Here is a 115,343-nt window from a genome sequence, read left to right as displayed (position 1 = left end):
CGCAGGGTGAGTGGATGACGGCTGGCTCTACGGGGTTGGGCAGGGAGGCTGCCAGGATGTGGGAGTCGGAGGGGAAGAAGAGGCGGTCGGAGTCGACGTAGGCGATGGTCCAGTTGCAGGTGGTGCGGGCGAGGGCTTTTTCGAGGCCGCCGCGGTCGCGCCCAAGGTCGTGGGAGAGCAGGGCTTCATTGATAGCCAGGTAGGAGTTGGCGTCGAAGCGGTTGGTGAGTTTGGTGCCGTGGTGGTCCAGGTAGTTTTCGACCTGGTAGCGGCCGCGTTCTGTGGAAACGGGGTGCAGGACGTTGTGGCCGTCTTGGGCGTCGCGGCCGAAGCGGAAGTGGAGTTCAGCGGCGGAGCGGTAGGTGGTGTGGGCGATGCGGCGGGCCAGGGCCAGGCCGGTGACGGGGCCGGGGCCGGGGTAGTAGTCGCCGCCAGCGAAGGCGGGGTCTTGGCGGATCGCCAGGTTTTGCATGTGGCCCCAGGCGATTTGTTCGGCGGTGGCGGCGGGGCCGGAGGCGATGACAGCGCAGGAGCGGACGAGCTCGGGGTAGGTGACGGCCCATTCGGCAGCGCGGGCACCGCCGAGGGAGCCGCCGATGACGTGGTGGAGGGAGGTAACGCCGAGCTGGTCGAGCAGGCGTTTTTCAGCGCGGACGCCGTCGCGGATGGTAACGAGGGGGAAGCGGGAGCCCCAGGGTTTTTGTTCGGGGTCGATACTGGCCGGGGCGGGTGAGGCTGGGCCGGTGGTGCCGTAGCAGCCGCCGAGCATGTTGGGTGAAATGACGAAGTATTTGTCGGTATCGATGACGCGGCCGGGGCCGACGGCAGTGGGCCACCAACCGGCGGCTTCGGCGTAGGCGCGGTCTTGCTCGCTAGCGTCCGCCCCTACCCGCCCTGCCGAGACGTGGGTGTCTCCGGTCAGGGCGTGCAGGATCAAAATGGCGTTGTCGCCCGCCTCGTTGAGGGTTCCCCAGGTTTCGTAGCCGATGGTGACGTCGGGCAGCACTGCCCCTGATTCAAGGGTCAGATCGCCGACTTTGGCGTAGGTGAGGACGCCGTCGGTACGGTTGGGAGTGGTCTCAGCGGGGCGGGCGGTCGTCATTGGGCTACCTTTCCTTAGCGGATAGCGGTGAAACCGAGTTCGAGGTCGGCGAGGATGTCGTCGATGTGTTCGATACCTACCGAGAGGCGGATGAAGGCGGGGTTGATGCCGATAGCTTCAAGCTCTTCGGTGGTGGACTGGCTGTGAGTGGTGGACGCCGGGTGTACGGCCAGGGAGCGCACGTCACCGATGTTGACCAGCAGGGAGTGGAGGGAGAGAGAGTCCACGAATTTCTGGGCGGTTTCGGCATCGGCGTCCTTGAGGGTGAAGCCGAGGACGGCGCCAGCCCCCTTGGGCAGGTACTTTTGAGCCAGTTCGTAGTAGGGGGAATCGGGCAGGCCGGAGTAGGTGACCGATTCGACCTGGGGGTGGTCTTTGAGGAACTGGGCGACTTTGAGGGCGTTCTCTACGTGGCGTTCTACGCGCAGGGAGAGGGTTTCAAGGCCGATGGCGATGTTGAAGGCGTTGGTCGGTGAGATGGATGAGCCGAGGTCGCGCAGTAGGGATACGCGGGCTTTGAGGATGTAGGAGAGGTTGACTCCGAAGGCACCGTCCGCGCCGAGGTCGCGGGCGTAGACCAGGCCGTGGTAGCTTTCGTCGGGCTGGTTGAAGAGGGGGTACTTGTCGGGGTAGGCGCCGTAGTCGAAGTTACCGGAGTCTACGATGACGCCGCCGACCGAGGTGCCGTGGCCGCCCAGGTATTTGGTGGCTGAGTGGATGACCACGTCAGCACCGTGCTTGATGGGGTTGAGCAGGTAGGGGGTGGCGATGGTGTTATCGACGATGAGGGGCACACCGACCTCGTGGGCTACACCCGAGATAGCTTCGATGTCGAGGACGTCGCCGCGGGGGTTGGGTAGGGTTTCTGCGTAGAAGGCCTTGGTGTTCTCGCGGGCTGCTGCTCGCCAGGACTCGGGGTCGGCAGGGTCGTCAACGAAAGTGGTTTCGATGCCCAGGTTCTTGAGGGTGTACTTGAGCAGGTTGAAGCTGCCGCCGTAGAGGGAGGGGGATGCAACGATGTGGTCCCCGGCCCCAGCGATGTTCAGGATGGCGAAGGTTGAGGCTGCCTGGCCGCTGGCGAGCAGCAGGGCACCGACGCCGCCTTCGAGGGCAGCGATACGGTTTTCAACGGCTTCCTGGGTGGGGTTGTTGATGCGGGAGTAGATGGGGCCCAGCTCTGAGAGGGCGAAGCGGCCTGCTGCCTGGGCGGAGTCCTTGAAGACAAAGGACGTGGTCTGGTAGATGGGTAGGGCGCGGGCGCCGGTTGCCGCATCGGGTTCCTGGCCTGCGTGGATCTGCTGGGTTTCGAACTTCCAGCCGGTGGGGTTTGAGGGGGTGGGAACGGTGTTCTCGGTGGTCATGCGGTTACTCCTTAATGAAGGTTTGTCTCAGTGTTTAGTTGAAACGGGCCGCATGCCGTATCTTCCGCCCGGGTAAGGAGGAAAAGAATCTGATGCCCTCACAGAAGATAGAGGCACATCGGTCCCGCGCTTGCGTACCTGGTTCTCGGTGGGTACGCCAGGTCATCACCCAGGGCACCCCACCGCGAGTGGAGGGTTGCCGACCAGCTAGCTGGGGCTTAGCGCTGGTTCTCTTGACCTGTCTCTAGTCTGGCTGGCCCACCCGCGGACCGTCAAGAAAAGGCTCTAAAGTTTCAGCATGTGTCCTTGTATTGCGTACGTTACGTTCTATGAGCGTCATTTAGAATGGTGGGAAGCGAGTTTTTACGAAAGGGCTGATGATGTCTCTGACTCCTCCTCTTGCCAAGCGTGTACCCGTTGAGCGCACCCATCACGGTGATACTTTTGTTGATCACTATGAGTGGTTGCGCGATAAGGAAAGCACCGAGGTTCTAGAGCATCTACGCGCTGAGAACGCCTTTACCGAGGCGGTCACAGAAGACCAGCAGCCCCTTCGGGACGCTATTTTTGAAGAGATTAAGGGGCGCACCCAGCTCACCGATATGTCGGTGCCCTCGCGCCGCGGGGCCTGGTGGTACTTTAACCGCACGGTTGCCGGTGAGCAGTACCCGGTCATGTGCCGCGTCCCCGCCCTCACAGAGGGCAGCGTTGAAGAGCGCTACCAGCCGCCGGTCGTCCGCCCCGGTGAGCCGCTTGACGGCGAGCAGGTCGTGCTGGACTGCAACGAGTTTGCCCGCGACATGGCTTTTTTCTCCCTGGGTTCCTTCCAGGTCACCCGCGACGGCTCCCTGCTGACCTTCGGTGTTGATGACTCGGGCGACGAGCGCTACACCCAGTACTTCAAGAACCTTGACACCGGTGAGATTCTGGAGGAAAAGATTGAGGACGTCTTCGCTGGCGCCTTCTTTGCCTCCGGCGCTAAGCACCTGATCTACTCGGTAGCCGATGAGTCCTGGCGCCCCTATGAGGTGCGCGCCCACGCTATCGGCACCAGTTCGTCTGAAGATTTTGCCCTCTACCGCGAGGACGACAACGGGCTCTGGCTGGGAGCCGGCATGTCGTCCTCCCGCACCCACGTGGTCATTACCTCTTCAAACTCCGAGTATTCAGAGACCCGTATTATTAACATCCACGAGCTGGGCCAGCTAGAGCCCACCCTCATTATGAAGCGGGACGCCGGTATCGAGTACTCCACCGACGTCATCGATGTGGAGGGCACCGGCTACCTGGTCATCGGCCACAACCACGAGGCCCCCAACGGTGAAATCGTGCTGGCCCCCCTGCGGGAAGAATATGTACCCTTTGCCGACTTCAAGGCCAGCTGGATTCCCCTGGTGCCCCACCGCGAGGACGTCCGCCTAGAGGGTTTCAAGTTCTCCCGCAACCATCTGGTGCTCATGGCCCGCGAGAGCACCACCGTTAAGGTATTCGTTGCCCCGCGTACCGCTCTCGCTGAGCAGGCAGCTTCTGCCCACCCCCAGGGTATTGACCTCTACGAGCCCGGCGGATTCACCGAAGAGCTCTACACGTCAGCCTTCTCCGGTGTGAACATCATGTCCCCGGTTATCCGCCTGAACTACACCTCCTACCTCACCCCCAGCAGCGTCTACGACTACTTCCCCGATACCGACGACCTCGTGCTACGCCGCCGCACCCCCGTCATCGGCTACGAGCCCGAGAACTACACCGCCTACCGCATGTGGGCACCGGCAGCGGACGGAGCCATGATTCCGCTCTCCGTCATGCACCGCGCCGACCTCGATAAGGCCCAGGAAAACCCCGTGATTCAGTACGGCTACGGGTCCTATGAGTCCTCCATGGACCCCTATTTCTCCACCGCCCGCCTCAGCGTGCTGGACCGCGGCGTTATCTTCGTCGTTGCCCACATCCGCGGTGGCGGCGAAATGGGCCGCGCCTGGTACACCGAGGGCAAGAAGCTAGCCAAGAAAAACACCTTCACCGACTTCATCGACGCCACCGACTTCCTAGCCTCCCAGGCATGGGTGGACGCTGCCCGTATCGGTATCATGGGTGGATCAGCCGGCGGCCTGCTCATGGGCGCCGTCGTCAACATGGCCCCCGAAAAATACGCGGCCTGCCTGGCCCAGGTGCCCTTCGTGGACGCCCTCACCACCATTCTCGACCCCAACCTGCCCCTCTCAGCCCTGGAATGGGAAGAATGGGGCAACCCCATCACCGACAAGGAGGTCTACGACTACATGAAGTCCTACACCCCCTACGAAAACATCCGCCCCGTCAAGTACCCGGCCATCGCAGCTGTTACCTCCCTCAACGACACCCGCGTCTTCTACGTCGAACCGGCTAAGTGGGTAGCAGCCCTGCGCGAAACCATCGACCCGGCCTCCCCCACTCCCCTGCTCAAAATTGAGATGGACGGCGGCCACGGTGGCGGCTCAGGCCGCTACACCGCCTGGCGCGAAATTGCCTGGGACTACTCCTTCCTGCTCACCCACCTGGGTGCCACTAGCGTCACGGAGTAAACCCGCTCATGCCCCCGTCCGCTGATCTAGTAGATCTCACCCCGCGCGTCCCCCACGAAATCTTGCTCTCCCTGCTGAATAAGCCGCCCTACCGGGAAAAGTGGATGCGGCACGTGCAAAGACGCCGGGGTAACTCCATCAACCAACGAGCCGTAGCCACCTTCATCGCCTACGAGCTTTCTGACTACCTCGACCAGGACATCGACCCGGCCACCATCAAAGACCGGGTCTCGCGCGCCCTCAACGGTGAAGCGATTTCGGACGCCACCGCCCACATGTTCATCACGGCCTTCGAGTTCACCTCAGCCGAAGCCAGAGAACTGCAGCGGGCCCTCTCAGCCCACAGTCTCAGCCGCAAGCTCGCCCAGCGGGCAGAGACCCTCACCAGCGCCGAACGCACCATCGACACCCGCAACTACACCTCCCTATCCACCCTGATGGACGGCCACGTCGACCGTTTCGGGTTCATGCGCCACTTCGTCGTCACCGAGATTATCCGCTCTGAGGTTGATGAGCTCACCCTCATCTCTCCGCGCTTCGAGTCCACGGATTCTACCGCCACCCTTGTTGAAGGTGGCGAACTCATCTCTATGAACGAGCATGAACGCGCCCATATCCATCACGAGGAAAACACCATGTGGCAGCTAGCTATTAGGACGCCCTACCCTATTCGCTACGGACAGGTGCACCAGATCCGCTACCGGATCGACCTCAATATCGAACCCATGCTCCGTAAACGAGAGAAGTTCAACTACGCTTCTCTAGGGCCTTTTACGCCGGCCCGCTTCAACACCAGCTTGGCCCTTACCTTCGATGCCCCACCCACCAATATGCACCAGAAAATCTGGTCCCAAGCCATGCGCGATGAAAACCTGCTCGAAGTGATAGAGCTTCCCGCTCAGCTCCGCTACTCTATGAGCTTCCCCATCGCCGAAGACACTGTCTTCGCCTACTTTTGGGAATCAGACCATGATGGAGCCGTCCGCCACTACCACGGGGGCACCTCCGTGCATCCTTCCTCTCTCGACTCCTCGAACTCCCACTAAAACCATGTCTTCTCCTTCCGGCACCGATTCCACGACCCACCTGGTGAGCTCCCTGCTTCGTTCAGAACTCCTTGAACCCTACGTCCGCGATGTGTGGGAACGCTACGTCCACCACGAAAAACTGGGCGAGGCCAACCCGTTCTCTATCAGGGCTATCGCCCGCGCTATGAGTGCCCACCAACATACGGTCTACGGCTTAGAAATCCCACCCCACAAGTACAAAGACCGGGTGCGTCGAGCCATTACCGGCGAACACATCAGTAGCGAAACCATTGATCTCTTGAGCGAGACCTTCGGCTTCGATGAGCGAACCCGTAAGACCCTGCACAAGGCAGCCACCCAGGGGTTCGATGACTCAGAAACCGTACAGTTCCTCCGCACTAACCCCCAGGTACTAACCTCAAGCTGCTACCTGGATATTCAGCTTGACCCGACTGACCCCGGTGTCTTTACCCTCCACGCCACCTACACCCTGCTCAGCCTCGAATCAGGCTGCTCGGCCTTCGTCTTCTCCCTGCCCCAGGGGCAAGAGCTCATCTGCGACAACCGGCACTTTTCCGTATCGCGCGTCAGCGAAGACCAGGAATGGGTCTTCACCCCCACCAGCTTCATCCAACCCCTACAAACCTTTATGCTGCGGTTCAATGTCCGCGGTACAGTCCAACCACAGGCAGACGGCAGCTACCAGCTCCTTTTGCCCTTCACCCACCGCAGCTATTCCGCCGCTATCAAACTGACTACTGCAGGAAAACCCTTAGCCGTCCGCTTCACCGAGCAAACCGATGCCAACGCTTCAAATGCCACTATTACCTGTGTCGGAGAAGTAACCGATTATCTCTCCCATTTCTACCCCAGTATTAAAGACACCCGCCTTACCCTGAGCTGGTCGGCTGCTACCTAGATTCCTACCACGCCCAATATCTAGGTCCCCTGATCGCTCTGCGATATAAGTGAGACGTGGGAGAACATAACCTAAACATGTAAGGTTTGGTGGATGTGGTAACCACCTTCCCTTACACTCGATAACCCTAACCGGTGCTAGAGGTTCAGAGCTTCTGACAAAAGGACATCCCGCCCCTGGTGCATGTTTTCGCTCCTAGTTTCCCCCCTCTGTACTAGTGCACAACCTCCCACCGCGTTATATCGAGAAAAGCTAGATAGCCTCAGTGCGATTTTTGCTATCTAGCGCCGCGGCCGATTTGTTTCCCTAGTGCATCGGCCGCTCACCGGGTAGAGCTCTTATCCCCAGAGCCCTACCCGCGGTGCAAAGTAATAAGGCGCCCCTCTTTCCCAGAGCGGGCGCCTTCTTTGTACCGTCCTCCTTCAGTACCTAAGAGAAACCGGGCGTCCTCCCCACAGGGGAGAACGCCCGGCACATAGCTCAGCAGGTCAGAGGACTTTAGCCCTCAACACCCAGCTTTTCGAGAATCAGCTCGCGCACGCGTCCGGCATCTGCCTGACCGCGGGTAGCCTTCATAACCTGGCCAACCACGGCGCCAGCAGCCTGGACCTTACCGGCGCGAATCTTGTCGGCAACATCGGGCATAGCGGCCAGAGCCTCGTCAATAGCGGCGGTCAGAGCCGAGTCATCAGAGACAACGGCCAGGCCGCGCTTCTCAACGATCTCAGCCGGGGTGCCTTCACCGTCGATCACGAAGCCCAGCACCTGGCGAGCGATCTTATCGTTAATCTTCTTAGCCTCAATGAGCTGGTTGAGCTCAACGATGGTAGCGGCGGTTGCACCGGTTTCGGTCAGCTCAACCTCGCGCTCCTTGGCGATACGGGCAATCTCGCCCATCCACCACTTACGAGCAACTGAGGCGGGAGCACCGGCGGCGACGGTCTCTTCGATGGCGTCCATAGCACCGGCGTTGACCACGTCGCGGAACTCTTCGTCCGAGAAGCCCCAGTCGGCCTTCAGACGGCGGCGGCGCTCGGCGGGAGGCTCGGGCAGCTCGGCGCGCAGACGCTCAATCCACTCTTCGTCGGTGACGACCGGAACCAGGTCGGGCTCGGGGAAGTAACGGTAGTCGTCGGCATCAGACTTGGGGCGGCCACTGGTGGTCTCGCGGGTGTCTTCGTGCCAGTGGCGGGTTTCCTGAACAACCTTCTCACCTGCTTCGAGGACGGCCGCGTGACGCTGAATCTCGTAGCGCACCGCACGCTCAACCGAACGCAGGGAGTTGACGTTCTTGGTTTCTGAGCGGGTACCGAACTCGGTGGAACCCTTGGGCATGAGCGAGACGTTGGCGTCGCAGCGTACGTTACCGCGCTCCATGCGGGCGTCGGAGATACCCAGGTTCTTGACGATTTCGCGAATGGCAGCCACGTAGGCACGGGCCAGTTCAGGAGCCTTGTCGCCCGCACCCACGATGGGGCGGGTAACAATTTCAATCAGGGGAACACCGGCGCGGTTGTAGTCGACCAGGGAGAAGTCTGCGCCCTGAATACGGCCGGCGGTGCCGCCCTTGTGGGTCAGCTTGCCAGCGTCTTCTTCCATGTGGGCACGCTCGATATCGACGGTGAAGACGGTGCCGTCCTCCAGCTCAACGTCCAGTGACCCGTTAGCGGCGATGGGCTCATCGTACTGGGAGGTCTGGAAGTTCTTGGGGGTATCGGGGTAGAAGTAGTTCTTGCGGGCAAAGTGGCTGATGGGTGCAATGTCGCAGCCCAGAGCCAGACCCAGCTTGATAGCTGATTCAACAGCCTTGCCGTTGACCACCGGCAGCACACCGGGCAGGCCCAGGGAGACGGGGGTTACATTGGTGTTCGGGATATCGCCAAACTCGTTAGGAGCGGCGTCGAACATCTTGGTCTTGGTGTTGAGTTCTACGTGAACCTCGAAGCCGAGTACGGGGTCGTACTTCTCCATGGCTTCTTCAAACGACAGGATTTCGTCAGACATTTACTTAGCTCCCTCGAAGTCAAAGTCACGGATCAGGGCGGCGGTGTCGGGCAGCTGCTCGTGCAGGTAGCCACCCCACTTAGCGGTCAGCAGGGCTTCCAGGCCAGCACCAGCGCGGTAGAGGCGGGCGTCCTCGTGGGCGGGGGCGGTGAACTGGATGCCGACGGGCAGGCCGTCCTCATCTGCCAGGCCACCGGGCAGGGACAGGGAGGGTACACCGGCCAGGTTGGTGGGTACGGTGGCGATATCGCCCTTGTACATGGCCATGGGGTCGCCCTTGGTCTTCTCCCCCAGCTTGTAGGCGGTGGTGGGAGCGGTGGGGCTAATCAGCACGTCTGCAACCTCAAATGCCTTGGCGTAGTCGCGCTGAATCAGGGTGCGCACCTTCTGGGCTGAGCCGTAGTAGGCGTCGTAGTAGCCGGCGGACAGGGCGTAGGTGCCCAGGATGATGCGGCGCTTGGCTTCCGAGCCGAAGCCTGCGGCACGGGAGGCTGCCATGACGCGCTCGATGGTGACGTGGCCTTCTTCGGGCAGCTTACGCAGACCGAAGCGGACGCCGTCGTACTTGGCCAGGTTGGAGGAGACCTCGGAAGACATAATCAGGTAGTAGGCCCCGATCGCTTCCTTAACGGAGGGCAGGGAGACCTCAACAATCTCTGCACCGGCTTCCTTGAGCAGCTCTAGAGATTCGTTGAAGCGGGCCATGACGCCGGGCTGGAAGCCCTCGCCGGTCAGTTCCTTGATGACGCCGACGCGCAGGCCCTTGAGGCCACCTTCAGCGGCACCGGCGCGGGCGGCGTCCGCGTAGGCGGGCACGGGCTCGTTCAGGGAGGTGGAGTCCTTGGGATCGTGACCGCCGATAACCTCGTGCAGTAGGGCGGTGTCGAGGACGGTGCGGGCACAGGGGCCGACCTGGTCCAGGGATGAGGCCATGGCAATGACGCCGTAGCGGGAGACCGAGCCATAGGTGGGCTTAACGCCGACCGAGCCGGTGACGGCTGCAGGCTGACGGATGGAGCCACCGGTATCGGTGCCCAGGGCCAGGGGGGCCTGGAAGGCAGCAACAGCTACAGCGGAGCCGCCGCCGGAGCCACCGGGAATGCGGTCCAAGGCCCAGGGGTTGCGAGTGACGCCGAAGGCTGAGTGCTCGGTGGTGGAGCCCATGGCGAACTCGTCGAGGTTGGTCTTACCCAGAATGGGCATACGGGCCTCGCGGATCTTCTGGGTGACGGTGCCGTCGTAGGGGCTCATCCAGCCCTCAAGCATACGGGAGGCGGCGGTGGTGGGCTGGCCCTTGGTGACAATGAGGTCTTTAACGGCGATGGGGACGCCTGCCAGGGCAGGTAGTTCTTTGCCGGCGGCACGGTCTGCGTCCACGGCGGCAGCAACTTCCAGGGCCTCTTCAGCGTTGAGGTGCAGGAAGGCATTGAGGCCGCTCTTACCGGCTGCGCGGTTTTCTGCGTCCAGAGGTTCGCCATCGGTGGCGATGATGTGGTCGATGTAGGCCTGGGTTGCTTCAACAGAAGTCAGTTCCCCTGCGGCCAGCTTGTCAGCAAGTTCTGCTGCGGAAAGTTTGATGATGTCGTTCATGCCCGCTCCTTAGTCTTCGTCCAAAATTGCCGGAACCTTGAACTTGCCGTCTTCAGCATCGGGAGCCCCTGAGAGAGCTTCCTCAGCGGTCAGGGTTTCGCCCACCACATCGTCACGGAAGACGTTCTTGAGCGGGATAGGGTGGCTGGTTGCCGGGATATCGTCTGAGACGGCGTCTGAGACTGACTTGACGGATTCTACGATGACGTCGAGCTCAGCGGCCATAGCGGCTAGCTCTTCATCAGTCATCTCGATATGAGCCAGCATGGCAAGGTGTGCCACCTGCTCACTCGTAATAGCAGACATAATCACTTCCACGAGTTAGACATAGGTTTTCAGTTTCTATCTTAGCCCGCCTAGGGGCATAACACGATTTAAAAAAGAATCGTCCCCTCACCTGTGCAGGTGAGGGGACGATGGTGTGAGATCAGAGTCCGCTAAAGGTCTCAGTACCTAAGAGGTCTTACTTAGCGGGGATGGTCAGAACCCAGCCGATTTCGATGACGTCGGCGTCCTGAATCAGGTCAGCGTTAGCTGCCAGTACTTCGTCCCAGCCGTTGAAGCCGTGAGCGTAAGCAATTTCTGACAGGGTATCGCCAGCCTTGACGGTGTAGGTGTTAGCTGCGGGTGCTGCTTCAGCAACAACCTCTGCTGCGGGTGCAGGTGTAGCTTCAACAGCAGGAGCTGCTGCAACTTCAGTTACCTGGGTTGCCTGGGGAGCAACAGAGGGAGCTTCAGCAGGCAGCTGGGGTGCTGCGGTACCGTAGTTTGCAAGACCAAGCTTAGCGTTGCATGCAGGCCAAGCGCCCCAGCCCTGCATCTGAAGGAGGTTTTCAGCAACGCGAATCTGCTCTGCCTTTGAAGCAGCTGCGGGGTTGCCGGTGCCACCTGCGGCTGCCCATGAGGACAGTGAGAACTGCAGGCCACCGTAGTAGCCGTTGCCGGTGTTGATGGACCAGTTGCCACCTGACTCGCACTGTGCGAGAGCTTCCCAAGCTTCGAGGGGAGCTGCGTTTGCTGAAGTGGGTGCTGCCACCAGGGTTGCGGCTGCTGCTGCGCCACCGATTGCAAGTGCTGCTGCTGAACGACGAATGTTGGAAGTCATGAAATGCTCCATTAGGCCACCTTACGCTCTTTCCATCCCTGGACGTCTTAGCGTTGCCGTCTACCCGTAACGTAGATTGGATCATTTGAGGCTTTACCCTGTAGACGGCATCAGGTGTGCGGTAGAGCCCAGCATGCGCCCACAGCTTCCACTGTGAGCTATGGACCATCAGCCCTATGGCTAGCTGGTCATTTTTGATTCGTTGATAACGATAACGTAACGATTTCGGCTTTGCCAACCCATTTTTGAGACAGAACACCTTTTGCAGTCGAAGCCAAGACCCCTAGCCCTCCCCTGGGCAATTGGCTTTAAAGACAGGCTTGCACCACCCTTAACACCGGCAACAAGCCCGTATTTCTGCGGTTTAAAGCGGGCTACAGTCACTTAACGCATCAAGACTTGTCTATCATTAAAGACAGGTTTACCCCGCTTTAAAAATTTCTTAAAGTTCAGCGACGTCCCCCATCGAACAACAGAGTCTTATGTCACATTTAGGTCACAGACTCAAAGAAGCCTGTGACCTACCTGTGACCTACACCCTAAGCAACAGCGTCCGGCCCCTGCGCCAAAAGCGCCTCAAAACCTTCTTCATCCAGCACCGTCACACCCAGCTGTTCAGCTTTATCGAGCTTAGAGCCAGCGGATTCACCGGCCACCAGATAGTTAGTTTTCTTCGAAACAGACCCCGAGGCTTTTCCACCTCGCACGATAATGGCTTCTTTCGCGCTATCGCGGGTAAAACGAGCCAGAGTACCTGTTACCACGATAGTGAGGCCTTCCAGGGTGCGCTCGATTGAGGCGTCCCGTTCGTCCTCCATCCGCACGCCGGCTGCCGCCCAGCGGTCTACGATTTCGCGGTGCCAGTCTTCTGCAAACCATTCCTTGAGCGAGCTAGCAATGATGGAGCCCACTCCGTCAACGCCTGCCAGGCGCTCCTCGCTTGCTTCGCGTATTGCGTCCATCGACCCGAACTCGGTCGCCAGGGCCCGGGCTGCAGTGGGCCCCACGTGCCGAACAGAGAGGGCGACCAGCACCCGCCACAGGGGCTGGCTCTTTGCCTTCTCTAGCTGCTCAAAGAGCTTTTCGGTATTGCGGGTAGGGGCACTCGGCTTCTTCGCGGTACCCCGCGTATAGAAGTAGGGAACCAGTTCGGTCTTACCCGTAGGTTCACCTTTGACCTTTTTCTCGCGCTCAATACGCACATCTGCTAGGTCCTCAGCGGTGAGGTCAAAGAGGAAGGCCTCAGAGATCAGCGGGGCCTGATCAGGAGCCGCAGGACTGGTCAGGGCCTTAGCAGCCTCATAACCTAAAGCTTCAATATCGAAAGCTCCGCGCCCTGCCAGGTGGTTGACGCGCTCGGTGAGCTGGGCGGGGCAGGAGCGGGCATTGAGGCAGCGGATATCCACATCGCCGTCCTTAGCGGGCGCCAGGGGCTGACCGCAGGAGGGGCAATCAGTGGGCATCACGAATTCCCGTTCGCTGCCATCGCGCAGGGCAACCACGGGCCCCACAATTTCGGGGATGACATCCCCTGCCTTACGCAGCACCACGGTATCGCCGATGAGCACGCCCTTGGCCTTGACCACGTCCTGATTATGCAGGGTTGCCATCTCAACCGTTGAGCCGGCTACCTTGACCGGTTCCATCACACCGAAGGGGGTCACGCGGCCGGTCCGGCCAACCCCCACCCGGATATCGAGTAGCTTAGTGTTGACCTCTTCGGGCGGGTACTTGTAGGCCACGGCCCAGCGGGGTACGCGGGAGGTATATCCCAGGCGCTCCTGGGTGGAAAAATCGTTCACCTTAATAACGATGCCGTCGATTTCGTGCACCAGGGAGTGGCGTTTTTCGCCGTAGGTTGCAATGAATTCAAGAATCTCTGAGCGGCTAGTGAGTAGCTGGGAATAGGGGCTGACGGGCAGACCCCATTCCTGGAGCTGGGTATAGGTTTCAAACTGGGTGGTGATATCGAGGCCGGTGCGGGAGCCAATGCCGTGCACAAACATGCTCAGGGGGCGCTCGGCGGTCAGGGCGGCGTCCTTCTGCCGCAGGGAGCCTGCTGCCGCATTTCGCGGGTTGGCGAAGGGCGCCTTGCCCTGCTCAACCATCTGCTCGTTGAGGGCCTTAAAGTCAGCCGATGAGATAAAGACTTCACCGCGAATTTCGATTTCTTCGGGGTGGTGGCTACCGGCGAGCTGGGTAGGGATTGAGGCGATGGTCAGGACGTTGTGAGTCACGTCTTCGCCGGTGGTTCCGTCGCCGCGGGTAGCGGCGCGCACCAGCTTGCCCTTGCGGTAGAGCAGGTTGACCGCCAGGCCGTCAATCTTGAGTTCGGTGAGCCAGGCAGGGCGAGCGCCCGTCATCTCTTGGGCGTTGGTTTCGGCGCGGTCTAGCCAGGCACCAAGCTCGTCGAGCGAGAAGACGTCTTCCAGCGAGTACATGCGGGCCAGGTGGGTGACCGGGGCGAAGGCTGCTGAGGCTTCGCCACCGACTTCCTGGGTGGGTGAGTCGTTAGCAACCAGTTCGGGGTGCTGGGCCTCTAGCTTTTCAAGCTCACGGTAGAGGGTATCGTACTCGGCGTCCGAGATGGTGGGGGCGTCGTTGACGTAGTAGCTTTGGCGGGCTGCCCGAACGCGGTCGACAAGCTGGGCATAGTGCTCCTTGATATCGGCGGCTACGCCCTGGCCTTCGACCAGGTCGCGGTCAACGCCGTGGACGGTTTCTTCTTCTACACCGGGAAGGTCTTTGTTTTCACTCACCCTATCTATTCTGCCCTATAACCTCCCCGGCTGAACTCTAGCCGTTGATGCCCCGGTGCAGTTCTTTTTCAGAGTGGAACCGTTCTTCTTCGGTGGTGGCGGTGTGGGGGTAGTCGTAGCCGTCGATGTTGGCCACAATCTCGTGGGCGTCGGTCTCGGTCAGGGCTTTGAGCTCGGCTGCACGGGCTTCGGCGTCCGCTACGGTTATAGCGTCTGCCACAATTACGGTGATGTTGTCCCGGCCTCCGGCTCGAAGGGCAGCCATCTGGAGCACATCCGCCGCATCCTGGGGGTGCTCGACGGTAGCAAGTACCCGGGCCATGTAGTTGTGGGAGAGTTCGCCGGAAAGACCGTCGGAACACATCATCAGGCGGTCGCCCTCGCGGGCGGGGATAACCCAGAAGTCAGGTTCCCAGTAGTTACCGGTGCCCAGGGCACGGGTAATGACGTTACGGCGGGGGTGGGTCAGGGCCTCCATAGCGGTGATCTGACCGGTGTCGACCAGGTACTGAACCTCAGAGTGGTCTACGGTGATCTGTTCTAGTTCTAGACCTTCAACCGGCCCGTTAGAGATAGAGAGAGCTTCTTCGGTCTGAGCCTCTTCTGCCCGGACCAGGCGGTAGGTTCGGGAGTCGCCCACGTTGAAGATAAACCACATCTGCTGGTCGCCAATGTGGGTGAGCCAGGCACCGGTGACGGTTGTACCCGCTCGCAAATCCAGGGCGTTTTTGATGGCTTCATCGGCTTCGCCAATGATTTCCTTGATTTTATCGAGGGTTTTGAGAATCTGGCGGTTGAGGGCGGAGGTTTCTTTGCGGCGCCTGCCCAGGCGGCGGCCACCCGGTTCGTCGTTGAGGGCTTCGCTGGCAACTTCCCGCCGGAACGCTGCCTCTTCTTCCTCGGTCATGCCTCCGGGGCGGGTGAACATCTGGGCGTAGGCCAGGGTGCGGGTGCACAGGCGCGAGGCGACTTCGCCCTTTTCATGCCCGCCCATGCCGTCGGCGACCACGCAGAGGGTGCCGGCAACGACCATAGAGTCTTCATTGTTGTCACGGTACTGGCCTACGTCGGTTGACTTGCCCGCGTAGATAGTGAGGTTGGGGGCGGTGGTCATTCGAAATCGATCTCCAGTTCATTACCGATGCCCGGGGTAATTGCCACGGGCCTAACATTGCCAAAACCGCGCACGTTGCGCACGCCTTGGGGGATGAGTACAAAACGCCTGTCGTCTTCCAGCGCTTCAGCGGTCGAGTCGTCGGTGAGGACGACCCCGGGTTCAGTCAGTGCAACCAGGCGGGAAGCCAGGTTAACGGTGGGTCCGTAGATGTCGCCCAGACGCGGCAGCACCCTGCCCCACACGAAGGATACACGGGCTTCGGGGAGCTGGGGGTCTTCGCTGATAAGTTTTGAGAGAGTCAGGGCGATACGGGCGCCGTTTTCGGGGGATTCGACCAGGTACATGACCTCGTCCCCAACCGTTTTGATGATGCGTCCGCCGCCTACCGCAATCACTTCAGCACAGCGCTGTTCGAAGTTCTTAACCAGGCGGGCCAGGTTCCGCTCGTTCATCTCGCGTGAGAGTGAGGTGTAGGAGACCAGGTCAACGAATCCCACGCCCCGGGCTAGGGGCAGGTCGCTGTCTGCCAGGTCGGTGCTGCCCTCTTCATCGCGGAGGGCCAGACGCAAGATAGCCGAGTTGAGCATCCGACGGTAGCCGTAGACGGTGATATCTTCGAGGTCTTCAATCAGGCGCGGCAGGAGGCTGAGCAGTTCGCCGCGGGCTTCGGTGTCGGTCAGCCCGCCATTAATCACCATATCTTCCACTAGAGCTTCGACCTGCCAGACCACCATGCGGTCCATCATCTGCCCTACCGAACGGGTGAGTGATAGGGCGGCTTCTTCGGTGAGCTTACCCTCTTTAATAAGGGAAGTAACGGTGGTCAGGGCCTTGCTATCGGCATGGGTGAAATAGGCATCATCGTCGGTGAGGTTGGGCAAGCCCAGGGAGCGCCAAATCTTACGAGCGGTCAGCAGGGGCACGCCGGCTTCATCTGCTACCTCGCCGCGTTTCATGCTGCGATTTTCCCCTAGAAGAGCGCGTTCGAGCTCCAGCACGCCCTGCCGGGCTTCGTCGCTACGGTAGAGCTGGCTTTGCACGCGGTTATGGTGGTGCCTGCTCCGGTGGGGCGCGGTGCCGGCCTGTTCGGCGGGGTCGCTACCGGGTGCTGACTTCTCCACGGGGGTCTTCCTTCTCTATGTTTAGTGCTGCGTGGTTCTAGAGGTAATAGGGTCTAGGGCTGGCACGGCGAGTAGTTACCTACTTCAAGAATACCCAGTTACTGTGAGCTAGGCTACGAAATGTTCACCACCCGATAAGCGCCACCGCCTATTCTATGCCCGCCATCACCTTTTTTCGAACCCAAAGAACCTGTTTAGGCTTATCAGACAAATAATGTAGCTTTTACACCCGATACCGAGAAGAGTTCCCGCTCAGTAACGCTCGCTGAGCTTCCTGAATCTTCCCACTCAGGCGCTCAGGGTCCGGCGCTGCCCGCAGCACGTGTTGCACCCCGCGAGCATGAACGGTTAGAGCCGCAGCATTGGCCAGCCCCACCAGATGACGGTGCCCCACGCTTACCCCTTCTATCTGGTTCAGCGGAACACTGACGTCCTTACCTGAGCCCAAGCCCCGTCTAATCACTAAGCGGTGAGTAGTGAGTAGATAGCTGGTAGCCACCCACCGCAGCACCCCTCTAAGACCTAGCCAAGCCAGCCCTAGGGCAAAAGCCAAGGCTAGATAGCGCCAGCCCGGGGCCCCAACACCCAGGGCTGAGGCGAAGCTCCAAGCGGTCATGGCAAGAAAAAAATAAAGAAGGGGGCGCAACAAAAGCACCCCGTGGGCGCGCGTTGCGGCAAGGGTGTACTCTGCGGGATAAAGGTCGCCTCGTAGTTTCATCACTGGTGAGTTTATCGACGCTTCCTGAAGGTTCCCCGATATTCCGGCCTTAACCGCACCTAGCGGCCGTACCTCTGGGGGCGTACGTGTACCACGTCCCCCACGGTGAAGCTTCGTTCCTCGCCGGAATCTGAGCGGACGACCAACTCCCCCTCAGCAGTCAGCTCAACCCCGGTACCCCTAAAGGTCTCATCCCCGGGTAAGTGAATAGTGAGGGTAGCACCCAGGGTGCTCATACGCTCACGCAGGCGGGCCAACAAAGAGGGGCCACCGACGGTGGCGTCCGCATCAAAACCGCTAGCTGCAAAGTCTCGGTAGTAGCGGGCAAAGTGAGCAGCCAAGACCGTCAGTGCCCGATTGAGGTCAATCGACTGCCCCGATTCTATGAGAGCGCTGGTGGCTGTGGGAACGGGAAGGTCTTCCTGGGTCAGGTTTAGATTAAGGCCGATACCCACTACTACCGAGATCTGCCCCTCGGGCTCAATCACAAGCTGGGCCAGAATACCGCAGGCTTTCCGGTTGCCCAGCAGGACATCATTAGGCCACTTGATGGAGGGGTGCAGCCCCGCAAGCTGCTCAAAAACATCGCAGGCAGCCAGTGCAGCTAAGGACGTGAACCAGTGGTACTGGTCGGGGGCTACTCTATTTGCGGGGTTTACATGCGGACGCACGATAAAGCTGGTTGCCAAAGCGGCACCCGCCGGTGCCACCCACACCCGATCCAGGCGTCCTTTTCCCGCATTCTGGTCGGCGGTCGAGACCAGCGAGAGCTCCCCATAGCTACGGCGCACCAGGGCATCACCCACCAGAATCTGCCGGGCATACTCGTTAGTTGACCCTACCGAGGGCAGAAGCTCCACCCGCTCAAACCCGCTCACATCAACCAGGTCAGCCTGAAGGTGCCCCATGCGCGCACTCCTTTATCTCACATACTAAGTTTTGACCGCTATTCTACGGGGTCACGCCCAGCCTGAGCGGCCTAGCGGTGCAATACTGGAACTGTCTAACCCCTACGAAAGGTTCTACCATGACCGTCTACGCTGTGCAGTACTCCTACGGCCCCGCCGACCTGCAGGCTGAGCACCGCCCCGCCCACCGCGAATACCTGGCCCAGCTCCACGAAGAAGGTAAGCTGCACGCAGCCGGCGCCTTCCTCGACGGTGACCCCGCAGGTGCCCTACTCATCTTCGTTGCCGAAGATCGCGACGACCTCGACCGCATTATCGCCGCCGACCCCATGAGCACCGGCGGCGTGCTCACCGGCTACACCGCACGCGAATGGAACGCTGTGATTGGCAAGGTCGGCAAGTAAGCAAGAAGCACTAGAGCTGAAGCAGGCTCACAGCGAAGCTGTTGGCTTGGGGCTGGCATGAATCGCTGGTGATGAGCACCGAGATTCCGAGCGCGCGAGGAAAACAAATCTCGGTGCGAATCTGGCGAGCTTGCGAGCCAGCTAGCGAACCAGCGAGAGGGTCGACAGCAAGCGTGAGCCTGCTCCAGCTCTCCCGAAACACTCTTATTTAGAAAAATCGCTCAAAAATCCCAAGAATAATTGGGTGGGGCGGGGCGGCAGGTCTATAGTTGAAAAGAATGACCCTTATCCCAGGTCACCCCACACCATTGACCCACCAGTGCGCAAGGCAGGCAGAGCATGAGCGAGAACCCCACCACCGATGCCCCCGATTTGACCACCACCGCAGGTAAAATCGCTGACTTCTACGCCCGCCGCGAGCAGACTCTTGCGCCCACCGGGCAGGGCCCGATTGACCGCCAGCACGAACGCGGCAAGCAGACTGCCCGCGAGCGCATCGAGATGCTGCTTGACGAGGGTTCTTTTGTGGAGTTTGATGCTCTGGCTAAGCATCGCACTACGGCTTTTGGTATGGAGAAGAAAAAGCCGCTGGGTGATGGCCTGGTTTCGGGCTACGGTACTATCGATGGCCGCCTGGTTGCGGTTTATTCCCAGGATTTCACTGTCTACGGTGGTTCTCTGTCGCAGGTCAATGGCGAGAAGATTGTGAAGGTGCAGAAGTTCGCGTTGAAGAACGGCTGCCCCATTATCGGTATTAATGACGGTGGTGGCGCCCGCATTCAGGAGGGTGTTGCGTCGCTAGCCATGTTTGCCGATATCTTCCGTATGAATGTGCGGGCCTCGGGCATGATTCCGCAGATTTCGGTAATTATGGGCCCCTGCGCCGGTGGTGCGGCCTACTCCCCCGCCCTGACTGATTACATCGTAATGGTCGATAAGACCAGCCACATGTTTATTACCGGCCCCGATGTCATTAAGACCGTGACCGGTGAAGAGGTCGATATGGAGACCCTGGGCGGTGCCCGCCAGCACAACGCGGTGACGGGTACGTCGACCTACCTGGCTGAGGACGAAGAGGACGCCTTTGATTTCGTCCGCGAGCTCGTTGAGTTCTTGCCCTCCAACAACCTCACCGAGACCTTCCCCCTGGATCATGATCAGGACCCCGAGGTCACCGTCGATGATCTTGATCTTGACCTGCTGATTCCCGATTCAGCTAATCAGCCCTACGATATGCGGGCTGTGATTGAGTCGGTGGTTGATGATGGCCATTTCTTTGAGATGCAGGCCCTCTACGCCCCCAACGTGATGATTGGTTATGCCCGGGTTGAGGGTAAGACCGTGGGTATTGTGGCCAACCAGCCCATGCAGTTCGCTGGCACCCTCGATATCAATGCCTCTGAAAAGGCCGCCCGCTTCGTGCGCAACTGCGATGCCTTCAACATTCCGATTCTGACCTTTGTTGATGTGCCCGGCTTCCTGCCCGGTACCGACCAGGAGTTCAACGGCATTATCCGCCGTGGCGCTAAGCTGCTGTACGCCTACGCCGAGGCGACCGTTCCGCTGGTTACCGTGATTACCCGCAAGGCCTACGGCGGGGCCTACATTGTGATGGGCTCGAAGAAGCTGGGCGCCGATATTAACCTGGCCTGGCCCACCGCCCAGATCGGTGTAATGGGGGCCCAGGGTGCGGTCAATATTCTCTACCGCCGCGAGCTGGCCGCTGTGGCCGAAGAGGGCGGCGATGTTGAGGCTAAGCGCGCTGAGCTGATTGCCAAGTACGAAGAGGAGCTGCTCAACCCCTATCAGGCTGCTGAGCTGGGCTACATCGATGAGGTCATCGCCCCTTCCGAGACCCGCGTGCGCATCATTTCTTCCCTGCGGGCCCTGCGCGATAAGCGCGCAGCCTCCCCCGCTAAAAAGCACGGCAACATTCCGCTGTAAGGGGTAGGTAGAACATGGCAACTCCCAATCCGCTGTCCCTACTGGGCTTCGGCAAGAAGCCGGCACCGGCGTCCGCGCCCCTTGAAAACCAGGGGCAGGACGCCGGTGGGCAGCAGGTACCCGCCCCTGTGCTTTCGGTGGTGCGGGGCAACCCCACGGAAGAAGAGCTGGCTGCGCTGACCAGCGTCGTGGTGGCGCTACAGGCCCAGGCTGATTCCCGGCAGGAGACCGCGCTGGAAATGTGGCAGCGCCGCCTCAACCACACTCAGCGCCTGGGTATGCGACTGCGCCCCGGGCCGGGTTCCTGGAAGCGGGCCCGACCCCAGTAGTTCACCCACCCAGCTCCCTGTTTTCTGGGTCACAGTAACCTAGAATGGGGTGTATGACACTACACCCAGATTTACCCGAAATTTTTAAGGCCGACCGCGCTCAGACCGAGGTCGACCGCATTGCCAACGACTACTACGAGAAGACCCTGGAACTAGACCCGGCAGCGGCCACCATCGAGGGCCGCAAGGGACGGGAAACCGAGTACCCCGACTACTCCCCCGCAGGCACCCAGGCAGAGATTGACCTAGCCCGCGCTACTCTGGCAGCCCTTGACGCCGTTGAACCGGCCGACGACATCGACCGGGTTACTGTCGACGCCATGCGCGAGCGCCTGGGGCTCAAGCTCGAACTGCACGAGGCGGGCCTGGGCGACTGGGAACTCAACAACATTGCCTCCCCTGTTCAGGGTATTCGCGCCATCTTTGACCTGATGAACCGTGAAACAGCCGAGGACTGGGGGCACATTGCTGGCCGCCTGGGTAACGTTGCGGAAGCGGTTCGCGGTTATATCGAGACCCTGGAAGCCGCCCGTGCCGCCGGTAAGGTGGCAGCGGTGCGCCAGGTCGATATCGTCATCGAGCAGGTAGCCGCCTACATTGCCGAAGGCGGTTTCTTCGACACTCTGGCACAAGAGGTAGCCGAAGCCGCCCCTGAGCACGCCGACCGCGCTACCCAGGGGGCGGCGTCCGCTAAGGAAGGCTACAGCGAACTTCTCTCCTACCTCAAAGACACCCTGCGCCCCGACGCGCCCGAGGCCGATGCTGTGGGCCGCGAGCGCTACTCCCTTTACTCCCGTCAGTTTGTAGGCACCACCCTTGACCTGGAAGAGACCTATGCCTGGGGTATTGAGGAACTCGACCGCATCATCGCGGCCCAGCAGGAGGTTGCCGAAGCCATCAAGCCCGGTGCCACTATTGACGAGGCAAAGGCCCTGCTCGATGCTGACCCCGAACGCACCCTCAACGGCACCGATGAGCTCCAGGCCTGGATGCAGAAGCTTTCCGACGCCGCCGTTGACTACCTGGCCCAAGAGCACTTCACCATCGAAGGCCCGCTGCGCAAGCTCGAGTGCATGATTGCCCCCACCCAGGAGGGCGGTATCTACTACACCGGCCCGTCCGCTGATTTTGAGCGCGCCGGTCGCATGTGGTGGTCAGTGCCCGAAGGTGAAGATACCTTTGGCACCTGGCGCGAAACCTCAACCGTCTACCACGAGGGCGTACCCGGCCACCATCTGCAGGTTGCCTATGCAACCGCTATGGCCGAGGCCCTGAACCAGTGGCGTGCTAACGCCGTGTGGGTTTCGGGCCATGGCGAGGGCTGGGCCCTGTACGCTGAGCGCCTCATGGACGAGCTGGGTTATCTCTCTGACCCCGGCGACCGCATGGGTATGCTCGATGCCCAGCGCCTGCGTGCTGCCCGCGTGGTCTTCGATATCGGCCTGCACTGCGGTTTTGAGATCCCCGAACGCTGGGTTGCCGAGCTGGGTGTAGAACCTGGCATCTGGGACGCAGAGAAGGGCTATAAGTTTCTAGAGGCCAACCTCGATATCTCCGAGGGCCAGCGCCGCTTCGAGTTCCTGCGCTACCTGGGCTGGCCGGGCCAGGCCCCCTCCTACAAGGTGGGCGAGCGAGTCTGGTTACAGCTGCGTGAGAACGCCCGCGCCGCCGGAATCTCTGACCGCGACTTCCACACCCGGGCCCTCAAACTGGGCTCAGTCGGGCTTGATACCCTGCGCCGGGCACTAGCTGCCTAAGTCGCGTAAACATGAAGCGGGCCCTGCACACCGATAGGTGCGCAGGGCCCGCTTCTCTACGAGGTAGGGGTAAGGGTTAGGACGCTGCCGCGGCAGGTACCTGGGGTGCCTCGCCGAGGCGGGCGTAGACGTCCTCAGCTACAAATCCGCCCTCGGTGCGCGGGGCGTTGTAGAGGTCCTCGTTCAGAATGCCCTCGCGCTTGGCGACGATGAGCGCAACCAGGGCCTGGCCTGCGACGTTGACGGCGGTACGGCCCATATCAATGATGGGGTCGATGGCCAGGAGCAGGCCAACGCCGTCGAGGGGAAGGCCCAGGGTGGAGAGGGTGAGGGTGAGCATGACCGTTGCACCGGTGGTTCCTGCGGTGGCGGTGGAACCGAGCACCGACACCATAATGATGAGCAGGTAGTGGGTGATGTTGAGGTCGATGCCGTAGAACTGGGCCACAAAGAGGGCTGCTAGGGCGGGGTAGACCGCGGCGCAGCCGTCCATCTTGGTGGTGGAGCCCAGGGGAACCGCGAAGGAGGCGTAGGCGCGGGGCACACCAAAGTTACGTTCAGCTACGGACTGGGTCAGAGGCATGGTGCCCATGGACGAGCGGGAAACGAAGCCCATCTGCACAGCGGGCCAAACGCCCGAGAAGAACTGCTTGATAGACAGACCGTTGGCGCGGGCGATAGCTGGGTAGACCACGAAGAGCACAAGGGCCAAGCCGATGTAAAGCACAATTACGAAACGCGCCAGAGAGCCCATGGAGGTCCAGCCGTAGGCGTAGACGGCTCGGCCAATCAGACCGACGGTACCGAGCGGGGCCAGGCGGATAATCCACCAGAGGATGGTCTGAATAATAGCCAGAGCACTCTTATTCAAGTCAAGGAAGGGCCTGGCAGCGGGGCCGGTCTTGAGGGCTGCGATACCCACGGCTACTGAAATCACAAGGATCTGGAGCACGTTGAAGCTAGCTGAGCCGGTGACGGTCTCGCCCGAGTTTGAGATGCTCACACCCAGGCCAAGGAAGTTGGCGGGAATCAGGCCGGTAAGGAAGCCCAGCCAGGAGCCGGTACGCCCTTCGTAGGTTTCGGGAGTAGCCAGACCGGTGTTAGCGCCGGGTTGGGTGACAAGACCGAGGATGAGGCCAATAACCACAGCGATGAGGGCGGTGTAGGCGAACCAGAGCAGGGTCTTGGTAGCCAGGCGGGCCGCATTCGTTACCTCAGCCAGGTTGGCGATGGACGAAACCACGGCGGTAAAAATCAGGGGTACCACCGCTGCTTTGAGCAGGGTGACGTAGGAGGAGCCAATAGTGGAGAGGGTGGTCATGAGCCAGTTGGGGTTCTCTGCGGCATCGCCGCCGAGGTTAGTGGCTACCAGGCCCAAAATCACGCCCAGGATGAGGGCGGCGATAATTTGATTGCCGAAGGACGTAGCCCAGGCGGGAAGTCTCTTGCGGGAAGGAAGTGCTGTGGTGTGGTTTGACATGTCTCAACACTGTACGCCTGGCCCTGGGGCTTGTGAATCGGGGTGTAAAGCTAGGACATATTTTGCTGTAGGTCACATGATGGCCTGGGTTTTTTACGGATCGGTCTTCACAGGTGGAACCCCTCTCAACTAAACTGTGATTCAAGTTACTTTTATGTGCTTTTTATGAACAGGTAGGTCCTGGTTGCCTACCCCGTAGTCAGATACAACTCAAAGGAGAGACAATGACTGTTTACGCCGCACCCGGCTCAGCAGATTCCATCACCACCTTCAAGTCCCGCTACGACCACTTCATCGGAGGGGAATGGGTAGCCCCGGCCGAGGGCCAGTATTTTGAAGATATCTCCCCGGTTAACGGCAAGCCCTTTGCAGAAGTCGCCCGCGGTACCGCAGCTGATATCGACAAGGCTATTGACGCAGCCTGGAAGGCCTTTGAGACCTGGGGCAAGACCTCCCCCACCGAGCGCGCTAACCTGCTGCTCAAGCTGGCCCAAATTATGGAAGATAACCTGGAGTCCATTGCGGTAGCTGAGACCTGGGAGAACGGTAAGCCTGTCCGCGAGACTCTAGCCGCAGATATCCCGCTGGGCGTTGACCACCTGCGCTACTTCGCGTCCGCTATTCGCACCCAGGAAGGCCGCCTGTCAGAGATTGACGAGAACACCGTGGCCTACCACTTCCACGAGCCTCTGGGCGTGGTGGGGCAGATTATCCCCTGGAACTTCCCCATTCTGATGGCTATCTGGAAGATCGCCCCGGCCCTGGCAGCGGGCAACACCATTGTGCTCAAGCCCGCGGAGCAGACTCCGGTTTCAGTGCTCTACCTGGTGGATTTATGGAAGGATGTACTCCCCGCCGGTGTGCTGAACGTTGTGAACGGCTTTGGCCCCGAGGCTGGCGCTGCCCTCTCTGGTAGCAAGCGCATCCGCAAGATTGCTTTTACTGGTGAGACCACCACCGGTTCTATCATTATGAAGGCTGCTGCCGACAACATCATCCCGGTCACCTTGGAGCTGGGCGGCAAGTCCCCCAATGTCTTCTTCGCCGACGTTGCTGCCGAGAAGGACTCCTTCTACGACAAGGCACTAGAAGGCTTTGCCTCCTTCGGCCTCAACCAGGGCGAGGTCTGCACCTGCCCCTCCCGCGCACTGATTCAGAAGCCCATTCACGACTCCTTCCTCGAGGCCGGCATTGAGCGCGTGAAGGCCATGAAGCAGGGCAATCCGCTCGATACCGAGACCATGGTCGGCGCCCAGGCGTCCAAGGAGCAGTGGGATAAGATTACCGGCTACCTGAAGATTGGCAAGGACGAGGGCGCGGACGTTCTCGTGGGCGGTGAGGCCTGCGAGCTAGGCGGCGACCTGGCAGACGGCTGGTACATTCAGCCCACCGTTTTTGCCGGTAGCAACGACATGCGTATCTTCCAGGAAGAGATTTTTGGCCCGGTTCTGGCTACCACCTCTTTCACTGATTTTGATGAGGCTATGCGCATTGCCAATGACACCGACTACGGTCTAGGTGCGGGCGTCTGGACGCGCGACCAGAACACCGCCTACCGGGCAGGCCGCACCATTCAGGCTGGCCGTGTCTGGATCAACAACTACCATAATTACCCGGCCCACGCCGCTTTCGGTGGCTACAAGAAGTCAGGCATCGGCCGCGAGAACCACCTGATGATGCTGGCCCACTACCAGCAGACCAAGAACATGCTGGTCAGCTACTCAGATAAGCCGATGGGGCTCTTCTAATACCTGCTTCTGATAGCTTGAGGCTTATTCATAAGGGGTTCCGCAGGCTCACGCTCGCTGCCGACCCTCTCGCCTGGTTCGCTTCGCTCACAAGGCGATTCACGCCCCGCCTAGCGGCGGATTCCGTTCGCTCTTGCGTGCTGTCGCACCCGCTCACTTCATCCGAGCCAGCAGCTTCGCTGTGAGCCTGCTCCACTTATCCTTATGAATAAGCCTTACTATCTACCAGTTCTACATTGTTGCCCTTTTCCGCATGACAAGCATCATACTTTCCTCAATAGTGAGGCAACTAAAATTCTTTTTCGATGAGATACGTCAAACGTTTTAAATTAAAGGACCCCAATAAATTCTCTTGACTTACGTAAGAATTAAAAATAAAATATAGAATAGTATAAAATTAGAATATTCAACGGAGGCACCTGAGGATGACAGAGGAAAAAACATTCAAGGATTATTTTATAACAATAGTTGGAATTTTTAGTGCATTTATATTTATTAAGTTATTCGACAGTATTTTAGAGTTTAACTTTATTGTTAACCTGGTTCTTGCACTCGTAGCAAGCTCTTTGGTATGTATAGTTCTAGTATTTTTTATTGCCTTTTTCAAAAGTCTTCTTTTTAAGAAATAGTTATTGATTTATACAGCCAGACCCTCATTTAATTTTTCAATTTCCTATTGACACCCACACGGCCCCATACTGTGCAATGTAGATTACATTCACCAAACTGGTATCAAGGAGATCTGATTATGCCAAAGAAGCGTATTACTCTATCCCTCAGCCATTGCAACAGTTTTTTGTGATTTACATCTTTCACTGCCGCGTATTCGTTCAACGAAAATTATCAGGAGCAGAACACTTCGGTAGCAATTATATGAAGCTTATTCATAAGGGGTTCCGCAGGCTCACGCTCGCTGTGAGCCTGCTCCATCTACCCTTTGGAATAAGCTTCTTTCTTCTTCCGCCCCTGCAACCAAGCCTCTAACAACCACGCACACAGAATCACCGGAGCAGCCACCGTTGTAAGGCCAGGACCAGAATAAGCACTCACCCCATCAGGCAGGCTATCCCATACACAACGAGTTCCAATTACAGGGAAAAACCCCCAATAGGCTTCGCCTTGAATATACTCATTTGAAGTATGGCAAGCTATCCCAGCAGTAAAACGGACGAAATATTCAAAAGCCATCAAAAATAGCCAAAAACAGAAGGAGAGAAAAAAGAGTTTATGATTCTTTACAAGATTCATAACGATACTGCCTTCTTTCTGTCAGAAAGGAATTCGAGTCTAAGTTTACCTAACCTATCACTTGCAGCTCATCAGAAGTCACTGCGTCCTGACACCCTGTTTAGCATCATCCCCAGTAACAACGCGCCGACCAATCTCTCGCCCCACAACATTATTGTGTAAGTCCATAACTACTTCCTCTTCAGGGTCATCTACTACTGACTCATGATTGTTGGCAATGGTTTCAGCATCTTCAGACATTTCAGCTGCCATATCAAATCCATACCAGGTACGCCCTGCCGGGCCTCTAGTAGGCTGGGCATCGATTTGACGCAAGACAACAGCCTTTTGAGCCCAATCCAGTATCTGCACCTGAGCCAGCGGGCGGCCCACCATGTCACTAACCTCTTTAAGAGAACAGAGCCGGATGTCAGAATACGCCACAAGTTATCTTTCGTTTGTTAATTTATTGGGCGACAGCCCTCGACTCTACCGCCCCTGAAACTTAGAGGAAGATCAGCATTCCTTATAAGCCTGATGCCCAGGACGCCCCGCCAAAACTAGCTCCAAGGAATAAGGAAAGGCTCTAACCTGCTAGCGATTGACTCAAGGCTCTCCTGTCCTTCTGCTATGTCCATAATGAGCCGGTAGGAGGTATCAGAATCCATCACATGTTTTAATCCGTTGATACGCAAAAAGATATTGAGGAAAATTAGCGTGGTTCGCTTGTTCCCATCAACCAGTGCGTGGTTCCGAGCTAGAGATTCGCTCTGAGCGGCAGCCGCCAGCGGAATCGTAGGGTAAACGTGAGCTCCATACACCCTCGTGATAGGTCTTTCTAAGGCCGAATCTAGCAGTCCTACATCTCGAACGTAAAAGCCCAGACGCGTTATAACCTCAATAGCAATTTCGAGTTGAATCCGCTGCATTTATGAGTCGGCTAGTCGTTCCAAAGTTTTTGCATCATGCTCAAGCGCGTAAGCAAGTCCCTCTTCTACCATGGCCCGATGCTCTCTTTCTTCCAGCATGCGACGCACACTTTCGACGATGAGGGAGTGCTTAGATAAATGCTCGCGCTCTGCTAAATCTGCAAGCTGGTGGTCTAAATCTTCAGGAAGTCGCAAGGTAAGAGCCATACACCCACAATACCAAGTTGATACCATCAGCTCCATACCGATGTGCAGACTTGGCCCATCACACGTGTTGTGGGTTCGGGGTTCGTCAGCCCCGATAGACTGTTACCCATGCACATCCCTATTGAAACCGCAGCCGCAGCGGGCGAACAGCCGGTGCGGCTCGTCCTTGCGTCGTCTTCCCCTGCCCGCAAAAAGCTCCTGGAGGACGCCGGCGTCCGCTTCACCGTTATTGTCAGCGATGTCGACGAGGACGCCGCCCTGCGCGAGGCCCAGCAGGCCGCCTATGAGGCAGGGCTGGGTGACATCACTCCGGCGCAGACCGCCCAGCTGCTGGCCAAGGCAAAAGCGCAGGCGGTTGCCGCCCTGCCCGAGGCGGCAGGAGCCCTGGTGCTGGGCTGTGACTCTGTCTTTGAGCTCGATGGCCTTGCCTACGGTAAGCCCGGCAGCGCCGAAAAAGCCCTGGAACGGATTACCGCGATGAGCGGACGCAGCGGGCAGCTCCACACCGGGCATTGGCTGGTCGATACCCGCGAGTCTGCCCAGAACACAGCAGCTAGCAAGCGCCCCGAGGCCAGCGAGTTGCGCACAGCAACCGTCCACTTCGATACCTTCAGCGACGAAGAAGCCCGGCGCTACGTGGCCACCGGCGAGCCCCTGTGGGTGGCTGGATCCTTCACAATCGACGGTTTCGGCGCGGCCTTCATTAAGGGAATTGAGGGCGAATACCACACCGTGGTGGGGCTTTCGGTGCATGCCCTACGCACAATGCTGGCTAACTTTGGTGTTTCAATCAGCGACATTTGGAAAAATTCGCGATAAATTTCAAGATACGACTTTTGTGAGGCGCCGCCACCCGGCGCCTGCTCATAATGCGTCATAGCCAGTAACGGCACGCCAGCACGGCGCATCAACCCGAGGAGCTTTACAGTGACTGCACACAATGACCTGGCCCAGACCTTTACCCCGGTGAAGGGTCGCCACACCGGCCCCGTCAGCAAGGTACTGATTGCCAACCGCGGTGAGATTGCCGTGCGCGTCATCCGGGCTGCCCAGGACGAGGGCATCTCAACCGTTGCGGTCTATGCAGACCCCGACCGCGAGGCCCAGCACGTGCTGCTAGCTGACGAGTCCTATGCCCTGGGCGGCACTACCGCAGCGGAGTCCTACCTAGTCATGGACAAGCTACTTGAGGTTGCTAAGCGCTCTGGCGCCGACGCCGTGCACCCCGGTTACGGTTTTCTTTCTGAGAACGCCCAGTTCGCCCAGCAGGTCATCGACGCCGGTCTAACCTGGATTGGCCCCTCCCCCGAGTCCATCAACCGCCTGGGCGATAAAGTAGCTGCCCGCCATATCGCCGAGAAGGTCGGCGCCCCGCTGGTGCCCGGCACCAAAGACCCGGTCAAGAGCGCAGCAGAGGTTGAGGCTTTTGCGGACGAGTACGGCCTGCCCGTTGCCATCAAGGCAGCTTTTGGCGGCGGTGGGCGAGGCATCAAGGTCGCCCGCGAGCGCGAGGGTATCGGGGAGCTCTACGAGTCAGCTGTCCGCGAGGCTATCGCCGCCTTTGGCCGCGGCGAGTGCTTCATTGAGCGCTTCCTTGACTCCCCCCGTCACGTTGAAACCCAGTGCCTGGCCGACGCTCACGGCAATGTTATGGTTGTTTCGACCCGCGACTGCTCCCTGCAGCGCCGCAACCAGAAGCTGGTAGAAGAGGCCCCGGCTCCCTACCTGACCAAAGAGCAGAACGAGCGCCTGTATGAGGCGTCCAAGGCTATCCTGCTCGAGGCAGGCTACCAGGGCGCCGGTACCTGCGAATTCCTGGTGGGCACCGACGGCACCATTTCCTTCCTTGAAGTCAACACCCGCCTGCAGGTTGAGCACCCGGTCTCCGAAGAGGTCACCGGCATTGACCTGGTGCGCGAGCAGTTCCGCATCGCCCGCGGTGAGACTATCGAAGCCACCGACCCCGAGGTGCGCGGCCACTCCTTCGAGTTCCGCATTAACGGTGAGGACGCCGGCCGCAGCTTCATGCCCTCCCCCGGCACCATCGAGAAGCTGGTTGTACCCGCAGGCCCGGGTGTCCGCTGGGATTCCGGCGTGATCGCAGGCGATACCGTCAGCGGCAACTTTGACTCCATGATCGCTAAGCTCATCGTCACCGGCGCCACCCGCGAACAGGCCCTACAGCGAGCCCGCCGCGCCCTGGGCGAGCTGGTCATCGAGGGTATGCCCACCGTTGCCAACTTCCACCGCGCCGTGCTCGATGAGCCTGCCTTCGCCCCTGCCCCCGGCGGTGACTTTGCCGTTCACACCCGCTGGATTGAAACCGAATTCAAGAACACCCTGCCCGCCTACGACGGTGCCCTCACCCTGGCTGAGGCCGATGAAGAGCGCCAGAAGATTACCGTTGAGGTCAACGGCAAGCGCATGGAAGTCGTCCTGCCTGCCCTGGGCGGCGGTACCTCTGCCAAGTCCGCAGCCGCGTCCAAGGCCCGCAAGTCCCGCTCAAGCCGCGGGGGCGCGTCCGGCTCTGCCAACAGCAATGAGCTCACCAGCCCCATGCAGGGCACCATCGTCAAGGTTGCCAGCAAGGACGGCGCCAAGGTCGCCGAAGGCGATTTGATCGTTGTACTGGAAGCCATGAAGATGGAGCAGCCCATCACCGCCCACAAGGCAGGCAAGGTCACCGGGCTCAAGCTCAAGGCAGGCGACACCGTCTCAGCCGGGGCAATTATCGCCACCATCAAATAAAAGCACCGCTCACAATCTAGGCCAGGCCCCCTTGCCACCAGGTAAGGGGGCCTAGTTTAAATCCAGCACCACCTGCACCCAGCACACACAAGCTCACATAGTGGAATTGAAGTTTCACATAGAGAACGCCAGTTTTAGAGTAAAACTGTTCAACACTTTCCACACATCCTCAGAGAGATCCTGTGAGCACCACAACCGCTACCCCAGCATCCTCTGCCACCGAGCAGACCGTGCCCCGCAGCCGCGTCATCCTGGCGTCACTCATCGGCACCACCATCGAGTTCTACGACTTCTACATCTACGCCACCGCCGCCGTGGCAGTCTTCCCCGCCCTCTTCTTCACCGGCGAGGACGACACCGCCAAGCTCCTCGCCTCCATGGCGACCTTCGGCGCAGCCTTCATCGCCCGCCCCATCGGCTCCATCGTCTTTGGCCACTTCGGCGATAAGGTAGGCCGCAAGGCAACCCTGGTCGGCGCACTCCTGACCATGGGCATCGCAACCTTCCTCATCGGTCTGCTCCCAACCTACTACCAGATCGGCCTCTGGGCACCGGCCATGCTGACCATCCTGCGCTTCTGCCAGGGCCTAGGCCTCGGCGGCGAATGGTCAGGTGCAGCCCTGCTAGCCACCGAATACGCTGAAGAAGGCAAGCGCGCCCGCGCCGCCATGTGGCCCCAGCTCGGCGCACCGTTCGGCTTCATCCTCGCCAACGGCTTCATGCTGCTACTCACCGTCGCCATGGGCTTCACCTCCCTCGCCGCCGGCGACACCATCGACCACAACTTCCTCGTCTGGGGCTGGCGCATCCCCTTCATCGCCTCCATCGTCATGGTCGCAGTCGGCCTCTACGTGCGCTTCAAGCTCGAAGAAACCCCCGTCTTCAAACAGGCCCTCGAAAAAGACGAAAAGGTCAAGACCCCGCTCGCAGAAGCCTTCAAGGTAGCCTGGTGGCCCATGATCCAGGGCACCTTCATCATGCTCGCCACCTACGTACTCTTCTACCTCATGACCGCCTGGATCCTCTCCTTCGGCATCGGCAAGGTAGAAAAGGGCGGCCTGGGCATCGCCTACCGCGAATTCCTGGTCATCCAGCTCATCACCATTCTCTTCTTCGCAGCCATGGTCCCGGTCTCCGGCTGGCTAGCCGACAAGTACGGCCGCCGCTCATCCCAGCTCGTCATCACCGGCGCCATCATCATCTTCGGCCTCTCCTTCGGCTTCCTCATGGACCCCTCCGTCGTTGGTACCGGTGAGGACGCCAACACCGGCCGCATCGTCCTCTTCATGGCCATCGGCATGACCCTCATGGGCCTGACCTTCGGCTCCATGAGCGTCTACCTGCCCGAACTCTTCCCCACCAACGTCCGCTACACCGCCTCAGGTATCAGCTACAACGTCGCATCCATCCTGGGCGCAGCACTGACCCCCTATGCCGCGGTGTGGCTGAACGCCAACGGTGGTGTAGGCGCAGTCGGCCTCTACCTGGCCGGCGCAGGTCTGCTCACTCTGATCTTCATGGCAATCACCCATGAAACCCGCGACGTGGATCTGACCACCATGGCCCGCACTAAGTAGGGTAGACGCACACAGCTCAAGGAGGGGTAGCGCCCGCTCTTGCCGACTAACCTTCTCGCTGGCTCGCAAGCTCGCAAGCGATTCATGCCAGACCCAGCCAGTCGGCTCCGAACGGGCGCTACCCCTCCCCTTTTTCATCTATTACTGCATAGTGTGCAGCTGCCGCGCGGCTTCCGAGATGGAGCCGGTCAGCGATGGGTAGACCGTGAAGGTTTCGGCAATATCGTCCACGTGCAGTTTCTTATCGACTGCTAGCGATAGCGGGAAGATGAGCTCTGAGGCGCGGGGGCCCACCACCACGCCGCCAATAACGGTGCCAGAGTGCTTGCGGGCAAAGATTTTGATGAAGCCGTCCTCGACCGCCATCATCTTGGCCCGGGGGTTAGTGGCCAGCGGCAGCATGACCATATCTGCCTGGTACTTCCCCGACTCAATTTCGCTCTGGCTCACTCCGACAGTTGCAATTTCAGGGGCCGTAAAGATGTTGGCGGCAACCTGGTGGGTGCGCAGAGGCTTGACGATGTCGCCCAGCATGTGCGAAACGGCAACGCGCCCCTGCATCGCGGCAACAGAAGCCAGAGGGTAAACCCCGGTACAGTCACCTGCCGCATAAATATTGGGGATGTTAGTGCGGGAGACGCGATCCACGTTAATGTGCCCTGATTCGCTGACCTCAACCCCGGCGTCCTCAAGACCCAGATTTTCGGTGTTGGGAATCGAACCAACAGCAATCAGCACATGGGAGCCAGCTACCTTGCGCCCGTCCCCCAGGGTGACAATGACGCCGTCGCCGGCCTCGTTGTAGCAGGCGGCTTCGGCGCGGGAGCGGGGCATAACGCGCACGCCCTTACGTTCGAAAACATTTTCAAGGACGGTCGCGGCGTCCTCGTCCTCACCGGGCAGCACCCGGTTGCGGGAGGAAATCAGGGTAACCCGCGAGCCCAAACCGTTGTAGGCCGAGGCGAACTCTGCACCGGTCACACCGGACCCGACCACAATCAGATCTTCGGGGAGTTCTTCAAGTGAGTAGAGCTGGGTCCAGTTGAGAATGCGCTTACCGTCCGGCTTAGCGGTGGGCAGCTCGCGGGGGTGGGTACCCACCGCCAGAATGATGAACTCGGTGGTCAGGTCATAGGTCAGCCCGCTGGAATCGGTCACCTGCACGGTGTGGCGGTCCACCAGCTTGCCGCGGCCATCAATCACTTTGACGCCGCTACGTTCAAGGGTGCGTTTAATATCGTGGGACTGCTGATGAGCCAGGTCAATCAGACGCTTATTTACCTTGGCCAGGTCAACCGAAATGGGCGGCGGCGCGTCATTATCGCCCACCGAAATAGCGAGCTCCTGGGCCTTGCCGAAGCGGTTGCGGGCGTCCGCACTGGCAATCAGGGTTTTGGAGGGTACAACGTCGGTGAGGACGGCCGAGCCGCCCATGCCCTTATCTTCGATGATAGTGACGTCGGCGCCGTGGCTTGCAGCGACCAGGGCGGCTTCATAACCGCCGGGGCCACCGCCGAGAATGACAATTTTGTGCGATGCGTAGTCTGTTTTGAGAGTCACCCCTTTATTGTGTCGCACATCGCACGCACGCTCAACTCTGGGCAGGTTTGGTACCGTAGAAGGGTGTTGAATGATTCAAATATTTCCGCTGTTTCCACCGCTGACCCTCACCACCCGGCACTGGTTCGTGCCCGTGAGGCCGCGGAGTTCATTGCCGAGAAAACCGGCGTCGAGAAGCACGACCTGGCGCTGACGCTGGGGTCGGGCTGGGGCGAAGCTGCCTCCCTCATTGGCGAAGCCACCCACGTGCTCTCTGCCGACGAGGTCCCCGGTTTCCACAAGGCTGCCGTCGTGGGCCACCCCGGTACCCTGACCTCTATCCTGACCGAGAACGGTAAGCGAGCCCTGGTGATTGGCTCCCGCACCCACTACTACGAGGGGCGTGGCGTTGAGGCCGTCGTCCACGGTGTGCGCACCGCAGCTGCAGCTGGCGCTGACACCATGATTCTCACCAACGGCTGCGGCGGCCTGAACCCCGTCTACTCAGCCGGGGAACCCGTCCTGATTTCTGACCACCTGAACTTCACCTCGGCGTCCCCGCTGACCGGTGCCCACTTCGTTGACCTGACCGACCTGTATTCTCCGCGCATCCGCGAGATTGCCCGCGGCATTGACCCCTCCCTGCAGGAGGGTGTCTACATGCAGTTCCCCGGCCCCCACTACGAAACCCCGGCCGAGGTCAAGATGGCAGGTGTACTGGGTGCTGACCTGGTGGGCATGTCCACCGCTCTTGAAGCCATCGCTGCCCGCGCTGCGGGTCTTGAGGTCTTCGGCATTTCACTGGTCACCAACCTGGCTGCCGGTATTCAGGAGACCCCGCTGTCCCACGCCGAGGTCATCGAAGCTGGCGAAGCTGCTGGCCCCCGCATTTCCCGTCTGCTCGCAGATATTATTGCGGCCCTCTAAGCACACAAGGAAACCCCATGTCACTAGATACTCAACAGCTTCTTGAACAGGCCCGCGCCTGGGCCGCTATCGACCCCGACGCTGAAACCAAAGCCCAGCTTGAGGGCATCATTGCCCATGTTGAGGCCGGCGATGAGGGAGCAACCGCCGATTTGGCTGACCGTTTCTCTGGCACCCTGCAGTTCGGCACCGCGGGTCTGCGCGCCGAACTGGGTGCTGGCCCCATGCGCATGAACCGCGTCGTCGTTCAGCGTGCCGCCCAGGGCCTGGCAGACTACGCCACCGCGCGCGCGTCCGCCGAGGGCTGGGAGAAGATTTCTGCCGTGGTGGGTTTTGACGCCCGCAAGAATTCGGACGTCTTCGCCCTCGACACCGCCGCCATCTTCACCGCTGCCGGCATTGAAGTTCACCTCATGCCCTCAGCCCTGCCCACTCCTGTGACCGCCTGGGCAACCCGCGAATACGGGGCTGAAATTGGCGTCATGGTCACGGCCTCCCACAACCCGCCCAACGACAACGGCTACAAGGTCTACCTGGGCGGAGCAGCCGTTGAGCCAGGTGCCCGCGGCGCCCAGATCATTCCTCCCTACGACGGCGACATTGCAGCCGCCATCTCCGCTGTTGAAACCCCGGTACTGGCCGCTGACGGCTGGACGGTCCTGCCCGAGAGCGTGGCTACCGACTACATCGCCCGCGTCACTCCCCTGGTCGAACAGAAGGAACGCGACCTCAAGATCGTTCTGACCCCCATGCACGGGGTGGGCGGTAAGACCGCTGAGGCTGTGCTGCATCAGGCCGGTTTCACTAACGTGACCCTGGTGCCCCAGCAGGCAGATCCCGACCCGAATTTCTCCACCGTGGCCTTCCCCAACCCCGAAGAGCCCGGTGCCCTCGACCTTGCCATGGCTCTGGCCGAGAAGGTTGATGCCGACCTGATTATCGCCAACGATCCGGACGCCGACCGCGCGGCTTTCGCCGTCAAGCGAGACGGTGCCTGGGCGATGCTGCGCGGCGACGAAACCGGTGCGATTCTAGCTACCCGGGTGCTGGCGTCCGTCACCGACACCGAAAGCGCAACCTTCGCCAACTCGATTGTTTCCTCCCGCCTGGCAGGGGCCATCGCCAAGTCCGCGGGGGTAGCCCACTACGAAACTCTGACCGGCTTCAAGTGGATTGCCCGCGTCGATAATCTGACCTTCGGTTACGAAGAAGCCCTGGGCTACTGCGTTGACCACGCCCAGGTGCGCGACAAGGACGGCATCTCAGCCGCCCTGGTCATGGCCGATTATGCTCAGGAGCTTAAGGACGCCGGTTCCTCCTTCCCCGCGCTTCTCGATGAGATTGCCACCGAGCACGGCCTCTACGCCACCGACCAGCTCTCCGTCCGCGTTGACGACCTCGCCCAGATCCCAGCGATGATGAAGCGCCTGCGCGCTACCCCGCCCGCAGAGCTCGCCGAATCCCCCGTAGTATCGGTTGAAGACCTCACCGAGGGCACCGAAACCCTGCCGCCCACCGACGGTATGCGCTACTACACCGAGGACTCCACCCGCGTCATCGTGCGCCCCTCCGGCACCGAGCCCAAGCTCAAGTGCTATCTCGAAGTGGTCGTACCGGTCAGCGGTTCCGTAGCCGATGCCCGCCAGGTTGCTAGCACCAAACTGGCCCTGCTCAAGGCAGACATGACCGCGGCCCTGGGCCTCTAAACAAACCAAGATTTCAAGGAAGAAACACTATGACTCTCGAACTTTCAGCAGCCGAACTGGCTGCCATGATTGACCACACCATCCTGGCCCCCTCCGCCTCAGAGGCTGACGTCCGCCGCCTCTGCGCCGAGGCCAAGCAGTACGGCTTCGCCTCCGTCTGTGCCAACCCCGTCTGGGCTCCCGTGCTGGCTGAGGAGCTGGCCGGGTCTGCGTCTGTCCCCTGCGTGGTTGTGGGCTTCCCCTTTGGTGCTTCCGCCACCGAGGTCAAGGCTTTTGAAGCTAAGACCGCCGTTGAGGCCGGTGCCCGTGAGGTCGATATGGTCATCAACATCGCCGACGCCCGTGCAGGCAAGAAGGACGCCCTGGTGGCAGATATCAAGGCTGTCGCCGAGGCTACCCACGCCGGTGGTGCCCTGCTCAAGGTCATCATTGAGACCTCCGAGCTGACCGACGACCAGAAGGTTCTGGCCTGCCAGGCCTCCGTTGAAGCCGGGGCCGACTTCGTCAAGACCTCCACCGGCTACTCGTCCTCCGGCGCAACCGTCGAAGACATCGCCCTGATGCGCGCCACCGTCGGCCCCGACCTGGGCGTGAAGGCCTCGGGCGGCGTCCGCACCCGCGAAGAAGCCCTCGCCATGATTGAAGCAGGCGCCACCCGCATCGGTGCTTCAAAGGGTATCGCCATCATCGGCGCCGGCGAAGCGGCAGAGGGCGGCTACTAAGCCAGGTTCTTCTCCGTCATATGGTGCGAACCGCTGAGGCAGCACCTATACTGAGTAATAAAGTACACACACGAAAAGGACTTCCCCATGGCTAAGACCACTGCTCAGTCAGACGCTGAGAAGCGTTCCAACGTTGAATCCTTCGGGATGGAATCCGGCGCTCCCGCGCGTAGCGGCACCCCCCAGTACTCAGGCACCAAGGAGCTGGGCTCAAACATCGCCCTCTTCGTTCTCTGCTTCGTACTGCTGCTGGGCTGCCTCTACACCCTGGGCATGTACCCCGAGGGCGGCTGGGGCTGGTGGACCGTAGCTGTTCTGCTCTACGGCGTCACCTTCATCATCCCCCTGTGGTTCCTGCCTTCGAAGACCAACGAAAAGGCTCGCACCAGCGGCACTGAGCTCTCACTCAAGTAAAGAGACGCACGCTGCTCATAGCAAGGGGCGGCCCACCTATTCAGGTGGGCCGCCCCTTATTTCTTCCTGCAAAGGCACCGATGGGAGTAGGTACCATCTAGTTCAGAAAAACCCACAAACCAGATGGGTTTTTCTGACTCAGATGGTACCTACCGCGCTATGAACCGGCGACGCCGGCTTCGAAGATGGCGTGAATGAACTGCTCGGTCCACTCCACCATGGCATCATCGACCAGATCTTTACCCCCAACAGCGGACGTCTTGGGGCGGGGCACCAGAATCTGCCAGTTCTCGGTACCCGGAATCTGACGGTACTGGGCACCCGGATACATGCGGCCCAGCCGCATCTGGCGCGACTCTGGCAGATCATTGACCGGGAAGAAACGAACCTTGGGGCCCATCGCCACAATCTCGGTCAGACCCACAGCGCGAGCGCGGTGACGAAGAGCCGCGACCTTGAACAGGTTCTCAACCGGAGCAGGTGGGGTACCGTACCGGTCTACCAGTTCTTCGCGAGCCTCAGCCAGCTCCTCGGCAGTCTGGGCCTGGGCAATCTGGCGGTAGGCCGATAGACGCAGGCGCTCTGAACTCACGTAGTCGTGCGGCATGTGGGCGTTGACCGGCAGATCGACCTTAATCTCAGCAGGAGCTTCTTCCTTCTCCCCGTGCTGGAAGTTAGCCACGGCCTCCCCCACCAGGCGCAGGTAGAGGTCAAAGCCAACACCGGCGATATGGCCCGACTGTTCACCGCCCAGCAGGTTACCGGCACCGCGAATTTCTAGGTCCTTCATGGCCAAGCGCATACCGGCGCCCAGCTCATTGTGGGTCGCCACCGCCTTCAGACGCTCATGGGCGACCTCGGTCAGCACCTTCTCAGCCGGGTAAAGGAAGTAGGCGTAGGCGCGCTCGCGGCCGCGCCCCACGCGTCCGCGCAGCTGGTGAAGCTGAGACAGACCATAGTTCTGGGCCTGATCAACGATCAGGGTGTTGGCATTGGAGATATCCAGGCCGGTTTCAACGATGGTGGTCGATACCAGCACATCGAACTTGCGTTCCCAGAAGTCCACGATAATTTTTTCCAGGCGGGATTCGCTCATGCGACCGTGGGCCACAGCAATGCGGGCCTCGGGAACGAGTTTTTGAATCTCGTTGGCGGTCTCTTCTATGGTTGAGACCCGGTTGTGCACTACAAAGACCTGCCCCTCTCGCATAAGTTCGCGGCGGATGGCGGCGGTAATTTGCTTGTCGGTGCGGGGGCCGACAAAGGTGAGGACGGGGTGACGTTCCTCGGGCGGGGTGGCAAGGGTGGACGTCTCGCGGATGCCGGTTAGGGACATCTCCAGGGTTCGCGGGATGGGAGTAGCACTCATGGCCAGCACGTCCACGTTGGTGCGCATGGTTTTGAGCTTTTCCTTGTGCTCAACGCCGAAGCGCTGTTCCTCATCGATAATGACCAGGCCCAGGTCCTTCCAGTCCACCGACTCGGAGAGAATGCGGTGGGTACCGACGACCACATCGACAGACCCGTTCTTAATGCCCTCAGCGATTTCAGCTGACTCCTTGGCCTTCTGGAAGCGGGAGAGCACCTTGATGGAGACCGGGAAGCCCGAGAAACGCTCGGTAAAAGTCTCGTAGTGCTGCTGGGCCAGCAGGGTGGTGGGGACGAGGACGGCCACCTGTTTGCCGTCCTGCACAGCCTTGAAGGCAGCACGTACCGCGATTTCGGTCTTGCCGTAGCCCACATCGCCCGAGATCAGGCGGTCCATGGGGATTTCGCGCTCCATGTCGGCCTTGACCTCGTTGATAGCCGAGAGCTGGTCGGGGGTTTCGTTGTAGGGGAAGGCTTCTTCCAGTTCCCGCTGCCAGGGGGTGTCGGGGCCGAAGGCGTGGCCGCGGGAGGCCTGGCGGGCTGAGTAGAGTTTAATCAGGTCAGCAGCAATTTCCTTAACGGCCTTGCGGGCCTTTGACTTGGTCTTAGCCCAGTCGGAGCCACCCATCTTTGACAGCGTCGGGGCGTCGCCGCCCACGTAGTTAGAGACCTGGTCCAGCTGGTCCGAGGGCACAAAAAGGCGGTCCTTGGGCCCGCCCCGTTTGGAGGGGGCGTACTCCAGCACCAGGTATTCCTTCATGGGCTTGGGCTGCCCGGGCATGACGGTTGCCCCGGCAATGGGGCGCTGGATCAGCTCGACGAACTGGCCGATACCGTGTTGTTCGTGTACCACGTAGTCGCCGGCTGACAGGCTCATGGGGTCAACCGCGTTCTTGCGGCGGCGCACCGGGAGCTTGCCACTGCGCAGGTCGCGGGTAGCGTAGGGGCTGGTGCGGCCCAGGATATCTGCCTCGGTCAGCAGACCCAGCTTTTCGCCGTCCATCATGAAGCCGCGCCCCATGGAGGCGGTGGTCATCTCGATGATGCCCGGCTCAGGCAGTTTCGTCAGGCTGTCCACGCGAGACGCCGGTATCTCGGCTTCCTGGAAAAGGTCAAGCAGGCGGGTGAGCGGGCCTGGCCCGTCGGTCACCACGGTAATCCGCCACCCGTCCTTTACCTTCTTCCCAACTTCGGTCAGCAGCTCGGTCACGTTGCCCGAGTAGGTATGGGGGGCACGGGCAGCCAGCTGGACCGAGTCAATCCCGTCATCGATGGCGTCGTCAACGCCCAGGGCCGTCATAGCCCACCAGCCAAAGCCCTTCGCGAGGGCGGTTTCTCGCAGGGCGGCAATGGTGCGGAAGCTACCGGCGCTCAGACCATCGGGGCCGTTGGCACCCAGGTCGATGGGGGCGTCCGTAGTGTCGGTGACAGAATCCCAGGCAGCCAGCAGGAACTCCTCGTTGGTAGCAACCAGGTCGGTTGCGCGGGAGCGTACCTTTTCCGGCTCGATAATAAGGGGCAGGGACCCCGGGGGCAGGTGGTCGAGCAGGGTCACCATATCGTCAACCAGCAGGGGAATCAGGGACTCCATGCCCTCAACATAAATACCACCGGCAATTTTTTCGAGCATGGCGGCAGCGCCCGGGAAGGACCCTTTGAGCCTGGCTGCCCGGCTCATCACGCTGGGGGTAATCAGGAGTTCGCGGCAGGGAGGGGCGAGTAGCTCGGTGGGGTGGTCTTTGCCGGGCAGGGTGCGCTGGTCAGCAACCGAGAACCAGCGGATATTCTCGACCTCGTCCCCAAAGAATTCGATACGGGCGGGGTGAGCTGCGGTCGGTGAGAAAATATCGATAATGCCGCCGCGCACGGCAAATTCTCCGCGCTTTGACACCAGGTCAACGCGGGAATAGGCGGCCGATGCGAGAGATTTAATCAGGGCATCAAAGTCTTGTTCTTCGCCCACCCGTAGGGTCACCGGCTGCATTTTTTCGAGGCCTGCGACCAGGGGCTGCAGCACCGAGCGGATAGGGGCAACGAGCACCCGGGGAGCGGACGCACCCCCCTCGGCGAGGGCGCGCAAGACCGCTAGGCGCTGGCCCACGGTATCGCTTCGCGGGGAGAGACGCTCATGGGGCAGGGTTTCCCAGGCCGGGAAGAGCTGGGCCTGCCCAGGCTCTAGCACCGATTCTAGGGCGGTGACGGTATCTTCAGCCTCGCGGTCGGTAGCGGTGACAGCTAGCAGGACGGGCGGGGTCGGCTCGGTCTGGGTGGCAAGTTGCTGGGCTATACCGGCAAGCAGAAAGGGCCTGGCCCCGTCAGGAGAGCCAATCAGAAATTCATCGAGGCGGGCTTTGGGGTCTGTACCTGCCTGGGTGATGATTGCGGTATAGCTGGGCTCGTGGGTGAGGGCTTGGGCAAGGCCGCTCAGTGACATCTTCGCTCCCCTGGGGTAAGGCCGGTTGGTGCAGGCTCCATTATCCCACAGGCATCTTCACTACCCTAAGGGCTAAACCGCTAAGACGGTAGAAGCCTCTATTCAAGGAAATAACTAATACAAGTGTGATAAACACCAATAGTATTTTCGAGGAAAACCATTCTTGTCCCCATAAGTTACTACCGAGTAACCCCATCTTTTCCGCCTAAGGCTATTAACCCACCCGAGGACCAACCGGTAGTATGAGATGACCGATAAAGCACTCTGGCAAAACCCCACTCCTTTCGCACGGAGCACCAGCGAGCTTTACCCCACCACGCACCACAACTTTTAGGGACTTAATGAAACAATTAGGGACACCCCTCTCTGCTGCCCTGCGCGCGCCCAGCCTGCGCACCGGCGTCCTTGCCCTGTGCGCCAGCGCCACTCTAGCCCTTGCGGCCTGCGGCTCATCCGACAGCAACGCTAGCAGCTCCGAAAGCGCTTCAAGCTCAGCCTCTGCAGCAGCAACCGCAACAAATAGCGCCGGTGAAACGCTCACCGAAAACTTCGCGGGTTCCGAAGCCCTCGCTGAAGCGAGCGAAGCCGCTGTAGACACCGAAGAAGTTCAAACCACCGAACAGCTCTACACCGATATCCAAGGGGCGCTCGGCGGAATTGAACCAGCTACCGGGTCCAGCGATGCAAACAGCACCGGGGAAGAAATTTCCAGCGATACCGAAAGCGTTCAAGCCAACGAAAACGCGGTTGAAAGCTACGTCTCTGCAGAAACCACAGCGCAGCTTGAAGCGGCAGCCACCGGCACAGCCCTTGATCAGTACCTTGCTACCGCAACCGAGTACGCCCAGTCAGGCTGGCATGTTGAGGGAACCTCAACCGTCGTGGGCACCCCCCGCATCGCTGATGGTGAGTACAACGGCCAGGCAGCCAAAATCATGGAAGTCTGCCTCGATTCCTCGGGAGTCAAAGTTGTAGATGCTGCGGGTAACACCGTCAGCTCCAACCAGTTCCCCCGCTCACTCAACATTTTTACTCTGGTCGAAAACAACGGGGAATGGAAGATTGCTTCCCACGACTTCCCCAACAACGCAGATTGCTAAACACACATGAAAAAACCCTCACTATTTACTAAGATCGCGGTTGGTGCGGTTGCCCTGGGCGTTGGCGTCTCCGTCATCCCCGGCGCTATTGCAACCAACGAGTATGTAGCCAACGGTCTCACTACCGAAACCGCAGCGGCGTCCTGCTGGGAAATCAAGCAGAACGACCCCGAATCCAAGTCAGGTGCCTACTGGCTCTGGACCGACGAAATGGACGCCCCCGCCCAGTTCTACTGTGACCAGGAAACCAACGGCGGTGGCTGGGTCATGATTGGCCGCGGCCGTGAAGGCTGGAGCGAGGACTACGCCGGTAAGGGCGACCCCCGCGAGCTCGCAACTAACCCCGACGGCACCGATGCCTTCTCCCCTGTCCAGCTTCCCTCCTCCACCGTGGACGCCCTGCTGGGCGACACCAAGGTACAGGACCTTGAGGACGGCGTGCGCTTCTACCGCGCGGGTAATGCCGCCGGCACCGCCTGGCAGAACATGTATGCAAAGCGCACCAAGACTGAAAACTGGTCGTGGACCCTCTCTGCCTACCACCCCTGGGAAAGCATCCGCTACGATAATGACCCTTCACTGGGCGCTGACCGATCCGTAGCCACCTCAGTCAACCGTATCTCCAACGATAACGACTACTACTACTCCAACAACTTCTACGGCCGAAGCAACCAGTCCTGGAAGATTGGCTTCGCCTTTGGTCGCAACGTCCAGGGCACCGATACCGCCGCCTCCTACCTGTGGGGCCCTCGCGGTACCGGCTACGGCATCCCCTTCACCCAGGTTTTCGTCCGCCCCAAACTTACCCAGGCTGACCTGAACCTGACCGACATCGCAGATAGCGGTACCGCAGCAGCTACCGAACGTGCGCTGCCCGCTAGCTTCTCATCCCGCGTCACTTGGCGTACCAGCGCTAACAGCGGCACCGGTTCCACCAGTGAGCTGAACACCCGCGTCCAGGCCATTAACCAGCTGGGTGATACCGTCTACACCGGCGGCGACTTCGCCTTTGTCGAAAACGCCACCACCGGCGAGAAGGTACAGCAGAAGTTCATCGCTGGCTACAACGTCAATACCGGCGAGCTGGTTCGTTCCTTCGCTCCCCAGCTCAACGGCCAGGTCAAGGCTATTTCACCCCTCCCTAACGGCAAACTGGCAGTTGGTGGCGAGTTCACCCGGGTCAACGGTCAACCCTCTAACGGCTTTGTCATTCTGGACCCCGTCACCGGTGCAACCGACACCTCACTGGGCTGGGACGTTGTCAACCGCAACGCCAGCGGCACCTCCTTCGTCAAAGCTATCGATGTGCAGGGCAACTATGTCTACATCGGCGGTAACTTCACCCACGTTAAGGGTGCCACCTCAGATACCTACGCCTACTCCAAGAACATCGCCCGTTTCCGCCTGAACGACAACTCGGTTGACTGGTCCTGGCGCCCCGTGACCAACGGTACCGTCAACGGTGTTTCGGCAAGCGATGAGGGTGTCGCTATCGCCGGCTACTTCTCAACCCTCAACGACCAGCGTGCATGGAAGCTGGCCTACATCAACACCACCGACGGCAAGGCAGCCCAGAATTGGGAGTGGACCCTGTCTCACCGTGCCACCAACCCCACCCATCGCGATGGCTTCCAGTTCGATGTGCAGGATGCCGGATCAACTATCTGGACTGCGGGTGCTGAACATCTCGTCGCCCAGTACGATAAGTCCAATCTAAGCAACCGTCTGACCACCGCTATCACCAAGAGCGGCGGCGACTTCCAGGACCTATCACTCGATAGCAATAACGTGCTCTACGCCGCCTGCCACTGTGGCGACTGGATTTACTACGGTGCAACCACCCACGACAATCCGTGGAACGCACCCACTTACAGCGGTGTGAACACCATCCGTCTGATTTCTGCATTTGATGCCCAGACCGGCGAGATTCTGCCCCAGTTCAATCCCAGCCTGCAGGGCCAGCGCGGTCACGGTATCTGGGCGTCCTTCACCGACTCCACCGGCACCCTCTGGGTTGGCGGCGATATCACCCGCTCCCTGGGCTACAACGGTGTGCAGCAGACTGTCGGTTTCGCCCGCTACGCGCCCGCTGATTCTACTGCTCCGGCTACCGCGTCCAACCTCTCCGTCACCACCGACGGAACCACCGATACCCTGTCATGGACCGGTGTTTCTGAGCGCGGTGTCACCTACCAGATTCTGCGCGATAACCGCGTGATTGCTTCAACGGCGGACACCAGCTACAAGCTGCCCACCACCGAAGACGCTCGCTACTTCGTCCGCGTCTCCGATGCTGCCGGTAACGTCTCTGCTTCTACCCCGGTCGCTGTAGCGGCTAAGCCTCAGCCCACTCCTGAGCCCACGGTAGAGCCCACCACCGAAGCACCTGCTGAGCCGACTGCTGAACCCACAACCGAAGCTCCGGCTGAGCCTACTGCTGAGCCCACCACCGAAGCTCCAGCTGAGCCCACCGCAGAGCCTACCGCAGAACCCACCACTGAGGCCCCCACTCAGCCCGATAACCCGAATGTGAAGCCCATTGAAGAAATCACTGAGGAGCCGGTTCCCCCGGTAGTTGAGGAAAACCCCGCTCCCGCTGAGCCTGTTGCTCCGGTTGAACCGGTCAAGCCTGCTGACCAGAAGGTTGTTGCCTCGGGCGATAACTGGGATATCGCTTTCGTACTCACCAACGAATACGACAAGACCTGGCGTAACACCAACTACGCCTATAACACCGCCCGTCAGTGGTACGTTGCACCGACCTCCATCGGTTGGGGCGAATTCTCGCTGGCAAACCGCGTCCAGTTCGCCTACTACAATCAGCCTATGTCGATGTTCCTGCGTAAGGAGATGCAGCTGACCCCGCAGGCTAACCAGGAGCTGGTTCTGACCACCTACGCAGATGACGGTATCGCTATCTACGTCAACGGCCGCGAGGTCAACCGCACCAACCTGATGGCTAACGCTGCGCCCAATACCCCGGCGCAGAAGGCTGTTCCCTACTCGCTGGCTAAGGCAACCCCGATTACCGTGGTTGTTCCCGCTAGCCAGCTGAACCAGGGTAAGAACGTGATTGCCGTTGAGGTTCATTCCTACCGTCGTTCTGAAAGCGCGACTTTCGATATGGAAGCTGTTCTGCGCACTAAGTAAGGCATATACCTGCTGGTAAGAGTCTGTGGCCCGTGCTCGATGAGCACGGGCCACGTCTTTTTCTTCAAGACGGCAGAGGCGGACGCCGGTATTCACCCCGACAGGATGAGTCAGCGGATCTGGGGTAAGAACATATTGAAGGTCATAGTTTTGTGGGCTAGTTTTCACCTATGGCTGGCACAGTTGTTCACCTAAAATTAAGTACTCGGGCGTGTTCCTCTCGTTTGAGCTCCTAACCATCGCACTGTGGTAGCTCTGCCTAAGACTCAGAGCCACGCCCGTCTCGCACACACTTTCAAGGATTAACTAGGGTTTATGACTAGCACTCGCACTTTGGCCCCCCGTGGGTTTAGGGAAACACTGACGCAACTGAATTCTGCCCAGAAGTCCGGGGTCGGGGTGCCCGCCTATACTCGCTGGGTCAACCGCCGTGTTGCCCGTATCTTTGCTGCGGCTGCGGTCAAGATTGGTCTTGGCCCCAACGGGGTCACAGCTCTCAGCGCCACCGTTTCTGTGTTGGGTATGCTCTTGATGATTTTCTTCCCGCCTTCTCTCTTACTGGGTGTGGGGGTAGCTCTGCTGTTCGCGCTGGGCTACGCTCTGGATTCGGCGGACGGCCAGGTTGCTCGTGTGACAGGGGCGTCCTCCCCTGCCGGTGAGTGGCTCGACCATGTGGTTGATGCTATGCGCACCCCTGCCATGCATCTGACGATTCTGGTGGGTTTTATCAAGTATCCGCAGGCTTTCCCCTGGACCGGTTGGCAGCTCTGGTGGCTTCCTCTTGCTTTTACGGTGCTGGTCACCGGGCATTTTATGAGCCAGATTCTGGCTGAACAGCTACGCAATAATCGGGGTACCGCTGCCCCGGCTACCGGGGGAACCCTCCGTTCTTTCGTTAACCTGCATATGGACGCCGGTACCTTCTGCTGGATTTTTATTTTCTGGGGTACCGGGCTTGGCTTTGTGCTGGTCTACGGCCTGCTCTTTGCGGCCAATGCGGCCACTGTCTTGCTCTCTATGCGTCGTAAGTTCCTTACTCTTGCTCAGCCGGCAGGTGCCTAATGCAGAGTGTATCCGTTATTATCGCGACCAATGGTAAGCGTCCTGAGCTACTGCGTACCGCGGTTACCGCTCTATTCGACCAGACCTACACCGGTCATGTTGAGGTGCTGGTAGTCTTTGACCACGTTGATATCGACCCTCTCACCGACGTCCTTGTTCCTGAGAACCGTTCGCTGCGCGCTATCCCCAACGCCCGCCCCCAGGGCTTGGCAGGTGGCCGTAACACCGGTATTGAGGCAGCAACCGGAGAGATTCTTGGCTTCTGCGACGACGATGACTACTGGCTGCCCACCAAACTCGCTGACCAGCTAGAGCTGTGGGATCGCCACCCTCACGCCATCGCTATTTCTTCGGGTATTCGTGTGCGCTCCGGCGGTAAGGATATCGACCGGTTTGCCCCTGCCCGCGCTACCTTTAAAGATTTTCTCCGCTCGCGCATTACTGAGATTCACCCCTCGGCGATGCTCTACCGCCGCTCAGATTTGCTAGGACGCGTGGGGCTGGTTGATGAGGACTTACCGGCTGCCTACGGTGAGGATTACGACCTGCTCCTGCGCGCCACTAAGTTCGGCGATATCTACTCGGTGGAAAAGCCGCTGGTCCTGATTCTTTGGGATCGGCCGTCCTTTTTTGCCGGTAAGTGGGAGAACATGGCCGCGGGTCTTACCTACCTGCTCCGCAAGTTCCCCGAATTTGAGACCGACCCCAAGGGTCTGGCCCGTATTTCGGGGCAGATTGCCTTTATTCATGCAGCTTTGGGCAACAAAAAACTCTCCCTAGCCTACGTGCGGTCCACCCTGCGTCGTGATCCCACCCAGCTACGTGCCTGGGCAGCGCTTCCTGTTGCCCTGGGGCTGGTCAGCCCTTCTGCTCTCCTGGCAGCTGTCAATAAGACTGGTCGAGGCCTTTAAAGCTCATGACCGTGCTGACACCAACTCACCGCCACAATCGCTTCTTATCAGCCGTGGCCCCCACAGCCGGGGCTCCCCTGCCAGCATGGCCTATCCTGGTCCTGCTCTACGGCTTTCCTTTGGTCTGGGCCATGGGTCTCATGCAGTTCGCCCCCACTATTCTTGCTGCTTGCATGATTGTGCTCATGGTCATGCGCCGCCATGTACTGGTGCATTCAACCATGTGGATCTGGTTTGCCCTCATGTTCTGGGGAATAGTTTGCCTTGTTTCGATTGACACCGCATCGGAATTCCTGGGCTGGTTCCAGCGCTATATGAACATCTTTAACGTAGGTATCTACACCCTCTACTTCTTCAATGCCCGCGAGCGCATTCCCAACCACATTATGCTGGGCGGGCTGCTGACGATTTGGTTCACAGTGGTGATTTTGGGGTACCTGGCCCTAGCCTTCCCCGATTTCCGTCTGCCGACCCCGATGAGTTTCATTCTGCCGGGGGCCCTGCTTAATAACGAGCTGGTGAAGGACTATGTGCTTCCGCCCATGGCTGAAGTGCAGTGGCCCTGGGGCGCTGAGGTGGCTTATATCCGCCCGTCCGCGCCCTTCCCCTACGCTAACTCCTGGGGCCTGGCCTATGCGCTGCTGACCCCTGTGGTGTTTGCGGTGATGACCGGTGTGCACTCGAAGAAGATTCAGCTGGGGCTTGGTTTTGCGGTGGCCCTGTCGCTGGTGCCCGCTGTGGCTACTTCTAACCGGGGTATGTTCATTGGCCTGGGGTCAGCTTTTGCCTATGTGCTCTTCCGGCTCCTACTCAAGGGTGACTGGCGGGCGCTGGGTATCGGTGCGGTGCTGGGCGTTGGTGTGGTGACCTACCTGCTGGTTTCTGGCGCTGTGGGCGATATTTTGGGCCGTCAGGAGTATTCTGATTCCACCGGCGGCCGTGCCTCGCTCTACGAGCTGACCTTTGAATACACCCTGCGCTCTCCCCTGGTGGGCTATGGCACCTCAAAGATGGCCGATAGCGTGGGTGTGTCGATGGGTACCCAGGGTCAGGTCTGGGCGCTGATGTTCTGCTTTGGTTTCGTGGGCTTGGGTCTTTTCCTGCTCTATGTGGTTTCAGTTCTGATTAACACCTGGAATATCGCCTCAATTACCGGCATGTGGGTGCACTCGGTCATTGTGTCTGCTCTGGCTGTTGTTTTCTTCTACTCTTTTGACGTGATCCAGCTGACCGTCCTGATGCTGTCGGTGGCGCTGATGATGCGCTCTCGTATGTACGGGGAGGGTTTGTGATGGCTCGTTCTCTTGCTCGGAGCGGGGCTTTCTCCTCCCTCTATGTGATGTACGGTTCTGCTGCGGCTTTCGTGGCTACCCTGATCGTTTCTAACGGGGTGGGCGAAGCCGGGGCCGGCGCCTTCTTCCAGGTCATGGCTTTCTTCGCGATTGCTACTTCTCTCTGCGTATTCGGTGCCGACACCGGTCTGGTGCGTACCATGAGCGCCCAGCGTGCCGTGGGGCGCTACTCTAGCCTGCCCCAGCTCATGCGTTTTGCGTTCGGGCCGGCCACCGTCATTGCCCTGGTGCTGGCTGTAGCCGCCCTGCTCTGTGCGCTACCGGCTGTGACCCCGAATCTGGGGGCGGACGTCCGCACCGCAGTTCTCGTGTCAGCCCCCTTTGTGGTGGTGGCGGCCTGGATGACCCTGTGCTTTGGTGCCCTGCGCGGGCTGGGGCACACGGTTGAGTTCACCTTCTTGCAGTCTGCCCTGCTGCCGACCTTGCGTATCGGTGCAGTGTTACTGGCGGTGGCCTTCTCGGGAGCTATTGCCTATCTGGCGCTTGCCTGGGCTGTGCCCCTTCTGGTGGTTTTTGTGGTAGCTGCGCTCTGGGTACGGAAATATATGCCCCAGCAGGAGGACGTGCCCAGCTACCCGGCTCGTCACCTTGCGGTTGAGCAGGTGTCCCCTACCGCTGTGGCAGCCCCCGAGTCGGCCCGTTCTTTCTGGGCTTTTAGCTCGGCTCGCGGCGTATCGGCTATGGTCGAAGCAGTGCTGGAGTGGGTTGATGTGCTGCTCATCGGTCTCTTCTTGGGGCCCGCTGCTAGCGGTATCTACGGTGCCGTCAATCGCTGTGTGCGGGTTGGTGCTATGGTTGAGCACATCGCCCGGGTGGTTACCGGCCCCGATATCTCAGCGGCTATCGCTACCGGCGACCAGCTCCGAGCCCGCCAGATTTTTGTCTCGGCTACCCGTATTCTGATTGCTGTCGGCTGGCCCTTCTTCATTACTCTCGCCGCCTTTGGCCCGGTTCTCTTGGGTTTCTTCGGTGAGGGCTTTACGGCAGGTGCCCCGCTCTTCTTTATCATTGGGGCGGCGATGCTGGTGCAGATGGCGGCAGGCGGTGTGCAGTCGGTTCTCCTGATGAGCGGACGCGCCCGCTGGCAGCTCTACAACAAGCTTTCGGCTTTGCTGGTGGCGCTTGTGCTGAACCTGGCGCTCATCCCTCTCTGGGGGCTGGCCGGGGCAGCAACCGCGTGGGCGGCTGCCGTCCTCACCGACTGTGGTCTCGCTACAGCCCAGGTCTACGGCAAGCTGGGCATCCGCCCCCGTCTCACCGAAGTCCTGCCAATTATGGCTCTTGCAGCCCTTACACCGGGTGTGGGGGCAGCGCTGACCATCCTGCTATGGGGGCAAAGTCTGCTAGCCTTAGCTGCCTACGCGCTGCTCCTTGTCCCCCTCTACTTAGCCCTAATTTACCGTTTTCGCCGAGCAGTCGGTCTTGAAACTCTCGTCGCATCAATCACTCGCAAACTTCGCCGCTAGGCCCATACACTCCTAGGGAAGGAACACACATGGAACGCTCCTCACGAGCCAGAGCCAACGACCAGCAGGCTACCCCCATTTCGCTGGGGGCCGCCGTCCGCCGCATCCTGCGTCACAAAATCGTTGTACTCATCAGCGCCCTCATCTTCGCTGCCCTGGGTGCAGTCGCCGGCCTAGCCCTGCCCCACTCTTATGAGTCCAAGGCCGTCATCAACGTCACCCAGCCCAGCGCCGGCGCCAGTGGCCTGCGTGCTGCCCTCAACTCCATCGACATGGACACCGAAGAAGCCATCGCCTCCTCCCGGGTGGTTCTGCAGGCCGCAGCCGACGAGCTGGGTATGGACGTAGCCGACCTTAAAGACCAGGTCACCGCAGCGGGGCACTCCAATAGCACTATCCTCGATATCATCGTCAATGCCAAGGACCCCAACGAGGCAGCAGATATCGCCAACACCGTTGCCCGCGCCTACCTGGCCCATCGATCAGATACCCTGCGTGCCAGCCGAGAAGAGACCCGAGAGAACATCGACGCTGTCTCTAACGGTATGGATAAGGCCCTCGTTGACCAGGCAATTCTGACCCTAGAAGCAACTTCTACCGACAGCGGCACCATCATTTCAGAGGCCCAGGTGCCCGACGCCCCCTCAAACTTTAGCCTGGCCCAGACCATCTTCATCGGTGGCGCTATGGGCCTGCTCATCGGCATCTTCGCAGCCTACGTTGTAGACCGCACCAACCGCACCCTGGGCTACTCAGAGCGCCTCTCAGAAATCTCAGGGGCTCCCGTCTCCATCATTGCCCGCGGCGCCGAAACCGAATCAGCAACCCAGCTGTTGCGCCGTATCGGCGTAGCAGACGGCCGCCTCAAGAACGCCGATCTGCGCGGCATCACCATCTTCTCCCCCACCCCCCGCGCAGCAGCCTCGCTGACCTCCCTGCTCACCGGCGTCCTCACCGACAGCAACTACAGCATCGCCGACGCCGCTACTTTCAACGCCCTGGGCCTGGAGAACCTCAAGGACCACATCAAGCAGAACTCCCCCGTCATCATCGATGCCCCCGCGTCTGCCTCGGCCTCAAAGGTCCTGCTTGCCGCCGACCATACCCGCGTGCTGCTGCTACCCTTTACCTCAAAGAGCACCGTCAAGAGCGCCCAGCGACTCTTCGACGAGCTCACCCCGGCCAGCTCCACCCAGGTCATCCCCGTCTACTTCGACGCACCCACCCAGAAATAAGCAGCCATGAAAGTACTCCTCACCGCAAGCGCTGGCGGCCACCTGGCCCAGCTCATTGCCCTCGATAAATTCTGGAAAGAACACGACCGTGCCTGGGCCACCTTCGAACTGCCCGAAGTCAAAGCTGCTCTAAAGGGCGAGCGCACCTACTGGGTGCACTTCCCCACCACCCGCAACATTCCCAACGCTATTCGTAATATCGGGGTAGCCTGGCGGGTGCTCCGTAAGGAGCGGCCCGATGCGGTGGTCTCTACGGGAGCCGCGGTCGCTGTGCCCTTCTTCCTAATCGCCAAACTCTTAGGCATCAAAACTGTCTTCATTGAGGCCTATGACCGTATCACCATGCCTACCCTCACCGGTCGCATGTGCTACCCCATGAGCGACCTCTTTGTGGTGCAGTGGGATGAGCAGAAGAAAACCTTCCCCGAAGCCGTCAATATCGGCCATATTCTCTAGGAGGCTGCCGTGATAGAAAACCCGCGCCCCGACGCCGCCCAGGCTAAGGTTTACGATCTGGTGGTGTCTCTGGGCACCGACCATCACCATTTTGACCGGCTGATTCAGTGGGTTGATTCCTACCTGGCAGATCGGCCAGAGATTACTGCTCTGGTGCAGCACGGTTTCACCGCGCCTCCCCAGCATGCGGACGCCGTCGAACGCATGCCCCGGGCCGACCTGCTCGACCTTTACCGGGCTGCCAAGGTGGTGCTGGTTCAGGGCGGCCCGGGCTCAATTCTCGATGCCCGTGAGGTCGGGGCTATTCCCCTGGCTGTGCCGCGTGTGGCTGAGCTCGATGAGGTCGTTGATAACCACCAGGTCGAGTTCTCCCGGGTTATGGAGACCCACGGTGAGGCTATCGTTGTTACCAGCCCCGAAGACCTGAGAAACAAGCTGGACGCGGCCTTTGCCGACCCCGGTTCGCTCCGGGGAACCTACCGCGTGCCCGGTAGCGACCAGGCCTCAGATAACCTCGCAGCCGAGCTAGAGGCCCTGGGCACAGCCTATAACAGCGGTTTTATCCGCCGGACCGCCCAGATTATTGCCGGATTCCGCTCTCAGTAAGCAAAGCTGCCCCTAGCTTCCATGCCCTGAAGCTAACCCCGTAGAATAGGGCTCGACCGCTTTATCACCGCCCTGAAAGAGAGAGCCCATGGCTGTTCAGAGTTCAACCACTATCAACGCTTCTATCGACAACGTCATCCGTGCCTTTGCCGATGAGAACTTCGCTCGCTTCGCCAGCGAAAAGGTCCGTATCTCATTCGAGTCTTTCTCGGTTGACGGTGACCGTGCCGGTGCCTTCACCGCCACCACCGTGCGCGCTATCCCTGCAGACCGCATTCCCGATATGGCGAAAAAGCTCCCCGGCGTTTCAAACGGTGTGACCGTTTCTCAGGTTGATCGTGTCTCAGCCCCCGCAGCGGACGGCTCCCGCACCGTAGTTTCTGAGGTCACTGTCAAGGGTATCCCCGTTACCGGTAACGCAACCCAGACCCTGACCCCTGCCGGTGAGACCACCGAGGTTAAGGTCGACGGCGAGGTCAAGTGCTCCATTCCCCTGGTCGGTAAGAAGATCGCTGCTGCCGCTGAGCCCCAGATTGGCCGCGTTTTCTCAGCCCTGGGCACCAGCGCCGAAGAGTACATCAAGGCTAACTACTAAGAGCCCGTAGATACCGAGGACGCCCCGCCCTCCACTCCCCTTTCAAGGGGAAGGAGGGCGGGGCGTCCTTCATTATGTCTGGGCTTTGCTCTAGGGCAGGAAGCAGTTACGCAGCAGCGGCGACAGGGGTGTTAAGCGCTTCGAGTGCTGCCCGCAGCTTGGTACTGGAGGTATGGGCGGTGTAGGGGAAGTAAACTACCTGCACGCCGACCTCAGCGAAGCGGTTTTCCAGGTCGATGCCGCGCTGGGTGCCCTTCCAGTCGTCGCCCTTGAAGAAGGTATTGAAGCGCACCTGCTCCCAGGTTTCGAGCTTGTCGACCACGGTTTCGGCACGCACTTCGTCTACGAAATCGATGTGGGAGACGATTTCCATGCGTTCGGCCAGGGGCACGATGGGCTTACGGCCCTTGGTGAGTTCTAACATTTCGTCAGAGACCACTCCGGCGATGAGGTAGTCGCAGTTTTTCTTAGCTTGGCGCAGGATATTCAGGTGGCCTACGTGAAAGAGGTCGAAGGCGCCGGCGGCATAGCCAATGTTCATGGGTCCCCCAGAGTGTGCGTGTGGGCGCGGTGCGAACGCGCTAGTACAGGTGTGTTTCTCCACTTAACCCTACGTTAAGGTGGGGAGCAAGGTAAGGACGATACCGGGGGCACTTTGGGGGACAGCCCAGGTCAGAGGGTGGTTGGGGTAACAAGAAACCCACCCCCTTACGCCCGGTGAGGCGGACGCTGGAGGTGGGTTCTGTGCGCTGAGCTGGGATTTTATATCGGGTTAGACGGCTGCTTCTTTGGTGGCTTCTTCGGCCGCTACCCAGGAGAGCATGGCGCATTTCACGCGGGCTACGAACTTGGAGACGCCTGCGAAGGCGGCGGCATCGCCGAGGACTTCTTCGTCAGGTTCAACCTGGCCGCGGGAGCGGAGCATTTCGCGGAAGTCGTCGACGAGCTTCTGGAATTCCTGGGTGCTCATGCCGGGAGCCATTTCTGAGAGTACGGAGGCTGCTGCCATAGAGATAGAGCAGCCGTCGCCTTCCCAGGAGATGGAGTCGATGGTGTTCCCGTCGTCATTGAGGATGACGCGTAGGTTGATTTCGTCGCCGCAGGTGGGGTTGTACTGGTGGTTGGTTGCGGCGCGGGTTCCGTCAGCGGGGTCGATGAGGCCCTCGCCAGATCGCTGCTTGGAGTGTTCCAGAATGATTTGCTGGTAGAGCTGTTCAAGGCCGCTCATAGTCGGTGTCCTTCTTTCACGGTGTGGTGGCTAGTTGCGCTTATCTTTAGTCGGTGTAGCCGAAGTAGCGGCGCACCTTAGCGAGTTCTTCGATGAAGCGTTCTACGTCGTCGGTGGTGTTGTAGATGTAGGCGCTGGCGCGGGTTGAGGCGGTGATGCCAAGAGCCCGGTGCAGGGGCTGGGCGCAGTGGTGGCCTACGCGCACGGCGATACCTTTTTCGTCGAGGAGCTGGCCGACGTCGTGGGGGTGCACGCCTTCGACGTGTACCGAGGTGAGTCCGGCTCGGGGCTGGCCTGCTGCCGGGCCGATGAGGCGGACGCCGGAGATTGAGCTTACGCCTTCGGCGAGGAGCTGGCCGAGCTTGGACTCCCAGGCATGCACCTGCTCCATGCCCAGGTGCTGGAGGTAGCGTACGGCTTCAGCCCAGGCTACGGCCTGGGAAACGCGCTGGGTTCCTGCCTCAAATTTGATGGGGGCGGGCATCCATTCGGCTTCGGTCATGGTGACCTTGGTGATCATGGAGCCACCGGTGAGGAAGGGGGGCATAGCTTCAAGCAGCTCGTTTCGGCCATAGAGGGCTCCGATACCGGTGGGAGCGAGCATCTTGTGGGCTGAGAAAGCTGCGAAGTCTACGCCGAGTTTTTTCACGTCGACGGGCATGTGGGGTACCGACTGGCAGGCGTCCAGCACGGTGAGGGCCCCGACCTTCTTGGCGAGTGAGACCATGAAGTCGACGTCGGTGATAGAGCCTGCCACGTTGGAGACATGGGTAAAGGATAGGACGCGGGTGCGGTCGGTGACGATGGACTCGGCAGCTTCGTAGTCGATGAGGCCCTCATCAGTGACGGGGATGTAGCGTAGGGTGGCACCGGTGCGGGCTGCAAGAATCTGCCAGGGAATGACGTTGGCATGGTGTTCCTGCTCGGTGGTGACAATTTCGTCGCCCTCTCCCAGCGCAAAGCGGGCGGCGGCGTCCCCACCGATTCCAGCGGACGCATTGCCGAAGGAGTAGGTGAGCAGGTTGAGGGCTTCGGTGGCGTTGGAGGTCCAGACCAGCTCGTTTTCTGCGGCGCCAACGAAGGAGGCTACGGTGCGGCGGGCGTCCTCGAAGGCGTCGGTAGCGTCAACGGCAAGGGTGTGGGCACCGCGGTGGACGGCGGAGTTGGCACCAAGGTAGTAGTTGCGTTCGGCGTCGAGGACCTGCAGGGGGTTCTGGCTGGTGGCACCGGTATCGAGGTAGGTCAGGGGGTGGCCGTTGACCTCGCGGTTGAGGATGGGGTAGTCCTTGCGAAGTTCGGTGACGAGTTCGTTGGTGAGCTCTGCCCCGGCTGGGGTGCGGTAGCTGCTAGCCACTGTCTTTGCCTTTCCGTTGGGTACGCCTGGTATAACGGCATGTTTTTCTAGCCTATTCCCTGTGGGGCGGAATTGGTAGTTAGGGCTAGCTATGTCAGAAGGTAACACAAGGGCTATAGTTATGCTCATCCTGACCAAAAAATTTGGAGAAAAGGTACGATATTTAACATGGCAGAAGTTAAACATGTTCTTTTTATTACCCACAAAACCTCTGGAGCCCCAGCACGATATCGAGTTCAAGCACTCGGCGCGGGCTTACGAGCCTTAGGAGTAGAGGTGTCTTTAGCTCACCCAGACTCCCCAACTCTGCTTGATAATTTATTATCTGCAAGCCATGTAATTCTTTTTAGAGCTTGGGCCACACCTAACCTTCTCGAGTCTCTTGCCGAGGCTCAGACGAAGAATCCAGATTTGATTGTTGGATTTGATGTTGATGATCCACTCTGGGTGAAATTTGACACGCAAACTGAGGAAGAGCTTCGGAACACAGAAGCCATGCAGACCCTTATGCACGGTTGCGACTTTATGTTAGGTTCCACGAGAGAGTTAGCTACCCGTGGTGGTCATTTTGCGAATATGCCATCTTTTCACACTCCAAACCCGATTCATCCGGCTTGCCTGAAGGCCTCCCAAAAAGCCCATAAGGTACCTCGTCTTCCTGGCGGCACAAGAATTGCTTTTCAGTCTGGCTCAGGCACCCACAACAAGCACTGGTCAATAGCCGAAAAAGCTGTTTTAAATTACCTTCGATCAGACGCTAAATCCACTCTGTTTATGTATGGTATAACACCTTGGAATGAAAATCTCGAAGAATTTCGCCACCGAATTATCCAGGTTCCTCTTATGGATTGGAATGATTTGCCCCAATGGATCAACCAAATGGATCTAGTGGTCGCACCAGTCGCTGGCGAGCGCTGGGGACCAGATACTAAGTCAGCAATCAAGTGGCTTGAAGCGGCACTCGTTCGTACGCCTACACTTGCAAGTGCAACGGAGCCTTTCCGTTCAGCAATTTCCGATGGAGTTGATGGGTTTGTGAGTGAAGATAGCCAGTGGGAAACAAATCTTGACAGAGCTCTTAATAAGAACATTCGCAAAAACGTGGGTTCCTCTGCCTACGAAAAAGCACTTAGTAGATTTTCAGCCATAAATTCAGCTCAGACTCTGTTGAACGGAATACAAAATATTGCTCCACGCCGCAGATTTATTGGCCTTGAAGGGCCATTAGGTGAACAAAAAACGATAGACGAAGACCTTACTTTAGAGCCACTGAGGGAGAAAGAGCGTTTACCTCGCAGCTTGCAAGTAAAATTATTCCTAAATAGCTACAGGTGATAATAAAATTAAGTCTCCAATACCGAATAGCATCTATGAAAAGTAGCCAATGTTCATACTACTCAGAAATTTCTCCTTTTATAATGTGTGAAAGCGCTGTTGAGCAGCCAATATGCCTTCTTTGATCAGCATCTCTACGGCATCAGCTGCATTAGAAATAAGGAAAGGAAGATCCTTCTTCTCCGCGGTTGTAAAAGGCTTCAGTACAAAATCAGCGGTCTGCATCTGGCCAGGAGGGCGGCCGATGCCGGTACGAACCCGGTAGTAGTTCTTAGTTCCCAGAGCCTTGGTGATATCGCGCAGGCCGTTGTGGCCGCCCTCTCCCCCACCAATTTTTAGTTTGATGGAGTCAAAAGGAATGTCGAGCTCATCGTGCACCACAATGATCTTTTCAGGGTCAATACCGTAGAACTGGGCCAGTGCAGATACCGGACCGCCCGATACGTTCATGTAGGTCAGGGGCTTAGCCAGCACAACTTTTGCACCCCCCACCCCGAGGCGTCCTTCAAGTACCTGGGCTCGTGCCTTACTGTGCTTCTTGAAATTGCCGCCCACAGTGTTCGCGAGCTCATCGAGCACCATCTGCCCGATGTTGTGACGGGTTGCTGCGTACTCGGGGCCGGGGTTACCCAGACCTACGATTAGCCATGCATCTGACATATTTTCGCCTTTCCTAGGGCGCAAGAATGCGGTAAGCATACAAAAAGTGTAGCGAGTCAAGAAGGCCCGCACCGTCGTTGACTACGGTACGGGCCTTATAAAGGGTGAGGTAGCTATAGAGCTTACTTAGCTTCGTCTACCTGAGCGTCAGCTTCTGCGCCCTCGGGAGCGTTTTCGCCCTCTTCACCGGTCTCGGGTACGTCGAGTTCCTCGGGCTCTGAGATGTTGACGACCAGCAGTTCTGCGTCTGCTACGAGGGTTACGCCAGCGGGCAGTTCAACGTCGGAAGCGTGAACGTGGGCACCTGCTTCGCGGCCTTCGATGTTAACAACGAGAGCTTCGGGTGCCTTCAGGGCGTCTGCTTCAACGAGCAGAGCGGTTTCTTCCTGGTTTGCAACGGCGCCAACAGCGGGCTCGCCTTCAACGTGTACGGGAACCTCGATTTCAACGCGCTCGCCACGCTTAACGGTCAGCAGGTCGATGTGCTGCAGTTCGGGGCGGATGGGGTGGCGCTGGATGTCCTTGATCATGGCCAGGTGTGAGTCACCTTCGATGTCGAGGTCGAGGATTGCGTTGGGGACGCGGGCTGCCAGGGTGGTTGCGTGACCGGGCAGTACGACGTGCTTGGGCTCTTCGCCGTGGCCGTAGATGACGGCGGGGATGTCGCCTGCCATGCGGATGCGGCGTGCGTAGCCCTTACCGAAGTCGGTGCGGACGGTTGCGGAAATCTTGATGGTCTCTGACATGAGGGCCATCCTTTCTGTGGTTAGTTGTCGATGCGCCAAGTGGTGTAGTGAACTGGCGCCAGAAATCGCTTTCTAACCAGCCACCGTCAGTTCCGGACCTACCGAGGTTTCCCACCGGCATTCCACTGCCTTGGCTTTCTAGCTGTTAACACAACAGCCCAACTCATGCTACAGAAAGTCCATCTGGATATCAAGGAGATCGGCTAATTTGACCCCGCCTAACAACAGACATCGCCTGCTCTAAAGAGTAAATCTCACCTAAATATTCTCGAAAATAATGCCCACGGATATCCAATAAACCCTATGGTTATTTTTGAAACCCATACTTGTGAATTTTTTGAACAAGCCAATCCTTAATTGGGCGCACCCTATTATACCAATCTAGCGGTCGATGCCACCAACGTTTTCCCTCTAAAATTTTCAGCAAACGGTCTCTTTCAGCAAATTCTGTTTTTTTCATTTCAGAAAATTCAGCTGAGCCCGATGTCGTTCCCATGTCAGTCTCAAATTTCACCCCGACGATTACTCCAGGGGGCATTTTCTGAGACTGAATCAATAAATCGTCACCACCCCAAATCTTCAGGTTGCTCGGTATTTCATGGTAATTTTCTTTTTCCATACACATAAAAGTTCCAAAGCCATATGTGGTGGGGGAAAACCTAGGCAATCTAACGCGGGGGGAACCAGGAGGAACCGTGAATGCCAATCGATCCGGCCCAACAATCCCAAAGAATCCTCTAGTCAAAGCTTTTTGGGCTACATCAAATGCAACTGGCTGAAAAAGAACATCATCATTGACCAGGGCTATCAAATCATGACGCGCAAGTGACACACCCATATTCCATGCAGGGTTAACAAAAATATTTTGCTCTAGATTCACCACACGAACCGTTGGGCTATCAAAATCCAGAGGTTTCTGCTCATTATTGATAATGATAACTTCACCTACAAGTGGGTGACTATCACAGAGATTCACGACCTGAGGCAAAAGATCCGAGCGCTGGAGTGTTGGAATGACAACAGAAAATTTTGAATTAAACCTGTCCATAATAATCTATTTTAAAACCTTTTGCTTGATAGACCTGACAAGCTCACCACATCTAATTCTTGCGGAATCAATTTTTCCATAAATTCTTTGATATCTCCTCACCATTAATCTTAACTCAATAATTTCTCGCCACAGAACATCAATGTTATCTACATAAATTTCTGGTGAATTCTTTGATATAGCAGTATTTATATTCACCATTGAATCGATACTACCTGCATATTTTCCGTTCACACCTCGTCCTGTTTGACGATATAAAAATCCTAGATTTTCAACACGCCCGATTTTAAAATCCCTCGAAGCCATTCGAACCCAGAAATCATGATCTTCGTGTCCTTCGATAAAATTTTCATCAAACCCACCAACAGCATCAAAGCATGATGATTTCATAATTGCTGAAATATAAATACAATTATCGAGAATTATTTGGCGCTTATCAAAAGGCGGCAAGTCCCACGGAATTTGTTCTCCTTCGGAAGTCAACAAGCTTGCCTTCGAATATGAAACATCCAAGTTGTTCTCGACTATATTATTTATATTATCAGATATATATGACTCAAGTATCACATCATCATCGTCTAGAAAAATTAGATAATCTCCAGTAGCAAGGGTTCTCCCGTAATTTCTTGCGCCAGCCGGCCCACGATTATCTATACTAACAACCTTGCACTGATCACTTTCGAATTCCTCTAGCGACTCCAATACATTTGGGTCAGTTGAACCGTCATTAACAATAATAATTTCATGGGGCTTGCAACTTTGATTCAGTGCAGAAATGATTGTTTCGCGCAAAAAATCTACCCTGTTATAAACAGTTACAATAATTGAAACCTTAGGGCTAGTCATTCCTTCCCCCTTCATGTTAGACAAAATTTAAAACAATATTTATATCGCTACATAGAATCTACGGCTTGATAAATACACTGATTAGATCTCTGTAGTCACGAGGAGTAAACCCAGTTTCAACAATCTTAGATATATTCATCATAGAGTTGGTTGGACGTGGCGCGTAAACCTCAATATTTGAAAAATATTCAGAGGTAGTAACAGGTGATACTCGATCAGGTGAATTCCCAGTAGTCTCAAAAACAATCTTTGCTATGTCAGCCCAAGTCACAGCCTCGCCTGTATTCGAAACATGGTACGTACCAAACTCACAGTTGTTCTCTACTAGGTGCAGAATTGCTCCAGCAAGGTCCTCGGTGAAGGTAGGGCGGCCATACTGATCGTTCACCACGGTGGGGTTCACTCCGCGTTCAGCCAGCGACTTCATAATTTCAATGAAATTCTTACCGTCGCCCATGACCCAAGAGGTTCGCACGATATAGTGGCGGCGTACCGAGCGAACAGCCATCTCACCGGCAGCCTTTGACTGGCCGTACACACCGAGAGGTGCCAACGGGGCGTCCTCTGCGTACTCTTCGCCTAAGGGCAGGGAGCCATCAAAAACGTAATCGGTAGAAACATGTACCAGCGGAATACCGGCTTCGTCCGCAGTCCTAGCCAAAGCCGCAACGCCACTCGCATTGGCGGCCCAGGCGTCCGCGCGCCCTTCGGGAGTCTCTGCCTGATCAACCGCGGTGTAGGCTGCCGCATTGATAATGCCGCGCAGCGAACGCCAGCGGTAGGCGGAAGCCCAGCTATCAGGACGCGCCAGGTCAAGTTCCGCACGAGTCGCAGCAATGTAGGGGGTACCGGTTGCTTCAAGCTGCTTGACCAGCTCGCGCCCCAGCTGCCCGTTAGCGCCAACCACCAACAAAGGGGCAGGAGCAAGGGGCTCTACCTCAGCAAGCCGGGGGTGGTTCTTATCCTTCTCAGAAAGCTCTGCCTGATCCAAAGAAATCGGCCAGTCAATCGCTACGGTCTCATCGGCGAGGTTGAGGAAGGAGTACTCCCCCTGGGCGTCCGCTGACCAGTGGTCATTGACCAGGTAGGTGTAGGCTGTGTTGTCTTCCAGAGTCTGGAAGGAGTTGCCTACCCCACGGGGAACAAAAACAGCGGTGTCGGGGCCGAGCTCAACGGTTACGGTCTTTCCGAAGGACTCTCCGGCTCGCAAATCAACCCAGGCTCCGAAGATACGTCCGGTGGCTACCGAGACGTACTTGTCCCAGGGTTCAGCGTGGATGCCACGGGTCGTACCTGCGGTTGCATTGAAAGAAATGTTGTTCTGTACAGGGCCGAAGTCTGGCAGACCCGCAGCAACCATTTTCTCGCGCTGCCAGTTTTCCTTGAACCAGCCGCGATTATCACCGTGTTGGGGAATATCAATGACAAGTAGACCGGGGATATCCGTTGTGTGAACGGCCAATTCTTTGGGCATTATTGGCCTGCCTTTGCGTACTTGGCTTCAACCTCTGCCTTGAGGGGCTCCCACCAGGTGCGGTTATCGGTGTACCAGGCGATGGTGTCTGCCAGACCTGCCTCAAAGTTGGTGAACTGGGGCTCCCAGCCCAGCTCTTCACGCAGACGAGTACCGTCGATGGCGTAGCGCAGGTCGTGACCGGGCCGGTCTACGACATGCTCAAAGGCATCCTCGGGCTGGCCCATAAGGCGCAGGATAGTGCGCAGAACGGTGATGTTATTTTCTTCCCCGTTAGCACCGATCAGGTAGGTCTCACCGACCTTGCCCTTTTCGAGGATGGTGTGCACCGCTGAAGAATGGTCAGAGGCGTGAATCCAGTCGCGCACATTCAGACCTTCGCCATAGAGCTTGGGCTTAATGCCGGCCAGAATATTAGTGATCTGGCGGGGGATGAACTTCTCAATGTGCTGGTAGGGGCCGTAGTTATTGGAGCAGTTAGAAATCGTTGCTTCAATACCGAAGGAACGAACCCAGGCACGGACCAGAAGGTCTGAGCCGGCCTTGGTTGAGGAGTAGGGGGAGGACGGGTTGTAGGGGGTAGTTTCGGTGAACTTAGCGGGATCGTCTAGCTCGAGGTCACCAAACACCTCATCTGTTGAGATGTGGTGGTAGCGGGTCTTATGCTTACGCACAGCCTCAAGCAGGGTGAAAGTACCGATAAGGTTAGTGTGGATGAAGGGGCTGGGGTCGTTGAGCGAGTTATCGTTGTGTGATTCAGCTGCATAGTGGACGACAGCGTCCGCCTGCGCGACCAGGGGGTCAACGACGTCCATATCGGCGATATCGCCCTTAACCAGCTCAAAGCGGTCAGATGGCAGCCCGGCGAGTGACATTTCGTTGGCAGCGTAGGTCATCTTATCGAGCACTACGACCTTGTGGTCAGTGTTATCTACCAGGTAGTGGACGAAGTTAGAACCGATGAAGCCGGCGCCGCCGGTAACAAGAATATTTCCCATATCTCTAACAGTAGTGGCACATCACCCTATTTTGGGTTTCCGCTAGCCCCTGAAAATGTGGTGTTCATGCCAGAATAGGGGTATGAAGGGAATTTTACTCGCAGGTGGTACCGGCTCACGCCTCCACCCCATTACACTCGGCATCAGCAAACAACTCACTCCGGTTTACGACAAACCGATGATTTACTACCCCATCTCTACCCTCATGCTCGCGGGTATTCAGGATATTCTGATTATCACTACCCCGCAGGATCAGGAACAGTTTCAGCGACTACTGGGGGATGGTTCTCAGTTCGGCGTTAACTTCAGCTACAAGGTTCAGCCCTCCCCAGACGGTCTAGCCCAGGCTTTTATCCTGGGGGAAGACCATATCGGCAACGATTCTGCTGCCCTGGTACTGGGCGATAATATTTTCTACGGCCCCGGTCTAGGCACTCAACTTCGCAAGTACAACAATGTCGATGGCGCAGCTGTTTTCGGCTACCGCGTTGCAGACCCGACTGCCTATGGAGTCGTTGAATTCGATGAGGACTTCAAGGCCGTCTCGATTGAGGAGAAGCCGGAAAGTCCCAAGAGTGATTATGCGATTCCCGGTCTTTACTTTTACGACAACAACGTCGTTGAATATGCAAAAGCCATTAAGCCTTCGCTTCGTGGTGAGCTAGAAATTACCGACCTTAATCGCATTTATCTTGAGCAAGGAAAGCTCCGGGTAGAAGTGCTTCCCCGCGGCACTGCATGGCTCGATACCGGCACCTTTGATTCTCTTGCAGATGCAACTAGCTTCATTCGTACTGTGCAAGCCCGTCAGGGTCTCTCCATCGGATCCCCCGAAGAAATCGGCTGGCGCATGGGGTGGATTGATGATGCTCGTCTTGAAGAACTAGCCCAGCCTCTCGTTAAAAGCGGTTACGGCGCTTACCTGCTGAGCCTTCTAAAATAACTTCGAAAACACAGGCAGATTGAAGGAGTGGGGTCAGCCATACTCTTACTGAGCTCTGTTACCTCTTTGCCTGGGGTATTCGTTGTTAGAATAATTGTCGGGGTCCGGGGCAGAACCAGCCCCTGACTCGTTCCACTGCTATCCTTTAGGGCATCTATGACCATACTTGATTTCCTGCGCATGCTCCGCGCCAACCTGAAACTTCTCTTGATTGGCCTCGTTGTCGGTGCACTTCTGGGTTTTGGTTATTCTTTACTGCAGCCTCGCGTGTATTCTTCTTCTTCGACGGGATACGTCACCGTAGGCGACGGCGCCGGAATCGGTGACGTTATCTCAGGCTCAGCTGCAGCTAAAGAAAAGGCTAATGCATATCTTGCCTTTGTTAACAGCGGTCCCGTAGCTGACGAAATTATTGCAGCTAACCCGGAGCTTAACCTTACCCGTGGTCAGGTACAGGGCAACCTTACTGCCGCTGTAGACGCCAGCTCAGCTCTTATCAGAGTGACAGCCACTGGAAGTACCCCAGAGACTGCTCAAGCACTCGCTAATAGCTCGCTCGAAGCAGTTGCTAAGGTAGTTAACGATCTGGAGGGGTCAAGTACTGTTCGCGTTATCCCCTTGGAAGACGCAGGGTTAAGCTCTGCTCCCATCAGCCCTGATACAAGAAAACTAATTCTTGTAGGCGCTGCGGGAGGACTGGCTCTTGTATTTGCTACTGTTTTGTTGCGACGAACTGTTGATACCAAGCTCCGCACCCGCGACGATGCCACTAAGGCAACAGAGGCCGGTGTGCTCGGGGTTCTTCCGGTCTCTGACGAGCTCACCGAAGAAAATATCCTACGCGCTAACAACGACCATGTAGCTCAAGAGGCTATCAGGCAGATGCGCACCAATCTCCGGTTCGTTAACGTCGATAACCCGCCCAAATCTCTGATTGTCACTTCTGCCGAACCGGGCGAAGGCAAGTCAACTGTGTCAACCTCTATTGCCAGGGCGCTTGCTGATGCCGGTGCTCCTGTCATTATCATCGATGCTGATCTTCGTCGTCCCACCATTGCGAAGAAGTTCAAGATTGACTCAAAGGTTGGTCTAACCCAGGTGCTAGCTGGGCAAGTTGAGCTAGCTGATGCAGTTCGTCAGTTTGAAGATACTCAGCTCTTTATTTTGCCTGCCGGCCGTATTCCCCCTAATCCCTCTGAGCTTCTTGGCTCAGATAAGATGCGCCAGCTTATTTCAGAGCTCTCCAGCGAATTCACGGTCATTGTTGATGTTCCCCCGGTACTCCCTGTAACTGACGCTACTCTACTTTCAACAGCCGTTGACGGCGTTGTTCTTGTTGGAACTGTCGGGAAGACTCGCAAGGAGAACCTTGCAGAAGCAGCAGCTAACCTTCGTAAGGTAAACGCTACGCTCCTGGGAGTTGTGATTAACAGGGCACCTCGTACGGGGTTGGGCAATTCCTACTACGGCTTTGCGTACAGCTCAACGGGAGCATACACCAGTTACTATGGTCAGGACGCTCAGGACGGCAAGAAAAAGGGCCAAAGGAAGAAGAAAGCTAAGACTAGCTCCTAACTAAATCTCTAAGAGCCGTTACGGTTTATGCCAGCTCAGCATTCGCTACTAGCTGGCATAAACTGTATAACAGGCTCCTATAAGCCGTAAACTGACTGAGGATAAAACATAATGACGGATATGCCAATGCAGCTCCAGGATGTCCCGCTTCCCATCCGCATACAGCTTTCGCATGCATATTTTCAGCACCTTGCTAACCGCCTAAAAGTTGATGTTCTTCATGTCAAAGGGTATGCCTTCGCACATGAGGTGTATCGCCCAGGCCGCTCAAGCACTGATGTTGACTTACTAGTGCGACCAGAACATCTTGATCGGTTCGTTGAGGGGGCTTTGGCAGATGGCTGGAGAATTCTTACCCACTTTGAAACCGGGTCAATTTTTGAACATGCTATGACCCTCTACCACGGATCATGGGGGTTAGTCGATATACACCGCTATTTTCCGGGTATTGGGAACTCCGACGGATCAGCTTTCGAGACGCTGTGGATTCAACGCCGTACGAGACATATCGCTCACTACCCTTGCCAGCTACCCTCATTGGTTGATTCCCGCATCATTGTAGTAGTACATGGTGCTCGCTCCACTGCTACTATGAACCCTGATATCACTTATCTGGAAGAAACGCTCTCCCCCAGTGAATGGGATGAAATGCGTAAGCGCCTACCTGACCTACAAGCCGAGGTAGCATTTGCCGCAGCTATGGGCGAACTAGATTTATTCAAACGTCACCCTGACTATCTTCTCTGGAAATCTGTTTCAGAAGATACTCCTGACCATATCCGTTGGAAAGCACGGTTTGACCATGCGCAGGGGCTCAAAGAAAAGCTCCACGTCTTGATTAGCATCTTCCTTGTTAATAAGGATCACCTTGCGATGGAACTGGGGCATGAACCTAGCAAAAAGGAAATTTGGGAAAAGTTCTTTAGCCGTTTTGCAGTTCTCAACCTGTCACGGAGGAAATAAGAAGTGTCTACCCTGTACCGACGCGCTCCCCATGTAGCTTTTGTGCTTAGCTTCGAACATGATGCTATTGCGGATAACGCATCCTACGTGGCAAACCTGAACACTTCAGAGATTGCTGTACTCAACGGCCCGAGTGCCGTCATTTGGGAAATTCTAGAGGAAGCAACAACCACGGAAGCGATTATTGCTGAAATAACTGATATCTATGGGGTGCCCCGCGAGACTGTGGCAGAGAGTGTTTTTAGTTTTCTCGACTCGCTAGAGCAACAGGGACTAATTTTTACAGAAGAAAATACACCCCTGTAAATGTCCCTGGCCAAGGGGAGGAACTGAAAGTATCGTTCACTCCCCTGCCGCTACTGGACCTGTTGCTATAGGTTATTAAGCTGACCTTTAATTTGAGCGATAAAGCGTTCCTCGCTAAATTGCTGAACATGTTCTTTGATCTGCTGAGATGAAAAGTTTTTTTCTTCGAAACTTTCCACAGCCAACCTGATATCTGTTGCGCTGGGGGTTTTGATAAATATCCCGGTTTTTCCTTCAACAATAGTGTCGAGGAAACCACCGGCTTGAAGTGCAATAGTAGGCTTACCGAATGCTCCACCTTCAAGCGGAGTGATACCAAAATCTTCATGAGATACAGCCAAAAGTGCTTTCGAGTTCGCATAGGCAAACTGCATTTGCTCATCGGATAGATTCGATGCGAAAGCCACGTTTTCGGTTGCTTGGGCTTCGAGCTCGTTTTTCATGGGGCCAGCACCAATCACCAGGAGCTTTTGGTTGCTCCCCGCAAAAGCCTCAACTGCGTACTGCACATTCTTGTAGGGCAGCAGCCTAGAGACGATAAGAAAGTAACCATCCTTCATGAACTCTTCGAGCCCCGGAATAGGTTCTTGCTTGCCCTGGTCGCTCATCGAGTAAGGGGGGAAAATGATGTTAACGCGTTTGCCGTAAACATCAAATATTCGCTGCTGAATCGTTGATGAATTTGCAACGTAGTGAGAATGACGGTTAGCGGCCCTGCGGTCCCATTGACGTAGGAAAGGTCGCATCATTTTGAAGACTCTGGCGATTCCCTTGTTGATTCGGTGCCCCATGTACTGGTCGGTAAGGTAAATCCACCGGGCCGGAGAGTGGCAGTAGACGAAGCTTCGTTGCGGTAGGTCAAAGCCATGTGCCCAACCGGTACTTGAAACAACAACTTTTTCTGCATCAACGCGGAGCTTACTCGAAAAGTAAGGGAGTAAGGGTAATGCTAAGCGGTGGTCTTTACGAAAAAGCGAAACCCTGTTAAGAGGTGAGGTGATAACTGTACAGTTTTTAAATTCTGGGTAGGTATTTTCAGGGTCGTAAAGGGTGGTGTAGATGGGAGCATCAGGAAAAGCCTTGTGAAGAGCAAGTACTACTCGCTCAGCGCCGCCGCGTTGAGTGAGGTAATCATGGGCTATAGCGATTGGGGGCCGCTTCGTGGCAGGCGATTCATGATCAGGACGCATGGGGCGGCTCTTTCGATTAGAAGGTTTTCTGTGCACGGTGAGGGTGGTTGATACCTGCATAGCTCGCTGATTCCACGATGAGGGAAATGAGCTTTTCAGCTAGAGAAGTAGGTATTTTTTCAGCTACTGCATCAACCGTTTTACCCATCAATTTTACGCTAGCTTCTGTGCTTACTCGAGCAAGTATTCGTACAGCTACCCCCCACAGTCCTGCTGGAGATACAGGGGGGAGACTTAGAGATCCATGCTTCTTTGTGAAGAGGTTACGAGCAGCTCCGGAGTAAAGTGCTCGTTTGGCTCGTATAGCTGTGGTTGTTGCAGCAACATAATGAGGGGTAGCTAGTTCAGGGTCAATAATAATTTCAGCACCTGCTCCGTGCACCCTATACCCCATATCTACGTCTTCCCAACCGTATAAACGATAGCGTTCATCATAGCCCCCTAGCTGGTTAAAGAGCTCACGTGTCATAGAGACATTTCCTGCCCAATATATCCATCGCTTGGTCTGCTCGGCAGAGTAGGCATCCTCCCTGAACTTCTGATCGCGATAACGGCCGTAGACTCGTGCATAAGGTGTTTCTGGGAAGATATTGTTATAAATACCGATAACCCCTACTTGCCTGCCGTCCTTGTAGTGGCTAAGGTGCTGCTGCACATAGTGAGGAGCTGGCTGAAGATCATCGTCGCATCTAATAAGCACATCTGCATCTGCAGCTCGATGCCCAGCGTTGAGGGCTGCAACCCGTCCGCGGTTTTCCTTGAAGACAATCATTGAAAGGTTAAGGGTACCGCGGTCAATATATTTTTGAACGACTTCAGCCGATTGGTCGATATCGCCATCGATGACTACGATGACCTGAAAATCTTTTTCAGTTTGTTGTTCCAAGGCATCGAGAGGAAAATGCAGTTTAGTGGCGCCTCCCCTTGTTGGGATAATAACGGCAGCTGAGTAAGTGCTCATAGTTTATTTAGTTTCTTTCAAGTGTTTCAAGTAGAATTCGAAGGCGCTCTTTTCCAGCTTCAGGTGAGTAATTCTCGTGCCAGCGCCAGTAACTGGCTGCTAACTGTTCGTCGGTATTTTTTTTATCCGTTCTAATTTGATGGGTCAAATCCATAACCTTAGTTGCAAGTTCAGCTATATTACCTTGCGGAAAAATCCAGGGATACGTATTTCCCACAACTTCAGGTAGCGCACCGGCATCTGAAATAATAAGTGGCTGATGAGCACTCATAGCTTCGATAGCTACCAGCCCAAAAGATTCTTCAATCTCAGATGGGACAACAAGAATATCGATCTGCGAAAAGAGTTCTTCTGGGGCAACCCATCCTAATAGAGTTACGTCATCACCTAGTTCAGCAAATGATTTATCGATCTGATCTGCACTTTTCTCGTCGATAAATTTTGATTCACCACCAACTACGAGCTGAAAATGACACTTATTATCGTTTTCATTTAGAGATTTTATGGCCTGTGCCAAAGTATGAGTGCCTTTGATGAGGGAAGGTCTCCCCAGAAACCCTAAACGTACGGTGTCCCCCTCTAAGCACAGGTTCCTTTTTTGCGGCACCTCGGTAACCCAGTTCTCAAATACGAGGCTTTTTTTAATACGAGAAGCTACGAGGTGGCTGGGTACAAGTACTTTCTTTGCTCCCTGCCGCGCAAGGGTAAAAGCTTGGCGCTGCAAACCTGTAGGGAGCTGGTGTAGGTGAACAATCCTATTTTTGTCACCGGCGGTTGCTAGTGCGGGAACAAGGCCGTTACACCACAATAACTTTTGTTTGTTGCGGGCACGCCAGGCTCGCAATCCAAGCATATAGGCTTTGCGGTTAGTAGCAGGTATTGTGACGGTTGAAAAGCCTTCATCTTGGGCTGCTTCAATAAGTTCTGCCGGCTGAGCAGGACCAATAATTGTGATTTTATGACCCAGCGATCGTGCAGCACGCGCAATGTGAAGAAGCATCACTTCCCCACCACCAATTTCACCATTGTTAGAGGCTATATAAAATTCCATACGTACTATACCTTCCGGTCACGTATCTTCTGATCATACCCAAATAAATCAACAGACCGATTCTCTCGCTGTGCTACCACCCATGTTCTTATCGCATATCCCAGACATATAGCCCACGGGAGGGTATAGAAAACTTCTCCAAGGCGTAACGCGCATACTAGCAGAGCAATACCTACCCCTTGGCTGATGATTTGATGGGTAGTCCACCCGTTATTTTTCGATAAAGGACGTACGAAAACTAGCAAAGTAAGTGCCACTAGCCCAACGGCCCAGATCCACCCGCCTTCAACGAAGGCTGCCCAGTAGGAGTTATGGAAAAACCAGGTGCGCTCTAGCGTAGAGTCATATACGTAAGCTTCACCCAGTCCCTGTCCAAAAAATCCAGTTTCATGAACCTTAGCCAATGACATTTCATCAATTCGAGCGCGCAGTGCATCTGTTCCGCTTCGATCACCGAACACTGAAGAGTCTGCGAAATCCTCGGTAACAAAACCAATTGCCCACCAGAACGCTCCAAGAAGCGCTACTTTAGCCACGGGTACCAGACGAGGTGCAAGCACAATCCATAAATACGCGAAGAGAAGAGCTGCCAGTGATGTGCGCGAGCCAGTTTCCCAGAGTAAGAAGGACGAAACGATAAGTACTACAATCTGCTGCCAACGTTTAATGAGAGTAGTCATTACTAGCAGGGCAAATAAAGCGTGGACCAGACCTGCATAGTTTTTATCTCCTAGATAGCCAGTAAGATACCCACCATAGTTATCTTGTGCAAGACCTGCAAAAAATAGTCCAGCGTTAACAAGCAAGGCGGTAGAGTACCCCAAGATTGCCGATCTCAGGTGTAATTGCCCTACCGCTATGACATAGATTAGCCCGGTAGTAGCAATCAAACGCAGCAAGCGTCTCATCCAGTCAGCAGCGTATTCGCTCGGATCTGCAAAAGCTGACACCACAGCAACATAGGCCAGTAGCAGCCCAAGCACCATAAAAAGCCTCGACCACTTACCCAGCTCAAAGACAGGTTTGCGGGTTAACGCGTAACCAACAATTACAAATACCATGAGCTGGTTAAAGGGCAGGCCCACCCCTGTGACAGGCTGCCCGTAAATCAGTGAGGCAAAGAGCAAGAACTCCGGCAACCTTATCTGTGAGGCTTCTACTTTAGCTTTCTCACCTGCCTCACGAGCGAGTTCTCCCAGGGTTTTTTCTCCCACAGTGAGCTTGCCATGCTCGCTTACTCCGACCAAAGCCATTTCAGCTTACCTCCCTGTACAGACCAACTGTTTGCCGCCCCATTTCATCTATACTCACCCAGTTCAAGGGTTTGTTAGAAGACTCCTTAACCTCCAGAATCTTTTGGGCAACAGCTGCAACAGCAGCCCCTCGATTCATCTGATTCAGCGAGGGCACCAGCTCAGAACCGTCAAGAATCTCAGGGTTACCGCCCACAGCTGTTGCGACAACAGCCAGGCCTGCGGCCTTAGCGTCCAGCAGGGTGTAAGAGCAGTTCTCCCAGACAGAAAGCTGCACCAGCACGTCCGCCCGACCCATAGCCTCAACAGGGTTAACAAATCCAGGGAAACTTACTGAGTCCTCAAGCCCTAGATCAGCTACCTGTTGGGCAAGGGTGCCCTTCAGTTCACCTGCCCCGGCAACTTCCAAATGTGCCCCCGGAACCTGCTCACGCACCTGGGCGAAAGCCTCCACCAAAATATCAAGCCCTTTTTCTGGAGCTAAACGTGCTAGGGACAGCACGCGGAGCGCACCCTCCTCTGCCTTGATACGGTGGCCGGCAACAGCTTGCTGGGTTTCGGCGGCATTGATTCCGTTATAGACCACCTTGACGCCGCGAGCGTCCCACTTTCGCTTCATCTGGTCAGCGGTTGACTGCGACACAGCAATCTTGCCGTCGGTTCCCCACAGACGCACCCGGTGTACGGTTTCCATCAGATGTGAACGCCAGGAGGCACCGTGATAGACTGCGTCGTCCCCAGCGATACCGTGCTCTGTGGTGAACAGCGTTGGTACATAGGTTCCGCGGCGAACAAGTTTGCGGGCCTTCCGGAGGTTGACGGCAGCTGCCGCTACCACATCGGCATAGGCCAGGTGCGAGTGGACGATGGCCGGTTTATGGTCGTCAATGAGGGTATCTAGCGTACGCAAGGACGCCGCGAACCCGGCGCCTGTGCCAAAGTCGGCTTCGCGGACGTCCGCCCCCAGCTCTTTGAGCCGCGCTGACAGGGCGCCTGCAGGGCAGAGAATCACGAGGTGATAGCCGGGTAGCCCGGCTTCAGTGAGGTCGCTGATATGCCGGGCTACACCGCCAAATTCGGGTACCGGTACGCAGTGCAGCGCTACCGGCAGGCTGGAATCTACAGCCACTTTTCGAGCCTATCGAGTGCGGTGAAGAAGCCTTCGCCGTTGTTGACGTGACCCTGCCAGATTTCGGGAATGAAGGAGGACTTGGGGGTCAGTTCCCGCAGCTGCTTGCCGAGGGCTGCCCAGTCCACGTCGCCTTCGCCGACCTGGACGCCTTCGCCGTCCACGCCGATGCCGTCTACCAGGTGTAGGTGGATGGAGCGGGGGGCCAGCAGCTCAACGGCCTCGGAGAGAGGAATCTTGAGGAAGTTGGCCGCCAGCATGGTGTGGGAGATGTCCAGGCAGAGGGCGGTGTTGTAGGTGTCTGAGAAGTCAGCGGTGTCCTTGGGGTCAAGGAATAGGTTGTGGTACTGCTGACCGCCCATGAGCCAGGGGTAGGGAGGCAGGGTCTGAGCCGCGATACGCACGCCTGAGGTATCGAGCTTGGCCAGTGCCTCGCCGATACGCTCATATTTGTCGGCGCGGGCGGACGGTGCAATGTGGCCGTCCTTGGTGAAGCCCCCCATGGTGACAACCATGACCGGGTCGTCGTCCACGGTGAAGTAGCGGGTCAAATCGCGGGTAATGTCGATGGTGCGCTGGACCTCTGCGATGGAGCGTTCCCAGGTTTCCTGGTCGCGAGAGGCCAGGTCTACCAGGAAGTCACCGGCGAAGAGGTCGGGCAGGTGGGTGGTGAAGGACATGTCGAGTTTACGGTCGAAGACCTCATCGATGTTGACTTCAAGATCCTTGTAGGAGAAGTGGAACTCCAGGAAGTCAGGCTCGGCGTCCTCAATCAGGGGCTTGTAGTCGTGGTAACGGACGGGCAGGCCCCAAGGGCGGTCAAACTTGAAGTCGCGGCGGGTCACGAGGTCGTCCTTCAGGTCGCCCTCGAAGAAGAAGGTGCCGGCTTCGACCTCACGCTGCATGGTGCGGCCCAGAAGCTGGGGCAGGTAGTTGGGCTGCAGGCCGCGGCCGGGTGACTTGACCTCGACGTCCGCCTCGGTCACGACCTCACCCTTAGCAATGGTGCGGGTAGCAACCAGCGACTTAGCAAGGTTGACGCGGTTCATGAGCTCACCGGTGGAGACCTCGCGGGGGGCTGAGGTACCGATAGATTCCTCTACCTCACGAATCTGCTGCACCATAGCCTTGAACTCGTCAGGCAGCAGGGAGACGGTGTGGTCGTTGCCTTCGAGGGTCTTATCGATGGTGAAGTGCTTTTCAATAATCTTGGCACCGCGGGCAACAGCCGCGATGGGCACGTGGTAGCCGCGTTCGTGGCCTGAGTAGCCCACCAGGCACTGGCCGATTTCAGCCAGGCGGTCCATGTAGGCCAGGTTGACGTCCTTGAAGGGCGCGGGGTAGGTGGACTGGCACTGCAGCAGGGCGTAGGAGGCGCCCAGAGAGCGCAGCAGGTTAACCGACTCGCGGATCTCTTCTTCGCGGCTCATACCGGTGGAGACCAGCATGGGCAGACCGCGGGAGGCCATATCGCGGAGCAGTTCGTGGTTAGTCAGGTCGGCTGAGGCAACCTTGAGGCCCTGGATACCGTAGTCGACCAGAGCCTGGACCGAGGGGCCGTCCCAGGGGGTGCACATGATATCCATATCGTGCTGCTTGACGTGGTCAAAGACCTCGTACATCTGGTCAACGGTCAGGGAGAAGCGGGAGAGTAGATCGAGGGTGTACTGCACACCCAGGTCTTCGCCGGCTGACTTTGAGCCCTTCTGGCGGTAGAGGGCGTCCATGTCGCGCAGCTGGAACTTAACGGCGTCCGCACCTGTGTCGACGGCCAGGTCAACCAGGCGCTTGGCCAGGTCAACATCACCCTGGTGGTTGTTGCCGATTTCGGCAATGATGAAGGAGGGTGAGTCTTCGGTGATTTCGGTGCGGCCGATACGCAACACGTTCTGCTCGTCCATGGCGATAGCAACCAGGTGGCCGCGTTCGTCGACCAGGGGAAGGTGGCTAATGCCCTTAGCAAACTCGCCCTGGAGTTCTGCTGGCTCTGAACCGATAGGAGCAGTCTTAACGCCCTGGTTAGCTACCTCCAGAGCGCTAGTTTCGAGGGACGCGGTGGGGTTGGCGATGAGCCAGCGGCGGAAGTCACCGTCTGACAGGGATCCCTTGAGCACACCCGATTCGTTGACAAGGAAGATAATGCGCTGCCCGTTAGCAGAAATCTTCTGCAGGGCGGTGAGTACCGGGTCCTCAGAGAAAACGATGTAGGGGGTGATGTTACGTTCGATAATCATGGTTTTAGCCTTCGTTTTCTTCTGATGCGAGTGTGGTAAGCAACTGGTGTTCTGCGACGGAGAAGTCGATGGGGGCGTCAATATCTACGCCTTCGACCTCATCAAGCATGAAGAGCTCGATGTTGCCGCCCAGTCGGTTGTGCAAGGTTTCGTAGAGCTCAGTCTTGGTAATGTACATGGAGCCGTTTTCGCGGTAGCGGAAGGTCTCACGGGTGAGTTCCTGACGGCGGGGGCGGGCCATGACCTCGTACTGGGCAGTCGGTGGCTCGGTGGCAGCCCAGATAAAGGGGCCGATGGGGATAACGCCCACCATGGAATCCGATGCAGAGGCAGCGAACTGGCGGATAGCGCGGGCCAGGGTGCCGGGCAGGCGGACAGGTGAGGTCGCCTGCAGGAGCATGACGGCGTCCGGACGCTTACCTTCCGCTGTATAGAACTCGATAGCGTGCTCAATCACCGGTTCGGTAGCGGTGGTATCTTCTGCCAGGTGGGCCGGGCGCATGAAGGGCACCTCTGCCCCGTACTGGCGGGCAATCTCAGCTAGCTCCGCGTCATCGGTTGAGACCAACACATCAACCAGGTGCTCGCCTTCCAGCTCAGCCTTTGCAGCAAGGGCCTGCTCGATGGTCCAGGCAACGAGGGGTTTACCCGCAATAGGCTTGAGATTCTTGCGCGGAATTCCCTTAGACCCGCCGCGAACGGGTATCACGCAGAGAATACGCATAGTATTAGCTCTCCAATGTTTGAGTGAGAATAGTAGCTATCTGTTCTGCTGGCTCACGCTCTGGTAGCTGTGGAGCAGGAGTGGGGGCACTCCCCCACTGGTTCATACCGTAGCGGTCCCAGAACTCAACAAGCCATGCAGGCGGATTAGCGTGGTAGACCCATGCCGGGATTCCACGCAAAGCCGCTTCTAGCACACCAGTTGAAAAAATCGAGACAACCGGCTGGTTGACCTGGTTCAGGGGCCGCTGTGAGCGATCAATTTCTACTCCCAGTTTACCCATGAAGTCGTGGGTTAGGCGGGATAGTTTGTCTTTCTCGCTGGGGTGGGGGCGATAGACTGCACCGTGTTCACGCGCAAACTTGATGCTCGAATAAGCAAACGAAGCTCGAGGAAGCTCAGCACCGTGCATCTGACCTAGGAAAACAGGGGTAGCTGATAAGTCTGCTGGGGTGACGCTAGGTTTTTTAGCGGCTTCCCAAAAAAGCTGAGAACCGACCACATCATAAGTAATGTCGTCTCGCCCTGATATCCAGAACTCAGCATCAGCTTGGCTAAAAGCAAGAAGGTGGGTACCGGGAGCCAGCGGCGGGGCATAGGGGGTATGCAAACCGTGCTGGACGGTAATGAAACGAGCGCCCATACGCTGGGCCAGTCGGTAAGCCGCGCCACCCCACGCCATGTAGTGCCCTAGCGCAAGAACCTGGCGGAGAGAAACTAGTTTATTATCGAGTTCGACCTCATCTAAGCGGGTAACAGCCCACTCGCCCTCAGGGAGGTGGGCAGTGACGTCCTCGGGCGCCCACACCGCATACGAGCCAGTTGCAAGATAGCGAGTGGGCCTCACTAGAGACCCTAGCGAGGTCGGCGAGGTTGAATCCAGAGCAAGCAGAATATGAGGTTTGCTACCGGATACGTGCAGATAGCCCGCAACAGGAGTAGGCGTGTTGGTAGCTACCTTGCCACCGCGAAGTCGTGCAGGAGCGTGCTTGAGTGTGTTTTTAACCCGGCGGAGCAGATGGGCGTTTACCTGCCAGCTGCTCCAGGCTTCAAGGTCTTCAGGGTAAATTAGCCCCATAGGGTATCCATTTTCTGTGCGCGATGGAAAAAGGTATGTTCAGCCTGGCTACGTTTAAGCCCCGCAGCGCGGATAGAATCGCTCCAGCTAGAATCAGCAATAATACGCTGGCACAGCTCAATGAGCTCGTCGGTACTCTGGTAAAGAAGCACCTCAGAGCCGACATCGTAGAATTCCTCAACATCCGGCCTATCAATGAGCTGAAGCCCGTTCATACCGGGCACCTCAAAAGTACGCATAGCCAGACCCGCCTGTAGTCCGTGGACGTTGAGCGAGGCTGCCGCTGCTGCCTGTACGCGGTAGGCTTCAGCCAGCGGGATATCACGTTCAGCTGGCAAATCAGGGCGTTTAAGCTCCCAAGTACGAAGACGGTCAAAGGGGTGGTGAGACCAGGCCCGGCCGTACACGCGTACCGGCACCCCGGCGTCCTTAAGCGCCAACATCATCTGCTCACGGTTCTCGTACCGAGAACCCACAAAAACAATTTCAGGGACGCGAGTACGAGGGAAATCTGCCAGTTTGGGGTCGTAACCATTAGCAACGAAGTGAGCGTTAATACCTTCTGTTGCGAAAGCTTCAGCTTCAGATCGGGCGTAGCTGACAACCGTAGGGAGGTTGCGTAAGAAGTCCAGGGTGTAGCGGTGACGCTTAAGATCGTCGTACAGCCAGAGGATGTAGGGGATTTTTCGGTCGGTGACAGCCTGCCAGAAGTTATCGCCTAGGGTATCTGCCTTGATGACGATGAGTTTATCGGGGTTTACCTCGCGAAGAACCTGGAGAGCTTTGGCTGTAGCCGCTTTTTCAGCCGCCTTCTGACCATCGAAGCCAACTTTTGAGGGCAGCTCATAGAGAGCTTTATTGCGGACCTTGTCTTTGACAGTGTCGAAAGCATCGTAGCGATGCACCGTTACGTCATAGCCCAACTGGGTAAAACCATCGGCAATAGAGAAGCAGTAGCCGTGAAAGGCAGGGCTGATGATGAGGAGTTTCTCTGCCATTTATCGTTTGCTTTCTGCTTTCTTGATATAGGTAAGTTCTTCACGGAGTGCCACCAGAGGGGTGACAGCCCGATTTCGGAGTGCTCTGACTGAGTTGAAGAGGAAGTTAGCAACAGTTACAGCTTTCAGGGCCATAGCTAAATGCTTCCCTTCATTCCATTTTGCGTTGTAGATAAAACGAGAATCGAGCACCCACTGACGCCGTTGAGCAGAGGCTCCGGATGAGCCTCCCCCTACGTGTTCTACAACTATATCGCCACGGAAGACCCGTTTGATTCCTTGAGCAGCTAGCCTGCGCTGCAGATCAATTTCTTCACTGTTCATGAAGAAACGTTCGTCCATTCCTCCCACGGAATTAAAATCTTCGCGTCGGAGCATCATGCAGGCTCCCATGAGCCAGTCTGGTTCTGCCCGATGTCCAGTGGTGCAAGCTAAATCGTGGCCGACCATCATATGCCAGAACCGGGTAGGGCGTAGGCGAGCCACTGGAGTAAACCATTCCCAGGCATGATGGCGGGTTTTAGGGAAAGCCCGACCAACCCACTGCGATTCGCCGTTGTAGCCAGTGATTTGCGGGCTCAGCATAACTCCTTGCCCCGCTCTACTAGCTTCTTCTTCTGCAGCAGAGAGCATATCGGCAAGAAAGTTAGGGGGGAGGGTTAGATCGCTGTTGAGGATAAGCACCCAGTCACCGGTTGATGCCGCAACACCGGTATTAACGTTAGAGCCAAACCCTCCATTGGTATCACGACGGACGACGGTTACGCCCTCGACCTCGGGGAAGGGCTGGGGGGATGCGTCATCAGAAACCACAATTTCGATGGACAGCTCAGCAGCCTGTGCCTTAACCTGTTCAACAAGATTTAAAGCATCAGTGGGGTCCCCGTAGAAAGGAATCAAAACTGATAAATGCGGCATATAAGCTCTTTCTCTTTCTTTGTAGCAGGGACTAGTTATGTGGCATGACCCCGGTTCTATCTTAAAAGTCCCTTACATCGTTCTGCTATTTTTCATAACCTGTTCGCAGATTTCTACCACAGCCTTACCCCACTTATCCCATGTAAGCCGTGCTGCGGCGTCCTCCTGAGCTGCGTGAGCAGCCTGCCGAAGCTCTTCATCGGTGAGATACCGAAGTAGATTGGCAATTTCTTCTACTGCATTCTCCGGTGAAACAAGCCACCCCGTTTTTCCATCTTTAACAAGGGTAGGAATCCCACCTACGCAGGTGGAAATTACAGGTAAACCATGGTTCAAAGCATCCGTTACCACTACGCCTCCAGCGCTAGCCTCTGTGGGCTCTAACAGGGCATCGTGCGAGCTATACAGTGCTGAAAGATCTTCTTTAGACTGGCGGGGCAGATAGGTGACCCCCGCTATGGGAGTCTCTTCCGGGGCACCAACAACTGTCAAAGTTAAATCGGGCCTGTGAGCGCGAGCGAGAGCAAAACTTTCTAGTGCTCGGTCACCGCCCTTCCGTTTCCAGTCAGAAGCGATAAAGAGCAGGTTGATACCCCGGTGTCTATTAACTTTTTCAGCATGAGCAGAAGGAGGAATGCCTGGGCCAAAAGGAGCAATTGTGGTATCAGATGCTAGAATGCCAACATCTTTGATTAGCTGTTCAGCGGACCACTCACTTGCAAGGCAGTAATGCGCTGAGTGACGTGCTACTAATCTATCAAGTAGCTGCCCTTGCCAGAGAGTTAGCTTTGAGACAGTACGCCCCTTAAAGTATCCCTTTATCATTGCTCGAAAGGATGAGTCAGTTACCTGAATAACTGGAATATGAGATGGTACGCCCAGTGACTCCTTAGAAGCAGCTAAAGAAATCACCACATCAAGTTCGTGCTCTTTGATGATATTCTTTACACGACGAGTCTTCCAGTAGGTCGTGGCGAAAGCATCACTGGGCAGATAGGTAAGCCCCAAATTGCCCAGAAACCGAGTAATAAAACGATCCACCAGAGAATCTTTCATTTGTGGAACCTGCAAGGGAACTAACTCGGTTTTTTCTTGTAAAATACCTACCGCGGGGTATACAACACCAGACCAGGCTGACGGGTCTGTCATATCCCATGATGTCAGAAGACCAACTCTCATAACGTTCCTCATCGATTAGACCCATCAGTAGGCCTTAGTACTTTTAGTTACTTTCAGTTCATTCAGCCAAGAAACAAAACGTGTGGCAACTCTTTCCACATCATATTGGTAAACCTGATTCACAATTCTTTGAGCATTTTCCCGTTGGCCTGCCAGTCTTGCGTTGACCTTCATTAGCTCTACAAGCGATTCAAGGTCGCCTGGTTCAGCTAAACCTCCGCTCAAAGAGTGAACCAGGTCATGAACACCGCCACTAACGTTAAAAGCTATAGTAGGAATACCATAACAGCCCGCCTCTTGAATCACTAAAGGCCTCCCCTCAAAACGAGAGCACATAAGGTGCAAACCTGCCCGCGAAAACATTTTACCGGGAGCGGTCAAACCCATAAACGATACTTGGGTATCCAGGCCCAGCTCTTTAACATATTTTTTAAGATTTTCTTCCTCTGTGCCAGCACCAAATATCCTCATACTCCAATCAGAGAACTCTGGGTAGGAGATAAATTTTTTAAAAGCTTGAATTGAGATATCAACCTGTTTACTTTCCACAAGACGAGCAGCCACCACAACAGTTTTTGAAAAATCTCTAAGAACATATTCAGCATCTGACGGATTTGGATTGGGGAGAACAAGCACTGGAAGCCCCCATTCACCAATAAAGCTCTCTTGACAGCGTTGACTGAGAACAGTTAGTCCGCTAATAACATCACGGTTCCTATAGGACTCTTCAATAAAAGCTCCGTACTCGCCCAAAGGGTCTAACGAGGTATGAAACTGATTAATGATAAGAGGTACTTGGCTCCCTCTGCGCCGGAAGTCAGACTGCGCCAAAAAAATGTCCAGAATATCTCCCCGTGTAGCTACTACAATATCATCGGCGTCCCAGGAAGAAACGATTCTACGGGATAAAATTTTTTCTGTAATATCAACAGCCCAGGCAAGTTTCTTAACCTTTCGAAGAGCAACCAACGTAAAGCCTAGAGGCTTCATAATCAGAGGTATACCCTGAATCGCCGAACGTTTTTGAGCATAGCTCAGAGGGGACCAACACCGCGTAGTATAAGCTCCCCCTTTATACTTCTGAGCCCCCTTAGTTCTACACACAACAGTTACAGGTATCCCCCGATTCGCTAGCTCTTGTGCCAGGCGGTCAGTCACGACTTCTGCTCCACCCAGACGCGGAAATTCATCAACTAAGAAATAGATTTTTTTCATAGTTTCCTCGTAACGAATCCAATAAACATGACGAATTAAAAATACCCTAATACAGATTTTGGGACTACACATAGTGTATAGTCCCAAAACTTTGAAGAATAGCCACAAGGTTCTAGTTGGCGCGTCCGTCAAACAAGCTAGTCACAGAGCCCTCATCAAAGACTTCCTTGATAGCACGAGCCAGCAAGGGAGCAATTGATAGTACAGTCAGGTTGTCGAAAGTCTGTTCGGGCTTGAGCGGCAGGGTGTTGGTAACAACAACTTCGCTAGCCCCGCAGTTAGCAAGACGCTCAGCAGCGGGATCCGAGAAAACAGCATGGGTAGCTGCAATGATGACGTCCTTAGCACCGTTCTCCTTAAGCACACGTACTGCACCGGCGATAGTGCCACCGGTATCAATCATGTCGTCGATGAGCACGCAGGTACGCCCCTCGATGTCACCCACAACGGTCTTTGAAACAGCCTGATTGGGTACGTTGACATCGCGAGTCTTGTGGACGAAAGCCAGCGGGGCGCCGCCAAGGAGTTCAGCCCACTGCTCAGCAACGCGTACACGGCCGGTGTCGGGTGAAACCACGGTGACGTTATCGGTATCGACCTTGCTTGCTACGTACTCGGCGAGCAGGGGGATAGCCATCAGGTGGTCAACGGGGCCGTCGAAGAAACCCTGAATCTGAGCGGTGTGAAGGTCAACGCTCATCAGGCGGTGGGCGCCGGCAGTCTTGTAGAGGTCTGAGATCAGGCGTGCTGAGATGGGTTCGCGGCCCTTGTGCTTCTTGTCCTGACGGGCGTAGGGGTAGAAGGGAGAGACCACGGTGATGGAACGAGCTGAGGCACGCTTGAGCGAGTCAATCATGATCAGCTGTTCCATGATGGCGTCGTTAATCGGTGCCGGGTGGGACTGGATTACGAAAGCGTCCTTCCCTCGCACTGAATCCTCGAAACGGACGTAGGTTTCCCCGTTGGCGAAGGTGTAGGCGGATGAAGGAAGAACTTCATTCCCCAGTTCCGCTGCAATCTGTTCAGCGAGTTCGGGGTGGGCACGGCCTGAGACCAGCGCCATCTTCTTTTCGCCTGGATTCGTAATCTCAGTCATTACTGCTATTCGCTTTCCTTAACTGAGCTGGCTGATTCCGCTTCCAGTGCAGCCTGGGCTGCTTCTGCGGCTTCAGTACCGGCTCGCTTTTCAATGACCCAGCGTTCGATGTTGCGCTGAGGGGCTTCGTTAATTGCTAGGGCGCCTGCAGGGACGTCCTTGCGGATGACGGTTCCAGCTCCAGAATACGCGCCATCTCCGATATGTACGGGTGCGACATACATGTTGTCGGACCCCATTCGGACATTGTTACCTACGGTAGAACGGTGCTTGTTCACACCGTCGTAGTTCACAAAGATTGATGCTGCGCCGATATTGGAATTTTCGCCGATGGTGACATCCCCGGCATAGGAGAGGTGGGGCAGCTTTGAACCGGCGCCAATTTCGGCATTCTTGGTTTCAACGAAGGTGCCAATCTTGCCCTTGGGGCCAAGCTTGGTGCCGGGGCGCAGGTAGGCGAAGGGGCCAACGGTAGCGCCGTCAGCGATTTCTGAGTCAGAGCCCTCGGTGCGGGAGATAGTCACGTTCTCCCCTACCTTGACGTTGGTCAGAGTGGTGTCGGGGCCGATGACGGAGCCAGTTGCGATGTGGGTGGTGCCGTGCAGGTGGGTACCGGGCAGAATGGTTACATCGTTTTCGATGGTTACAGTAACGTCAATCCAGGTGGATTCGGGGTCAACGATAGTAACACCTGCGACCATATGCGCGTGGGTTAGACGATCGTTGAGCTTACGCCCCAGCTGAGCCAGCTGCACCCGGTCATTCGCACCCTCAACTTCCCAGCGGTCTTCGATGTCTAGAGCACTGGTGCGGTAGCCGTCCTCGCGGGCAATGGAAAGGACGTCGGTGATGTACTTTTCGCCCTGGGCATTGTCGGTGGTGACGCGGGTCAGCGAGTCACGCAGAACCTTTGCATCAAAGGCATAAATACCGGAGTTGATCTCGGTGATAGCAAGCTGCTCGGGGGTGGCGTCCTTGGCTTCCACGATAGCGGTTACTTCACCAGCTTCGTTGCGGACGATACGGCCGTAGGAACCGGGTTCATCGATGTGGGTTGTCAGAACGGTGACGGCGTTCTTGCCTTCTTCGTGGAAGGCAATGAGCTTGCGCAGGGTCTCAGTCTTCAGCAGGGGAACGTCACCATAGGTCACCACAACGGTACCTTCAACTTCTCCCGATTCAGAGTCAAGGCCCAGCAGACCGACTTCAACAGCGCGCCCGGTACCGGGAATTTCGTCCTGATCAACAATGGTGACGCCAGCGTCAAAAGCAGTGACATGAGCCGCTACCTTATCGCGCTGGTGGCGCACAACAACAGCCAGATTCTTGGGGTTAAGTTCACGAGCTACAGCTACCGCGTGTTCCACCATAGAGCGCCCGCCGATGGGGTGCATGACCTTGGGGGTGGAAGACTTCATGCGGGTTCCAGCTCCGGCAGCTAGAACGATAACAGCGGACGGAACTGAAGCAGTAGCAGTCACTAGTTGGTACTCCTTGAGCGAGTGAGACCCCTATGGTTTGCAGGTTGAGGGGGTGTTGAGCTCCGCCACAAGGACTCGAACCTTGAATAACGGCTCCAAAGGCCGCTGTGTTGCCAATTACACCATGGCGGATTACAGTCTGCGTTTCTTCTAAAGAAGCAGTACAGACGAATCTAGATATTACCAACTCTCACGCCCAGAACGAAACGTACCCGGGGCAGGTGTCGGCAAAACATTCGTGGGAAAGCTATCAGGGCCCCAGCCAGGGAATAATTTTTGTGAGAGCTAACTCAATTTCTTCAACGGCTACACGGGCAGCTTCAGCCCCTTTACGATAGGGATCATCTATTTTGTCCCCTCGTGCAGGAACCTCATCTAACTGATACATGAAGGTCACTGGATCCGCTCTGCGGCCTGCGGTTTCTCGCACTCTGGCCATCTGCTTGAGCAGGTGAATTTTAGCCCGGTATTGGGGCCATTCTCTCACTAGCCAGTTTAGATGCTCTTTTTCCATGACTAGCACTAGGGCTGAGCTTTCGATGAGATCACCTGTGATTTGTTTTGCCTTGTGATGTCTGAATTCGACTCCGCGGGAATCTAGCTCCTCATCAATAAACGGTGCGACGCCAGAACCTACCACAGCTCCAGTGCCGGCACTGTCAAAAGTCCAGCTAGATTTAGAACCTACCAGTTGCTCCGCGATGTACTGGGCAGAGGCGCTACGAGCAATATTCCCTGTGCAGACGAAAAGAATTTTTTTCTGTGGGTGGGATTCTCTGGAAGAGGACTCCTCTTCCATTTTTCCCATCTGCCCCCTGCGGAGCGCCCCTACATTAAATTGCGCCATCTTTATGTGGTCTTTCCCTGCTTCGTCCTACTGTAAACGGCCTCTGTGAGAAGCTTGAACACCAAGGTTCTGGAGAACTCTACTCTCCATCCGAACTCAAAACTTTACTGCTTTTTTAGGTTCTGTTCATGCTTTTCGCCTGCAGGTGACAACCTAAATCGCTCGTTGTAGCCTAAAGAGATGGCACATCTACTTGGCGGCGAAGACCTGCATATTGAATTTCCCACCCGCACTATCTTTGAGGGCATCACTGTTGGCCTGAATGAGGGTGACCGTATCGGTATTGTGGGTCGTAACGGCGACGGTAAATCAACCTTACTCTCCCTTCTCGGTGGGCGCCTTGAACCAGACTCAGGCAAGGTAACTGTACGTTCTGGCACCCGCATCGGCTTTCTAGACCAGGCCGATGTGCTCGATGATTCGCTCACTGTAGGCCAGGCGATTGTTGGCGATACTCCCGAGTACGAGTGGGCTTCGGATTCTAAGATTCGCGACGTTATTTCGGGGCTGGTGTCAGACCTCGACTGGAATGCGTCCGTCTCTTCTCTCTCTGGTGGCCAGCGCCGCCGCGTTGCCCTTGCCGCTCTGCTGGCAGGCGACTGGGACGTCCTCATGCTTGACGAGCCTACCAACCATCTCGATGTTGAGGCTATCACCTGGCTAGCTAACCACCTTAAAACCCGCTGGTCTAAGAACGCGGGCGGTCTGCTCACCGTCACCCACGACCGCTGGTTCCTGGACGAAATTTGCACCGATACCTGGGAAGTCCACGACGGTATCGTTGAGCCTTTCGAGGGTGGATACGCTGCCTACATTCTGCAGCGCGTTGAGCGTGACCGCCAGGCAGCTGCAACCGAAGCTAAACGACAGAACCTCATACGTAAGGAGCTTGCCTGGCTACGTCGAGGTGCCCCGGCCCGTACCTCCAAGCCCAAGTTCCGTATCGACGCCGCTAACGCTCTGATCGCCGATGTACCCCCGGTGCGTAACAAGGTGGAACTATCGCAGATGGCTGTATCCCGCCTGGGTAAGGACGTGGTGGATATCGAGGACGTCGATGTCAGCTACCCCGATGCCAATGCGTCCGGGGCAACGAAGGACGTACTCAAAAAGGTTACCTGGCGCATCGCCCCGGGTGAGCGCACCGGCATCATGGGTGTGAACGGCGCAGGTAAATCAACCCTGCTAGGCCTTGTGACAGGCTCAGTACAGCCTACCCGCGGGCGGGTTAAGCACGGTAAGACCGTAAAGGTCGCTACGCTAACCCAGCAACTCGATGAACTGCGCGAGGTCGAGAATGACCGGGTGTCAGATGTCATCGGGCGCAAACGTACCTCTTATGTAGCTGGCGGTAAGGAAATGACCCCCGGGCAGCTTCTGGAACGTCTAGGTTTTACATCGGCTCAGCTATCTACCCCGGTTAAAGACCTGTCAGGTGGGCAGAAGCGCCGTCTTCAGCTTCTGCTGATTCTGTTGGATGAGCCCAATGTCCTTATCCTGGATGAACCCTCTAACGATCTCGATACCGATATGCTGGCGGCGATGGAGGACCTTCTCGATACCTGGCCTGGAACGCTCCTGGTGGTTTCACACGACCGCTACCTGATGGAACGTGTGACTGATCAGCAGTACGCATTGATTGACGGTACTTTTAGGCATCTGCCGGGCGGAGTTGATGAGTATTTGCAGCTTTCGGCGTCTGCAGCTGCCGCTCCGTCGACGAAGGCCGTTGATTCTTCACCTCTCGGTAAACAGGACGCCGGTAGCAGCTCGGCGGCTAAGGCTAGCGGAGCTGAGGTTCGGGCAGCCCAGAAGGAAATCAACCAGATTGACCGCAAACTGGCTAAACTAGCTGACCAGAAAGCCAAGCTGGAAGAGAAGATGGCCAACCATGACCCTTCAGATTATGAGGGTCTGGCTGATCTCTCTACCCAACAGCAAGGTATCCAGGACGAAATTGGGGACTTAGAGATGCGTTGGATAGAGCTCAGCGAAGTTTTCGAATAGTCTTAGATAGCTCTTTAGTTTGCCTCAACAAGCAAGCAGAAAAGTTTTCGATACATACTCAGCAAGGAAGGACCTCATGGCGAAAATAGCAGTCCTTTGTTCAGGACAAGCAGATGACGGCCAATACGGTGTTAATCTTCTTTCGAGCAAGCTTGGACACTCTTTGCTAGATGTACCGAATGCTCACTTCTCAGCTCACAAGAAAGTTAGAGATGTCTTAGAGCATAGGCTAGGATTCCCCCTAGACAAGGCAATTCGTTCGCTAGCGCATATTTCCTCAGCTAATGTGCTTCTTTGTTTTCTTGAGAATTATGCAATTTTCCCTTCTCTTCTTAAGCAACAAGGGGTACCACCTTTTTCTAGCACCCCGATAGCGATGATTTCTTGCTGGCTAGCTGAGGAAATTAGACACTTACCTTATGAAGAAAGAAAACCTGTTGTAAAAAAATATGCTGGAGTTGATCTCAACTTTGTATTTAGCGAGAATCAAATAGACATCTTGGTTGACTCAGGATTCTCACGTGAGCAGGTTGAAAGTGTTAACTTTGGATTTGCACCAGAACTTTTTTCCTTTAAGGCTGATGCGCATCGTCCACTTCAGATTTCTGCCGTGGGGTTCGATCGAGGTAGGGACTATGCGACGCTTATTGAAGCGGTACGACCTCTCTCTGTAGAGCTTCATTTGTACACTAGACCTGAAATTATTGCAGGTATTGATTTACCGGAAAATGTCCGTTTCCATGGAACGGTACCTTTTGAAACCTATATTGAGACCTTACATTCATCAGATATTGTTGCTGTACCCACAGTAGAGCTGGCCTACCCCACAGGCCAGACTGTTGCACTCGAAGCTGCGGCTACAGGTGCCGCTTTACTACTCACTGATTCCAAAGCTATGCGTTACTATTTTAGTGATAACACAGCCCGCTTTGTTGAAGAGGGTAATGTTGATGCATGGAGAAAGAGCATCGTTGATTTGACCAATAACCCTGAGGAATCCAGGGTATTAGGTACACGGGCTGCTCAGCATGTTCACGCTAATCTAAAATACATAGATATGTGGATGTCTATTGAGGAATCTTTCAAAACTAGAGGTTGGATTTAGAGAAGTTTTATTCGATATTAAAGTCTTTCGTTCCTTCTTTCAGGTTACCTATCAGAAGTTACAGAGCTCAGACAACGCTTAGGCGGACGCCCCAGTACACGGTATCGAAGTAACCCTTCCAGCCGACCAATATTCCACCAAAAGCCTCGAACTTCCGCCCAGGAATGCTGTTTCTGTTTGAGATACCCCGGCACAGCCGACACAACCTTACGTACCATAAGCTTCACGCTCGGAATATGCTCATCAAAAACGGGAGAAAAGTTTACAGCTAGCTGCACCCAGGTACGCCCATAGCGACGGGACTGCTGGGCTAGCCCCTGTGTAGTCCGGCGCTGTCGGTAACGAATTAAGGGTTCGGCTACCCATCCCTGCACTAAACCAGCAGCAGAAACTCGCAGACAAAAATCGACCTCTTCATGACCGCCTCTGTAAGATTCATCAAATCCACCGACCAAAGCAAAGGCAGCCTTTTTCATCCCCATACTGCAACTTAAAGAGTAAACCTGGTCGTTAAAGACTGCCGGTTGTTCAATCGACGTAGAGGAAATTTCATACCGGCCTGAAACTTCACTAAAAAGATAGGTGTAGTACCCGCTACCCACCAGATCAGCAGTTTCCAGAGCGCCAAGGAGTTTTTCGGCCCAGTCCTTAGCAACGATATCGTCAGCATCGCACAACAGCACCAGCTCGTGGCTAGCTTGCTCGATACCTTTGTTTCGAGCGTAGTTAGGCCCCTGACGCTGGCCAGCATCTAGATATTTAATATTTTCATGCTTTTCTGCAGCTTTAAGCACTAAACCTTTCGTTGAGTCGGTGGAACCATTATCTGAAACAATGATTTCCGCTATAGAAACCGTATTATTTAAAAGCGCTTCAAGCTGTTCTTGCAAATACTGTTCAGCATTATAAGCAGGAATTACAACTGAAACTTGTGCCCTACTTTGCCCCATAGACTTCCCCGACTATTTCTCTATAATTCTCTTGTGAATATGTAATCAGCGCATCGTGCCTTGCTTGTTCAGCTTTACTAGCAAATTTTTCGTACTGGCTAAGAACTTCTACCACTTTCTGTGCAAAAGATTCTGACGTATGGGCAAGAGCTGATACCCATGCAACATTCGCCACCCCCTCAACACCAGCGCTAGTTGTAATGATTGGGATAGCGCGAAGAATAGCATCAAGAGTTTTAAACTTTACCCCGCTACCCAGCTTAATTGGAGCAACAACAAGACCAGCCTTGGCGTAAAAGGGTTCAACATCGTCCACAAAACCAGTGAACGTAATGCGCGAATCATCCCCCACCTTCAATAAGTCGCTACTAGGGCTTTCACCAACCACAGTAAAACGAACTTCAGGTTTATCAGACCATATACGAGGAAGTATATCTTTAATAAACCACTCCACAGCCTGATGGTTCTCCCACCTATACATAGTTCCCACAAAGAGAATTTCATAAGGGTTGGGATTACGCTCCACCGAAGAATCAGGCTGAAGGTAAACAGGAGGTATAACTGGAATAATTTTGTCAAACTCTGCAGAGAATGACCTTAATAGCGATCGGTCTTTTTCAGAGAGAACAACAGCCCTATCCAAACTTTTAATGGCCATTCTATCCATTCTTCTCGATGCAAATGCCTGAGCAGACCAAACTGCTGACTTCAAAGAACGGTGTTCTTCTCTTGCACGGCGGCGTAACCTCTGCTCTGCAACGTCGTGGAAAGTGCCGATGAGGTAAGCAGTTGGATTCAGTAGGCGCACAAGCGGAGCTAACAAAACGTTAGATGTCCACTGTAAATCTACTATCTGAGCATTTTTGATAATGCTGCGAGCTTTAGGGTCTGCAATTATCGAGAAAAAGAAACTCAGGTTAGGAGTCCAGGTATTTACTGGAGAGAGTAACTTCTGTAGAGATCGCGTAGCAGGGTGTGTATCAACAGGTATGAAATGTGCGTCTACGTCGTAATGCTCTGCATACCCGTTGCGTGGGACGGGAGCGAGAAAGACGGGTGCCTGCCCCTTTGCTTCTAACGCGAGGTAGAGTTCTCGGATTAGACGTTCGCCTGCACTAGTTGGTTCAGGTTTAGGGACCTCTGTCGAAACAATAACAGTAGAGTATTCTTTCATTATATTTTACCTAGTTCGACTAGCTCTTTAAACTCTGGGTTAGCCAAAGTTAGCTCATCAAAATTTCCCTGATTAACAACTTTCCCATCTTTCATATAAAAGATGATGTCAGCCTTTTTAATCGTTGACAGACGATGCGCCACCATGACAATTGTGAGCTCACCAGAAAGGCGCTCAATGGTTTGAGTTATTTTATGCTCAGTTTTATTATCTAAAGCTGACGTTGCCTCGTCTAGAACTAGGAGTTTAGGATTACGATATAGAGCGCGGGCAATCCCTAAACGCTGCCGTTGGCCACCGGAAAGGCGACTGCCATCTTGCCCCAAATCTTCGTTAATGCCTTTTGGTAGTGAGGACAGAAGGTCACCTAGCTCAGCGTGCTGCAAAGCTTGATGCACCCGTTGCTCATCAATTTCATCTTCATCTAGCCCAAAAGCAACATTGAGCTTCAATGATCCAGGCAATACATAAACGTGCTGGGGCACAACACCCATCTGTGATTGCCAGGCCTTTAGATCATCATGAATAGAAATTCCTCCGCAGGTTATTGAACCGCTAGTAGGGCTAAGCATGCCTAAGATAATATCTATCAAGGTAGATTTACCAGATCCGCTTGATCCAACAAAAGCAACTGTTTGGCGATTGGGTATAACAAGAGAAATATTATCAAGCACATGCCCTTCGTCTGCGCTGTAGCCAAACGAGACTTCTTGAATCTGGATATCTCCTTCAAAATTAATGCCGGGGCTGACCAGTTCTGAGTACCGTTCCATTTGTTTGAAATAGGAAATCTCACGGTTAAGACTCATGACACCAGAGACTCCTACCCGCATTGAGTTCAAAGAAGCTATAGCTGAATTTACTGCAGGCATAACCCTCACAGCGGCCACTGTAAACACACCCATGGTAGCAAAAGCCTCTGTCTGATCTTTTTGCGAAAACAGAAAAACCGCAAGTCCTGAAATGCTCAACACAAAAACTATCTCCATAATATTTTTTGGAAGAGCTTCAATAACACTTTGCTGCTTGCTTGCTCTAGCACGCATAGAGGCTCCCTCAGCATATTTATCGACGAATCGATCTGCTACAGAGAATAAACGCATCTCCCTGAATGCTTCCAATGCGGGCATGGAAGAAACCCATGAAATTCGATCCGACTCTAAAAATTGATGACTTAGATTACCAAGCCTGCGTCGAAGAAGCATAGGCAGCAGGTAACCTATCCCAGCAAAAATTAAAAAAGCGAAGATAGCAACAACAGGTGAAATAATAAATGTAATTATCACCATCATAATTATTGTCAATAAACTAGTTAGAAGACTTAAACCACCGAAAATCGTCTGGCTATACCCCTGTCCCACAGCACTTGCTAGCGTGGCATGTATTTTTGAGATTTCCCTTTTTTTGTGGTCTTTATACGGTGCGTCCAGATAGGAGCTGAGTAGAGTAACTCTTGCACTCATCTCCATTTCATTGATAAAGCCAACCTGCCACCATCTGAAACCAAGAGTAACCAAAGCTTTCAAGATAAAAGCTCCAACCACCGATAGAGCAACGTAAATCACCAGCTGCTGTCGGTCTTGTGTTCCTAAGATACGCACAATCATAGCCAATATACCTGTATCAAGTGCTTGACCTGAAACGATGAGCAACAGAGGGTATGTTGCTAAAACACCAATAATTTCAAGCAAAGATACTGTAAACGCGCCCAGCACTGACAAAATGAGCTTGATTCTGACTGGGAACTGAACAAGGTAAAACAGGTTCCGAATGTTATTAAGCATGACCCCTACGATGCTGAAGTGACTACGAGTAATATCGTTATTCTACTGGTGCTCCCATTAAACTGGGTTCACTCTATGCTCATGCCCACTGCGAGATATAGGCGACAGTCGGCCCCGAGCCTGATACCAAGCTTGCCTCTACACCGAGCTGGGCTTCGGCCTGCTTCAACGTTTCTGCCAGTTCAGGCAACAAAGCAACAGCTGGCGCAGCCAGGTCATTGCGCAGCAGCCCGGCGATAGCTGGCAGGCGCTCCTGCAGCGGCTCGGCCGAAGTCAGCAGGTCTAACAGCTCCTGCGGAACCAGCAGGGTGGCGTCCGGAGCAGGGTAGCGCCCCTCAGCCCGGCCAGTATCCAGCTCCCTAAACACCGCAGGGGTTGATAGCCCAGCCGTTGAAGGCACAAACCCGAACCTCAGCGGCTCCACACCCTCGGGCACCTTGATCGGAGTGAGCTTATCCCCCACCCCGGTGCCCACGGCCAGGCCGCCCAACAGGGCGAAAGGCACATCGGCGCCCAGCGGAGCAGCCAGCTCCAACAGGCGCTCAAGCGCAAGAGGCTCAGTAGCAAGACCGGCCTGCACCAGGTAATCGTTCATCGCCTTCATGGCAGCAGCAGCGTCGGCTGACCCACCGCCCATACCACCGGCAACCGGAACTGCCTTATCAATATGAAGCTGGACAGCGACGTCCGCGGGCTCCAGGCCGCTCTCCGCCAGCACCGCTGCCGCACCGCGGTAGGCCAGGTTAGATTCGTCGAGCGGAACCACAGCCGGGTCAAAAGCCCCTGCAGCAACCTGCTCCGCAACCGGGGAGCCCTCAGCAACGCTCATAGACTGGGCGATACCCGGCTCATGGGCCGAAGAAATCGTCACGCGCTCCAGCACATCGGTAGCGGCGTAGAGAGAGGCAACCTCGTGGTAGCCGTCCTCCCGCAGGGGCCCCACCGCAAAATACAGGTTGACCTTGCCTGGGGCGGTAGCAGAAACGCTCAGAGTCATGCGGACGCGCCCTCCCCGCTCTGGTCGGCAGGGGCAGGTACCTGCCGGGCAGCTTCGGCAATCTTGATGAAGTCAAAAATATCGAGCTTCTCACCACGCAGTTGCGGGTCAATACCGGCAGCTTCAAGAATCTCACCGGCACGAGCAGCAGAGCCGGCCCATCCAGCAAGCGCAGCCCGCAGGGTCTTACGGCGCTGGGCAAAGGCGGCATCGACAATGGCAAAGACCTCTTCACGAGGCAGGTCAGACAGCAGCTCGGGGCGGCGTTTAAAAGCCACCAGGCCCGACTTGATCTTGGGGGCAGGCCAGAAAACATTGGTGCCGATTACCCCGGCCTTAGACACCTCAGCGAACCAGTTAGCCTTGACCGAGGGCACCCCGTAAATCTTTGAACCGGGCTTGGCTGAGAGACGGTCGGCGACCTCGTCCTGAACCATCACCAGGGCATGCTCAATGGAGGGGAAGGTTGCGAACATGTGCAGGAGCACCGGCACCGCCACGTTGTAGGGCAGGTTGGCGACCAGGGCGGACGGGGTACGCGGCAGCTCGGTGACCTTCATAGCATCGGAGAGCACCACGTCGATACGGTCTTCTGAGCCGGGGCGGAACTTGGCGATAGTAGCGGGCAACTGCTCGGCCAGGGGCGGATCAATCTCAACAGCAACCATGTCGCGGGCAGCGTCCAAAATACCCAGGGTAAGGGATCCCAGGCCCGGGCCGACCTCAACCACCGTCTCATCGGGGCTGATATCGGCGGCGGCGATGATACGACGAATCGTATTGGGATCAATCACGAAGTTCTGCCCCAGGGTCTTAGTGGGGCGGATGCCGAGCTGGGCTGCCAGGTCACGAATTTCTTGGGGGCCCAACAGGGCATCGGGCGCGGGAGATTGCTGTTCAGTCACGCTCTCTAGTCTACCGGGTCTGTATATACACATAGGTTTCCTCACTCCCAGAACACCCCCGGTAGAATTACTGCTCGTACCAAGCCCCCAACCCCGGGAACCCCATGCCTGTAGCACCTGCCGCCCACCAGCGTCCGCCCATTGCCACCCTTACCCGAGCACTCACCAGCGCACCCGCCCTGGCCACTGCCCTGGCGCTGACCCTCATCAGCGCCTACCCCTTCCTCTGGGACGAAAAAATGGTAGCTCGGGAATTCTTCGACTTACAGGTCTACTACGGTGGGGTGGCCCACTGGCTAGAAACCGGCCAGCTCTACAACTGGGCCCTGCCGCCCGAAGAAATCTACGGGTTCACCTACCCGCCCTTTGCTGCCCTAGTTTTCACCCCCTTTGTGCTGCTCACCAGTGCAGATACCGCAGGGCCTATATTCCTGCTGCTCAACATTGCCGCGCTGGTCGCCCTGGTCTACCTCTCCTGCCGGGGTATGGGGGTAGGCAAGCGCCCCGCCCTAGCTGCCGGGCTCTGGCTCACTCCCCTGCTACTCAAGTTCTTCCCCATCAGCTTCAACATGGAACTGGGGCAAATCAACATCTTTTTGGTACTGCTCATTCTCACCGACGTCATCTACCTCAAGAACACCCGCTGGCACGGGGTGCTCATTGCCCTGACAGCCTGCATCAAGCTCACCCCGGCTATCTTCGGGTTGCTCTTTCTCGCCACCCGCGATTGGAAGTCCCTGGCCCGTTTCGTGGGCACCGGTCTGGCCTCTATCGCGCTGAGCTTTGCCGTCGATTTTGAGGTCGCCCGCGAGTACTTCACCGAGAAAATCTTTGAATCCTCCCGCGTGGGCTCCATTACCGGGGCGCTGAACTATAACCTGCTGGGCACCTGGGCCATGCTCTTCCCCAGCTGGCTCACCGGCGTCCTTTTTGCCATCACCGCCCTGGGGGCGGTAGTGCTGGCTTACCTGGCCGTGCGCAGGTTAGCGTGGCAGGACGTCCGTGGCGCCTACCTGGGGGCAGCCTCCTGCGTGGCGGTGTTGGGGCTGCTGCTCTCCCCCATCTCCTGGACCCACCACTGGGTCTGGTTCGTCACCTTCCTGGTCTTTGCGACCCTCTACGGCTGGCGCACCGCGCACACCGGCTACCTCTACCTAGCTGCCACCGGTGTGCTCATCTTTGCCATGCCCTTTGCGGTCTGGTTTGGCGGGCACGACTGGGGCGGCAACGAGTGGCCCGAGCACCTGGCTCTCCTACATGCCCTGCCTGTCGCGTGGGCAGTCGCCTACCTGGCTCTAGCGGCTAGAAGCCCTCAATCCCCCAGCTCCCGTAAGCTGCCAGGGAGTTAGCGCGGATATCCCGGCAAAGCTCTTCAAGGTCGGCGCCCAGGTGGCCTGCCATAAAGCGGACGGTGTAGTTGGTCATGTAGCTGGCATTAGGACGGCCCCGGAAGGGGTGGGGGGTCAGGAAGGGCGCGTCGGTCTCAGCCAGAATCAGCTCCCGGTGGGCTAGCTTCAGGGACTCCTGAATACCGTGCGAGTTCTTGAAGGTCACGGTGCCGGCAAAGCTCATGTACCAGCCCTGCTCGTTACAGATCTCAGCTAGGTCAGGCCCGCCGGAATAGCAGTGGAAAATCACGGTCTCAGGTGCGCCCTCATCGAGCAGAATGCGGACGACGTCCTCGTGCGCGTCGCGGTCATGAATCTGCACGGCCTTACCGTGCTTCTTCGCCATACGGATATGGGCGCGGAAGGACTCCTCCTGGGCGTCCTTCCCCTCTTCACCGGTGCGGAAGTAGTCCAGACCGGTCTCACCCAGGGCACGGACGCGCGGGTCAGCTGCCAGGTTGTCAATCACAGCCAGGGCAGCTTCGAGCTGGCCCGCTTCAGCCAGCTTGGGAGCCTCGTTGGGGTGCAGGGCCACAGCGGCCAGCACGCGGGGATCAGCCTGGGCAGCGCGCACAGCATAGAGAGAACTGGGCACATCACAGCCCACCTGCACAATCGCACCGATGCCCAGGGCTTCGCCGGTATCGAGGGCATCGCGGGCGGTAACGGCCACCTCGCCGTCGAGCAGGTCCATGTGGGTGTGATTATCGACGATGGCATAGGGCAGCGGTGCGGGAGCGGGCGGGAAGACCAGGTTGCGGCGGCGGCCGTCCTCCCCTTTCTCGCCGCGGCGGCGGGTACCCTCCCCGCTGGGCTCGCCCTCGGTATTGTAGCGGTCAGCCTGGTAGGCCGGGGGTACCTCGCCCTCCAGAACCGGCTCAGGGGTTTCAAAGATGGTGGCGGTCTGCTCGGCCTCACTCGGCAGGTAGGAGGCAAAGCGCTCTGCAAGCTCGCGGAGTTCGGCATCGGTCAGGGCGTGGTCGGTACACATAGGTTTAGCTTTCTGAATCTTTGACGGCCAGGGTTGCCTGGTAGAGGTCGCGCTTAGACACCCCGTGGGCTTCGGCGACCTGGGCGCAGGCGGCTTTCAGGCGGACGCCGCCGGCAACCAGTTCAAGGACGAGATCGGTTAGGTTCTCTGCTTCTTCAGCCTCAGGTTCGGGGGCGCCCTCCACCACGATGGCGATTTCGCCCTTGATCTGCTTAGATTCGGCCCAGGTAATGAGTTCTTGCAGGCTGCCGCGGGCAACCTCTTCGTGCAGCTTGGTCAGTTCCCGGCAGACAGCGGCGCGGCGCCCTGCCCCGAAGACTTCGGCGAAATCGTGCAGGGTCGCGGCCAGCCGGTGGGGGGACTCGTAGAAGACCATGGTGCGCTCTTCACTAGCGAGCGCGGCCAGGCGCCGGGTACGGTCGGAGCCCTTGCGGGCGAGGAAGCCCTCAAAAGTGAAACGCCCCGAGGGCAGCCCGGACACGGCAATAGCGGTGACGACGGCGGAAGGGCCCGGTAGGGCGGTGACGGTCAGGCCTGCGTTGGCCACGGCAGCGGCTGCGACATAGCCGGGGTCGGAGACAGCGGGCATACCGGCGTCCGACATCAGCAGCACGGTCTGCCCGGCTGCCACAGCCTCAACGATCTGCCCGGCGCGGTCAGCCTCGTTGTGGTCGTGGTTGACCAGCACCCGCCCCCGGGTGGTGACGCCCAGCCCGGCGGCTAGTTTACGCAGGGTACGGCTGTCTTCAACGGCGAGGACGTCGGCGGACGCGAGCGCCTCGCGCAGGCGCGGGGAGGCATCGGCTAGGTTGCCGATGGGGGTTCCGCCAAGGATGAGGGCGCCGCCTTCGGCCGGCGCAGCGGGCGTGGTGTGAGGGGAGGATTCCATAGGGTTAAACCCTACTACTTTTGTTCCCCTACAAGTAGGGACCAGATTCCTCCCGACGTCCTTGTCCGCCACACATACAATCGTTACTTTTCTGGTCCCTTGTTACCTGAGCGCTGCGATTCTGCTGCTCCCGTTTTTCCGTTGCATGGTGGCAAGAACTTCACGAACGATCCTCTGCGGGTGGTTCACAACGGTAGACCAGTCATAGCGCAGCACATCCCACCCCGCATTTTTCAGTAGCTTCTCGCGTCGCACCTCGTTGAAGAAAACCTCATCGCGGCTCTGGGAATCAAGGTATTTCACCCGCCCATCAAATTCGAGGGCAATCATTTCATCTTCGTAAGCAAAGTCGAGCCGGAAGTGTTCGTTGTCAACCCAGACATCAACCTGCTGGGTTGGCAGGGGTAAGGGGCTCATGTGTAAGACCCATTTCAGTTTGCTTTCACCAGCACTCTCGCTCGAAGAACTCATGAGGCCGACAACCGTCCGCATTTTCTGAACTCCGCGCCCCCTCTGGTGCCCCAAATATTCCGCGACTTCCTCAACGGTGCATGCTCCCTGATAAAGCGCTGACTCAACCGTAACTAGCGCTGAGGACGGATGCAGGTAGCGGCAACAGTCAGCTAAAGTCCGCAGGCGGGTAGTGAGGTGAAATAAACCGTGCGATGACGTCGTATCGAGAGCTGTATACGAATAGTGCTTTGCAATACCTTGAGCACGCCCCCGTGAACTAGGGTGGCACTGTACATCTACCAGCTTCTGATCTACCACAGCAAAGCCATGCAACCAGGCAGCGGTTTGGTGGGTAAAGATGGTTTGAGGGTTCTTCTTGTAAACAGCAGAAATAAAATAGGGGTACTGCTGATAGCGGGGAAGCTGACGAAAATTTGACTGGGTTGTATAAACGCCAGGGAGGAGACGAGTCAGCTCCTGTTGTCTAACCCGGCGAGCGATAACAGTAGAGCTCATACCCAGCTGCCGCAGTTCCCTGTAGGTATAAACGGTTTGAAGGCTATCGAGAATATCCATGACAGCATTCTGTTGTGTATGAGCTAATTTTCTAGAACTGATGTTTCCTGTGGATAAAGTTTCTCCCAGTCTCAACGTATTGCGCCAAAAAAGATTTTTTATCGGTCGGGTTGTTACAGCGCATATACAGATATCCACAGGGTAGCTTCACCACCCAGCGGGTTAGACCCCGCCCCTCGTAGGGACCAGAAAAATACCGACTGTAGGTCATGGCACGAAGTATTTTGGGAGGAATCTGGTCCCTACTAGATAGGACCAGAGGAAGCTGGTCCCCCCGCGTCCGCGCGCATGATTCTGCTGCCCCGGGTAGCATATCTAGGGTGACATCTAACCCAACCTCTGCCGTCCTGACCCTCAAAGACGCTTTCACCGAGTCAGCCCTCCGGGCGCGGCTAGCCGTAACAGCGGTACCGCTGCCCCGCTACGGCTGGGTGGCACCCCTGCTTGTACTAGTACTGGCCGGGCTCATGCGTTTTGTAAACCTGGCCAACCCTAACGCCATCGTCTTTGACGAAACCTACTACGCTAAAGACGCCTACTCCCTGCTGCACTTTGGGTATGAGCGCAACTGGTCTGACACAGCCAACGAGACCTTCGTTGCCGGAGCCCCATCGGGCATCCTTGAAACCGCCGAGTATGTGGTCCACCCGCCGGTTGGTAAGTGGATGATCGCCTTCGGTATGGCGATTTTTGGGGACGATAACCCCTTTGGGTGGCGCTTTGCCGCAGCACTCACTGGCACCCTGTCGGTGGGCCTGGTCATGCTGGCTGGTTGGCTGCTCTTCCGCTCGGTTACGGTTGCTACCCTGGCCGGCCTGCTGATTTCTATCGACGGCCTGCATTTTGTGCAGTCCCGTTTTGCCCTGCTCGATATCTTCCTCATGTTCTGGTTGCTAGCTACCTTTGTGGCGCTACTGCTTGACCGTTACCAGGGTAGGCGCCAGCTTGCTGTCCGAATAGCTGCCCACGCCCGCGAGCACAAGGGCGGCGCTCCCACCGACAACTTCATGCGCTACGGCCCCTGGCTGGGCTTCCGCTACTGGCGGTTTATCGCAGGTATCTGCGCGGGTTTGGCGGTAGGTGTCAAGTGGAACGCCCTCTTCTTCATCGCTATCTTCGGTCTGATGACGGTTTTTTGGGATGCCAACGCCCGCCGTGTTGCCGGCATCCGCCGCTGGTATATCGCGGGTTTCCTGCGCGACGGCGTCCTCGCTTTCTTTGCCCTCATCGGCACCGGCCTACTCACCTACCTAGCGACTTGGACCGGCTGGTTCCTCTCAGACTCCGCCTACGACCGCAACTGGGCAGCAGAGCACCCCGGCGAGGGACTTCTCTGGCTGCCAGAATCTCTGCGCTCCCTGTGGGAGTACCACCGCTCTGCCTACTCCTTCCATTCCGGGCTGGACTCCCCCCACACCTACGAGTCTCCTGCCTGGCAGTGGCTCATTTTGGGTCGTCCCACCAGCTACTACTATGAGTCCCCTGACCTGGGTGTTAACGGGTGCGCGGTCGATTCCTGCTCCGAGGCGGTCCTCAATATCGGCAACCCCCTCATCTGGTGGTCCTTTAGTATCGTGGCAATCCTGTCTCTACTGATTGTGCTACTGCGCCGCGACTGGCGTTTTGCGGCTCTTCTCGTGGTCTTCGCGGTGGGCTACTTCCCCTGGTTTGCCTACCCCGAGCGCACCATGTTCTTTTTCTACGCCCTGTCCTTCGAGCCCTACCTGATTCTTATGCTGGCAGGTATTTTGGGGCTGGCGCTAGGACGCCCCGGCGACAGTGTACACCGCCGCCGGGCAGGTCTACTGGTCGTCGGTCTCTTTGTAGTCTTCGCGCTCCTGATTTCTATCTACTACTGGCCCATCTGGACGGCCCAAACCGTTCCCTACACCGAGTGGCGTGAGCGCATGTGGTTTGACGCCTGGATTTAGGATTCTCTCATGACAGCCGTACAGCCCGGGGCCGGTTCTTCTGAACCGGCCCCGGGCTGTATGTTCTTGTGCGGTTTTACTTGGTCAGGAGTTCTTTGAGCTCCTGGCGCTCTGCCCGGCGCTTGAGGGCTAGCTGCTTGCGGTAGCGGGTAGGCCAGGTCATGACGAGGAGGGCAACCGTGATAAGGAGGGTAAGGGCACCTGCGGTGGCGGCGGCGTCCACCCAGAACTGAGGCGGGTAGAGGCGGATGAGAGTATCGCTCATGCGGAACTGCCAGTTGCCCTGGGGGAAGAAGACCTCGTGGAAGGTGGTGAAGAAGGCTTCCCAGCCGATAGCGCCGGCAACGCCCAGACCGATGAGCAGGGCTAGGGTGAGCCAGGCACCGGTGAAAAGGGAGGAGCGCAGGACGCCCGGGGCCCGCAGGCGCAGGGTTCGAGCTGAGAGCAGGGCCAGCACCAGCATAATGAGGGCAAAGGTCATACTGATCAGCATGACCCGTTTGACGTCGGTCATGTGCTCAACTTCGCTGGCAAGGAAGGCAGTGTTGCCGCCGGTGGTGATATCGGCCAGGTAGGTGTGGGGGGCAAAGTTCAAGATATAGTCCAGCCCGTAGGAGCCCAGACGCAGTCTTTCCTGGGTATCGAAGCCGTAGCTGTCTGAGGGGAAGCCGGGGCGGTGGTATTCGAGCCAGAGGAAGGCGGGGCTGGCGACGGCACGCACGGCTAGCATGATGGTCAGCACGGGAACGGCCAGGGCGATGATAGCCCGGCGCAGCCCCAGCAGGCGGGGCTTGTCGTCTACCGCGACTTCGCGGGCTTCGGCGCGTTCTGCAGCCGGGGTGGATTCAGGGGCGGACGCGTTACCTTCGGGAGCTGCCACCGCGGCTAGGGGCGCGGTCCAGGGGGCAGCCTCGGAGGGAGCGTCCGCCCCGGTCTGCTCTGCCGACGGGCTGGTGTCGCCTACCTCGTGGGCGGTAGGAGCCGGAGTCTGAATACCGCGCTCAGCCCGGCGGGCTGACAGTAGGCTATCGGCCTTAGGCGGGGTGACGGCGGGGGTGAGTTTCTTCCACTCCTGGTTCTGGTCGGGCTGCTGGGCCACGGCGGGTTTCCTCCCGGGTGTCTAGGGTGTGTCTGCCTGTGTATTCTACGCGGTAGATATCAAAAACTCCCGCCCGGGCACCGGGGCGGTGCTAGGGGCGGGAGTTTTACAGTCTGTGCCGGTTAGGCTCTGGTCTTACCAGTTACCCTTCCAGTTTGAGTCGTGGTAGTTGGCGAAGGGGATGTTCCAGTCGCCGTAGCCGTCATCGGGGTCAGCCTGGGGGTAGCCGGTGTTAACGGTCTCCACCACATCGCCTACGCCGAAGGTGTTGTAGAAGAACTTAGCGTCATCGGGCAGCATACCGATGCAGCCGTGGGAGACGTTCACACGGCCTACCGAAGACCAGGCTGAGGGCAGGGCCTGGTGCACGAATACGCCGCCGGAGGTCAGGCGGGAGGTCCAGGAGGCCCAGAAGGGTTCGTAGTAGTGGGGGTCGTTCACGTCCAGGTTGAGGGAGCCGGGGTTGAAGTAGTAGCTCTCGGCCTTTTCCATGATGACCAGCTGGCCAACAACTGAGGGCCACTCGGAGTTGCCCAGGGTGATGTAGGATTCGCGCACCATGACATCATCAACATACATCTTGATGGTCTTGGTGTTGTTGTCTGCAAAAGCGTAGCGCTTGTTCCAGGTCTTGAAAGTACGGGTGGTGGTGTGGTTGCCAATCATGCCGTTGCCCACGTCAAGGCCGAAAATATCGACGGTAACGGAGATGGTGGAGTTGGTGGCCCACTTGTCTTCGGGGCGGTAGCGCACCATGTAGTCGCTGTACCAGCGGAACTTACCGGCCTGGTCGCCACCACCTTTGACGGTAATACGCTTTTCTACCTCAGCCTTGTTCAGAATCGGCTCGGAGAAGTTGAACTGGATGATTTTACCGATGCCGTAGGTAGTGCCCTCGTCGAAGTTCATGAGGGTGTCTACTTCGTAGGCGGCTGAGACGGTGGAGAAGGTGCTTTCACCGGTGCCCGCGGTGCCTGCGGTGTCTTCGGCTTCCCATTCGACGGTGTAATCGCTGTGGAAGAGCATGCGGTCGGTGGAGGCCCAGCTCTTACCGTCTGCTGCCAGTTCGCCGGCAAGTTCTTCGCCCTTTGCGGTGGTGACGGTGACCTTGGTGAGGGTCGAGTCAGCGGTGGTGACGGTGACGGTCTCGATGGGGTTGATTTCTACCTCGTCGAGGGCGGGGTAAACCTCTACAGTGCCGGAGAACTTGGCAGTGGGGCTGGGGGTGGCGCTTGCGGTAGCACTCGCGCTACTGGTCTCGCTGCTGGCGGTGGTGCTCTCTGAGGTGGAGCAGGCTGCCAGGGTCACGGTGCCCAGGGCTCCGACGGCTACGAAGGACCGGCGGGTAAAGGCGTCTCGGTTGGCTGCGTTGATGGGGTTGACCACGAACTTATCTTCCTTATGTCACGTACTGTGGGCGCGCGTGTGTTGTGTGCTCGTCAAAGTTTATCGGATGGGGGCTGTTTTTGATATAGCGGCTACAAGAAAACCCGTTGGCGGAAGGCCAACGGGTTGCGCGGGCTCAGGTTTTAGACTGAGCGCAGGGGCGGGTAGGACGCGTCCGCCTGCTCTTCGTTCTCGGGGCTGGTAACGGGGGCGTCCAGGCGCACGACGTCCCACCCCTGCGGGGCGGTGAGACGGTCAGCGTGGAATTCGCACAGGTCGTAGGCGTGGGGCTCCCGGTGCACCGAGAGGGGGCCAATCACAGCGGTTGACTGGGCGTAGGCATAGGTGAGCGTGAAAATAGCCTCACGCTGGCAGGTCTGGCGTGAGCACTGGCGGGTGATTGCCATGAATCAAGCCCTTCTTTCTTAGATAGCTTGCTTGCGGAGGCGGCGGCGTTCACGCTCTGATAAGCCGCCCCAGATACCGAAGCGCTCGTCGTTTTCCATGGCGTATTCTAGGCAGGCTTCGCGAACGGGGCATTCGCTGCATACTCGCTTAGCGTCGCGGGTTGATCCGCCCTTTTCAGGGAAGAAGGCCTCGGGGTCGGTCTGGGCGCAGAGGGCATCTGCCTGCCAAGAGAGTTCGCCGTCGTCACCGTCTGTGCTGTAGATACCGGCGGCCTGCTGCCAGAGGGAGAGGGCCTCGGAGTCGGTAGAGAACATATCGGTAGCTGAGCTACTGGCAAGTGAGCTTGCTCGGCCGCGGCCTTTGGGGGCGGCAGCATTGAGCAAGGCGGTAGCCTGGTCTTCTAAATACTGGGCAGAGTGCATAGTGTGGTACTGGGCCACATCAGGCGTGCGCCCTGCAGCGCCCTGAGGCAGGCGGCTGTGGAGGCCCATAGTCTTCCCTTTCATATCCCAAACTGAGGACAGAATAAAAAATTCCCTGCACCTAATTACACGCGTGTAACCGCCTATTCGTCAAGCTGGGATTAAAAAAATCTTCTTCACACGAGATTCTCTCACAATAATTTGCGTTTCTCTGTGGTATATGCATTTACCGCATCTGGGGCCCTCTGGCCGCGGAGCTGGCGGTGCCCTAGAGTAGGGAGCATGACAGCATCATTTTCCCAGGCAGCTTCTTCTTTCCCTCAGTTCATGAATCTTTTGGCTCAGCGGCAGTCTCCTGCCCTGCTCTGGTATTCAGCGCCGGGTGAGCGGATTGAGCTTTCGGGTCGGGTTTTTGACAACTGGGTCGCAAAGACCGCTAATTTTTTGGTTGATGAGTGTGAGGTAGAGCCCGGTTCCCTACTGGCGCTCCCCCAGCGCCTGCACTGGCGGTCGCTAGTTTTAGCAGCAGCTGGTCTGCGGGTAGGGGCAACCTTGACGTGGGAGCTGCAGGCGGGGGCGGACGTCCGCGCCGCCTTTGATACGGCAGAGCTAGAGGGGGCCGAGGCAGAATATCTGCTGGCTGTAGCCGCCGAGCCGCTGGCGCCCCGATTTATGGGGCAGCTACCGCCTGATGTACTTGATTATGCCGCTGAGGTGAGGTCCCACCCCGACGTCTATGTGGGCTGGGCTGCCCCAGCAGCAGAGGGGCAGGCATGGGCTGGCATCAGCTATGGCCGGTTGATGGAGCAGCTTACCGAGCAGGCTACGGCCCTGACTACCGAATATGAGCACGAAGTAGCCGCCCTCCAGGTTCCAGGTGAACTTTTTGATGCCGCTTACCTAGAGCAGGCCCTGGCGGTCATGGCTTCAGGCCGGGCAGCTCTGGTTCTCGATCCGGCGGTGACCTGGGAGCAGGAGCGTCTTAGTCGAGTTTTGGGCGACGAACGGGCCCGGTCTCTGCCTTCTCAACGATAGGCAGGGAGCCGGTCATAATCTTGGTAGCCTCTTCGATCAGCTCGGCCCGCTTTTCTTCGGAGGTCTTATCGCCGTTATGGCTCCTGCTCTGTGAGAAGACCCAGAACTTGTAGAGGAAATAGCGCACGATGGTGCCCAAGATGGTACCGATGATGGTGCCCGAGATAAAGGACGCCCGCGGGCTGGTTAGACCCAGTACGTAGAGGCTAAAGAGCACGCAGGAGGCCTCGATACCGATACCGATGGCGTTGACGATGCCGAATTCGATAGCCTCACGCACCTTGTTACCGGTGCGTTTTTCGCGGAAGGTCCACAGGCGGTTCACCACCCAAGAGAAGATGGTGGCGACAATACCGGCTACAACCTTGGCTTTGGCATGCCCATCGGACAAGATGGAGTGCATCAGCGTCCAATAAATCACCGAGTTAATGATGAAGGCCAGGCCACCGACACTCAGGAACTGGGCTATCTCCCGGCCGTGACTGTGCCACAGGGTCTCTAGGCGCTGCTTGAGCGAGCTCATGGTTTTCTCCCTAAGTCTTCTGGTGCGGGCCCCTCCCGGCGGGAACGTGCATGAGTTCGGCAGGGAGCCTGGGGCGCACTGACTGAACTGGGGAGCAGGTCTTTTCTGTTCACATAGTACAGGCGCTATGGGCCCGGTGCCCTCCTGGCAGGGGTAGTATTTTGCTCACAGATTGCGGGGCATTGCCTGGGAACTGACCCCGGTGCCTCTGGGCCTGTTCAGCATGTAGCTGGGGCTTTTACAAGCACCGTGTGCCCAGGTAGCCTAGTGACTGTGACTTACCCTATGACTGGACCAAAAATTGGTGTTGTAGGTGGCGGCCAGCTGGCGCGCATGATGGCGCCCGCCGCTACCGAACTTGGCTTCGACCTTCGTATTCTGGCTGAGAGCGAGGACGTCTGTGCTCGCCGGGCGGTGCCCTTGGCACCGGTGGGTGACTACCGGGACTACGATACCCTGGCAGCTTTTGCCCGTGAGGTTGATGTGCTCACCTTTGATCATGAGCATGTGCCCACCGATTTTCTGCAGCGTCTGATGGATGAGGGTGTTAACGTACAGCCCCGCCCCGCTGCCCTGGTTCACGCCCAGGACAAGATTGAGATGCGCAAGGCTGTTGACCGCCTGGGTTTGCCTAACCCCCGCTGGGCCGAGGTTCGTACCCTCGATGAGCTGCTTACTTTCGGCAAGGAGGGCGGCTGGCCGGTTGTGCTGAAGACCCCGCGGGGTGGCTATGACGGTAAGGGCGTGATGGTGCTCGATAATGAGCAGGACGCCCGCGCAAAATCGGCCCCCTGGTTTGAGCAACTGCCTGACCGCACCGATTTTTCAGCCCTGCTGGTAGAGGAAAAGGTTCCTTTTACCCGCGAGCTCTCTGCTCTGGTAGCCCGTCGTGATTCTGGGCAGGTTATAGCCTGGCCCGTAGCTGAGTCCATTCAGGTGAACTCGGTCTGCGACGAAGTCATTGCACCTGCCCCCGGCATCTCCCCCAAGGTAGCAGAAGCAGCCCAGGCAGCCGCCCTTAAAGTTGCAACCGAGTTGGGCGTTACCGGTGTGATGGCCGCTGAACTCTTTGAGGTTCCCGGCTCTGTAGCGGGCTTCCTCATTAACGAGTTCGCCATGCGCCCCCACAACTCCGGCCACTGGACCCAGGACGGATCCGTCACCAGCCAGTTCGAACAGCACCTGCGAGCCGTTGCTAACTACCCCCTGGGTAACACCGACATCAAGGGCGAAGTCGCCCTGATGAAGAATTTCTTGGGCGGCACTAACGACGATATCTTCGGTGTCTACCCGCAGCTTATGGAAGACTACCCGGCAGCCAAGGTCCACTACTACGGCAAGGCGGTAAAGCCCGGCCGCAAGATTGGGCACATCAATATGACCGGCCCCGCCAACGAGCTCCCCGCCCTCCGCCAGCAGGCTACCGCGGCAGCCTCCCTGCTCACCGACGGCCCTTCTACCCCCTAACCCCGCGGAATCAGCCCGGCCCTACCCAGGTGGGGCGGGCGTCCGCACCACCCCTAGTTTCAAGGAGCAACATGACCTCCCCCTACGACTCCAATAACCCCATTGTCGGCATCGTGATGGGCTCAGACTCAGACTGGCCGGTCATGGAAGCAGCAGCTGAAGTCCTCGAAGAATTCGGTATCCCCTACGAAGCAGACGTGGTCTCAGCTCACCGCATGCCCGAAGACATGATTGCCTACGGGCGTGAAGCAGCAGACCGCGGTATCCGCGTCATCATTGCAGGTGCCGGCGGTGCAGCCCACCTGCCTGGCATGCTGGCCTCTGTTACCCCCCTGCCCGTTATCGGTGTGCCGGTCAAGCTCAAGTCTCTCGACGGCATGGATTCGCTCCTGTCGATTGTGCAGATGCCTGCCGGCGTGCCCGTCGCGACCGTCTCCATCAACGGCGCCCGCAACGCCGGCCTGCTAGCCCTGCGTATGCTCGGTTCAGGCAGCGACGGCTTTGCCCGCCAGGTACGGGCCGACCTCGTAGACTTCGCCGCTTCCCTGCGCCAGACCGCCATGGACAAGGGTGCCGCTCTGCGCGCCAAGGTTGAAGAGCACAAGGCAGAACTCGATGGTGAAGGGGCCGCCCCCAACGCACCCGCACAGCCGCTCACCGCTCCCGCCCACAATGACGAACGGGACGGCCAGCAAAAGACCCCCTACGCGCCCTAACCCCCTGCCCAGCGGCTCCTGCCTGCCCCTCGGCAAGTTCAGGAAGACCGCTCCGGGAGCACCCAGCTTCTTTCAGTAGTGTGGTTGAGTAGATACCAAGATACTCAACCACACTCAGTTATTTTTTAGGCCCACCACGCCAGGGAGGCAAACACATGTCCGGTGAGCGCAAGCGCCCACGCTCCGCAGCCCCTATCACGGGTGTCAGGGGACGAGGTCAGCACCTGGTAGAACCTACCTACACCGATCCGCTGAAACACCCCGAAGCGGCATCGGCATCCGTCCGTACCCGCCGGGCCTGGGTCTTGCTCCTGCTCACCCTCTTCCTCCCGGGCTCTGCCCAACTACTGACCGGGCAGAAGACTCTGGGGCGCCGGGCACTAAAGGTTACCTTCACTGTCTGGGGTCTTGTGCTAGCTCTACTACTACTCTGGACGCTCCGCCGCACCCTCGTGCTTTCCCTGGTCACCAATACCTGGGTACTGCTACTTGTGGCGGCGGCCCTTGTGGGCCTAGCTATTGGCTGGGTCTACCTCTTCCTAGCAACCCTGCGTGCCATTCGACCGGGCCTACTCGAAGGCCGCTCTAAACCCCTGGTCACTCTTGCCCTCGTTGCCTGCATCGCCCTCACCGGCGGCGGGCTAGGCTACGCCGCCTACATCACCTGGGTAGGACGCGGCGCCCTCGGCAACATCTTCGCCGGCGGCACCCCCATCAAGGAACAGGACGGCCGCTACAACATCCTGCTCATGGGTGGGGACGCCGGCGCCGACCGCGTGGGCCGCCGCCCCGACTCCATGACCGTAGTATCCATCGACGCAACCACCGGCCAGGCCATCACCATCTCAGTACCCCGCAACCTACAAAACGCCATCTTTGAAGACGGCTCCCCCCTCTGGGAGGTTTACCCGACTGGTTTCGACTGCGGTGACGAATGCATCCTCAACGCCCTCTACCCCACCGTCACCGCCGACTACGCTGACCTCTACCCCGGAGCCGACGACCCCGGCGCCGAAGCAACCATGGATGCTGTATCAGGTATCCTCGGTATCACCGTCGAGAACTACATCCTCATCGACATGTCGGGCTTTGAGCAGCTCATCGACGCCCTGGGCGGCATCACCATCGACGTAGGTGGCTACGTTCCCATCGGCGGCGGCACCAACGAAATTACCGGCCTGCCCAACCCCATCGACGGCTACATCGAACCCGGTGTACAGCACCTCGACGGCTTCCACGCCCTCTGGTACGCCCGCTCCCGCGAAGGAGCCTCAGACTACGACCGTCAAGCCCGCCAACGCTGCGTACAGGCAGCTATGCTCAAGCAGCTCGACCCCGCCAACGTACTCACCAAATTCGCAGACATCACCGCAGCCGGCGAACAGGTCATCGAAACCAACATCCCCCAAAACGGCCTCGCAGCCCTTGGGGACGTTGCCCTCAAATCCAAAAACTACGACCTGATCCAGTTCGCAGCAGGCCCACCCTACTTCGACACCAGCTTCCCCACCTACCCCGACTTCGACCAGCTCCACACCGCAGTCCAGCAGGTCATTGCAGACTCAGCCTCAGGCGTCCAGCCCACCGTCACCACCGCAGCTGCCTCAAGCACCGGCTCAGCAGCGTCCGGCCCCTCAGGCCTCGACGTGATTGAAACCGCCGCCTACCGCGCGCAGCTCACCTCAGAACTCAGCGAGAACGGTACCTGCTCGGTCCCCTAACCCCACGACCTACAGCAAAACGGTAAGCTGGTGCCCATGAGTACAATTCTGCAGTCAGATATTTGGGCCCAGCTCCAAGAAGCCAACGGCCATCAGGTCTTCCGTGGCGAAGGTAAAGGCTGGCGTTACATGGCCACTCTTGAAGGCGGCTCCACCGGCCGCTACCTCTACGCCCCCTACGGGCCCGAAGCCGACAGCGCTGCCGCCTTCGACGCAGCCATCGCAGATATGAAACGCGTAGCAACCGACAACAAATGCTGGTTCATCCGCATTGAGCCCATCAATGACGCAATCTGGGGTTCCCAGAGCGGCGAAGCCTTCCTCGCCGCCCGCGGATTCACCCTCTCACCCCGCCAGGTGCAGCCCTCACACACTCAGATTATTGATCTCACCCAATCTGAAGATCAGATTCTGAAAGACATGAAATCGACCAACCGCAACCTGCACCGCAACATCCACAAGAAGGGTGTAACCTTCGAAAAGTCCCAGAACCCCGCAGATATAAAGATTCTGCTCAAGTATCTCGACGAAACCGCCGGTCGCGCTGGCTTCAACCGCCAGCAGGACGACTACCTCACCCGCGTCGCCCAGGTACTCATGCCAGCGGACGCCGCGGCCCTCTTCATCGCCAAGGTAGACGGTGAGCCTATCGGAGCCTCCCTCACCTACGATTCAGACGACACCCGCGTCTACGCCCACGCAGCAACCTCCTTTGCCCACAGGAAACTTCAGGTAGGTAACCCCCTGCTCTCCACCATCATCCTGGACGCCAAAGAAAAGGGCCTGACCTACATGGACCTCTTCGGCATCGCCCCCAACGACGACCCCAACCACGAATGGGCTGGCTTCACCAAGTTCAAGAAGTCCTTCGGCGGCACCTCGGTAGCCTACCCCGGCACCTGGGACCTGCCCGTCTCAACCGCTGGCTACAAGGCCTACCAGGGCATCCGCGCAGGCCGCGAAGCCCTAGCTCAGGGCAAGAAGTTCGCCACCGGCACCCTGCTCCCCAAGGCCAAGGACGCCGTCGGTAAGGTTCGGGCGCGTATCGGTAAATAAGGGATAGATATAGGGGCAGGGGCAGATGCACCCCGCCGACAGCCGCTCTCGCTGGCTCGTGAACTCGCAAGCGATTCACCGCCAGCCCCGGTCCACGTCGGCTTCGGGCGCATCTGCCCCTGCCCTTATGTGAAGCTAAATTCCTAACGATTCATGGTCCCGGCGATCATTGCCGAGTAGCGGGAGAGCTTGTGCTCAGCCTCAATCAGGCGCACGGTGCCTGACTTAGAACGCATGACCAGGGACTGGGTGGTGACGGTGTCGCGACCGTAACGCACACCGCGCAGGAGCTTACCGTCGGTGATGCCGGTTGCGGCGAAGAAGCAGTTATCGGTGGTAACCAGTTCGTCGGTGGTCAGCACCGCGTCCAGGTCATGGCCAGCGTCCAGGGCCTTCTGGCGTTCAGCGTCATCGATAGGGGCAAGACGACCCTGGATAATGCCGCCGGTGGCCTTGATAGCGCAGGCAGCCACGATACCCTCAGGGGTACCGCCGGTGCCCATCATCAAATCTACGCCAGTGCCCTCACGGCAGGCAGCAATAGCACCAGCGACGTCACCGTCAAGAATCATGCGGGTACGGGCGCCAGTTGCGCGAATCTCTTCAACGAGCTTGGCATGGCGGGGGCGATCCAGTACGCAGACGGTGAGCTGGTTAATGCTGGTGCCCTTAGCCTTAGCGACCAGGTGCAGGTTCTGCTTGACCGGCAGGCGCAAATCGACCAGGTCAGCTGCCTCGGGGCCGGTAACCAGCTTCTCCATGTAGAAGACAGCGGAAGGGTCAAACATGGTGCCGCCTTCAGCTACCGCAATGACGGAGAGCGCGTTATCCATCCCCAGAGCGGTCAGGCGGGTACCATCGATGGGGTCAACAGCAACATCGAACTTAGCTCCCGAGCCATCGCCCACCTGCTCGCCGTTGAAGAGCATGGGGGCCTCGTCCTTCTCACCCTCGCCAATCACCACGGTGCCGTTGAAGTGCACGGTCTTAAGGCGAGCGCGCATGGCATCAACAGCAGCACCGTCCGCCATGTTCTTATCGCCTGCGCCCACCAGCGGGCCCGAGGCAATAGCGGCAGCCTCGGTTGCACGCACCAGTTCCAGCGCCAGGTTACGATCTTCGTTCATTACTTCTGACATGACTCACCTTCGAGTAGCTTCTAACAGTGCCAGCTGGCTCCCTGTTATGGGGCGCTCAGCCTCCACACTCTAGAGTACTCGCTTCCCCGCCGTGTTACGGGCCGGTGCGCCCCTACTTGACACAGATGATGCCGGCAATTCTCGCTCGCAAGTGGCACAGGGCGCCCCCTTTAGACCAGAATAGAAGGCGTGACTTCATCGACTAACCCCAGCAACCAGCCCCTGCCACAGGCGTCCGCCCCTGAAACCCAGGCCCCGGACGCCACAGAGCAGGTAGTCCCACAAATTACCGAAAAGCAGGCTGCCCGCATCAATGCGCCCGCCCGCAATATGGTGATTTCGATGATCGTCATGGTGCTCTTGCTACTGCCGGTCATCTGGTTGATGCCGCAGCCCAACAAGAACCCCTACCGACCCACCGTTGACCTCCCCGTGATTGCCTACGAGGCCAGCGCCCAGGCAGGCTACCCGGTTGCAGCCGCCGAGCAGGAGGGCTGGCACTACAACTACGCCCGCTGGATTAGCGGGCAGGCCGACGGCATTGACTACTGGGAGACAGGGCAGGTCACCCCCTCGAATAAATTCCTGGAGATCATTCAGGCCCGTGAGTCTAACGCCACCTGGATTGCCCAAAAGACCGGTAATGCGGTGCCTGAAGCCTCGGTGAATGTGGGGGGCCTGCAGTGGGAAGTCCGCACCCTGGTTGATCCTGACGATAAGGAAAAAATCACCACCTTCTATATCGGGGAGGTGGACGGCACCACCCTGCTGGTGAAGGGGGACGCGGAGCCGTCCGAGTACCAGGCCCTGATTGAGGCGACGATCGCCTACATGCGGGGGCCCCAGCCGACGGCTGCCCCCACCTCGTCAACCGGCATTAAGTAGGTTGGCCCCAAGCACCCCACCCGAAATGTAAGTTTGCTTACACACCTCTTGGGTGGGGTGCTTGCTATCGTTTTGCCTAGATACGGCGAAAGGAAGATCGTGAGCACCATCGAAACCCCACTCCAGGCCTGGGAGCGTCTTGTGGAGGGCAATACCCGTTTTGTGGAGGGCAACCGGTCCCACCCCAACCAGGACGCCGCCCGTCGCGCTGAGCTCGTCTCTGGCCAACACCCTTTCGCCGCCATTTTTGGGTGCGGGGATTCCCGCCTGGCTGCTGAAATTATTTTTGATCTCGGCTTGGGTGACGCCTTTGTGGTGCGGACGGCCGGGCAGGTGCTGGACGACGCGGTTCTCGGCTCCCTGGAATACGCCAGTGGTGAGCTCAAGACCCCGCTGATTATGGTGTTGGGCCATGACTCCTGTGGCGCGATTACGGCTACCCAGAAGGCTCTGGTGGAGGGTGAAATGCCCGGCGGGTTTATCCGTAACCTGGTGGAGGGTATTTTGCCGTCGGTGATTTCCCCGGCCCTGCCCGAGGGGGCCACTATCAACGATATGGTGGTGGAGCATACCCGTCAGACTGCGGCCCGGATTGCTGAGCAGTCGGGCATTATTCGTCAGCGTATTGAGGACGGCTCCCTGGCCGTCATTGGCGTTTTTTACCACCTGGCCGACGGCAAGGCCGACCTGGTCTACTCGTCCTCCCCCGAAATTGGATATGGTAAGTACAGTCAGCCTTAATAGGGAAGACACTGAGGCTTATTCAAAAGTCCCACCCGCAGCCAAAAACACCAACCCCCGCACCACCGCAAACACCCGCCCATACAACCCCAACGGCCGCCTAAACCCCGTGTGAAGAATCCGCCAAGTCTTGATGTGAGCGATAACCCGCTCCACCACCGACCGCAGCCGATTCAGCACCCGATTATTCCGCCTCTGCTCCCGACTCAGCCGCTGACCCGGCTTGCGCCTGGCCGGGGTAGCCAACCCCAACCCGATATAGCCCTTATCAGCCACAGTGCTCTCATCAAGATATCTTTCCAAGCCATGATGTTTGAAGGCGTAAGCATCATGCCTGGCCCCGGGCACCGGGTCTGTGATAGCCAGCAACTTTCCATCCAAGGTGCAAATGACTTGGTGGTTGAATCCGGCTCGTTTGTGCTTTCCAGAGAAATTTGTTTTACCAAGTGATCGCCAATTCCATGTGGGTATCAGAGTCCCGTCAACTACTAAGGACCCGGGTGCTTTGAGGCTTTCTTTCAAAGGCTGAGTCAGCGGAGTGAGAATCTTCTCCAGGGCCTTTTCGATGGTGTTGATAGCTCGTGAGACTGTCGATTGAGAGACAGCAAAAAGTTCTGCGAGGAGTTCTTCGGTGAGGTTGTGGCGGTGGTAGAGCAGGGTGATTTTGAGGGCTTGGTTGAGGGTGAGTGCTGGTGGTCTTCCGCCTGGTTTTGACCAGGTGAGGTGATGGGTGAGGGCTGTGTGTAGTGTGGCGAATTGCGTGGCTGTGAGGCCGGTTGTAGGCTGGTGTAGCAACGGTCTTGTCCGGTATGGCTTGAGGTTATTTGTAGAGATTTAACGCTCATATTTTTGCCGCGGGTGGGGCCGTTGTCTAGTTGGTGGGTGTGGGGTGCGTGTCTACTTTTGAATAAGCCTCAGTACCTAGGGGAATACGCTAGTGGATTTAGTAATTACCTTCTTACAGAAGAAGATATCAACATTGAACAGGCTAACCGAGAAGGTTTAAAAAATGTCAGCGCTGCTTTTGCTGAAAATCTGACAGAGAAAGGCAATAGGTCGAAGTAATGAAAAAATTTATATCAACAAAAACAGGAGGAATAATATTTCTAACAATTTTAGCTCTTCCTTTTTTACTTTACTCCCCAGTGGTGGATTATGTGAACAGTCGCTATGCTGAACCGAGAGAATGCACACTTGAATCCGCCAGGTTTTCAAAAGGTGGAACGTCGTCCCGAGTGGGTTCAAGTAAAAACAAAATTGCTATTGAGACTGCGGAATGCGGGACTGTTGTGGTGACTGGCATTAAGGGGAGTGAAGATTCACTTCTTGAAGATATTGATACCTTGAACTCTTATCAGGGGGAAAAATTGACGTTTATGTTTGGGCCGCTCTCTTGGAATCCTGGGAATAGGGTTGCTGAGAGTGTTACATTGCCAGATTAGAAATTTTTATAACAATAATTAATTGAGAGAGATACTTATGATTATTTCTGTTGTTAGCATGTTGCTAACTATTATCGTCTGAGCCTTATGTGGCGTACTTATTCTGCTAGGGCCTTGGATGGGTCTTTATAGACGATACCCGTAACCCAGGGCGTAGTCTCCGCCCGCAGGTAGCTGAAACGGGGGAAATATCAGGGTCACTTGCTGCCCTTGATATTGATTCAGGTCATCAGCCATCTCTTGATAAGATTTCTTGGGCTCGATGGAATAGTCTACGTAGACCGTCCCGCACTCAAGAGTGTCGATTTTGAGTTCGGTACTTGATGTTGAGATTCCGCCTGTACCGCTGGAGCTGTTAAAAACTTCAGCTGATTCGATGGTGCACTGTTTGTCTATGGGGTGGGTTTGTCGGTATTTGTTCATAAGAGGGTAGCCACCAAAAACGATTGCCCCCAAGAATAGAGTAACAACTGAAAAAACAATTTCACGCTTAGACATTTTTCCTAACTCCAAAGAACTTATTCTTACGTTAAACCTATTCACCACTCATCCGAGGAGTTGCCGGCCGAACACCATCAGCACGCCGAGTGCTAAACTCACCAGCACCACCACCAACAGTAGATTTAACACCTTCTTTGAAGGCGTCGTCCCAGGTCAAATCTTTTTCCTGAGGAGTCACCACATAATTACCCACACCCACACCAAAATCAGCAAATCGATCAGCAGTAAAGGCAGTAACCGGCCTCAATGTTTTCTCCACCAATCCTGCATCAGGGTTAGCAGAGGAAAACACTTGCTGTCGTAGCGGCGTAATCCTTGGCGACACAACTGATACGTACGTGGTTTAGTTCCGACAATTATAAGACCACTAAAGCACCATCAACCACCTCCTGCGGAGTCCGATAACCAAGACTCTGATGCAACCGACCAGCATTCCACCAAGCAACCCAAGACGCAGTCTCAACCTCCAACTGACCAACTGAAGCAAAAAGGCGATTCCTCACCAGCTCAGCCTTATAAGCACCATTCACACTCTCAGCCAGAGCATTATCATACGAATCACCAGTAGAACCGACTGATAACTGCACTCCTAGTTCTTTCAAACCAGCAGTGTAATCCTGCGCAATATACTGCGAACCACGGTCAGAATGATGCACAATCTGCGTTAGATCAGAGCCACCCTTCTTCGCTTCAAAAAGCGCCTGCTTCAACGCCGTCAAAGGCATCCCCAGAGTATGTATGGTCGAAGAAACACCCCAACCCACAACCTTCCGGGAAAACACATCAGTAATGAAGGCCGTATAGCAGAAACCTGAATAGGTTCTGATATAGGTAAAATCTGCTACCCAAAGGCGGTTAGGCGCATCAGCGGTAAAGTTACGCTGAACCAAATCAGGACGGTCATCAATCACTGTGGCCGCTCTGGTGGTCATAGGTTTACGACCCCGATGAGCACCAGCAACACCGGCTATTTTCATGAGTCGGTAGGTCTGATCCCGACCAATATCCCGGGACTGTCAGGAAAACGGTGTAAACCCTCCCAACCCCAACAGGAGAAAATAACACCATGACAACAGAACACCAACTCGCCCAAAACCTCATCACCCAAGCCAAAGAACAAGGCCTAGACCTCAGCA

102 protein-coding genes, 1 tRNA gene and 1 riboswitch (1 of these 104 running past the window's edge) are annotated in these 115,343 nt (G+C 57.1%); of the genes, 42 read left to right on the top strand and 61 right to left on the bottom strand.

Going from position 1 to position 115,343, the window contains the following annotated elements; genetic code table 11:
• Positions 1-1,102, bottom strand: partial view of a homoserine O-acetyltransferase MetX gene (gene metX / locus L6963_RS04580; RefSeq protein ID WP_237206728.1) — the 5' portion only. The gene continues 125 nt to the left of window position 1, outside the view; the window shows 1,102 of its 1,227 coding nt (coding positions 1-1,102); it begins with the start codon at positions 1,100-1,102; the stop codon falls past the left edge of the window.
• Positions 1,103-1,116: 14 nt separating this feature from the next.
• On the bottom strand, positions 1,117-2,463 hold the full coding sequence (locus L6963_RS04575) for an O-acetylhomoserine aminocarboxypropyltransferase/cysteine synthase family protein (RefSeq protein ID WP_237206727.1): 1,347 nt from the start codon (positions 2,461-2,463) through the stop codon (positions 1,117-1,119).
• Between the two features lie 121 nt (positions 2,464-2,584).
• Positions 2,585-2,702: riboswitch (SAM riboswitch) on the bottom strand.
• Positions 2,703-2,840: 138 nt separating this feature from the next.
• On the opposite strand from L6963_RS04575, the gene L6963_RS04570 reads away from it, so the two are divergent.
• From L6963_RS04570 to L6963_RS04560, 3 genes are read left to right on the top strand one after another with little or no spacing between them, the layout of a single operon-like run.
• Entirely contained in the window at positions 2,841-5,024 is a 2,184-nt protein-coding gene (locus tag L6963_RS04570; RefSeq protein ID WP_237206726.1) for a S9 family peptidase, read from the top strand.
• Between the two features lie 8 nt (positions 5,025-5,032).
• The gene (locus L6963_RS04565) at positions 5,033-6,070 is read left to right on the top strand and encodes a hypothetical protein (RefSeq protein ID WP_237197362.1); all 1,038 of its coding nucleotides are present in this window, start codon (positions 5,033-5,035) and stop codon (positions 6,068-6,070) included.
• Positions 6,071-6,074: 4 nt separating this feature from the next.
• The gene (locus L6963_RS04560; RefSeq protein ID WP_237197364.1) at positions 6,075-6,971 is read left to right on the top strand and encodes a hypothetical protein; all 897 of its coding nucleotides are present in this window, start codon (positions 6,075-6,077) and stop codon (positions 6,969-6,971) included.
• Positions 6,972-7,469: 498 nt separating this feature from the next.
• Here the strand turns inward: L6963_RS04560 and gatB are convergent, their stop codons facing one another.
• The 9 genes from gatB to L6963_RS04520 form a co-directional block, all read right to left on the bottom strand.
• A complete protein-coding gene (gene gatB, locus L6963_RS04555) occupies positions 7,470-8,975 on the bottom strand; it encodes an Asp-tRNA(Asn)/Glu-tRNA(Gln) amidotransferase subunit GatB (protein ID WP_237206725.1) in 1,506 nt (501 codons plus the stop codon).
• Positions 8,976-10,565 carry an Asp-tRNA(Asn)/Glu-tRNA(Gln) amidotransferase subunit GatA gene (gene gatA / locus L6963_RS04550; protein ID WP_237197366.1) on the bottom strand — a complete coding sequence of 530 codons (1,590 nt, stop codon included), beginning with the start codon at positions 10,563-10,565 and terminating at the stop codon, positions 8,976-8,978.
• Positions 10,566-10,574: 9 nt separating this feature from the next.
• Positions 10,575-10,871 carry an Asp-tRNA(Asn)/Glu-tRNA(Gln) amidotransferase subunit GatC gene (gene gatC / locus L6963_RS04545; protein ID WP_083093415.1) on the bottom strand — a complete coding sequence of 99 codons (297 nt, stop codon included), beginning with the start codon at positions 10,869-10,871 and terminating at the stop codon, positions 10,575-10,577.
• 157 nt (positions 10,872-11,028) lie between these two features.
• On the bottom strand, positions 11,029-11,670 hold the full coding sequence (locus tag L6963_RS04540; protein WP_237205956.1) for a transglycosylase family protein: 642 nt from the start codon (positions 11,668-11,670) through the stop codon (positions 11,029-11,031).
• 539 nt (positions 11,671-12,209) lie between these two features.
• Positions 12,210-14,366 carry an NAD-dependent DNA ligase LigA gene (gene ligA / locus L6963_RS04535; protein ID WP_237206890.1) on the bottom strand — a complete coding sequence of 719 codons (2,157 nt, stop codon included), beginning with the start codon at positions 14,364-14,366 and terminating at the stop codon, positions 12,210-12,212.
• Positions 14,367-14,466: 100 nt separating this feature from the next.
• Positions 14,467-15,543, bottom strand: coding sequence for a PP2C family protein-serine/threonine phosphatase (locus tag L6963_RS04530; protein WP_336603536.1), 1,077 nt, complete (start codon positions 15,541-15,543; stop codon positions 14,467-14,469).
• Positions 15,540-16,667 carry an adenylate/guanylate cyclase domain-containing protein gene (locus L6963_RS04525; protein WP_423816802.1) on the bottom strand — a complete coding sequence of 376 codons (1,128 nt, stop codon included), beginning with the start codon at positions 16,665-16,667 and terminating at the stop codon, positions 15,540-15,542. The genes L6963_RS04530 and L6963_RS04525 overlap by 4 nt, the downstream gene beginning before the upstream one ends.
• Positions 16,668-16,890: 223 nt before the next feature.
• Positions 16,891-17,283, bottom strand: a complete 393-nt coding sequence (locus tag L6963_RS11890; protein WP_369126957.1) for a PH domain-containing protein — start codon at positions 17,281-17,283, stop codon at positions 16,891-16,893.
• A 161-nt stretch (positions 17,284-17,444) separates the two neighbouring features.
• Positions 17,445-18,293 carry a biotin--[acetyl-CoA-carboxylase] ligase gene (locus tag L6963_RS04520; RefSeq protein ID WP_237205957.1) on the bottom strand — a complete coding sequence of 283 codons (849 nt, stop codon included), beginning with the start codon at positions 18,291-18,293 and terminating at the stop codon, positions 17,445-17,447.
• Positions 18,294-18,412: 119 nt separating this feature from the next.
• Here L6963_RS04520 and L6963_RS04515 point away from each other — a divergent pair, with 119 nt between their 5' ends.
• The 4 genes from L6963_RS04515 to L6963_RS04500 all read left to right on the top strand — a co-directional run bounded on the left by L6963_RS04515 (position 18,413) and on the right by L6963_RS04500 (position 22,727).
• Positions 18,413-18,697 (top strand): YciI family protein, encoded by a 285-nt coding sequence (locus L6963_RS04515; RefSeq protein WP_185173348.1) that lies wholly within the window; start codon positions 18,413-18,415, stop codon positions 18,695-18,697.
• Between the two features lie 339 nt (positions 18,698-19,036).
• A complete protein-coding gene (locus L6963_RS04510) occupies positions 19,037-20,641 on the top strand; it encodes an acyl-CoA carboxylase subunit beta (protein ID WP_237206724.1) in 1,605 nt (534 codons plus the stop codon).
• A 14-nt stretch (positions 20,642-20,655) separates the two neighbouring features.
• Positions 20,656-20,970, top strand: coding sequence for an acyl-CoA carboxylase subunit epsilon (locus tag L6963_RS04505; protein ID WP_237206723.1), 315 nt, complete (start codon positions 20,656-20,658; stop codon positions 20,968-20,970).
• Between the two features lie 53 nt (positions 20,971-21,023).
• Positions 21,024-22,727 carry a DUF885 domain-containing protein gene (locus L6963_RS04500; RefSeq protein WP_237206722.1) on the top strand — a complete coding sequence of 568 codons (1,704 nt, stop codon included), beginning with the start codon at positions 21,024-21,026 and terminating at the stop codon, positions 22,725-22,727.
• A gap of 76 nt (positions 22,728-22,803) precedes the next feature.
• On the opposite strand, the gene L6963_RS04495 is transcribed toward L6963_RS04500, so the two are convergent.
• A complete protein-coding gene (locus L6963_RS04495; RefSeq protein ID WP_237206721.1) occupies positions 22,804-24,207 on the bottom strand; it encodes a dicarboxylate/amino acid:cation symporter in 1,404 nt (467 codons plus the stop codon).
• A 224-nt stretch (positions 24,208-24,431) separates the two neighbouring features.
• Here L6963_RS04495 and exaC point away from each other — a divergent pair, with 224 nt between their 5' ends.
• Entirely contained in the window at positions 24,432-25,955 is a 1,524-nt protein-coding gene (exaC, locus tag L6963_RS04490) for an acetaldehyde dehydrogenase ExaC (RefSeq protein ID WP_237206720.1), read from the top strand.
• Between the two features lie 930 nt (positions 25,956-26,885).
• On the opposite strand, the gene L6963_RS04485 is transcribed toward exaC, so the two are convergent.
• The 4 genes from L6963_RS04485 to L6963_RS04475 form a co-directional block, all read right to left on the bottom strand.
• Complete coding sequence (locus L6963_RS04485; protein WP_237198649.1) at positions 26,886-27,203, bottom strand: hypothetical protein; 318 nt, start codon at positions 27,201-27,203, stop codon at positions 26,886-26,888.
• A gap of 78 nt (positions 27,204-27,281) precedes the next feature.
• Positions 27,282-27,626, bottom strand: a complete 345-nt coding sequence (locus tag L6963_RS04480; RefSeq protein WP_237206719.1) for a DUF6973 domain-containing protein — start codon at positions 27,624-27,626, stop codon at positions 27,282-27,284.
• 116 nt (positions 27,627-27,742) lie between these two features.
• Positions 27,743-28,111 (bottom strand): type II toxin-antitoxin system death-on-curing family toxin, encoded by a 369-nt coding sequence (locus L6963_RS11885; protein WP_369126956.1) that lies wholly within the window; start codon positions 28,109-28,111, stop codon positions 27,743-27,745.
• Positions 28,112-28,318 carry a CopG family ribbon-helix-helix protein gene (locus L6963_RS04475; protein ID WP_237205964.1) on the bottom strand — a complete coding sequence of 69 codons (207 nt, stop codon included), beginning with the start codon at positions 28,316-28,318 and terminating at the stop codon, positions 28,112-28,114.
• Positions 28,319-28,426: 108 nt separating this feature from the next.
• Here L6963_RS04475 and L6963_RS04470 point away from each other — a divergent pair, with 108 nt between their 5' ends.
• The 3 genes from L6963_RS04470 (at position 28,427) to L6963_RS04460 (ending at position 32,643) form a co-directional block, all read left to right on the top strand.
• The gene (locus L6963_RS04470; protein ID WP_237206718.1) at positions 28,427-29,137 is read left to right on the top strand and encodes a Maf family protein; all 711 of its coding nucleotides are present in this window, start codon (positions 28,427-28,429) and stop codon (positions 29,135-29,137) included.
• 108 nt (positions 29,138-29,245) lie between these two features.
• Positions 29,246-31,066: an acetyl/propionyl/methylcrotonyl-CoA carboxylase subunit alpha gene (locus L6963_RS04465; protein WP_237206717.1), complete on the top strand. Its 1,821-nt coding sequence runs from the start codon at positions 29,246-29,248 to the stop codon at positions 31,064-31,066.
• Between the two features lie 182 nt (positions 31,067-31,248).
• Complete coding sequence (locus L6963_RS04460) at positions 31,249-32,643, top strand: MFS transporter (protein ID WP_237206716.1); 1,395 nt, start codon at positions 31,249-31,251, stop codon at positions 32,641-32,643.
• Between the two features lie 141 nt (positions 32,644-32,784).
• Here the strand turns inward: L6963_RS04460 and L6963_RS04455 are convergent, their stop codons facing one another.
• Positions 32,785-34,203, bottom strand: a complete 1,419-nt coding sequence (locus L6963_RS04455) for an NAD(P)H-quinone dehydrogenase (RefSeq protein ID WP_237197398.1) — start codon at positions 34,201-34,203, stop codon at positions 32,785-32,787.
• A gap of 120 nt (positions 34,204-34,323) precedes the next feature.
• Here L6963_RS04455 and L6963_RS04450 point away from each other — a divergent pair, with 120 nt between their 5' ends.
• The 4 genes from L6963_RS04450 to L6963_RS04435 all read left to right on the top strand — a co-directional run bounded on the left by L6963_RS04450 (position 34,324) and on the right by L6963_RS04435 (position 37,951).
• A complete protein-coding gene (locus L6963_RS04450) occupies positions 34,324-35,109 on the top strand; it encodes a purine-nucleoside phosphorylase (protein ID WP_237206888.1) in 786 nt (261 codons plus the stop codon).
• Between the two features lie 17 nt (positions 35,110-35,126).
• Positions 35,127-36,815: a phospho-sugar mutase gene (locus L6963_RS04445; RefSeq protein WP_237206715.1), complete on the top strand. Its 1,689-nt coding sequence runs from the start codon at positions 35,127-35,129 to the stop codon at positions 36,813-36,815.
• Positions 36,816-36,844: 29 nt separating this feature from the next.
• Positions 36,845-37,537, top strand: coding sequence for a deoxyribose-phosphate aldolase (gene deoC / locus L6963_RS04440; RefSeq protein ID WP_185173361.1), 693 nt, complete (start codon positions 36,845-36,847; stop codon positions 37,535-37,537).
• Positions 37,538-37,624: 87 nt separating this feature from the next.
• Complete coding sequence (locus L6963_RS04435) at positions 37,625-37,951, top strand: hypothetical protein (RefSeq protein WP_237198656.1); 327 nt, start codon at positions 37,625-37,627, stop codon at positions 37,949-37,951.
• A 157-nt stretch (positions 37,952-38,108) separates the two neighbouring features.
• Here L6963_RS04435 and mfd read toward each other — a convergent pair whose 3' ends face one another.
• The gene (gene mfd, locus L6963_RS04430; protein WP_237206714.1) at positions 38,109-41,753 is read right to left on the bottom strand and encodes a transcription-repair coupling factor; all 3,645 of its coding nucleotides are present in this window, start codon (positions 41,751-41,753) and stop codon (positions 38,109-38,111) included.
• Between the two features lie 341 nt (positions 41,754-42,094).
• Between mfd and L6963_RS04425 the strand changes: the two genes are divergently transcribed.
• The 10 genes from L6963_RS04425 to L6963_RS04380 all read left to right on the top strand — a co-directional run bounded on the left by L6963_RS04425 (position 42,095) and on the right by L6963_RS04380 (position 53,686).
• Complete coding sequence (locus tag L6963_RS04425) at positions 42,095-42,853, top strand: hypothetical protein (protein ID WP_237206713.1); 759 nt, start codon at positions 42,095-42,097, stop codon at positions 42,851-42,853.
• A gap of 6 nt (positions 42,854-42,859) precedes the next feature.
• Positions 42,860-46,003: a fibrinogen-like YCDxxxxGGGW domain-containing protein gene (locus L6963_RS04420; RefSeq protein WP_237206712.1), complete on the top strand. Its 3,144-nt coding sequence runs from the start codon at positions 42,860-42,862 to the stop codon at positions 46,001-46,003.
• A gap of 399 nt (positions 46,004-46,402) precedes the next feature.
• A complete protein-coding gene (locus tag L6963_RS04415; protein WP_237206711.1) occupies positions 46,403-47,065 on the top strand; it encodes a CDP-alcohol phosphatidyltransferase family protein in 663 nt (220 codons plus the stop codon).
• Complete coding sequence (locus L6963_RS04410; protein ID WP_237206710.1) at positions 47,065-47,976, top strand: glycosyltransferase family 2 protein; 912 nt, start codon at positions 47,065-47,067, stop codon at positions 47,974-47,976. Before L6963_RS04415 ends, L6963_RS04410 begins: the two co-directional genes overlap by 1 nt.
• A gap of 5 nt (positions 47,977-47,981) precedes the next feature.
• A complete protein-coding gene (locus tag L6963_RS04405; RefSeq protein WP_423816799.1) occupies positions 47,982-49,268 on the top strand; it encodes an O-antigen ligase domain-containing protein in 1,287 nt (428 codons plus the stop codon).
• Positions 49,268-50,794, top strand: coding sequence for a lipopolysaccharide biosynthesis protein (locus tag L6963_RS04400; RefSeq protein WP_237206708.1), 1,527 nt, complete (start codon positions 49,268-49,270; stop codon positions 50,792-50,794). Before L6963_RS04405 ends, L6963_RS04400 begins: the two co-directional genes overlap by 1 nt.
• A gap of 29 nt (positions 50,795-50,823) precedes the next feature.
• On the top strand, positions 50,824-52,029 hold the full coding sequence (locus L6963_RS04395; RefSeq protein WP_237206707.1) for a YveK family protein: 1,206 nt from the start codon (positions 50,824-50,826) through the stop codon (positions 52,027-52,029).
• Positions 52,030-52,035: 6 nt separating this feature from the next.
• Positions 52,036-52,485 carry a PssD/Cps14F family polysaccharide biosynthesis glycosyltransferase gene (gene pssD, locus L6963_RS04390; protein ID WP_237206706.1) on the top strand — a complete coding sequence of 150 codons (450 nt, stop codon included), beginning with the start codon at positions 52,036-52,038 and terminating at the stop codon, positions 52,483-52,485.
• Between the two features lie 9 nt (positions 52,486-52,494).
• Entirely contained in the window at positions 52,495-53,091 is a 597-nt protein-coding gene (locus tag L6963_RS04385; protein WP_237206705.1) for a glycosyltransferase, read from the top strand.
• Between the two features lie 88 nt (positions 53,092-53,179).
• Positions 53,180-53,686: a DUF2505 domain-containing protein gene (locus tag L6963_RS04380; protein ID WP_237206704.1), complete on the top strand. Its 507-nt coding sequence runs from the start codon at positions 53,180-53,182 to the stop codon at positions 53,684-53,686.
• 106 nt (positions 53,687-53,792) lie between these two features.
• Here the strand turns inward: L6963_RS04380 and L6963_RS04375 are convergent, their stop codons facing one another.
• The 3 genes from L6963_RS04375 to L6963_RS04365 form a co-directional block, all read right to left on the bottom strand.
• A complete protein-coding gene (locus tag L6963_RS04375) occupies positions 53,793-54,227 on the bottom strand; it encodes an adenylyltransferase/cytidyltransferase family protein (RefSeq protein WP_237198666.1) in 435 nt (144 codons plus the stop codon).
• Between the two features lie 231 nt (positions 54,228-54,458).
• Positions 54,459-54,914 (bottom strand): Fe-S cluster assembly sulfur transfer protein SufU, encoded by a 456-nt coding sequence (gene sufU / locus L6963_RS04370; protein WP_237198667.1) that lies wholly within the window; start codon positions 54,912-54,914, stop codon positions 54,459-54,461.
• A 46-nt stretch (positions 54,915-54,960) separates the two neighbouring features.
• On the bottom strand, positions 54,961-56,268 hold the full coding sequence (locus tag L6963_RS04365) for a SufS family cysteine desulfurase (protein WP_237206703.1): 1,308 nt from the start codon (positions 56,266-56,268) through the stop codon (positions 54,961-54,963).
• 168 nt (positions 56,269-56,436) lie between these two features.
• On the opposite strand from L6963_RS04365, the gene L6963_RS04360 reads away from it, so the two are divergent.
• Positions 56,437-57,603 carry a glycosyltransferase gene (locus L6963_RS04360; protein WP_237206702.1) on the top strand — a complete coding sequence of 389 codons (1,167 nt, stop codon included), beginning with the start codon at positions 56,437-56,439 and terminating at the stop codon, positions 57,601-57,603.
• A gap of 78 nt (positions 57,604-57,681) precedes the next feature.
• On the opposite strand, the gene pth is transcribed toward L6963_RS04360, so the two are convergent.
• The 6 genes from pth to rfbB all read right to left on the bottom strand — a co-directional run bounded on the left by pth (position 57,682) and on the right by rfbB (position 63,375).
• On the bottom strand, positions 57,682-58,263 hold the full coding sequence (gene pth, locus L6963_RS04355) for an aminoacyl-tRNA hydrolase (RefSeq protein WP_237206701.1): 582 nt from the start codon (positions 58,261-58,263) through the stop codon (positions 57,682-57,684).
• Positions 58,264-58,385: 122 nt separating this feature from the next.
• A complete protein-coding gene (locus L6963_RS04350) occupies positions 58,386-59,009 on the bottom strand; it encodes a 50S ribosomal protein L25/general stress protein Ctc (protein WP_237206700.1) in 624 nt (207 codons plus the stop codon).
• A gap of 307 nt (positions 59,010-59,316) precedes the next feature.
• On the bottom strand, positions 59,317-60,057 hold the full coding sequence (locus tag L6963_RS04345) for a glycosyltransferase family 2 protein (RefSeq protein ID WP_237206699.1): 741 nt from the start codon (positions 60,055-60,057) through the stop codon (positions 59,317-59,319).
• Between the two features lie 6 nt (positions 60,058-60,063).
• Positions 60,064-60,903 (bottom strand): glycosyltransferase family 2 protein, encoded by an 840-nt coding sequence (locus L6963_RS04340; RefSeq protein ID WP_237206698.1) that lies wholly within the window; start codon positions 60,901-60,903, stop codon positions 60,064-60,066.
• A gap of 58 nt (positions 60,904-60,961) precedes the next feature.
• Positions 60,962-62,377, bottom strand: a complete 1,416-nt coding sequence (gene rfbD / locus L6963_RS04335) for a dTDP-4-dehydrorhamnose reductase (RefSeq protein ID WP_237206697.1) — start codon at positions 62,375-62,377, stop codon at positions 60,962-60,964.
• Positions 62,377-63,375 (bottom strand): dTDP-glucose 4,6-dehydratase, encoded by a 999-nt coding sequence (rfbB, locus tag L6963_RS04330; RefSeq protein WP_237206696.1) that lies wholly within the window; start codon positions 63,373-63,375, stop codon positions 62,377-62,379. The genes rfbD and rfbB overlap by 1 nt, the downstream gene beginning before the upstream one ends.
• A gap of 82 nt (positions 63,376-63,457) precedes the next feature.
• Here rfbB and rfbA point away from each other — a divergent pair, with 82 nt between their 5' ends.
• From rfbA to L6963_RS04310, 4 genes are all read left to right on the top strand, one after another.
• Positions 63,458-64,318: a glucose-1-phosphate thymidylyltransferase RfbA gene (rfbA, locus tag L6963_RS04325; protein WP_237206695.1), complete on the top strand. Its 861-nt coding sequence runs from the start codon at positions 63,458-63,460 to the stop codon at positions 64,316-64,318.
• Positions 64,319-64,474: 156 nt separating this feature from the next.
• A complete protein-coding gene (locus L6963_RS04320; protein WP_237206694.1) occupies positions 64,475-65,893 on the top strand; it encodes a polysaccharide biosynthesis tyrosine autokinase in 1,419 nt (472 codons plus the stop codon).
• A gap of 111 nt (positions 65,894-66,004) precedes the next feature.
• Positions 66,005-66,856, top strand: coding sequence for a nucleotidyltransferase family protein (locus L6963_RS04315; RefSeq protein WP_237209148.1), 852 nt, complete (start codon positions 66,005-66,007; stop codon positions 66,854-66,856).
• A 3-nt stretch (positions 66,857-66,859) separates the two neighbouring features.
• Positions 66,860-67,162 carry a PqqD family protein gene (locus L6963_RS04310; protein ID WP_237206692.1) on the top strand — a complete coding sequence of 101 codons (303 nt, stop codon included), beginning with the start codon at positions 66,860-66,862 and terminating at the stop codon, positions 67,160-67,162.
• 65 nt (positions 67,163-67,227) lie between these two features.
• Here L6963_RS04310 and L6963_RS04305 read toward each other — a convergent pair whose 3' ends face one another.
• The 16 genes from L6963_RS04305 to L6963_RS04230 all read right to left on the bottom strand — a co-directional run bounded on the left by L6963_RS04305 (position 67,228) and on the right by L6963_RS04230 (position 84,477).
• Positions 67,228-68,352: a glycosyltransferase gene (locus L6963_RS04305; protein WP_237209149.1), complete on the bottom strand. Its 1,125-nt coding sequence runs from the start codon at positions 68,350-68,352 to the stop codon at positions 67,228-67,230.
• 16 nt (positions 68,353-68,368) lie between these two features.
• Positions 68,369-69,313, bottom strand: a complete 945-nt coding sequence (locus L6963_RS04300) for a glycosyltransferase family 2 protein (protein ID WP_237206690.1) — start codon at positions 69,311-69,313, stop codon at positions 68,369-68,371.
• A 7-nt stretch (positions 69,314-69,320) separates the two neighbouring features.
• Positions 69,321-70,364 carry a glycosyltransferase family 4 protein gene (locus tag L6963_RS04295; protein WP_237206689.1) on the bottom strand — a complete coding sequence of 348 codons (1,044 nt, stop codon included), beginning with the start codon at positions 70,362-70,364 and terminating at the stop codon, positions 69,321-69,323.
• Between the two features lie 5 nt (positions 70,365-70,369).
• On the bottom strand, positions 70,370-71,617 hold the full coding sequence (locus L6963_RS04290; protein ID WP_237206688.1) for a hypothetical protein: 1,248 nt from the start codon (positions 71,615-71,617) through the stop codon (positions 70,370-70,372).
• Position 71,618: 1 nt separating this feature from the next.
• Positions 71,619-72,746 carry a glycosyltransferase gene (locus tag L6963_RS04285; protein WP_237206687.1) on the bottom strand — a complete coding sequence of 376 codons (1,128 nt, stop codon included), beginning with the start codon at positions 72,744-72,746 and terminating at the stop codon, positions 71,619-71,621.
• Entirely contained in the window at positions 72,737-74,980 is a 2,244-nt protein-coding gene (locus L6963_RS04280) for an N-acetylneuraminate synthase family protein (protein WP_237206686.1), read from the bottom strand. The genes L6963_RS04285 and L6963_RS04280 overlap by 10 nt, the downstream gene beginning before the upstream one ends.
• Positions 74,981-74,984: 4 nt before the next feature.
• A complete protein-coding gene (locus L6963_RS04275; RefSeq protein WP_237206685.1) occupies positions 74,985-75,704 on the bottom strand; it encodes a cytidylyltransferase domain-containing protein in 720 nt (239 codons plus the stop codon).
• 4 nt (positions 75,705-75,708) lie between these two features.
• Positions 75,709-76,782 carry an RNA-binding protein gene (locus L6963_RS04270; RefSeq protein ID WP_237206684.1) on the bottom strand — a complete coding sequence of 358 codons (1,074 nt, stop codon included), beginning with the start codon at positions 76,780-76,782 and terminating at the stop codon, positions 75,709-75,711.
• Positions 76,773-77,780 carry a CgeB family protein gene (locus tag L6963_RS04265; RefSeq protein WP_237206683.1) on the bottom strand — a complete coding sequence of 336 codons (1,008 nt, stop codon included), beginning with the start codon at positions 77,778-77,780 and terminating at the stop codon, positions 76,773-76,775. Before L6963_RS04265 ends, L6963_RS04270 begins: the two co-directional genes overlap by 10 nt.
• Positions 77,781-78,698, bottom strand: coding sequence for a glycosyltransferase family 2 protein (locus tag L6963_RS04260; protein WP_237206682.1), 918 nt, complete (start codon positions 78,696-78,698; stop codon positions 77,781-77,783).
• A 72-nt stretch (positions 78,699-78,770) separates the two neighbouring features.
• On the bottom strand, positions 78,771-79,847 hold the full coding sequence (locus L6963_RS04255) for a glycosyltransferase family 4 protein (RefSeq protein WP_237209150.1): 1,077 nt from the start codon (positions 79,845-79,847) through the stop codon (positions 78,771-78,773).
• Positions 79,848-79,901: 54 nt separating this feature from the next.
• Positions 79,902-81,092 (bottom strand): glycosyltransferase, encoded by a 1,191-nt coding sequence (locus tag L6963_RS04250; RefSeq protein ID WP_237206680.1) that lies wholly within the window; start codon positions 81,090-81,092, stop codon positions 79,902-79,904.
• A 112-nt stretch (positions 81,093-81,204) separates the two neighbouring features.
• Positions 81,205-82,188 carry a ribose-phosphate diphosphokinase gene (locus L6963_RS04245; protein WP_237187121.1) on the bottom strand — a complete coding sequence of 328 codons (984 nt, stop codon included), beginning with the start codon at positions 82,186-82,188 and terminating at the stop codon, positions 81,205-81,207.
• Between the two features lie 5 nt (positions 82,189-82,193).
• Positions 82,194-83,669 (bottom strand): bifunctional UDP-N-acetylglucosamine diphosphorylase/glucosamine-1-phosphate N-acetyltransferase GlmU, encoded by a 1,476-nt coding sequence (gene glmU / locus L6963_RS04240; RefSeq protein ID WP_272878945.1) that lies wholly within the window; start codon positions 83,667-83,669, stop codon positions 82,194-82,196.
• Between the two features lie 60 nt (positions 83,670-83,729).
• Positions 83,730-83,801: transfer RNA gene (locus tag L6963_RS04235), tRNA-Gln, on the bottom strand.
• Positions 83,802-83,919: 118 nt separating this feature from the next.
• Positions 83,920-84,477, bottom strand: a complete 558-nt coding sequence (locus L6963_RS04230) for a hypothetical protein (protein WP_237206679.1) — start codon at positions 84,475-84,477, stop codon at positions 83,920-83,922.
• A 219-nt stretch (positions 84,478-84,696) separates the two neighbouring features.
• Between L6963_RS04230 and L6963_RS04225 the strand changes: the two genes are divergently transcribed.
• Both L6963_RS04225 and L6963_RS04220 read left to right on the top strand, forming a co-directional pair.
• On the top strand, positions 84,697-86,523 hold the full coding sequence (locus L6963_RS04225; RefSeq protein ID WP_237206678.1) for an ABC-F family ATP-binding cassette domain-containing protein: 1,827 nt from the start codon (positions 84,697-84,699) through the stop codon (positions 86,521-86,523).
• Between the two features lie 76 nt (positions 86,524-86,599).
• Positions 86,600-87,628, top strand: coding sequence for a glycosyltransferase (locus tag L6963_RS04220; RefSeq protein WP_237206677.1), 1,029 nt, complete (start codon positions 86,600-86,602; stop codon positions 87,626-87,628).
• 44 nt (positions 87,629-87,672) lie between these two features.
• Here the strand turns inward: L6963_RS04220 and L6963_RS04215 are convergent, their stop codons facing one another.
• The 5 genes from L6963_RS04215 to rsmA all read right to left on the bottom strand — a co-directional run bounded on the left by L6963_RS04215 (position 87,673) and on the right by rsmA (position 93,438).
• Positions 87,673-88,578 carry a glycosyltransferase family 2 protein gene (locus tag L6963_RS04215; protein WP_237206676.1) on the bottom strand — a complete coding sequence of 302 codons (906 nt, stop codon included), beginning with the start codon at positions 88,576-88,578 and terminating at the stop codon, positions 87,673-87,675.
• Positions 88,565-89,752 carry a glycosyltransferase gene (locus L6963_RS04210; protein WP_237206675.1) on the bottom strand — a complete coding sequence of 396 codons (1,188 nt, stop codon included), beginning with the start codon at positions 89,750-89,752 and terminating at the stop codon, positions 88,565-88,567. The genes L6963_RS04215 and L6963_RS04210 overlap by 14 nt, the downstream gene beginning before the upstream one ends.
• Positions 89,752-91,536, bottom strand: coding sequence for an ABC transporter ATP-binding protein (locus tag L6963_RS04205; protein WP_237206674.1), 1,785 nt, complete (start codon positions 91,534-91,536; stop codon positions 89,752-89,754). The genes L6963_RS04210 and L6963_RS04205 overlap by 1 nt, the downstream gene beginning before the upstream one ends.
• Positions 91,537-91,615: 79 nt before the next feature.
• Positions 91,616-92,533 (bottom strand): 4-diphosphocytidyl-2C-methyl-D-erythritol kinase, encoded by a 918-nt coding sequence (locus tag L6963_RS04200; RefSeq protein ID WP_237206673.1) that lies wholly within the window; start codon positions 92,531-92,533, stop codon positions 91,616-91,618.
• Complete coding sequence (rsmA, locus tag L6963_RS04195) at positions 92,530-93,438, bottom strand: 16S rRNA (adenine(1518)-N(6)/adenine(1519)-N(6))-dimethyltransferase RsmA (protein ID WP_237206672.1); 909 nt, start codon at positions 93,436-93,438, stop codon at positions 92,530-92,532. The genes L6963_RS04200 and rsmA overlap by 4 nt, the downstream gene beginning before the upstream one ends.
• Positions 93,439-93,542: 104 nt before the next feature.
• Between rsmA and L6963_RS04190 the strand changes: the two genes are divergently transcribed.
• Positions 93,543-94,787, top strand: coding sequence for a glycosyltransferase 87 family protein (locus tag L6963_RS04190; protein ID WP_237206671.1), 1,245 nt, complete (start codon positions 93,543-93,545; stop codon positions 94,785-94,787).
• On the opposite strand, the gene L6963_RS04185 is transcribed toward L6963_RS04190, so the two are convergent.
• The 3 genes from L6963_RS04185 to L6963_RS04175 all read right to left on the bottom strand — a co-directional run bounded on the left by L6963_RS04185 (position 94,741) and on the right by L6963_RS04175 (position 97,735).
• A complete protein-coding gene (locus L6963_RS04185; RefSeq protein ID WP_237206670.1) occupies positions 94,741-95,817 on the bottom strand; it encodes a TatD family hydrolase in 1,077 nt (358 codons plus the stop codon). The two genes, L6963_RS04190 and L6963_RS04185, sit on opposite strands and share 47 nt — an antisense overlap.
• Positions 95,818-95,821: 4 nt before the next feature.
• Entirely contained in the window at positions 95,822-96,706 is an 885-nt protein-coding gene (rsmI, locus tag L6963_RS04180; RefSeq protein ID WP_237206669.1) for a 16S rRNA (cytidine(1402)-2'-O)-methyltransferase, read from the bottom strand.
• A gap of 102 nt (positions 96,707-96,808) precedes the next feature.
• The gene (locus L6963_RS04175) at positions 96,809-97,735 is read right to left on the bottom strand and encodes a DUF559 domain-containing protein (RefSeq protein WP_237206668.1); all 927 of its coding nucleotides are present in this window, start codon (positions 97,733-97,735) and stop codon (positions 96,809-96,811) included.
• Positions 97,736-98,055: 320 nt separating this feature from the next.
• Here L6963_RS04175 and L6963_RS04170 point away from each other — a divergent pair, with 320 nt between their 5' ends.
• Complete coding sequence (locus L6963_RS04170; RefSeq protein WP_237206667.1) at positions 98,056-99,666, top strand: dolichyl-phosphate-mannose--protein mannosyltransferase; 1,611 nt, start codon at positions 98,056-98,058, stop codon at positions 99,664-99,666.
• Positions 99,667-99,742: 76 nt separating this feature from the next.
• On the opposite strand, the gene L6963_RS04165 is transcribed toward L6963_RS04170, so the two are convergent.
• From L6963_RS04165 to L6963_RS11800, 4 genes are all read right to left on the bottom strand, one after another.
• Positions 99,743-100,765 carry a TIGR01906 family membrane protein gene (locus L6963_RS04165; RefSeq protein WP_237206666.1) on the bottom strand — a complete coding sequence of 341 codons (1,023 nt, stop codon included), beginning with the start codon at positions 100,763-100,765 and terminating at the stop codon, positions 99,743-99,745.
• 135 nt (positions 100,766-100,900) lie between these two features.
• Entirely contained in the window at positions 100,901-102,151 is a 1,251-nt protein-coding gene (locus L6963_RS04160; protein WP_237206665.1) for a L,D-transpeptidase, read from the bottom strand.
• A 143-nt stretch (positions 102,152-102,294) separates the two neighbouring features.
• Positions 102,295-102,558 carry a DUF3499 domain-containing protein gene (locus tag L6963_RS04155; RefSeq protein ID WP_237206664.1) on the bottom strand — a complete coding sequence of 88 codons (264 nt, stop codon included), beginning with the start codon at positions 102,556-102,558 and terminating at the stop codon, positions 102,295-102,297.
• 18 nt (positions 102,559-102,576) lie between these two features.
• Positions 102,577-103,050, bottom strand: coding sequence for a WhiB family transcriptional regulator (locus L6963_RS11800; RefSeq protein ID WP_272878946.1), 474 nt, complete (start codon positions 103,048-103,050; stop codon positions 102,577-102,579).
• 213 nt (positions 103,051-103,263) lie between these two features.
• On the opposite strand from L6963_RS11800, the gene L6963_RS04145 reads away from it, so the two are divergent.
• The gene (locus tag L6963_RS04145; RefSeq protein ID WP_237206663.1) at positions 103,264-104,016 is read left to right on the top strand and encodes a TIGR03089 family protein; all 753 of its coding nucleotides are present in this window, start codon (positions 103,264-103,266) and stop codon (positions 104,014-104,016) included.
• Here L6963_RS04145 and L6963_RS04140 read toward each other — a convergent pair.
• Positions 103,964-104,539 (bottom strand): GtrA family protein, encoded by a 576-nt coding sequence (locus tag L6963_RS04140; RefSeq protein ID WP_237206662.1) that lies wholly within the window; start codon positions 104,537-104,539, stop codon positions 103,964-103,966. The two genes, L6963_RS04145 and L6963_RS04140, sit on opposite strands and share 53 nt — an antisense overlap.
• Positions 104,540-104,824: 285 nt before the next feature.
• Between L6963_RS04140 and L6963_RS04135 the strand changes: the two genes are divergently transcribed.
• The 4 genes from L6963_RS04135 to L6963_RS04120 all read left to right on the top strand — a co-directional run bounded on the left by L6963_RS04135 (position 104,825) and on the right by L6963_RS04120 (position 109,499).
• The gene (locus tag L6963_RS04135) at positions 104,825-106,006 is read left to right on the top strand and encodes a 5-(carboxyamino)imidazole ribonucleotide synthase (RefSeq protein ID WP_237206661.1); all 1,182 of its coding nucleotides are present in this window, start codon (positions 104,825-104,827) and stop codon (positions 106,004-106,006) included.
• Between the two features lie 71 nt (positions 106,007-106,077).
• Positions 106,078-106,722 carry a 5-(carboxyamino)imidazole ribonucleotide mutase gene (gene purE, locus L6963_RS04130; RefSeq protein ID WP_237187140.1) on the top strand — a complete coding sequence of 215 codons (645 nt, stop codon included), beginning with the start codon at positions 106,078-106,080 and terminating at the stop codon, positions 106,720-106,722.
• A gap of 155 nt (positions 106,723-106,877) precedes the next feature.
• Positions 106,878-108,443: an LCP family protein gene (locus L6963_RS04125; RefSeq protein WP_237206660.1), complete on the top strand. Its 1,566-nt coding sequence runs from the start codon at positions 106,878-106,880 to the stop codon at positions 108,441-108,443.
• Between the two features lie 36 nt (positions 108,444-108,479).
• Entirely contained in the window at positions 108,480-109,499 is a 1,020-nt protein-coding gene (locus L6963_RS04120) for a lipid II:glycine glycyltransferase FemX (RefSeq protein ID WP_237197516.1), read from the top strand.
• A gap of 143 nt (positions 109,500-109,642) precedes the next feature.
• Here the strand turns inward: L6963_RS04120 and glpX are convergent, their stop codons facing one another.
• Positions 109,643-110,638 carry a class II fructose-bisphosphatase gene (glpX, locus tag L6963_RS04115; protein WP_237205912.1) on the bottom strand — a complete coding sequence of 332 codons (996 nt, stop codon included), beginning with the start codon at positions 110,636-110,638 and terminating at the stop codon, positions 109,643-109,645.
• 189 nt (positions 110,639-110,827) lie between these two features.
• Between glpX and L6963_RS04110 the strand changes: the two genes are divergently transcribed.
• Both L6963_RS04110 and L6963_RS04105 read left to right on the top strand, forming a co-directional pair.
• Positions 110,828-111,523, top strand: a complete 696-nt coding sequence (locus L6963_RS04110; protein WP_237206659.1) for a DUF4245 domain-containing protein — start codon at positions 110,828-110,830, stop codon at positions 111,521-111,523.
• A 99-nt stretch (positions 111,524-111,622) separates the two neighbouring features.
• Entirely contained in the window at positions 111,623-112,264 is a 642-nt protein-coding gene (locus L6963_RS04105) for a carbonic anhydrase (protein WP_237189783.1), read from the top strand.
• An 18-nt stretch (positions 112,265-112,282) separates the two neighbouring features.
• On the opposite strand, the gene L6963_RS04100 is transcribed toward L6963_RS04105, so the two are convergent.
• Positions 112,283-113,059 (bottom strand): transposase, encoded by a 777-nt coding sequence (locus L6963_RS04100; protein ID WP_237197523.1) that lies wholly within the window; start codon positions 113,057-113,059, stop codon positions 112,283-112,285.
• Positions 113,060-113,328: 269 nt separating this feature from the next.
• On the opposite strand from L6963_RS04100, the gene L6963_RS04095 reads away from it, so the two are divergent.
• Positions 113,329-113,706, top strand: coding sequence for a hypothetical protein (locus L6963_RS04095; RefSeq protein ID WP_237197525.1), 378 nt, complete (start codon positions 113,329-113,331; stop codon positions 113,704-113,706).
• Between the two features lie 126 nt (positions 113,707-113,832).
• Here the strand turns inward: L6963_RS04095 and L6963_RS04090 are convergent, their stop codons facing one another.
• The 3 genes from L6963_RS04090 to L6963_RS04080 form a co-directional block, all read right to left on the bottom strand.
• A complete protein-coding gene (locus L6963_RS04090; RefSeq protein ID WP_237197527.1) occupies positions 113,833-114,204 on the bottom strand; it encodes a hypothetical protein in 372 nt (123 codons plus the stop codon).
• 37 nt (positions 114,205-114,241) lie between these two features.
• The gene (locus tag L6963_RS04085) at positions 114,242-114,499 is read right to left on the bottom strand and encodes a hypothetical protein (RefSeq protein ID WP_237197529.1); all 258 of its coding nucleotides are present in this window, start codon (positions 114,497-114,499) and stop codon (positions 114,242-114,244) included.
• A 64-nt stretch (positions 114,500-114,563) separates the two neighbouring features.
• On the bottom strand, positions 114,564-115,211 hold the full coding sequence (locus L6963_RS04080) for an IS3 family transposase (protein ID WP_272878947.1): 648 nt from the start codon (positions 115,209-115,211) through the stop codon (positions 114,564-114,566).
• Positions 115,212-115,343 lie beyond the last annotated feature (132 nt).

Origin of the sequence: Rothia nasimurium (assembly GCF_928392795.1) — a bacterium.
Lineage (GTDB): Bacteria > Actinomycetota > Actinomycetes > Actinomycetales > Micrococcaceae > Rothia > Rothia nasimurium_F.
The sequence above is the reverse complement of the archived record's forward strand: the minus strand, read 5'-3'. Positions and strand labels throughout refer to the sequence as shown.

Coding starts and splice junctions, on each gene's coding strand:
- L6963_RS04090 (WP_237197527.1), bottom strand. CDS start 114,204: ATGTCTAAGCGTGAAATTGTTTTTTCAGTTGTTACTCTATTCTTGGGG.
- pth (WP_237206701.1), bottom strand. CDS start 58,263: ATGTCAGATGCATGGCTAATCGTAGGTCTGGGTAACCCCGGCCCCGAG.
- L6963_RS04200 (WP_237206673.1), bottom strand. CDS start 92,533: ATGACTCTGAGCGTTTCTGCTACCGCCCCAGGCAAGGTCAACCTGTAT.
- L6963_RS04175 (WP_237206668.1), bottom strand. CDS start 97,735: ATGGATATTCTCGATAGCCTTCAAACCGTTTATACCTACAGGGAACTG.
- L6963_RS04095 (WP_237197525.1), top strand. CDS start 113,329: ATGAAAAAATTTATATCAACAAAAACAGGAGGAATAATATTTCTAACA.
- deoC (WP_185173361.1), top strand. CDS start 36,845: ATGACTCTCGAACTTTCAGCAGCCGAACTGGCTGCCATGATTGACCAC.
- L6963_RS04145 (WP_237206663.1), top strand. CDS start 103,264: ATGACAGCATCATTTTCCCAGGCAGCTTCTTCTTTCCCTCAGTTCATG.
- L6963_RS04540 (WP_237205956.1), bottom strand. CDS start 11,670: ATGACTTCCAACATTCGTCGTTCAGCAGCAGCACTTGCAATCGGTGGC.
- L6963_RS04510 (WP_237206724.1), top strand. CDS start 19,037: ATGAGCGAGAACCCCACCACCGATGCCCCCGATTTGACCACCACCGCA.
- L6963_RS11885 (WP_369126956.1), bottom strand. CDS start 28,111: ATGCAGCGGATTCAACTCGAAATTGCTATTGAGGTTATAACGCGTCTG.
- L6963_RS04360 (WP_237206702.1), top strand. CDS start 56,437: ATGGCAGAAGTTAAACATGTTCTTTTTATTACCCACAAAACCTCTGGA.
- L6963_RS04500 (WP_237206722.1), top strand. CDS start 21,024: ATGACACTACACCCAGATTTACCCGAAATTTTTAAGGCCGACCGCGCT.
- L6963_RS04340 (WP_237206698.1), bottom strand. CDS start 60,903: ATGACTAGCCCTAAGGTTTCAATTATTGTAACTGTTTATAACAGGGTA.
- L6963_RS04300 (WP_237206690.1), bottom strand. CDS start 69,313: ATGAGCACTTACTCAGCTGCCGTTATTATCCCAACAAGGGGAGGCGCC.
- L6963_RS04265 (WP_237206683.1), bottom strand. CDS start 77,780: ATGGCAGAGAAACTCCTCATCATCAGCCCTGCCTTTCACGGCTACTGC.
- pssD (WP_237206706.1), top strand. CDS start 52,036: ATGAAAGTACTCCTCACCGCAAGCGCTGGCGGCCACCTGGCCCAGCTC.
- L6963_RS04185 (WP_237206670.1), bottom strand. CDS start 95,817: ATGTGTACCGACCACGCCCTGACCGATGCCGAACTCCGCGAGCTTGCA.
- L6963_RS04565 (WP_237197362.1), top strand. CDS start 5,033: ATGCCCCCGTCCGCTGATCTAGTAGATCTCACCCCGCGCGTCCCCCAC.
- L6963_RS04375 (WP_237198666.1), bottom strand. CDS start 54,227: ATGAACATTGGCTATGCCGCCGGCGCCTTCGACCTCTTTCACGTAGGC.
- L6963_RS04295 (WP_237206689.1), bottom strand. CDS start 70,364: ATGGAATTTTATATAGCCTCTAACAATGGTGAAATTGGTGGTGGGGAA.
- L6963_RS04485 (WP_237198649.1), bottom strand. CDS start 27,203: ATGAATCTTGTAAAGAATCATAAACTCTTTTTTCTCTCCTTCTGTTTT.
- L6963_RS04420 (WP_237206712.1), top strand. CDS start 42,860: ATGAAAAAACCCTCACTATTTACTAAGATCGCGGTTGGTGCGGTTGCC.
- rfbB (WP_237206696.1), bottom strand. CDS start 63,375: ATGGGAAATATTCTTGTTACCGGCGGCGCCGGCTTCATCGGTTCTAAC.
- L6963_RS04575 (WP_237206727.1), bottom strand. CDS start 2,463: ATGACCACCGAGAACACCGTTCCCACCCCCTCAAACCCCACCGGCTGG.
- L6963_RS04270 (WP_237206684.1), bottom strand. CDS start 76,782: ATGGGGCTAATTTACCCTGAAGACCTTGAAGCCTGGAGCAGCTGGCAG.
- L6963_RS04125 (WP_237206660.1), top strand. CDS start 106,878: ATGTCCGGTGAGCGCAAGCGCCCACGCTCCGCAGCCCCTATCACGGGT.
- L6963_RS04570 (WP_237206726.1), top strand. CDS start 2,841: ATGATGTCTCTGACTCCTCCTCTTGCCAAGCGTGTACCCGTTGAGCGC.
- L6963_RS04495 (WP_237206721.1), bottom strand. CDS start 24,207: ATGTCAAACCACACCACAGCACTTCCTTCCCGCAAGAGACTTCCCGCC.
- L6963_RS04190 (WP_237206671.1), top strand. CDS start 93,543: ATGCCTGTAGCACCTGCCGCCCACCAGCGTCCGCCCATTGCCACCCTT.
- L6963_RS04255 (WP_237209150.1), bottom strand. CDS start 79,847: ATGACAGACCCGTCAGCCTGGTCTGGTGTTGTATACCCCGCGGTAGGT.
- L6963_RS04400 (WP_237206708.1), top strand. CDS start 49,268: ATGGCTCGTTCTCTTGCTCGGAGCGGGGCTTTCTCCTCCCTCTATGTG.
- gatB (WP_237206725.1), bottom strand. CDS start 8,975: ATGTCTGACGAAATCCTGTCGTTTGAAGAAGCCATGGAGAAGTACGAC.
- L6963_RS04320 (WP_237206694.1), top strand. CDS start 64,475: ATGACCATACTTGATTTCCTGCGCATGCTCCGCGCCAACCTGAAACTT.
- L6963_RS04350 (WP_237206700.1), bottom strand. CDS start 59,009: ATGTCAGAGACCATCAAGATTTCCGCAACCGTCCGCACCGACTTCGGT.
- L6963_RS04315 (WP_237209148.1), top strand. CDS start 66,005: ATGACGGATATGCCAATGCAGCTCCAGGATGTCCCGCTTCCCATCCGC.
- L6963_RS11890 (WP_369126957.1), bottom strand. CDS start 17,283: ATGACCGCTTGGAGCTTCGCCTCAGCCCTGGGTGTTGGGGCCCCGGGC.
- L6963_RS04120 (WP_237197516.1), top strand. CDS start 108,480: ATGAGTACAATTCTGCAGTCAGATATTTGGGCCCAGCTCCAAGAAGCC.
- rfbA (WP_237206695.1), top strand. CDS start 63,458: ATGAAGGGAATTTTACTCGCAGGTGGTACCGGCTCACGCCTCCACCCC.
- L6963_RS04305 (WP_237209149.1), bottom strand. CDS start 68,352: ATGCGTCCTGATCATGAATCGCCTGCCACGAAGCGGCCCCCAATCGCT.
- L6963_RS04560 (WP_237197364.1), top strand. CDS start 6,075: ATGTCTTCTCCTTCCGGCACCGATTCCACGACCCACCTGGTGAGCTCC.
- L6963_RS04405 (WP_423816799.1), top strand. CDS start 47,982: ATGACCGTGCTGACACCAACTCACCGCCACAATCGCTTCTTATCAGCC.
- L6963_RS04245 (WP_237187121.1), bottom strand. CDS start 82,188: ATGACTGAGATTACGAATCCAGGCGAAAAGAAGATGGCGCTGGTCTCA.
- purE (WP_237187140.1), top strand. CDS start 106,078: ATGACCTCCCCCTACGACTCCAATAACCCCATTGTCGGCATCGTGATG.
- sufU (WP_237198667.1), bottom strand. CDS start 54,914: ATGAGCGGCCTTGAACAGCTCTACCAGCAAATCATTCTGGAACACTCC.
- L6963_RS04155 (WP_237206664.1), bottom strand. CDS start 102,558: ATGGCAATCACCCGCCAGTGCTCACGCCAGACCTGCCAGCGTGAGGCT.
- L6963_RS04445 (WP_237206715.1), top strand. CDS start 35,127: ATGTCACTAGATACTCAACAGCTTCTTGAACAGGCCCGCGCCTGGGCC.
- L6963_RS04210 (WP_237206675.1), bottom strand. CDS start 89,752: ATGAAAGAATACTCTACTGTTATTGTTTCGACAGAGGTCCCTAAACCT.
- L6963_RS04215 (WP_237206676.1), bottom strand. CDS start 88,578: ATGGGGCAAAGTAGGGCACAAGTTTCAGTTGTAATTCCTGCTTATAAT.
- L6963_RS04520 (WP_237205957.1), bottom strand. CDS start 18,293: ATGGGGCACCTTCAGGCTGACCTGGTTGATGTGAGCGGGTTTGAGCGG.
- L6963_RS04230 (WP_237206679.1), bottom strand. CDS start 84,477: ATGGGAAAAATGGAAGAGGAGTCCTCTTCCAGAGAATCCCACCCACAG.
- exaC (WP_237206720.1), top strand. CDS start 24,432: ATGACTGTTTACGCCGCACCCGGCTCAGCAGATTCCATCACCACCTTC.
- L6963_RS04275 (WP_237206685.1), bottom strand. CDS start 75,704: ATGCGTATTCTCTGCGTGATACCCGTTCGCGGCGGGTCTAAGGGAATT.
- L6963_RS04425 (WP_237206713.1), top strand. CDS start 42,095: ATGAAACAATTAGGGACACCCCTCTCTGCTGCCCTGCGCGCGCCCAGC.
- rsmI (WP_237206669.1), bottom strand. CDS start 96,706: ATGGAATCCTCCCCTCACACCACGCCCGCTGCGCCGGCCGAAGGCGGC.
- L6963_RS04225 (WP_237206678.1), top strand. CDS start 84,697: ATGGCACATCTACTTGGCGGCGAAGACCTGCATATTGAATTTCCCACC.
- rfbD (WP_237206697.1), bottom strand. CDS start 62,377: ATGCCCAAAGAATTGGCCGTTCACACAACGGATATCCCCGGTCTACTT.
- L6963_RS04380 (WP_237206704.1), top strand. CDS start 53,180: ATGGCTGTTCAGAGTTCAACCACTATCAACGCTTCTATCGACAACGTC.
- L6963_RS04220 (WP_237206677.1), top strand. CDS start 86,600: ATGGCGAAAATAGCAGTCCTTTGTTCAGGACAAGCAGATGACGGCCAA.
- L6963_RS04290 (WP_237206688.1), bottom strand. CDS start 71,617: ATGGCTTTGGTCGGAGTAAGCGAGCATGGCAAGCTCACTGTGGGAGAA.
- L6963_RS04205 (WP_237206674.1), bottom strand. CDS start 91,536: ATGCTTAATAACATTCGGAACCTGTTTTACCTTGTTCAGTTCCCAGTC.
- mfd (WP_237206714.1), bottom strand. CDS start 41,753: ATGTCACTGAGCGGCCTTGCCCAAGCCCTCACCCACGAGCCCAGCTAT.
- L6963_RS11800 (WP_272878946.1), bottom strand. CDS start 103,050: ATGGGCCTCCACAGCCGCCTGCCTCAGGGCGCTGCAGGGCGCACGCCT.
- L6963_RS04470 (WP_237206718.1), top strand. CDS start 28,427: ATGCACATCCCTATTGAAACCGCAGCCGCAGCGGGCGAACAGCCGGTG.
- L6963_RS04530 (WP_336603536.1), bottom strand. CDS start 15,543: ATGACCACCGCCCCCAACCTCACTATCTACGCGGGCAAGTCAACCGAC.
- L6963_RS04395 (WP_237206707.1), top strand. CDS start 50,824: ATGGAACGCTCCTCACGAGCCAGAGCCAACGACCAGCAGGCTACCCCC.
- glpX (WP_237205912.1), bottom strand. CDS start 110,638: ATGTCAGAAGTAATGAACGAAGATCGTAACCTGGCGCTGGAACTGGTG.
- L6963_RS04280 (WP_237206686.1), bottom strand. CDS start 74,980: ATGATTATCGAACGTAACATCACCCCCTACATCGTTTTCTCTGAGGAC.
- L6963_RS04345 (WP_237206699.1), bottom strand. CDS start 60,057: ATGGACAGGTTTAATTCAAAATTTTCTGTTGTCATTCCAACACTCCAG.
- L6963_RS04140 (WP_237206662.1), bottom strand. CDS start 104,539: ATGAGCTCGCTCAAGCAGCGCCTAGAGACCCTGTGGCACAGTCACGGC.
- L6963_RS04435 (WP_237198656.1), top strand. CDS start 37,625: ATGGCTAAGACCACTGCTCAGTCAGACGCTGAGAAGCGTTCCAACGTT.
- L6963_RS04260 (WP_237206682.1), bottom strand. CDS start 78,698: ATGCCGCATTTATCAGTTTTGATTCCTTTCTACGGGGACCCCACTGAT.
- L6963_RS04515 (WP_185173348.1), top strand. CDS start 18,413: ATGACCGTCTACGCTGTGCAGTACTCCTACGGCCCCGCCGACCTGCAG.
- L6963_RS04135 (WP_237206661.1), top strand. CDS start 104,825: ATGACTGGACCAAAAATTGGTGTTGTAGGTGGCGGCCAGCTGGCGCGC.
- L6963_RS04475 (WP_237205964.1), bottom strand. CDS start 28,318: ATGGCTCTTACCTTGCGACTTCCTGAAGATTTAGACCACCAGCTTGCA.
- L6963_RS04250 (WP_237206680.1), bottom strand. CDS start 81,092: ATGAAAAAAATCTATTTCTTAGTTGATGAATTTCCGCGTCTGGGTGGA.
- gatC (WP_083093415.1), bottom strand. CDS start 10,871: ATGTCTGCTATTACGAGTGAGCAGGTGGCACACCTTGCCATGCTGGCT.
- L6963_RS04410 (WP_237206710.1), top strand. CDS start 47,065: ATGCAGAGTGTATCCGTTATTATCGCGACCAATGGTAAGCGTCCTGAG.
- L6963_RS04505 (WP_237206723.1), top strand. CDS start 20,656: ATGGCAACTCCCAATCCGCTGTCCCTACTGGGCTTCGGCAAGAAGCCG.
- gatA (WP_237197366.1), bottom strand. CDS start 10,565: ATGAACGACATCATCAAACTTTCCGCAGCAGAACTTGCTGACAAGCTG.